Below are 108,033 nucleotides of genomic sequence, written 5' to 3'. Positions count from 1 at the left end.
GTCTTGACACTTACTCGGGTTGGACTTTCACCAACTAGCAATTAACGGCTTGCTGGGCACGCGAAAACGACAAAAACCCAAGGACGATGTCCCTGGGTTTTATCTAACAGAAATTAGTCGTTTACAACTTCTTTTCCTTTGTATGTTCCGCAAGACTTACATACACGGTGAGCAAGTTTCATTTCACCACAGTTTGGGCACGCTACCATACCGGGAACCTGTAATTTAAAATGAGTACGACGTTTTCTTTTCGCAGTTTTAGAAGTTCTTCTAAAAGGTACAGCCATTCTTCCCACCTCCTTAAAGAGAATTAAGAAAGTTATGAAGGCCAGTCAAACTGGATTCTTCAAGTGCTTCTTGTTTTTTCCTTCCGACTATTTATCAGAAGGGTTATCTTTTTGATCAAAAAAATTAGCTAGTCCGGCAAGACGGGGATCAATCTTTTCCCGCTTTTCCTGCTCGTGAATGACTTCCCAATCTTTTCCTGACTGAGGAGCTCCTTCATCACCGCTATCTTCACAGAAAACTTGCATTGGGACCTCAAGCAAAAGAATCTCCTGAACAACCGGCATCAGGTCGATTACTTCTCCTTTTACTTGATGAACTTCCTCTTCGGTTTCATAATCCAAACCTTTCAAGAGAAACGTTTCTGTTGTTTCAACATTAATTGGATAATTCACGTCGACTAAAGTACGAGAACAAGGAAGAACTAAATGACCTTCTATTTTCAAATGGAATGTCACTTTCGCTGAATCTATATCCGCCCGGCCGGTAATATGCATAGGCGAAACAGAACGGATTGTCGGATCAACTTGTGTAATCTCATCAACACTCACCGTTTCATCAAAAGGAAAATCCTTGCTTCGATATTTTTGCAACTGACTTAAAGTCCATTTCATACGAATCACCCCAAGGCAACAAAGGTAATTATAGCTTTCATATAATTATTTGTCAATATTTTTTCTTTACACTATAATGTAGACATTATCCTACCACTTAAACTGCTTTGTCAACCTATTGATAGGATTTAGTATGCCCTTCTGCAAAAAATCGCGAGCTTTTTCACAACAAAACAATGAGGGAGATAAACCCATCATGAAAGTTGTCGGAGTCATTGTTGAATACAATCCTTTCCATAACGGCCATGCCTACCATCTCGACATGGCAAAGAAGGTAACCGGTGCCGATGTGGCGATTGCCGCCATGAGCGGCAACTTTCTACAGCGCGGTGAGCCTGCGCTTGTTTCAAAATGGACAAGGGCCAAAATGGCTCTATTAGGCGGGGTTGATCTTGTTTTTGAGCTGCCTTACCAATTTGCGACTCAGAAAGCCGAAGTCTTCGCTAATGGAGCAGTATCGATCCTTTCATCCGCTGGCTGCACCCATTTATGCTTCGGAAGCGAATCAGGGGACATTGATTCATTTTATACGGCGATAGATTTTTTGAACATGCACGACAGCGAGTTTCAAAAAAATATCAGGTACTATTTAAGTAAAGGTGTCAGCTATCCAAAAGCGCTGGCGCTCGCCTTTCAAGATTTAAAACCCGGGGAAGAAATGGCTGACTTATCAAAGCCGAATAATATCCTTGGATTCCAATACATAAAATCACTGCAAAGATTGGAGACGAGCATCGAGGCCGTAACGGTTAAACGAAAAAGTGCCGAATACCATGATGAGCATTTTTCTTCGGCAACGATCGCAAGTGCAACGAGCATCAGGAAGGCATTATTTTCCGAACAGGGTAAGCTTGACGAGGTGCAAAGCTTGGTTCCCGAAAGCACCTACAGGCTGCTTGTTGAGCATTTTCAGGAATTTGGGCGTTTTCATAGCTGGGACAGCTACTGGCCTTATTTGCGGTACAGGCTGATCACAATGTCTCCCGCAGAATTGGCACAGGTCTATGAGGTCGAGGAAGGCCTCGAAAACCGGCTTATTTCGTGCGCGCTTCAAGCAGCTTCGTTTGCTGATTTTATGCAGATGGTTAAAACAAAACGGTATACATGGACTAGGCTGCAACGGACATGCGTACATATTTTAACGAACACAAAAAAAGCAGAGATGAAAACCGTCACGGAACCAAATTATTTACGGTTGCTCGGCATGTCTGAGCGCGGTCGTGACTACTTACGTAACAGGAAGCAGCACTTTACTGTTCCGGTTGTCTCCAGGCTGTCCGCCTTCAAAAATGAGCAAATCGAGCTTGATATAAAAAGTTCACGAGTATACGCGCTCGGGGTACAGCCAGACCGACACGCATCAGGCATCGGTGATGAATTCAAGCAGCATCCGATCTATTTAGCTGATGAAAAATAAACAAGCGGCCTTGTATCACTTTGATACTGTGCTGCTTGTTGTAATCTCGATTATTTTTCTTCAAGTCTCTCCAAATACTGGACCGCTTCGTCAAAGGTGTTAACAGGAACGATTTTCATATCCGTTTTAATATCTTTTGCTGTTGTAACCGCGGCCTGATAATTTGATTCCTCGGCTCCGCCCTCAAATGGGGCCAAAAAGATTTCCGCGCCTGCTTTATCGGCGGCGACAACTTTTTGCTCAATACCACCGATTCTGCCGACTTTTCCTTCCGGATCGATCGTACCTGTACCTGCAATATTATAGCCATTTGTTAAATCGTCTTCTGTCAGCTGATTATAAATCTCAAGGGAAAACATTAAACCGGCCGACGGTCCGCCGATATCCTCGGTATCCAGCGTTACTTCCGGATCGGTTATCACTTCTTTATCTTCTGTGAGCATGATCCCGACTCCGACCTTTTCAGGATTGTCTTTATACGGCTCAATTGGCAGTGAAACATTCTTCGTTTTACCGTCTCGCTCAAAGCTTAATGATATTTCTTCACCAGCTTTTTTGCCGCCCACATAATCAACAAACTGATCAGACGACTCAAATTCCCGGCCGTCCACCTCAAAAATTTTGTCGCCAACGGCCAGTTTCCCGGCTGCTGGCATATCATCAAAAACATTCAAAACATAAACACCTTTGTACTTGTAATCGATCTGTTTCCCGGCCTTTTGGTAGGAGACTTCAATGGCGGCTGTTTGCGAGCTGGTCATAAGATGCAGCTGGCGGACATTATACTCTTCATCAGTTTCATCCGGACTCTTAATCATTTCTTCCGGGTGAATCTGATGATACTTATTAAATTTAGCAGCCAAGTACGAATAAATGTTGGCACGGCCCATTCTGACCGTCGTTAACATAAAGCTCCCTTCCTCCTCATAGCCGTTCTCTACTTCAATAATTGGTTCCAGTTCCTTCGCCATACCCGGCTTTGAAACGTAAAAGGGTAAATAATAAAAAGTGCTTGCTATCAAGAAAATAGCTGCAATAGTGAAGGCACGTACATAAAATTTTCGCTGCATTACTTACTGGGGCTCCTTCCATCTTTCAAAAACGCTTCTGATTTGATTAAGCTGTTTTCTTGTTTCCTGTTCGCCAATTAAAATAATTTCTTCTATATTTGTAAAAGCTCTTGAGCTGTACATTTCCACTCTTGGGCGGATCATTACATCCGAGGCAATTTGCCTGTTCATGACAAGCTCATTTTGCATGATATCGAGGCTCTGCATAATCACATCGTAAATTGAGATGATCTCGGTATTTGTTTTGACATGCGATACATCTACAGCAATGACTAAATCAGCGCCCATCTCCTTTACAACAGAAACAGGCACTCTGTCAATGACCCCGCCATCAACGAGAAGCCTACCGTTTAACTTTTCCGGAACAAAAATTCCAGGTATTGAAATGCTTGCCCGGACGGCATCGGCAATCGGCCCGCTGTAAAAGACGACTTTTTCGCCTGCCATGATGTCTGTTGCAACAACGCCGACTGGTATATCAAGCTGCTCGATATTTTTCCCATGGGTAAAAATACGAATAAGTTCCTTGACTCTTTTGCCGGAAATAAAGCCCATTTTCGGTACCGTAAAATCCAGGTAATATTTCCGTTTAAATGCTTTTGACAATTTATAAAGCCGTTCTATGTCAAGTCCTGCTGCAAAAAAACAGCCGACCATAGCGCCCATGCTGCTGCCTGCCAGCAAGTCAACCGGTATCCCTTCTTCCTTCAATACTTTCAGTACACCTAAGTGGGCAAACCCCCGAGCTCCTCCTGAACCAAGCGCGACACCTATTTTTGGACGACGCAAAGAGATTACCTCCCGCTCAAATTTCAGTCTGATTCAATCTTATGGTCTATTTCATGGTTCTATGAGTATATTGGGATATATAAGGACAAGGCATGCAAGGCGCCAAAGGTTATGGACGCCTCTCTTTTAAGACTCGATCAGGATTCAGCTATCGATGCTTTTTTTCTAATAACCAATATTCTAACACTGTTTTATACAGTTTGCACAGCAAGGAGGGAGGCAGCATTGTTTCTTTCAAAATTCAAAACAGTTTTCCTCGCTTTATCGGTCACGATGATGGCTGTATCGCTGATCTCTTTTCCACAGGAGTCTGTTGATGCTTCGATTAGGGGGCTGAATATGTGGTGGGAAATCGTCTTTCCATCTCTGCTGCCGTTCTTTATTGTTTCTGAAATGTTGATCGGCTTTGGAGTCGTCAAATTCATTGGAGTATTGCTTGAGCCATTGATGCGGCCGTTATTTAAAGTTCCTGGAGTAGGCGGTTTCGTCTGGGCGATGGGGATGGCTTCCGGCTACCCCGCAGGCGCAAAGCTCACTGCGCGCTTGCGGCAGGAAGGACAGCTGACGAGAATAGAGGCAGAAAGGTTGGTCTCATTTACAAATTCCTCTAACCCGTTGTTTATTTTCGGCGCAGTGTCAGTCGGTTTTTTTTATCATGCACAGTTAGGGATTATTTTAGCATTGGCCCATTATTTAGGAAATATCTCAGTCGGGGTAATAATGCGATTTTACGGAAAAGATGATGAGAAAGGAAATGAACAAAGCCAGCATAAATTTTCTATTAAAACAGCATTATCTGCTCTGCACCGGACGAGAATTAATGATAACCGTCCGATTGGGAAGCTGCTCGGTGACGCGGTCATGTCATCCATCCAAACTTTATTAATGATCGGCGGCTTTATCATCCTATTTTCCGTGATTAATAAACTGCTGTACCACCTGCAATTTACTTCTTTTTTCGCAAAAATAATCGAAGTGATCCTTGATGTCCTGCATTTGCCTGTGATGCTCAGTATTCCATTTATTTCCGGCCTCTTTGAAATCACGCTTGGCAGCCAAATGACCAGCCAGGTCCAGGAAGCCACGCTGATGCAGCAAACCATTATCACAAGCTTTATCCTTGCTTTCAGCGGATTCAGTGTTCAAGCTCAGGTAGCGAGCATACTTGCCCAGACAGACATTCGTTTTCAACCTTTTTTCTTCGCCCGTGTAATTCATGGAATACTCGCAAGCTGCTTTGCCTTTTTATTATGGAATCCGGTTTATGAAAGGTTTTATAACACAGAAGAGCCATCTAATGCCCTTCCCGTCAGTGTTTTTGCCGAGGATTCCTGGATTTTGCAAGCATATAAGATCCTTGTTGACACAGGACCGCTGATTACAATTGCATCCCTTTTCGTTTATACAGCGTTGTACGCTAAAAAGTTGACCGGCAAGCTGTAATTTGAGCTATTCAAAAAAATCCTGCACTGTGATTATTCCAATAGTGCAGGGTTTTTATTTTATCGTCTAAATTTATCCTTCAGTGCTTGTTCAACAACTGGAGGGACCAGCTCGGAAATATGGCCGTCATACTTTGCTACCTCTTTAACAATACTTGAGCTTAAGAAAGAGTACTGGTTATTGGTCATAATAAAAAACGTTTCAATCTCGGGATTTAAGACGCGGTTCATCGAAGTAATTTGCATCTCGTATTCAAAATCGGATACAGCTCTCAAACCACGTATGATCACTTTGGCATTCACACTTTTCGCATAATCCACCAGCAAGCCCTGAAACGACTCTACGTGGACATTAGGAATATCTTTCGTAGCTTCCTTAATAAGCTGAATTCTTTCTTCCACCGAAAATAATGGTTGTTTCGAAGAATTGTTTAAGACAACGACATTTAAATTTTTGAACACCTTTGCACCTTTTCTAATAATATCAAGATGCCCATATGTAATTGGATCAAAGCTGCCTGAACATACCGCTACTTCAGTCAATTTGATTTCCCCCCATACTCCGCAGAATCGTTTGTAAAAATCGAAATGGCGATGACGCCGTATTGCTCATGCTTTTTCTTGACCAGGGAACCTACTTTGTCAGGAAGTTGAACGTCATGGCTATGTTCACAGACAATCGTGCCGTGTTCAGAGATGATATTCTCCTGTTCAAATGTTTCGAGAAGCTTGAGAAGCTGCTGTCGTTTATAAGGCGGGTCGAGAAAAATATAATTGAACCGCAGTTCCCGTTTCTTGATCGCTTTCAAAGCCCGCGCCGCTTCATTCCTGTAAACCTCCGCCCGTTCTTCCAATCCGCATGTTTTAATATTTTCATGAATCGTCTGGATTGCCTTTCCATCGCGATCAACAAAAATCATTTGGTCCAATCCCCTGCTCAACGCTTCAAGCCCCAATCCGCCGCTCCCCGCAAACAGGTCAAGGCCTGTGCCTCCATTAAAATATGGGCCGATGATATTAAACATGGCCTCTTTCACCTTGTCCGTTGTTGGCCGTGTTGAATTTCCCGGTACCGCTTTCAGTACTCGTCCTTTACAGGTTCCTGAAACAACTCTCATATGTATCACCACTAATTTCTGACATAAAACAAGCATCTGGAATTATCCTATCATAATTGGTTTTTTGCCGCCAACCTGTTAGATGCTTTTTTTCGTCTGACTGCTTTTAAAAAAATAACCAAAAAGGGTGTATAACCCCATCTATTGTGGAAATACTGTTATTAACAGCATCTATCGAGGATGTTGTTGCCAACCGCGGAGAAGACTTACGTTTCCCCATAAGTTCTTCCTCCGGTTTCTCCTCTCCCTTTGCCTTCTATTCTTAGAAATAAGAATATAGAAGGACCCTGCAGGAAGCTGCAGGGTTTTTTTCTTGTTTTTACTCTTTTAGCTCGGAAATGCTAATTTCCTGTTCATTTTCTGCAATCGAAAAGCTAAAAAGTGTTTCAAGCCATTGCTGTTCAATATAGACACGATTGTCAATTGTAATGAGCGGATTTTCCAACAGGCCGTAATCCTGCTCATTATAAATAAATATATTGCGGTCAGCAAAGAAGCGGTAGCTGTTGCTTCCTTTATTGAGCAATAATTCTCCCTGATCCGCTAAAGCATTTGCCTCGTAGCCCATTTCAGTCATGATCTCCATAAATGGGAACAGCTTTTTTCCGTCCTGATAAATAATTTCGATCCCGTCTACCTGTTTATTGGCTGCCCGAATAACCCTTGAGTCATAGAAATAGAGAGGGACGAAAGCGGCCGAATCCACCCTGTTTAATGTGAAAAAGTGAGTCCCCATCCCTTTTGCAGCTCCTAAAAGTTCATCCAGATTTTTTGTAGTTACTTCCGGCTCCTCTTTCACTGCAGAAAAAAATAGGTTTAGCTGAGCATCAGTAAGCTTAGCCATAAGTTCATTCAACATTGCTTGTCCCTTTGCACTGGAACTCTGCTGCTGTGTGATCGCAGCGGCAAAAAGATCAATAAGCCCGTTTTCCTCTGGCGAAAGAGTTCTAAACTTTTGTGAAAAATAGATATGAGCTGCTTTTCGTTCAACCGTTTCAATTGGTTCAGCTTTTTTTGTGATCAGAAGCCCCTTTCCCATTGTTTCAGGATATTGATCGGTCATCACAATCGATAGATGGGGGAAATCAGCGATTTTTGCTAAAGACTTTAACTGTAATGGTGCGCCTTGTTGAGTTTGTTCGCGGTAATAGCTGATCCCACCTTGATCGATTGCCGCCAATGGTTGTGCTTGCCAGTATAAAGAAAAGGCCTCTCCTTCTCCTTCAAATGCATAATAATCAATAAATTCAAGCTTTTGCTGACCTTTTAAAGGTGCACCGGCAATCCATGAGCCATTTCTTCTTACAGAATCGACAATGTCGAGCTTCGTGCTTGAAGCGGCAACACCCGGGAATTTTATCGTCCAATCATCCAGGAACACAGAAGCAGCGCCATCATCGACAGGCAGGCTGTATTCGAGTGTGATGCTTCCTGCTTTGGCCAGGAAGGTGTCCGGATTATCATCGGTTGATTGACACGGATTCGCTTCTTTTGTTACACAGCTCCAGTTTGCGATTGATTCCGGAACCGAAATGCGATATTCTTTCCCATCTGTCAGTCCTTCTATAGTTTGGGAAATTTTCAATTCCCGGGATTGTGATTCCACTGTTAAATGCTGAAGGGCCTTTTCCTTGATCTCCTCAGACTGCTCAATTTTTTCAGAGTAAGCTTCCCACTGCCAGAACAACATGCCACTGACGGCAGCTGACAAAATTGTAAATAAAAATAAAAATGCCCGTAACAATCGGAACTCTCCTTACCAAAATTATGTTTACCTTAACAATAACAAAATCACTCTTATTCGTCACACAAATTTTGTATGAAAAACTCGAAAAATGTTTTTCATTTTGAAGTATTCTCTGGCATACTGAAATCAATCATTTTATCAGCCCGATGCAATAATAAAAAGGTGAGATACGCCCCCACCTTTTAAATTCCCATTTTATAATCATACTCTTTTGCTTTATCAGGTTTGGAATTTTCGAACTCCAGTTGCAGAAAAGGCTTATATGAAGGTTCAACCTTTTTGACAAACGAATAGGATTGAATTTTTTCAAGTAGTCCTTCCATTTCTTCTTGATTACAATATAGAACAGCGTATTTCAAACGCCTTGAAACATAATGGACATTTCCAAATCTTCTCAGCATCTTTGCTTGCTTTAGTGAGTAAAGCCAAATAATGATTCCCTGCCGTTGACCAAACATATTGATACCCCTTCGAGATAGGTTTTTTCTAATAGTCTAGCATAATAACCGTTCTTTGATCAATAAAGTTCCTTTTATTTGAAACTCGGTTGCCTTTTTTCTAAAATAGTCATAAAGGAACAAGGTGCAAAAGTATGAATTTGGATCATATTTGGAACCGCTTTATTCAGTTGTTACAAGCCGATCCGCTTATAAATAAAGCTTACTATAAAAAAGTGGCAGGCATACCGTTTCTCTATTTACGCGCCATTGGTAACCCGCCTGATCGGCTGTTGGATGCAGCCATTCGGCGTTCCTCGGCAACAGCGATGAAAGGAAAACAACTGCACAGTGAAACGGTCTTTGTCCGCTCAGACGATCAATTGTTCGTTTACCGGCACCGTTTTTTTGTACCGCAGCAGAAAATGTTTTGCTGTGGCAACCAGTGTGCTGACTGTGTCCTGCTAAAGGGGCAATCGTATTGGACTTGAGGCAGCGGAGGGTTTTCAAACTAGTCATTAAGGTTGTCATTAAACTTCAAAAGGCGGTTTTGCTTATGTCTTTAACAAAGCATATTCTGATCATTGGCGGTACAGGCATGCTTAAGGGAACTGTGGAATATTTTTTGAACCGTGGTGATACTGTATCTGTTGTGGCCAGAAACACAAGTAAAATAACTGAACTTTCAGAACGATTGGTACTGTAACACAGTGGTCAGCCAGACCATAATATTTTCTGAACTTGTTGTGAGACCAAATGAAAAAGGCAGGGGATTCCCCATGCCTTTTTCATATTTGGTCTTTGATTCATCAAGCGGAACATCCACAGCTCCCGCCTGAGCCACAGCCGCCACCACAGCTTGAGCCGCTGTCGAAGAAAGGATTGCCTGTCGGCACTTTTACACTTTCGGACACTGATTTTCCAATCAAACCACTCACTGCGTCAAGTAATGCTTGAAGCTCGTTTTCCGCCTTCTTAAATTCGTATATATTCGAATCTAAATCGAGCTCCCTTTTTACTGTGCGGATCTCTCCCATCACCATTTTATAATCAGGGTGGTATTTTCCAAACCTTTGCACTTCCTCATACATTTCCTTCATCTTGGTAAAGGCCTGGAGCTTCCGCTGCGTTTCCCGGCTGTTCCTTAATTTATATAAACACTGGCGATAATGCTCAGCAGCTTCTGATTCTATGATCATATTGGCTAGCTCATCCGCCATATCTAAAAGCATGATTCTTTCTGTTGTAGCAAGCAAATCGGCACACCTCCGTCTCATATTTTAACATGAAACGGCAGGCAAAGCTAAATGATTTGTTAAGAAATGGTCACATGAATTTCATTTTTAAGCTGGTAAGGTTGATTATATGGATTCACCAGCTCCATTTTAATGCGATGGGTTCCAGGAGAAAGATCTTTTATGATAAAGGCAGCCGCTGTCACTTCTTCTCTCTTTTCCCCATCTACATAAACGACGATTTTCCCTTGCTCTTTTCCTGTTTCATGTGGAGCCCTGAATGATATACCTGTGACAAAACACTCAACAAAGACGTTATTCCCTTTTACATGGTGCTGGACAGAAAATGTTTCGTTTTCTGCCTGCTTAAACGCAAATACAGTTGAATTCTCGCTGATTACTGCGGGCAACGATTCGGCACGTACTGTCGTTCCCGTTTCCGGTGCAAGTAACTCACTCTGGCATCCTGTTAGGCAAACGAGGACAAACAACAACACAAGGCGGGCTTTCCGTTTCACTTTCCTCACTCCTTTATGCGTGTATTATTAGCCGCATGTCCATCTTTTAACCGAATAGCCTTACACTCATTAAACAGGCATAGAAAGGCTCTCCCGGCAGAAAAGAAAGCCTTTGCTAAGATCCGGACTTCATTGCCTGGAACATATGCATCATCATCGATGCCATTTGCACACCGTATGAGAATTTTTCAACCCGATGCGGAATCGTTTTTTTATAATAATCAAGGGCAGCCGCCTCAAGTTTGTCAACGTCATATGGGTTTCTTGTTAACAACCTGTACCATTGGGGCTGCTCCCTGACAAATTCCTTTAAATCTTTTTTGCTATTCAAAAACTCGATTAATTCCGTTCGCACCTTTGTTCTCCTCTCAGTCTTTTCTAAACATAAAAGGGCTGGTTGGTGGATTTGCTTGTTGCGGGCCCGGCTGCTGGGGAGATCTTTGAAATTGGGAGATTACCCCCTGTACGGCCGTAAGAGCCTGGCTGATGTTCTGGATATGCTCCTCCATTTGATTTTGGTCCATTTTTTTAATAACGCTTGTTATTTGTGCTATCCAATCGGTTTTCTTTTCGCCAGATTCTTTTATAACTGGTTTCTTACCTTCCCGAAAAGAATCCCATCTGCTATCATCCTCGCCAAACAAATACCAATCCTCATAAAGCTCTTTCCACGTCGTGTTTCCTTTTCGCACTTCCTGAATGATTTTTGGATTCGCTTTGACAAAATCCTTAAATTGTTCTACAGACGGATGAAGCTTTTTCTGTACCATTTTGATTCACCTCTATTGTGATCCATTCGCCTATCATACAATATGATTTTTTAGTAAAATAGGTGAAAAAATAAAAAATCAAAGGCGCGAGGATGAACTTGAGTTCGTCCCCGCGCCAAATTGTATTACTTTTCCCAATTTTGAATAAAATTTTGTGTATAATGCCTTTCATAAACTCCGACGCCAAGATGAGTGTAATCTGGATTTAGCAAGGTTTCACGATGTCCCTGACTATTCAGCCAGCCTTCGACAACCTCAGGTGCATCAATATAGTTCGCCGCAATATTTTCACCTGCCAGCTGATAAAAAACATCAGCTGCATCGAGCCTGTCCGATAAATCGCCCGATGTTTTCGAAGTGTGGGAAAAATCGCCGCTGTCATGCATGTCCTTGCTGTGGGCAACAGCAACCTCGGCTGTTTTTTCGTCCCAGGTGACAGGACCGGCGTTATGGCGGCTTCTAATAATATTTGTAATATCCAATATTTGCTGTTCCATGCCTGCCTCGACCAGATCGCTTTTTGTTTCGTCCAGGGGCTTGGGCTCAAGCAGTGGGCCGCGATACGTAAGCTCATACGGCCTATGGGTGATCAGCGTCTTTTCATCCAAATAACGGACGCTTGAAAGGCTGCCTGTAAATTTATCGATATAAAGCTGGGCAAAATAATCGCCAATTTTAACAAGCGGACGGGTATTCATATCCGTCTCGGACAATTCAAACTGGTATGATCCTTTGTCATATTCAAGATTTACATACATTTCTATTAAAACAGAAGTATAGATTTCCTCAATTGGCTGGCCAATATGAAATGGCTGGACGTTGCTGTCCTTACCGTTGGCATAAATGGTTACAACTTTATCCGCTTCGATGCCAACTTGTATATAGTTTTCAGGATCCTGATAGATCCACCATTCGTAATCATAAAAGGACAGGTCACGCCGATCTGGTGCACCAAGCGCGGTTTGGACAGTTTGGCTATGTTGCCCCATCAAAGCAGCGAGGCCGTCTTTAGGGGCTTCAACCCCGGACTGTTGATTTTCATCCGTGTCTGGTAGAGATAAATCTTCTTTTGATAACGGCTGATCGTTATGAATAAGAATGTCTTTTTCTTTCTCCCCGTTTAAACCAAGGTATAATCCAAATGTTAATAGTGCAGATACTATAAGTAAAATCCTGATAAGAGTTCTCAGTGGGATACCTCCCTTCTATCAATTTCTCTATTATTATATGTATGTTATTCAAAAATATTATAGCATCTATATCTTTGTTTTTGATAGAACACCGCCTAGACCGAAAAATGTCGATCGCATAAAAAAAAGAAAAGACACCTTTAGATGTCTTCTCAATGGTGAAATTCTTCCGGCTCTGATATTTCAGAAAGTGCTGTTTTCGCTTGATCATCCGTAAGTTCACGAACGGCCAAATCACCGAGCGCGACGATACCAGCCAGCTTGCCATTTTCAACAACAGGCAATCTGCGAATTTGGTGTTGTGCCATCAATTCAGCAGCTTCTTTAGTCGAGGTATCCGGACTGACCGTGATTAGGTGTTTGCTCATAATCGCTTCCACCTTCGATGATCCAGGATATTTTTCAGCAACACCGCGAACAACAATATCCCGGTCTGTAATCATGCCGACAAGTTTATCATTATCGACAATTGGAATGGCCCCGACATCCAATTCTTTCATCTTTACAGCGACTTCAAATACATTATCAAGCAAGGAGCATGTTTCTACATCCTCAGTCATAATCCCGCGAACCTGTTCCATATGTCCTCCTTTATAATCCTGAAGTTTGTCCAGCCATTATTAATCGTCCAGCCTATTTTTCCACAGTAAATGAGGAGAAATAATCTTATTATCAAAAAATGTTTTCTAACCGGTTTATGGCTGCGTTCCAAATTTCTTTATGCTGCTGCTTATACTTGTAGGGTTTCCAACAGCAGGATATTTATTCGCAATATGTTGAGGGTTTTTTTTTCAAAATAGTTTTCAACGTGCGTTTTAGGGGTGAAAACGAGTCCAACGTTATTATTGCAACTTTTTTACTTTTCTACTATTATTGAATTGAGATAAACTCGCCTTAATTGATTGTGTTATGCGGATTGTTTTTAGGAGGGACATAGGATGAAATTTGAAAATACCGGTTTTGAAGAATTAAAAGCAGATTTAAATCGTCTCGATGAGGTTATGCTTGATCATGGACTTGTAAGGGAAGAACAATGGGATTATGAACGTGTTACATACGACCGCAAGTTTGAGCTGAAAGAAGGTATTTACTACCTGCGCGTGTTTGGTTATGCGGTAGAAGGTGATGTAGGGGCCCACAATGCAACAATTCAATTGATGACACCTGTGCTTGGCAAACACTACTATCCACATGGCGTGGAATATGGAGAAGATGAATTTTTTCCGATGCCGCTTGTCAACCAATGTGAAAAACTGCTTGCTGAGCTAAAAGCAATTATTGAGAAATTTTAAAGGCGCAAAATGCGCCTTTTTTTTGTAGTTTAAGAGCCTTCCGATCTATCGAGCGACCGTGCGCTTCTAAAAGCAGAACCGTTCATTCAAGAAGAGCTTTTTAATCTAAAAAAAGTCATAGATAAACGTCGTCTGGACAGGTATTTTTTTTTCAAGATCATCTATTTCTTTTTCGCTGCCTGTTAAATGCCCGAGCTGGAAAAGTTCTTTTGGCCTTTGAAAGCCTGTTAGGATGGCAGACAATGCGTTTATATTCATGGTGATGCCCCGTTTAGGAGGATGGGCACAATGGCTTCCCTGCTTCTCTTTATAAGCCGTTACACCAGCTTCGGAAATCAGATATGATCCATTGTTCCAATCTGCATACTCATCGGAAACATGCAGAAAAACATTTTCACTCGTTTGCAGAAATGCAAAGCTTTCCAGACACTTTTCTGCATCAACAACCCGTGCCATAAAGTAAGGAAAAACCTCTGTTTTTACATTGGGTTGTTTTAAATAGTAAGGAAAAGGGTCGTTTACTGGCAACACAATGTTTACGCTGTCAACCATTGAATCATGCTGGCAAATGAAATTCCACAGGTTGACCCGCGCTTCGTAATCAAGAGCAGCCATTTCCTGTACATTGAGAATATTATTTTTAACACTATACAATATGTATCCTTTCGGCACATGCTCGTTGTCGTAAAAAACGGCTGCTGATGAATCGCGATAAACGTTGTCCAGCCACCATTCCTTCGTTCGCGAAAGCATCCCCGAATATTGCTTCGCATACTCTGCATAGACGTTTTCTATATCTTTGTGATGGGTATCCTTTTTAAACCTCATAATCGATCCGCTTATGGCTCCGGCCATATGTAAATCCTTTTTCTCGATCATAACCTTCTTCCGCTCGGTTAAAATCTCCCAGCCGAACTTCCGGTAAAATGCAATATCGAAAGGATGCAAAAATGAGATGATTTGATTTTGCTCGCGCATTTGTTGTAATGCATGAACGATTAATGCCTTCACATAGCCTCTTCTCCGATATTCCGGATAGGTCGCCACGCCTGCAATTCCACCCATGCTCCACTCCTTGTTCTGAATGATTACTTTGAAAGGGATAATATTCAACTTCGCGGTCAGCTGCGTGCCATCCCAAATTCCAAATACGTCATGATGCTTAATTTTGTCAATCCGAGCAGGAATATCGCTGTCCGGCAACTCGTACTGAAAAGCATACATTGATAGTTTTAAAGAATATGTGAGATCTTGTTCAGTCATTTTTCTAATCTCCATATTTCCTCCCCTAATCCGTTTTTGACTACATCTTTTAAAATTCTAGCAAAAAAAGAAAATTCCTTTAAAAGGATTTTTTTCATACAAAAAGCACTGCATACTTTGCAGCACTTTTTTCCGGCTTATTAAAATCCTAAAATAGCTTTTATAACGGATGTTGTTTCTCCGCCACTGTAAAAAATGTATAACAGCAGATACACAGCTAGACCCGTCGTCGCGGTGAAAAACCAAATAATACTGGTGATTGGGCCGAGTTTTCGATGGCGCGCCAATTTATTTTTATAGCCTGTCAAGAGCGTCACAATCCCGAAAACGGCGCCAGTCGTGGCCAGGAAAATATGAAAGACAAGGAAAACTGTATAGTATATTTTAATATCAGCCGGGCCGCCAAACGATGTATTTCCTATGAAGATTGTCCGGCTCGCATATATGACAAAGAAAATAATCGCAAAAATCGCTGCGACAAACATCGTTTTTTTATGAGCTTCAATTTTTCGCTGTTTTATTAGGTACCAGCCGATCGCCACCGTAATGGCACTGAGCACGATAAACGTCGTGCTGATCGTTGGAAGTATCGGAATTGATTGCATAATTGATTACCTCTCCATTCTTTTGCACATAGAATCATTTTATGGCAAGAAAGACTATTTTTCAACAATCACTATAATTGTTCATAAAATATTGCGATTTGGCGTCAAATATATGATAAAAAACATAGACATAGTTAAAAACACCCGCATCAAAAAAGCCTGAACTATTAATCTGATCAGGCATATTTCTCTTCCGCCCTCCACCATGGCATCATGTCGGCAAGGAGGACCCAGCGGTTTTCTTTATTTAACCTCCCGCCGAAAGGAAGGAAGAAGTCATCGGAAAAAGTCAGTTGGTTTTGGGTTTCTTTATACACAGTGTCGACCTCCAAGTGCAAGGGTTTTTGTAGTTTTTCAAGTAAATCCTTACACTTATATTCGACAAAAGGGAACCAAAACCCTTGTCATTACTGGGATTACTGATTATTCAGCAGACCCTAAGTATCTGTCGTTTCTCACTTGAAAATTGCTTTATGAAAATCATTCAAATATCTAAAAATAAGCAAAGCACCCAAATTGGGTGCTTTGTTCATTCTATCGTTTGCGGATTTAACGATGGATTCATGTCGACCTGATCCGCTTCCTGTTCTTTTTTGTACCAGCTAAAAAATACTTTGCCAAGAACAACTCCGTATACAATTTCCTGAATGATTTTCATGATCACACCGCCAGTCTGCTGATCATTTAAAAGGGACATTGAACTAAACATTTCCGGCCCGCTCAAATTGAGTCCGGACAACGTTGAAGCCGGCACACAAAGAGCCAGTGCGTCTGCCCATGCGCGCGGGTCAGAAAACGTGTCATACATCGGTGCATCTGCAAAAATAATCAGCGCACATGCCGGGGTCAGCAAAATCCCATTGGCAAAAATGTAGCCGACTTTTTTCAACCCGCCCATCGTCTGGTATTCATCCAGCTGATTGATCAGTGGCCACCACATGATGATTGCCACAACAAACAGCAACGTTGTGTAAGCAGCGTGCAGCAGCATGTCTGTCTTGATAACATCAAAAATCAGCGGGATATGATAAAACGAAAATAATCCGTTAAATAGAATCAGCGCAAAGATAGGCTTTGTCAGTAAGCGAAACAGAGTGCCAATGCTCTTGATGCCGAGAACCTTTCGCCACATCCACTCGGGGATCGCGACGATAAACAATGGCGGTATAACCAAATACAGTAGGGCCATTTGGGTCATATGGGCATAAAAAGCAAGATGCCCCATCAAGTCAAGCGGCGAACCTTTGATCGCATAGAGAAGTGCAGCAGCCACAGCGAAAAGAACTGCTTGATTTTTCTGCAAAGGCTCACTGCCGCTAAACCGACGGCGGTATTTTACGGTAATCAGGAAAAACAGAGCCGTTACGACTAAAATTGCAATAAAAAAATATGGACTCCACATTGCCCTGAAACCAAAGATATCTAATGAAAGCACGGTATAATCACCCCGTTATCGTTGAAGAATACATTCTCATTATACTACTTGATGAACGCCAGCCGCAATTATATGAGGTTCATCTATACTTTTCATCGTATAAAAAGAAAATCGGCTTCTTGAGCCGATTTTCATAAATATTACCACCAAATAACAGTCATAAAAGTTATCACGGTTATTGCTGCTACAAACACACCCGAGAAAAGAAATAAAGAAGGTGCTTCATGGCCTTTATGGCTCATATGCATGAAATAGTAGAGCTGAAAAATAACCTGTACAACAGCGAGAAGAAGAATAAACGGTATTGTAAACCAGCCAGTAAACCCATCATAGGCTACTGCTGCAAAGGCTACAAGTGTCAAGAAAATCATTAATGAAAAAGTAATGACTTGATATCTCATTTCTTCTGCGCTTTTTTTACGGCGATATTCAATGTCCACACTTGGGTTACCTGAATTTGGTTGTTGTGTCGCCATCAGTTTATCCCACCAATCCCATTAAATATACTACTGTGAAGATGAACACCCAAACAACGTCGATAAAGTGCCAATAAAGGCTGGCAACATAGAACTTCGGAGCGTTGTAGAGGCTTAATCCCCTTTTCGCGTTGCGAACCATCAGCGTGACGATCCACAACAAACCAAATGCAACGTGACCGCCATGGAATCCTACCAACGTATAAAACGCTGATCCAAAAGCGCTGCTCGTAAACGTATGGTGAAACTTATGAACATAATGACTAAACTCATAGATTTCAACACCAAGGAAAGCCGCTCCAAGGATAACTGTTACACCAAGCCAAATCTGCATTTTCTTAAAATTAAAGTTTTTCATATGGAACATTGCATATACACTTGTCAATGAGCTCGTTAAAAGAAGCATCGTCGCAACGAAAACTAGCGGCAAATCGAACAGATCTTTTGCCAGTGCATGCTCTGTGGTTGGAACTTTATCTTTTAATGCGAGATAAGTAGCAAAGAGAGAGGCAAAGAGAACCGTCTCTCCTCCTAAGAATAGCCAAAAGCCCATGAATTTATTTTTCGCTTCGAGGGTTGCTTTTTCAGGCGAAGCAGGCCAAGTTTCAAGTGTAAATTTTTCTTCAGCTTGCATTATGCCTTTCCCTCCTTATCATCATCATCTTCAAGATCTTCCTTGTGAATGTGGAAGCCGTGGTCATCTTTAATTGAGCGAATAAACATTGCGCCAAGCACAATCGCCAAGCCGAGAACTAATACTGGAATTCCCCATGGATGATCGACCCGATACATAGCACCAAACGCAGCTATAAATAGTCCTAACGAAATCACGAATGGAATAAATGAACCATTCGGCATATGGATGTCGCCAACAGGTTCAGCTGGAGTCATACCTTTTTTGCCTTCCATTTTTTCAAGCCAGTAAGCATCCAATCCACGGACAAGCGGGAGCTGCTTAAAGTTATAGAATGGAGGCGGTGAAGGAAGCGCCCATTCGAGGGTACGTCCATCTCCCCATGGGTCGTTGCCAACCCTTTCATTCTTAACCGTTGTCATAATGATATTAACGAGCAAGACGATAACGGCTACTGCCATCAAGACGGCACCGACAGTACTAACCATATTCCCTGTTTCCAACCCTTGACCAGGAAGGAATTTGAAAATACGGCGCGGCATACCCATCAGACCAAGGAAATGCTGGATAAAGAATGTCAAATGGAACCCGACAAAGAACAGCCAGAACGTGATTTTACCAAGCAGTTCATTCAACATTGTTCCAAACATTTTTGGCCAGTAAAAATGAGCACCGGCAAATAGTGCGAAGACAACCCCACCGACAATAACATAGTGGAAGTGGGCAACAACGAAATAAGTATCATGATACTGATAATCCTGTGCCGCTGATGCGAGCATTACACCTGTGACTCCACCTGCTACGAAAGATGGGATAAACGCAACCGCCCACATCATCGGAGTCGTAAACTTTATGCTGCCTCCCCACATCGTAAAGAGCCAGTTAAAGATCTTTATCCCTGTAGGAACAGCAATCGCCATTGTTGCCACCGCAAAAATCGCGTTCGCAATCGGCCCCATTCCTGTTGTGAACATATGGTGGGCCCAAACCATGAAACCAAGAAAACCAATAAGTACGGTTGCAAACACCATCGATGAATAACCGAATAGTCGCTTTCTCGAAAAGGTTGCGAAAATCTCAGAAAAGATACCGAATGCAGGAAGAATAAGAATATATACTTCCGGGTGACCGAAGATCCAGAACAGATGCTCCCAGATAATCGTGTTACCGCCCGCTGCCGGATCGAAGAAGTTCGCGCCAAACATGCGGTCAAACGTTAATAGGAACAAACCAACCGTAAGCGGCGGGAATGCGAATAATATTAGTGCAGAAACAACAAATGTAGACCATGTAAACAAAGGCATGCGCATGTAAGTCATCCCAGGTGCACGCATATTGATGATCGTGACAAGAAAGTTAATACCACCGATCAACGTTCCGATCCCGGAAATCTGCAGACCAAGCGCATAAAAATCGATGCCGTGCCCCTCTGAAGCAAGCGACAGCGATGCATAGGAAGTCCAGCCTGCATCGGGAGCGCCGCCTAAAAACCATGAAAGGTTTAGAAATACGCCTCCAAAGAAAAACAGCCAGAAACCCAATGAATTTAAAAATGGGAATGCGACATCGCGCGCCCCGATTTGCAACGGCATAATGGCGTTCATGAAGGCGAAGACCAACGGCATCGCTGCCAGAAAGATCATCGTCGTACCGTGCATGGTAAGAATTTCGTTATATAGTCCCGCACTTACAAAATCATTATTCGGTATTGCAAGCTGAATGCGGATAAACATTGCTTCTAAGCCGCCGACAATAAAGAAAAACCCGCCGGCAATTAGATAAAGGATGGCGATTTTCTTATGGTCAACGGTTGTTATGTAATCCCATAAGGTTGCACCAAACCCTCTTTTTTGAGCATAAGTACTCACAGTTTTACCTCCCCTTTAAAAAATCCCCTTTTATTCCTGAACCTTTAAGCCCATCAAATATTCAGCTACAGCATCCAGCTCTTCCTCATTTAATTCTTTATATTTCCCGGTCATTTTATTTCCAGGCTTATATTCTTCAGGATCTCTCAGCCAGTTCTTAAGGTCTTCTTCATTATGGTCAAGAATTCCGGCTACGCGGGAACGATCACCAAAGTTCGTTAAATTTGGTCCGATGCGCGCCTCTTCAGGTGCTGTGTTTGTTGGTGTTACAGCATGGCAGCCGATACAGCTTTCATTAAAGATTTCCTGGCCCTGTTGTGCTGAAGCAGTTTCAGCCTGGACCGGTTCTTCAACAGCTTTCATATCACTTGCCCATCTCTTAAATTCTTCTTTGGAAACAGCTTTCACTTTAAAGTCCATCAATGCATGTGAAGGTCCGCAAAGCTCAGCACATTTTCCGTAAAATAAATTTCCGGCTTCGTCAGCAGCTTTTTCATCAAATTCGAGCCAAAACTTGTTTACGTTTTCTGTGTTCGTATCGATTTTCCCGCCGACAGCAGGAATCCAGAAGGAGTGCTTAACATCGGATGCCTTTAGATTAAAGTAGACTTTTTGACCAGTCGGCACTACCAAATCCTGGCTTGTAACAATCTCCTGGTTTGGGTATTCAAACTCCCACCAGTAAAGGTTAGCGCGCACATTAATGACAAGTGCGTCCGTCTTCCCTTCTTCATTCTTTTTCTCAGCAGGAGAAACATCTGCCAACTTAAAAGTAGCGGATACTGTTGGCACGGCCAGTACCAATAGCAGAAGAATAGGAATAACAGTCCAAATAATTTCCAGTTTGTGATTTCCCTCAACCTGTTGTGGAATCTTCTCATCTTTTCTGCGGAAACGCACCATGACAAGAATAAAGATAACAGTTACGGCAAGAATAACACCGACCATAATTGCTGTGCTCAATAGCATTAAATCATATTGTGTCTGAGCAACTTCACCTGCAGGCTGCAATGCTGATAAAAATGGTTTGCCACAGCCGGAAAGAATAAGCGTCAATCCTGCAAATAAAGAAAATATACGCCATTTCGCAAGCCTTTTCATAGCTTAATAAAACCCCTCTTTCATAATATATTTTTTTGAAAAACTGGTCAAAAAAATATGGAAAAATTCTCTCTAAATCTCGTAAAGACAGAATCTCCTAACAAAAATAAATTAAATAAGTGTGACAATTACCATAGCTACAAACATAATAGTCAAATATTGTAGGGAATATATAAACATAAGTTTAGCCCATTTAATATCATCCTTTAGCTTATATCCATAAATCCCTAAGATAAACCACCCTATGTTCAAGACAGTTGCAAGAATAAGAAATGGAATTCCTAAAGAGGTAAGCAATAGGGGAAGCGGAAGCAAAGCTGCTACCCACACGATAATATGCTTTTTCGTCGTGCTGTAGCCCTTTACAACAGGGAGCATCGGTATGCCCGCTGCCCTGTACTCCTCGACCCTTCTCATCGCCAGTGCATAAAAATGCGGAGGCTGCCATACAAACATGATTAGAAATAATGCCCAAGCGATCGGATCAAGGCTTCCATCAATAGCCGCCCAGCCAATTAATGGCGGTACAGCTCCTGAAACACTGCCGACGATCGTGTTTGATACATATTTCCGTTTAGACCACATCGTATAGAGGAACACATAACTGAATACTCCTATTAAGCCAATCAAAGCAGCAGTCGGAGTCGTCAGTAGTAAACACAGCGTTCCCAATCCAATTAAGATGATTCCCATCGCGACTACTTTGGAGGGGTTCACCCGTCCTGTAACCGTAGGTCTTTCTTTCGTTCTCTCCATCAAATGGTCTATATCCCGGTCAATGTAGTTGTTAATGCTGCATGAACCGGCAATAATTAATGAAGAACCAGCAAGAGTAAGAAACACAAGATCAAGATTATTGAAAAAACCTTTATCAGTGAAATGCAGCGCAAGCCACAGGCCTGTAAAAGTTGTAATCAAATTAGAATTAACAATGCCGATTTTTATCAGAGCAAGAAAATCACTCCAAGCGTTTGCTGCCGATACTTTCGCATTAAGGCTTCGTTCACTGCTGTCAATAGCTGCCTCAGCTAAAGCCTTCGTATTAGCCATAATTTTTCCTCCTTTATCCAAATCACCAACCAGAACCGTAAAAAACACCTGTAAGCATAGTTCGTTTTCCGCTATACTCGCAATTAAAATGTATAAAAAATTAGAAAAAGTAGTTTTTCACTATTATTATTATAGAAATAAGGATAAGTATTTGTGTAGAAAAACATTCCATACTCACTGTATATTAAATCACATTTCAGCACTTTTTTGTGAATATTTTTCGAATTATTTTTGACCAAATTGTGTCGCGAAGTGACAAAAAGTTATATTTTGTTGTTTTTCTAGGATAATAATTATCGATGTAAAAGCAGGATAGCAGAGCTCGGATGCTTCCAGGGTTCAACTAAATCAAGAGAGAACAAGCTTCAGGCATCTATCTATTGTAAAAATCCCTATTATTGTGTAGTATCTTTAAAGTGCAGTGGAAGATCGATATCTTCATATAAATTCGTTCTTATTATACACTTCCATTATTATCGGTGACAAATTATCGAACTTTACTATTAAGAAGGTGGATCAGTTGGATCGATTTTTAAAATGGTTTGCGGTCCTTACTACAATTGGAATGTTGTTTATCCTGTTGGGTGGAGCTCTTGTGACAAAAACGGACTCGGGCATGGGCTGCGGCAATTCCTGGCCGCTCTGCCACGGCGAACTAATCCCAAGCAATATCAGTCCCGAATTAATTATTGAATTAGCCCACCGGGTTGTATCAGGTGCTGTCGGGTTCATGGTGTTAATATTGTCAGTCTGGTCATGGCGTTCGATCGGACATGTTAGAGAGACGAAATTTCTTTCCGTCCTTTCATTCTTTTTTTTGGTGCTTCAGGGGCTGATCGGCGCTGCAGCAGTGCTGTGGGGACAATCTGATTTCGTACTTGCGCTTCATTTTGGAATTTCACTTATTTCCTTTGCGGCCGTATTTTTGCTAACGCTGCTCATTTTTGAAGTTGACAAAAAGTTCGAAGCGGAAAAAGTGATTCTCGATAAGAAAATGAAATTTCACATCATCGGTGTTTCCCTATACAGCTATCTTGTCGTTTACACCGGTGCGCTCGTCCGCCACGTAAATGCAAGTTTAGTGTGTAAAGACTGGCCGCTTTGCGTTAATTCTGACCCAAGTTTGCCGGGTACTATGCACGAATGGATTCAAATGGGCCATCGTGCCGCAGCCGGATTAATCTTTATCTGGATTGGCTACATCACCTACCTGGCTATTAATCAGTATCGGCATCAAAAGGTCATTTATTGGGGATGGATTATTTCATTTATACTTGTTTCTTTGCAGGTTATCGCCGGGGCACTTGTTGTGATTACCCGCTTGAATTTATATCTCGCTTTGTCCCATGCTTTCTTTATTACATGCCTGTTTGGAGTGCTAAGCTATTTGATCCTGTTAACTTCACGAAGCAGTAAAAACGCTGCGGCTCTTGAACAAGCAAAAGATGATAGCAACAACCAATCCACTGTCAATCATGCCTGAGATTTTTATAAAAAAACGATCGCGATGCTATTTGCATCGCGATCGTTTTTTTCATTTGGACAATTCAATCAGCAAATCGCCGGTTTGGATTGCTTCTCCATTTATCACATAAATATCTTTGACAACTCCTGAAAACGGCGCTTGAACGGTTGTTTCCATTTTCATCGCTTCCGTAATCATAAGATGATCGCCCCGGTTTACCTTCTCACCCTTTTCGACTAGCACTTTGATGACTGTACCCGGCATAGAGGCGGCAATATGAGTGTCATTTTTCGGATCCGCTTTTATTTTTGATGCAACCTTCGATTTTACACTTTCGTCCTTGATGACGATTTCGCGCGGCTGGCCATTCAACTCGAAATAGATCACTCTTGTACCATCTGCCTGAGCCTCTCCTATCGACACCAGTTTGACGATTAGCGTCTTACCGGTTTCGATCTCAACTTCAATCTCTTCTCCAAGACGCATACCATACAGGAATGTTGGCGTATCGAGAACCGATATATCTCCAAATTGTTCAACAGTATTGAAATACTCCATAAACACCTTTGGATATAAAGCATAGGCGATAGCATCAAAGCTGGTGACTTGTCTCCCCATTTCTTTAAACATTACTTCCTTAAGAGCGCCGAAGTCAACATCTTCGAGCAGTTCTCCCGGCCTGACCGTTATCGGTTCCCTGCCTTTTAAAATCACCTTTTGTAATTCTTCAGGGAAACCACCGTGCGGCTGGCCAAGATATCCTTCGAATAATTCAACAACTGAATCAGGAAAATCAAGCGAGTCGCCCCGGCTTAACACGTCCTCCTCGGTAAGCTCATTCTGAACCATATATAGGGCCATATCACCAACAACCTTTGAGGATGGTGTAACCTTGACGATATCTCCAAACATTTCGTTAACGCGGGCATACATACTTTTTACATGCTCCCATTTATCACCGAGCCCGACCGCTTTTGCTTGTTGTTGCAGATTACTGTATTGGCCGCCTGGCATCTCGTGCTCATACACTTCAGTGTGAGGCGACATCATGCCGCTTTCAAAGTCATGGTAATATTTGCGGATATCTTCCCAGTAATACGAGAGTTGTTCAAGGGCACGGTTGTCCACCTTCGACTGTCTCTCAGTGCCTTCCAATGCATAGAACAATGAATTGGCGCTTGGCTGCGAAGTCAGCCCGGCCATCGTGCTCAAGGCAACATCAACAATATCCACACCTGCTTCAATTGCTTTTGCGTACATATAAATCCCGTTGCCGCTTGTATCATGCGTATGGAGGTGAATTGGAATGTCAACTGTTTCCTTTAATTCAGAGATCAGACGATAAGCCGCCTCCGGTTTTAACAGCCCGGCCATATCCTTTATGCCAAGGATGTGGGCCCCTTGCATTTCCAGTTCTTTAGCAAGATTCTTATAGTAGTCGAGATCGTATTTTCGACGAGTTGGATCGTTAATGTCACCTGTATAGCAAATTGCCGCTTCGGCTATTTTTTCAGACTGTCTTACTGCGTCAATGGCAACTTCCATACCCTTCACCCAATTCAGGCTATCAAAAATCCGAAATACGTCAATTCCGGCGTAGGCAGATTTCTCGACGAATTCGCGGATCACATTATCCGGGTAATTTTTATAACCAACCGCATTTGACGCGCGCAGCAGCATCTGGAAGAGAACATTTGGAATCTTCTCCCTTAGCTTGAGCAGTCTGTCCCAAGGATCCTCTTTCAAGAAACGATAGGCGACATCAAAAGTTGCTCCGCCCCACATTTCATATGAAAATAAATCAGGCAAAAGCCTTGCGGATGATTCAGCAATATGACTAATATCAGTCGTCCGGACCCTGGTTGCGAGCAAGGATTGATGCGCGTCCCTGAAGGTTGTATCTGTCAGGAGAACTTCCTTATGATCTTTCACCCAGTTGACGAGCCCTTCAGGCCCTTGCTGATCAAGAATCTGCTTCGTTCCTTCACGAATATCAGCGCTGTATTTCAGTTTTGGAATGCGCGGCTTATCAAAAATTGGCTTCTTCTTCTTTTCTATGCCGGGAAAGCCGTTTACTGTTACATTCCCAATGTAGGTAAGCATCTTCGTTCCACGGTCTTTACGTTTTGGAAAAATAAACAACTCCGGTGTTGTATCAATAAAGGATGTATCATACTGACCGGTCCGGAACTGTTCATGTTTAACGACGTTTTCAAGAAAAGGAATATTTGTTTTGATCCCGCGGATTCGGAACTCTTGCAAATTTCTGACCATTTTTGCTGCGGCCTGATCAAATGTCATCGCATGCGTGGACAGCTTGACGAGCAATGAATCGTAATACGGTGTAATGACGGCACCCTGGAAGCCATTGCCGGCATCGAGACGGACACCGAAACCGCCACCGGATCGATATGTCATTAATTTTCCTGTATCCGGCATAAATTGGTTTAACGGATCTTCCGTTGTCACACGGGATTGAATGGCGTAACCGTGTATTTTGATATCCGCTTGTTCGGGAATGCCAATCTTCTCACTATGCAAATCATGTCCTTCTGCGACCTGAATCTGCGTTTGGACGATATCAATACCAGTGACCATTTCTGTTATTGTATGTTCAACCTGGACACGGGGATTTACTTCGATAAAATAATACTCGTCATTTGCCACCAGGAATTCAACAGTGCCCGCATTGATATAGCCGACATTATCCATAAGCCGGACAGCAGCTTCACATATTTTCTCCCTCAGATCATTTGTGATCGAAACACATGGGGCGACCTCAACCACTTTTTGATGGCGGCGCTGGACAGAACAATCGCGCTCATACAAATGAATGATATTGCCGTGCTTGTCACCAATGATTTGAACTTCAATATGCTTCGGTTTTTCAATAAACTTTTCTACGTAAACCTCGTCATTGCCAAAGGCAGCTTTTGCTTCCGATTTCGCACGCTCGTACGCTTCTTTCACTTCATCAATACTGTTGACGATTCTCATTCCGCGACCGCCGCCGCCGAGCGAAGCTTTAATGATGAGCGGGAATCCGTGCGTCTTTCCGAATTTAATAACCTCTTCAAGCCGTTGGATCGGGCCGTCGCTTCCCGGGATAACCGGAATTTTTGCCAATTGAGCCTGTGTTCTTGCCTTAACCTTATCCCCGAACATATCAAGATGCCTTGCTTCAGGTCCGATAAAAATAATTCCTTCTTCTTCACAGCGCCTTGCAAAATGGATATTTTCCGACAGGAACCCATATCCCGGATGGATGGCGTCCACGCCGCTTGCTTTTGCAATGTCAATGATACCTTCAATATCCAAGTAGGCATCTATCGGTTTTTTGCCTTCCCCGACAAGATAAGCTTCATCTGCTTTATACCTGTGATATGAGCCCGAATCCTCCCTGGAATAAACCGCAACCGTACGGATATTCAGTTCTGTACATGCCCTAAATACACGGATCGCAATCTCTCCCCTGTTTGCGACCAACACCTTATTGATAACTTTGCTCATTTCGACACCTCATCTTTATGTAATTAGTACAAGGATTGTTTGCTTACGCACTGCAAGCCAAAGCTAAGTGACAATGTGAGCATATGGCTATTGCTAAATCCCTTTGTCTGGCAAAAAAGACTGTTACAACTGATTCTGTTAAAACATATATATAAGCCTTTCGAGCTTAAGCAACTTGTTTTTCATTGTCGTTACTTTTGTATTTTTGTTCGTAGTTCACGAACATGGACACATTTACGAGTATTCCCATTGAAATGTATAGCTGGAGCAGTGAAGAACCTCCGTAGCTGACAAATGGAAGGGTTACGCCTGTTAGTGGAATGATTCCCGAAGCACCGGCAAGGTTAATAAACGATTGGATGCCAATCATGCTTGAAATACCGATCGCAAGCAAACTTCCAAACGGATCAGTGCATTTTAAGCCCGTATATATCCCCCTTAAAACGATATAAGAAAGCAGCAATATGACAAAAGCAACTCCCCAAATCCCCAGCTCTTCAGCGATTACGGCGATAATGAAATCGGTGTGCGGCTCAGGAAGATAACCGAGCTTTTGAATGCCTTTGCCGAGACCGATTCCGTTAACCCCGCCTGAGCCAATTGCAATAAAAGCATTGGTGATTTGGTAGCCGCTGTCCTGTTCGACTGCAAAAGGGTCCATAAAAGCTTTAAAACGCCCGATCCTGTTTTCTGACAAAATCTTATCCTGCAAAGCAACGAATATAGGGGCGATGACCATCAACCCAATGCCCGCAAGCTTCATCAGATTTTTCAGGCTCATCCCGGAAGAAATAATAATCATCGAAGCAATCAAGATTATAATGGCTGCTGTTCCGTAATCCGGCTGAATCGCAATAAGCACAGAAACGAGAAATAAATAGAATAAAGGAGGGACAACACCTTTATTGAATTCATTTATGTACGATTGTTTTTTTGCATAGACTGCGGCCAGATAAATGATAACAGAAACCTTGACAAATTCAGACGGCTGAAGGCTTACCGGTCCGATTTTAAACCAGCTTTGCGCGTTGCCGGCAATATGGCCGAAAGCAAATAAAGCTCCTAAACAAAGCAAGGACAGCAAAACCATCGGTCCAAGTATTTTATTGCTTTTCATTGCTTTATATGGAAACATTGCAAAAAACAAAAATACAGCGGAAGCTCCAATAATGTGGAGCCTTTGTCTTTCGAAAAAATGATCACTCGGATAATCGTATGCCGTTACCATGCTGGCACTGTAGATCATAACGAGCCCGAACAAAGATAGCAGCACCATTGCAATTACTAAAGAATAATCGTATGATTTAAAGATTTTTTTAAACATTCAACCTCTTCCCCATTTTCTCCGGATGTATATTCTATTCTCCGATTATAAACAATAATCCTGCTTAGAGAGGTTATGTTAAATGTAACACGTTAATCCCAAGATTTCTATAAATATGTTATACTATTAAAAATAAAATATGTCACATTCAGTATAATCCAGGGTTTTCCCTTTATACCCTAAACATTTATAAAAAAACTCAAACGAGTAAGAAGAACTGTTTGAGTTTTTTGATTCTATTTTTTTTGTGAGGCTTCATGAAGGATTGACAGTTCTCCTTCGAGCGTGGCTAGAATGGCTTTTCCATCCTTTTCATCAATGAGCCCAAGGCGAACGGCAAAATCTATTTCGCGTGACAATCCAAACATTTGCGTATCCAGAACCTCTTCGTAAAGAGGACATTGAGGCATTGTAAGGTTATCCATTTGAACCTTAATAAGCTTTAATATCTTATCAGCGTCAGCCTTTAACAAGGCGTGTGCTTTTTCTTGGTGGTTCACCATCATTTCAGACGCCAACATTGATCCCCCCGTTTCCGAGCGTTTACCCGATCCTATCTTTAAATATTACCGTTAAGACAGGAAAAAAGCAAGGATAATACGGGATTAGCTTTTTAATTTTCCATTTCGCTCAAAAGATGCTGAGCTGCTGCTCTCGGGCAAGCATTTCAAGAATCTTCATTCCAGCTATGCTGTTACCTTTTTCATCAAGTGACGGCCCGAAGATTCCGATTCCATACCTGCCTGGTACCGCGCCCATGATGCCTCCTGAAACTCCGCTTTTTGCAGGTATGCCAATTTTAATGGCAAATTCCCCGGAAGCATTGTACATTCCGCATGTGACCATAAAGGTTTTGCAAATCCGGGCAACGTTTTCCGCGATAATCTGCTTGCCGGTTTCAGGGTCGACCCCGTTTAAAGCGAGCACAGCGCCGACCCTGGCCAGGTCAAAACAATTCATTTCGATCGCACACTGAGCAGTGTAAACGCGCAGAAGGTCTTCCACGTCCCCTTCAATAATCCCGTGCTGTTTCATAAAATAGCAAAGGGCCCTGTTCAAATCGGCTGTTTCCATTTCAGATTGAGCCGTTTCCCAATTGCATGTGACTGGCGTTCCATCTAAGAAGCTTGAAACAAACCGGATGATCCTGTCAATTTTTTCTTTGTTGTCACGGCCGTTAATCATATGCGTAACGGCAAGCGCTCCAGCGTTGATCATCGGGTTAAGCGGTTTTGACGGAACCGACGTTTCAAGCTTGGAAATCGAATTAAAAGGGTCACCGGTAGGTTCCATTCCAACATGGCTGAACACATAATCAAAGCCCCGGTCTGAAAGAGCCAACGCGAGTGCCAGGACTTTTGAAATACTCTGTAATGTAAATTTTTTCTTATAATCGCCGGCATAGTAGCATTCGTTTCCAATGTCAAAAATGGCGACCGATAGATCATCTTTTTCCGCTCTACCAAGTGCAGGTATATAATCAGCAACCCGGCCGGAAGCGGCGTATGGGCGGGCTTCTTCAACCAACTTGCTAAGGCTTTCATTCGAACGGCATGTCAAGGCAGTATTCCCCCGGTAAAAAATTTTTAATTAGTGTTCCGCAGGCCAACTGTTTTCATGCGCAGCAGCCCCGGTAAAGAGCGTAAAATAGCGTGTCGGCAAATATCCTGCTATACTTTGATTACAGATGGAACGCGAAGCAGGAGGTTGTCATGGACAATATTATTTTTATTAAAGGGAAAGTGAAATACCCAATTACATTGGACCCGGGGGTTTGGATTTTTGATGATCGCCGCCTAGACTTAAAAACGTATTTTAATCAGGTAAATCAAGCTGTTGATGAGCTGGAAAACTACACAAAATCGATTTCCAAGCATTGGGACCGGGAGATTATGGAAGGTGCAGTTTATCCGCCAACATTAAAATCGGAGAAAAAGTTCGAAAAGGAAAAAGTATTGACAGGGACATTCGGGATGCCGCTGCTGCCGTTCATTCATAACGCTGAACCGGAGACCACTGTTAAAACGCTGATAGTTGAAAGCACTGATGGAGAAGTTGCCTTGCCGATCGAACAGGGAAAAGAATTGATTTTGTGTTTTTCAAAAAATGGAAAACCACTGCGGCAAGACGGCCCTGTTTACGCATTTTTCGGGGATGGGTCAAATCGGGACAAGCCTCTAAAAAACATAAAAGGCTTTCGGTTGAATTGATCAAAAACTGTGGGCTTCTTAAACCAAATCTGCTAAAAAGCAGATTCCCCTGAATCGGGTGAATCTGCTTGTTTCTTTTATCACTTTGGATTAAAGGAGATCAGCTGCCAACTGCGCCAGACCGGACCGTTCCCCCTTGATCAGTTTTACATGTCCGGAGATTTTTTGATCCTTGAACTTTTCAACGACATACGTAAGCCCGTTGTTAAATGCATCTAAATATGGGTGGTCAATTTGTTCTGGATCGCCCATTAACACAATTTTGCTTCCTTCCCCCACTCTCGTCAAAATCGTTTTAACCTCATGCTTTGTCAGATTTTGCGCTTCATCGATAATGATATATTGATCAGGAATACTCCTGCCCCGAATATAGGATAATGCTTCAACCTCAATCGAACCCATTCCCGCTAAAATTGCATCAAGTTCACCCGGCTTCTTCGTATTAAATAGATATTCCAGATTATCATAGATCGGCTGCATCCATGGCCGCAGCTTTTCATCTTTTTCCCCGGGCAGAAAGCCGAGATCTTTGCCGACAGGCACAATCGGCCTCGCGACAAGCAGCTTTTTATACTCTCCCAGATCCTCTATTTGTAAAAGCCCTGCAGCAAGGGCTAAAAGCGTTTTGCCCGTACCTGCTTTTCCTACCAGCGTAACAAGTGGCAGGTCTTTTCTGAGCAGCAGTTCTATCGCCATCGTTTGCTGAACGTTCCGCGACCGGATCCCCCAAATATGATCATGGTCGAAAATTAATTTTTTAATTATTTTTCCGCTCTTTTCAACCATTCCCAATGCTGAAGATGAGCTTCCCAACGAGTCTTTCATAATCAGAAATTGATTTGGATACAAAGGATGATTAGCTATATCTGCAAGCGGTATTTCCCCCTTCTCATAAAATCTTCGCAGTTTTTCAATATCTGTATAAACCTCCTGCATTCCGGTATACAGATCATCATTTTCAACAACGCGGTCACTCAGAAAGTCTTCAGCGATTAGCCCGATGGCGTCTGCCTTCACTCTAACCAGCGCATCCTTGCTCACCAAAATAACAGGTCGTCCATTTTCTTTCGTTTGCTCTTCAAGTGACAGGTTTTTGGCTACGGCAAGAATACGGTTATCATTAGTTTTTTCCACAAATATTTCTTGAAGCTGCTGAAACGAGCGATGATTCAGTTCAATCCGCAATATCCCGCCATTTTGAAGCGGGATTTTCTCATGAAGCTTTCCTGATTCCCTCATGCTGTCAATCAGCCTCGATACTTGTCTTGCGTTGTGGCCAATTTCGTCCATATAGCGTTTTTTTGAATCAACTTCCTCAAGGACCACCGCGGGGATAACAACTTCATTATCATCAAAGGAGAAAAGCGAAAACGGATCCTGCAGCAAGACATTCGTGTCTAACACATAAATTTTAGCCAAGTTGATGCCTCCCACCCTGTTGTTTCTTTATGGTGCATCTCTACCCTGTGACGGGTAGTAATGCTAAAATATATGTTTTTCCGAATAAAGATAGAAGAATCTTTGCACAATAATTGCTGAGGACCATTTGTTCAACACCGAAAAATTTAATAGCATTTTTATTTCTTATTTGGATAATTTGAAGCTTACAATATGATTTGCCGGAGGTGGCAGCATTGAGAAAAGTAATATTGGGAACCGTGCTGGCAGCAGCATTGGCTGGTTGCGGTGCACAGAATGAAGCTTCCAGAGACGAAGAGCAAAATGCAGTAAACGTTAGAAATACTACACTTGGGGAAGTTGATCAGGAAACTGGCCAGAGGGCCTCCACTCACCTGGAGGATCTGGCCAACAGCGTCCCGGATGTGGAAGACGCTACAGCTGTTGTAATCGGAAATTATGCAATTGTCGGAATTGATGTAAATGAAAATTTAGATCGGTCCGAGGTTGGATCCATTAAATATTCGGTTGCCGAGAGCCTTGAAGATGATCCATATGGGGCGAGGGCGGCGGTTGTCGCCGACCCGGACATAGTTGCCCGGTTAAGGGAAATTGCCGAGGATTTTCAAGCCGGGGAGCCTGTTGAAGGAATCGTTAATGAACTGGCAGATTTGACAGGCCGGATCATGCCGGAGTTTCCTGCCGATATTACTGACCCAAATCCGAACAATACAACAGAAGATCCAAAAAAGAAGCTGCAAGATTCCGAATCAAAGCAGCTTGAAAAAGAGCAGGACGACCAATCATACCATCAAAAGGACTGACTGATCGAGAAATGCAAAAGCTTAGCCGGACCAGTGCCGGCTAAGCTTTTCTCATTGCTTCCATCACCTGGTTGTCCAGGCGGGCTGCTGCATCCTTATCATACGTTTTTTCATATTGTGGTTCAACAACAATCTTAGAGCCATAAAACATAACATCTCTTACCTCTTTAATTTTCATTTCGATGAGCGCCAGCTTTAAAGGAACCCCTTCGATCCGTTCCTGGATGATAGCGGCTTCACCGCTAATCGAGTATGTAGATTCATTTGCAATAATATTAACCGCTACTCTATGGTTGTGTTTAATATTTTGAATGATTCGGGAGCGGTTATCCAATGCAAAATAAACGGTTTCATCATCTTTTGCGAAAATCCATGAAATCGCGTTAATGTTTGGCCCTCCTGTTTCAAAATCGATTGTAGCAAGCATCACAAATCGCTCTTGCTGCAGCTGATCAATTAATGGTTGAACTAACCTTGGTTCCACTTGATTTGCCATAGTGTTTGCCCCTCCTTAAGCTACCATCATATTACTACTATCCCTTGCGCACGGCAATATAAACGTTATTATCGCATTACTCTGAGCCTTAAAACAATGGTATACTGTAATAAAGTATGAAAATCAGGAAAATTAGTATGCCAGAGGTGCCAAAAATGAGAGTAAAATGCGTGATATGCGATACAATTGAGTCGATTGACGACGATGCCCCAATAGCGAAAAGATTAAGAAATAGGCCGATTCATACATATATGTGCCGGCCATGTGAAGAAAGAATCAGTGAAAAAACGCTTGCCCGCAAATCATCCGGCAATTTCCGCCTGTATCGACCCAGCACTGAAAAGGACGAATGGTGAATTTTCCCAACAGGATATACTCAAGTCCTAAAGCCGGACTTCACTTGGTGCATGGATTCAATGTGTACAATGCAAAACAGCCTGACCAATTATTGGACAGGCTGTTTTTATTAGGCTTTAGAACTGCCTTAGTTGTCAGGATAGTTGATAAATTTTTCCGGCTGTTCTTCAATTTGATTGATCATGACGTCGATCAGTTCGACAGGGAAAGAAGATTTCTTTTCTTGATTTTCATGGCTGTAGGTAAGCTCGTACATCGTTTTCCCTTTAGTTATGACAATTCCGCTTATCCCATGGTCTTTCGCCAATAACTCTTCAAAAAGCTCGGTTGTATCCCTTGCAGCAGTATCGTCAGGCCGCGCATCGCTGACTACCTTAATCGAAAGCCAATTATATAATGCATCCTGTAATGATCTCATTTGCCTCTCCCGTTAATCTCCATCGCATCCTGCTTTTTTTGCTGGTGTAAGCGGATTTTGTAAATAATCAGGATGATCGCTGCCACGACAAGCCCTTCTGCCACAGGCAGGAAAACGCCTAGAAACGTTAAAATCGTACAGCCGAGAACTAAAAAAATGTAAATGACGATCGATTTTGTTAATGGAAGCTTTTTAGCAAACCCCAACTTATATACGATTATCGCCAAAGCGATAATCGTGATATAAAGCATCCACATACCAACCTCTGGATTTTCTCCCACTTTATATAAGGCGGCGAAAAAAGAAAGTCGTCCAGTAACTTCCACTTCGAATCTCCCCTTCCCTAAAGGTTAATTCATTTCAGCGTGTTTTTTCTTTTTTGACATTCTTTCGCGTTCATTTTTATCTAGAATTTTCTTTCTCAACCGAATTGATTCAGGCGTAATCTCGCAATACTCATCGTCGTTCAAGTACTCGAGCGCTTCTTCAAGCGTCATGATCCGCGGCTTTTTCATTGTCGCTGTCTGGTCTTTGTTGGCCGAACGAATGTTGGTTGCCTGTTTTACTTTCGTGACATTGACGGTAATATCATTTTCCCGGGTATGTTCGCCGACAATCATTCCTTCGTAGATGTCTGTCCCGGCTTCAAGGAAGATGATTCCCCTGTCTTCTACTCCCTGAATACCATAAGTAGACGCTTTTCCTGTTTCCATTGAAACGAGAACACCCTGGCGGCGTCCGCCAACCTGGCCAGCCTGCATCGGCTTATAGCTGTCAAACGTGTGATTAATAATTCCGTATCCTCTTGTCAGTGTTAAAAATTCTGTCGTATAACCAATCAGTCCGCGGGCAGGAACCATGAATATCAGCCGCACTTGCCCTGTGCCATTGTTGATCATGTCAACCATTTCCCCTTTACGGGCACCAATTGATTCCATGACAGCACCAGTGTGCTCTTCAGGAACATCAATTTGAACTCGCTCAACCGGTTCACAGCGGACTCCGTCCACTTCCCTGACGATGACTTCAGGCTTTGATACTTGAAGCTCATAGCCTTCCCGGCGCATGTTTTCAATTAAAATGGATAAATGAAGCTCCCCGCGTCCCGAAACAACCCATGCGTCAGGAGAATCCGTGTTATCAACACGAAGGCTGACATCTGTCTGCAGTTGGGCACGCAAACGCTCTTCGATTTTTCGGGCAGTCACATATTTGCCTTCTCTGCCGGCAAACGGGCTGTTGTTTACGACGAAAGTCATCTGTAAAGTAGGCTCATCAATGCGCAATACCGGAAGGGCTTCCTGATGCTCAACTGGACAGACGGTTTCACCGACATTGATATCTTCCATCCCGGAAACAGCAACAAGGTCCCCGGCAAACGCCTCTTGGATTTCCTGGCGTTTCAACCCAAAGAAACCAAACATTTTTGTTACCCTGAATTGCTTTACAGAACCATCAAGCTTCATCAAGGCTACCTGCTGCCCCACTTTCATCGTTCCGCGGAAGACACGGCCAATTCCGATACGTCCTACATAATCATTGTAATCTAATAGCGCGACCTGGAATTGAAGTGGCTCTTCACGGTTATCGACTGGTGCTGGAATATGCTCAACAATTGCGTCATAGAGAACCTGCATGTTCTCATCCTGTTTCTCAGGATCAAGGCTTGCAGTACCATTGATTGCAGAAGCGTATACGACAGGGAACTCAAGCTGTTCTTCGTTTGCATCAAGCTCGATGAAAAGGTCGAGCACCTCATCAATCACTTCTGCAGGTCTTGCTGCATCACGGTCGATTTTGTTAACAACGACGATCGGACGTAAATTTTGTTCTAAAGCTTTCTTTAATACGAAACGAGTCTGAGGCATACAGCCTTCATAGGCGTCAACTACAAGCAGAACACCGTCAACCATTTTCATGATCCGTTCTACTTCACCGCCAAAGTCTGCATGGCCTGGTGTATCTAAAATATTGATTTTTGTATCCTTATATTGGATTGCTGTATTTTTCGCCAGGATTGTAATACCCCGTTCTCTTTCGAGGTCATTGGAATCCATTGCACGTTCTTCAACATGTTCATTTGTCCGGAATGTGCCGGATTGTTTTAAAAGTTGATCAACCAAAGTTGTTTTTCCGTGGTCAACGTGGGCGATAATGGCGATGTTGCGAATATCTTCTCTTATTTTCAAAGTTGTTCACTCCTATTTATTATCCTTGTGTGATCTATAATTGATGTTTTTTGTCATAACTAAAATATTATACCATAAACAAGTATAGAAACCCATCAGCTTTTTTTGTACAATAGTAAAAAAGCGTATAGAAACATTTATTTCACCATTAGTTTCTCCCACTAGGAGGGTTCCAATTGAAAAAAATTAAGTGGATTTTTGTCGTATTTGCAGTTTTCACAGCCACGTGCATGATGGGGATTGGTGTAGCTGTTGCTGAAAGCAGCCCTGCTGGAATCTTTGCTTGCATTGTCGCCCTGATTACGGTGATGGGCTTTGGATTTAAAACAAAGCGAAAAATGCGGGAAAAAGGAGAACTGTAGCAAAAACTGTTTCCTGCTTTTCAACAGAAAAAGATCGGCGCGTACCGATCTTTTTCGTTCTGTATGAAATATGTTGAACAGGTCTACAAATTTTCAGGCTGCAAGTAATTCGTCAATATTTGCTCGTGCAGCCCTGGTTTCGATACAAAAACAGGGCCAGCAGTAAGGAAGTCCAATTCTTCCCCTGTCAGTGTGGTCACCAAACCACCGAGTTCCTTTATAATAACTGCTCCTCCCGCAATATCCCATGGAGCCAGTCGCAAAGAAATGTAGGCGTCTATTCTTCCGGTTGCTACGTAAGCCATTTCGAGCGCTGCTGACCCATATGACCTCGTTCCTCTTATATCCTTGACCAGATTTGAAAGCAGCTTGTAATCAAATCGTTTGTTTTCCACCACCCATGATGGACTTATTCCGACGATCGCATTGCTGACAGGCACTTTTTCCAAATCGGGTATCTTTTTATCATTTAAATAAGCACCCTTGCCTTTTACGGCATGATAAAGTTCATTATGGACTACGTCATAAATTAACCCAATCACTCCCACTCCGTTTTCATATATTCCGATTGATATTGCAAAATTCCGCTGCTGATGAATAAAATTCATCGTTCCATCAATAGGATCAATAATCCAGACAACTCCAGCGTGCTTGTTCAGCTTGTCACCGTAACCTTCTTCCCCTAGTATTTTATGCTCCGGATATGTAGCGTTTATTTTTCCAATAAAAAATTGCTCTGTTTCTTTATCAATATTTGTAACAAGGTCATTTGGGTTTGATTTTGTTTGGATATCGAGCGTTTTCGGAAAAGAAGCACGGATTCTTTCTGCAGCTTCGTTTATCCATGTCTTCGCATTGTTATCGACTTCATGCCAGTTTGTCATCGTCTTCCTCCAATGGATTTTCTTATCTTGTTGATCTCCTTAGTGTATCAATAGCTTATCGCTTATCAGAATTCCATTCAAGCTTTAGCCTTCCCAATAAGGCCGGACTTGAACGACAAAAACAATAAACGAACCCCAAATTAACCAGGAGTTCGTTATCAGTAATTCGCTATATTCGGCTTCGTTATTTTCATCCGTCCAACAAATCCCCTTATAAGTTTGCAAAATTTATAAAGCTTTTAGCCTTAGCAGCTCCTGCCTAATGCGCTCAAGTTTCTTTTTGCATTCTGTCTTTTTTGTTTCGTTTTTTTCACGGATCGCATCATAAAGGGTTGCCAGTTCATAATCCATCTCCATCTTCAACACAGCTGTTCTTTCCTTTTCTACCCCTTTTTTACGAGTTGAATTAATTAGTTGTTTCACTGTACTACACCCCTTCCAAGTTATAAAATTGGCCATTCTGATTAGTAGTAATCTATTGTATGAATCAACTGTCGAAGTTGCAACAAATATGTGCTTAAATTATATTTTGTTACAGCTTAGGCTCAAACATTTACTGTTTTTTCACGGTTATGCTACAATATTTGACAAAGATCAAGGAGGTTTATCTCATGTCATTTACCGGCTTTTCGACAGAAGATTTTGCTGTGTTTACGATAAATGGGCTTGATGAGCGAATGGAAAAATTAAAGCAGCACGTCCGTCCAAAATTGGAGGATTTAGGCTCGCATTTTGCTCCGACCCTCTCTTCTTTGACAGGCGATGAAATGTTTGCTCATGTTGCCAAACACGCCCGCCGTACAAAGAATCCGCCCGCTGATACATGGGTAGCTTTTGCTGCTAATCCAAGAGGATATAAAATGCTTCCCCATTTTCAAATCGGCTTGTGGGAAACCCATTTATTCATCTGGTTTGCGTTAATTTATGAGGCTCCCGACAAAGAAGCCTACGGCGAAAAGCTTTCCGGAAATATTGATGTTATTTCAAAGAGCATCCCCGGAGATTTCGTCTGGTCCACTGATCATACAAAGCCTGATGCAATTCGTCATAAAGACTTATCAAAAGATGAGTTATTTTCCATGTTTGAACGTTTGCAAACGGTAAAGAAAGCCGAAATTCTGTGCGGACTGCATATTCCCAGGGACGAGACAATCGCCCTTGAACCTTCAGAACTGATAAATAAAATTGATACTGTGTTTAGAAAATTATTACCCTTATATAAAATGGCGTAAACCTAATCACGCCTTTCCGGCAATAACAGAAAAAGCATCGGCATACAAGTGCCGATGCTTTTTCCTCTAACCCATTTTAATTCTTTCGCCGGATGACCTTTCTTTTACAAGTTTTATTGTTCTGTATGAAGAGTAACCGCTCATCTCTTCGAACTCGCCGCACAGCTTTTTTTCCTCTGCTTTACTTGGGACAATTTCCTTAAAACGGCGATATGCATTCAAAAGTTCATCACGGTCAACTCCTTTTTCGTATGCGAGTTCGACCTTCTCAAAAAATTTAATGACATCGACGATTTCTTCTGTTGACCAATTATAGTCGATCGGATATTGATATTCCATTCATGTTCACCTGCTTTTGTTTTCTTAAACATAATACATTTAGTGTAAATCTGGCCAATCCTTGTAGTTAATTTCCCCACTTGGCGCGGATTTCCTCCCCTTCTCTGATCATTCGTTCCAAAAGCTCACTTACGGTTGGAATATCGTTGATAAGTCCCATCACTTGACCGGCCCAGGCGAATCCCTCATCATCCCGGCCATCGTGGATATAGCGCATATTTGCCGTACCGCTTATAAAATCTTTTAACACTTCGTAGCCGGCACCTTCTCTTTCAAGCTCAACAATTCTGTTTGTCCATTCATTGGCAATCGCTCTGCCTGGCGCTCCCAGCGATCGTTTGATAACAACCGTATCATTTTCGGTCGCTTCGACAAGTTTCTTTTTGTATAGTTCGGAAGCATGAACACATTCCTTTGTTGCAATAAATCTAGTTCCCATTTCGATTCCTTCTGCACCAAGACTCAAAGCTGCCATTAATCCGCGGCCATCGCCGATCCCTCCTGACGCGATAACCGGAATCGATACCCGGTCAACGACCTGCGGGATCAGAACCATTGTTCCAATATCATGTCTGCCGAGATGTCCACCGCCTTCCTGACCGACAACCATCACTGCATCCGCACCAAGTTCTTCAGCTTTTTCTGCCTGCCTTCTTGCAGCGACGAGGACAAGCTTTTTTGTCGTGGTTCCTTGCAGCTGTTCAAAAATAGGCGCAGGATTGCCTCCCGTCATGCTGATCACCGGTACTTGTTCTTCCATAGCTGCCTCGACCATATGAGCAAAAGGCCTCCCGTGTTGACCGATCGCAAAATTAACGCCAAATGGCTTATTTGTCAACTTTTTTAGTTTTTTTATTTCCACTTTTAACGCTTCAGGGCTTTCCAAAGACATAGCTGTAATTTGCCCCAATCCTCCTGCGTTTGAAACCGCTGCAGCCAGCTCTGAATAAGCCAAATGGGCAAGCCCGCCCTGTATAATTGGATATTCGATTTCTAATAGATCTGTTACCCGCGTTTTCCAGTTCATTCCTTTACCTCCAATCACTTTTTACACCGTTTATTTATTTTAACAAATTAATATCCTCTCTTCTCGAAAAACTAATACAAAGCGGATTTTTACACTTTTCATGCAGGTAGCCTTAACGCTCTCCTTTGTTGGGTTGGCTCATCGTTTTCGCTATGCAAATCAGTATTTTTAGTGCTATAATTCATGTGTTTTATGACTGTGATTCTGTATAATTAAAGAGGTGTAGTTGAAAATTGTCACAAAAAGAAACTCCGCTTTTTAGCGGTTTATTGGAACATGCGAAAAAGAACCCTGTCCAATTCCATATTCCAGGACATAAAAAAGGGGCCGGAATTGATCCCGAATTTAGAGATTTTATTGGCGAAAACGCATTATCTATTGACTTGATTAATATCGGTCCACTCGATGATCTTCATCAACCAAAAGGAATTATTAAGGAAGCGCAGGATCTTGCGGCTCAGGCCTTTGGTGCAGACCATACATTTTTTTCCGTCCAGGGAACGAGCGGGGCAATTATGACGATGGTCATGGCCGTGTGCGGACCTGGAGATAAAATTATCGTTCCGAGAAACGTCCATAAATCAGTGATGTCAGCGATTGTTTTTTCAGGTGCAATCCCGATTTTCATCCATCCTGAAATTGATGAAAACCTTGGAATCTCGCATGGAATCACGACTGAATCAGTCTCGAAGGCGCTTCAGCAACACCCTGATTCAAAAGGCGTGTTAGTGATTAATCCAACATATTTTGGGATCTCCGCTGATTTAAAGAAAATCGTTGAAATTGCTCATGAATACAATGTACCGGTCCTTGTCGATGAAGCTCATGGGGTGCACATCCATTTTCACGATGAACTGCCACTGTCGGCTATGCAGGCAGGAGCAGATATGGCGGCGACGAGTGTTCATAAACTCGGGGGATCAATGACCCAGAGTTCAATCCTCAATATAAGGGAAGGGCTCGTTTCTCCAAAGCGGGTGCAAAGTATTTTAAGTATGTTGACGACTACGTCTACGTCTTATCTATTGCTCGCCTCTCTTGACGTTGCCCGGAAAAGGCTCGCTACAGAGGGTAAAGAGCTCATCGACAAAACGATCAAGCTCGCTCAATCGATCAGAGAGAGAATAAACGAAATAGATTGCTTACATTGTGTCGGAGAAGAAATTCTCGGTACGAAAGCGGCTTATGATTATGATCCGACGAAACTGATCATCTCTGTAAAAGAGCTTGGCTTAACCGGTTATGATGTGGAAATATGGCTTCGCGAAAATTACAATATCGAAGTGGAAATGTCCGATTTGTATAACATTCTCTGCCTTATTACTCCTGGGGATACGGAGAAAGAAGCAGAAATATTGGTGCGGGCTTTGCATCAATTATCCGAGCAATTTACGCACGGGGCAGAAAGAATTGAAGCACAAGTTCTGCTTCCTGATATTCCGTTGCTTGCCTTAACGCCTCGCGATGCTTTTTATGCAGACACTGAAGTCGTTCCCGTCGAAATGGCTGAGGGACGGATTATTGCCGAGTTTGCAATGGTTTATCCGCCGGGAATACCAATTTTTATTCCTGGTGAAATCATCACAAAGGAAAACCTGCGCTACATTGAAAAAAACGTCGAAGCAGGCTTGCCTGTCCAGGGACCGGAGGATTATGAACTAAAATCTTTCCGCGTCATTAAAGAACATAAAGCGATTCGCTAATCTAATTTTACGAATTTAACGAAATTGCGAAATGGCGGCTAGTTGAAAGATTCAAGTTCTTTCATGGCCGCCATTTTGATATGTACGAATTGCTCTACTTTGGTAATTTTGGACCATTCCCGCAAAAAAGAAGCACGCAATGTCTGCATGCTCCGTATCGATTATATTTTTATTCCTCGTCCAGATGCTCTCCGTCACAGCAGTGTCCCTTTGAATACAGAACAGTTACTTTTTCATCTTCAAAATGTTCAATAGTGGAGTTACAAGTTTGACAAACAATTGTACCCATTTACTCATCTCCTTTCAAATATTTTGAAAACGCTTTATAACCTTTGAAAATATAATAATATAACACAATTAAAATTTCAAGCCTAATTGTATGTCACATTTTATTTATTTTTTTAATTATGAAATAAATCTGATTGTCATTTTTTATAATCCCGCGAATAAGTATGACACATTGTTTAGAATAATGAATTCGGGGGAGATCATCGCTAAATAGTTCCATACAAAAAAAGGCCTTAAAAAGGCCATCGACATGTTGTTATTCATATTGTGTTTCTAAAGAGGCACCGGGAAGGGCGTCCAGGAAAAATTCGGCTAAATCTTCCGCTTCCTTTTTATCCTTGATTCGAAAGGAATGCTGCAAATGTTCTGTATCTTCAAGATCTCTCGGGTCAAGGAGGGTTGACCTTCCTGTCTGCATGCAAACAACAAGCGGTTTTCCGAAAAACATATTCGTATACACGATCCCGAAATCATAGCGCGTTTCATCTGTTGTAAAACCAATAAAACGTACCTTCACCTTCTCGTGCTCATCATAAAGCTTTTCGAAAAGTTCCATATTAATCCTCCTCCTTTTATTTTTTGAATATTATTATAATTCAAAAAATATTTTTATTCAAGGTTTTTGTTGAATAACTTTCATAAAGTATTTCTTTAATTGAAAAACGAACAGTTATTTAGATTCATACAGTTATTCGTTTAGCAATCCTCCCGGTTTATTAACGACATTACATTCGTTTTTCGGTTTAGTTTAATACATTGTGAAATTTACTCGAGTTTACTACTTTTATTATATTCTGTTATTTGATTGTTATCAGTGCTAAAATTGAATAAAAAAGGACAATTGGGGGGATCAACCATGGCGGGTCACGCATATATAAAACTCGTTCCTTTAGCAGATAAAGAAAACGTTACCACCGAAGAAATAAAAGAGCTATTCGAATATTATAAAAGCATCACCGCTAAAACCGGAGACCAGCTTGACTGGAATTATCATGATTCAGCCTTTCCGTATGAAATCAAAGAAAAGCCTGATGCTGAAGGAAAATGGTTTTATCTTTATTCTAATCACGATCGCTACCATTCGATTTTACTTGGAGTTGATAAGGAAACAGTTGTTGAGAATGATAATGAACGGGAACAATCGTACATACAAGTCTCGTTATCCGAAGCCTCCACCTTTGGTGATAAAGGCAAAGCCAATGAATTTTGCAAATTCCTTGCCAAAAAACTGAAGGCCGAGTTGCATTTGTTCAACGGCCGAATCATGTACTATTATCCGAGAAAATAGAAAAGCTTTCAGGAGCAAAACAACCCCATTGGCTTCACCGAGGATGTTGTGCTCCTGTTTATTTTTGTTCTACTGAGTTTCTATTGTTGCTGGGTCAATGATACTGTAGCCTTTTTGTTGCAGCCCTGTTACGATGTTCTCGAGCGCTTCATTTGTCCACTGGCGGTCATGCATCAGCAAATTAGCACCATCGGCTAAAAGAGGTGTATTGACCATGACGTCAGCCAGGCTGTCGGCTGTTCTATAATCTGCTTCCCAATCAAAACCGTATGACCAATTCATAAGCACCATATTTTGTTCATCGACGATTTTTTTGCTGTAATCTGTATTTCCCCCGAAAGGTGCCCGAAAGAACTTGGGTCGTTCTCCGATCACGCCTTCTATTTTATTGTTTAATGAAACAATTTCCTCATACTGCTCCTGTTCGGAAAGCTCATTTAACTTTCGATGCGTGTTTGTATGGTTTCCGATCTGAAATCCGAGGCGATGTATTTCTCTCAATTGCTCTTCCTTTTCTGGTGTGTTTAGAAAATGTCCATTCACAAAGAAAATTGCTTTTACATTCAGTCGAGCTAATTTTCGTGCCATTTCCAGCGCATATTGATCAGGAGCATCATCGATGGTCATCAAGACGGCCGGCTGCGTGGGATTACCTGTTGTTTCAAGTGACCAATTGCTTTCATTTACCTTATAGTGCGGGACGTTTTCAGGAACCGAATTTTGATCGACCTCAACATTTGTTGCAACCGCCGGTTGCGGTTCATTATTTTGTATCAGTTTTTCTGTTGGCGATAAAGCTGTTTCTACGGGTTTATCAGTGCTTGTCTGCTCGTCGTTTGTTTGGCAGGCAGTCGTGGCAAAAATAATGAAAAGTAAAATTGCGGCCAGTTTATTCATGCCTGTCCCCTCTCTATCCCATCTCGTTTCCGTGATTCTTCCCGATTTTAAGGTGGGAAAATGCCCCCCGCCTTACTCTTGATATGCTAAACCTGTTGATTTCCCTAAATAAGTTGTTCCACTTTTTAATAGTTTGAAAACCTTTTTCGAAATTAAGTTTTCGTCTTAGTTTTTCTTATACAATAAGAATCATTGTTAACTGGAAGGATCCGTAAATGACCAGACTCAGGAAAGTAACCAGGAGGGTTTTTTTCGCAGATTTCATAAAAAAATTCCCAACAATGATCGCCAAATAGAAGAAAATGAAAAACATTAAAATATTGTATTCAGGATGGTCATGCTTTGACAACCATTCCAACAGCGTATATCCGCTCCACAAGATGAGCTGGAGCAAAATAACAGAATATACCTTCAATAAAAATCCCACTCCCTTCACTGATGTCCTAAAATGTCGCTGATATAAAATCCGGCAACCACTGCTATATTTTAAAGCCGTAGTCAAATCACGATTTTCCTGCCATTGCTGGATTATTAACGATATTATCTCCAGCTATTTGTAATATATGATGGTTGGGCAGCACTTATTTTTCAATTCTGTAACATTTAGGTGACAAGCAGAAAAACGGTATTTGCCTATGATAAAATACGGATTAATATGATGGACACGTTGGCAAGTCATGCGGATTATTTTATAAAGTGAGGCAAAAAGATGAAAGGGCTGGGATTCTGTTTATCTGTTTTTTTGTTGGTGTTGACTGCCTCTTGTACAAAAAGCGGGCCAAGTGATTCACTGTCATTAGGCGAGGGCGTCAAACAGATTGTCTTTTTTTCGAATGATACCGACTACACAGAAGAAGCTTCCTATTATGATGCACTGCTTGAGCTAAAGAAAGAGTTTCCCGTTGAAGTGGATAATATGATGGTTTTTTCTGAAGATAGTGCGAAGAGCTATTATCATGCCTTTCACATAGAACAATCGCCAGCGATTGTGATCGTTTATAATGACAAAGTCGTTGCCCAAGTAAAAGGTGATGTTTCAAAGGAGCAGATTATCCAGCCGCTTGAACAGGTGCTTTCCCAATAATAGTAAAGCCCTTTTCCTGGCGGAAAAGGGCTTTGTTTTTTTATTGTTATTTTAGAATGTGGATCGGGTTTCCTAAGGCGACTTCCGCTGCTTCCATGGTGATTTCACCAAGGGTTGGGTGAGCATGAATCGTCATCGCCAGATCCTCTGCTGTCATTCCAGACTCGATTGCAAGACCAAGCTCTGCAATCATGTCTGATGCGTTGGCACCGGCAATTTGCGCACCGATGACAAGGCCATCTTCTTTACGTGTAACGAGCTTCAAAAATCCGTCTGTAGCGGCTAGAGCCAATGCGCGGCCGTTTGCAGCAAATGGGAACTTAGCGGCAATTACTTCAATTCCTTCTTCTTTTGCCTGCTGCTCCGTATATCCAACAGACGCTAGTTCAGGATCAGAGAATACAACCGCAGGAATTGCAAGGTAATCAATTTCAGAGTTGTGACCGGCGACCGCTTCAGCAGCAATTTTTCCTTCGTAAGAAGCTTTATGCGCTAGCGGTGGTCCTTCCACAACGTCTCCAATTGCAAAAATATTGCTTACGTTTGTACGGCATTGCTTATCAGTTTTAATAATGCCACGGTCAGTAAGCTGTACTCCTGCTTGTTCAAGACCAAGCTCATCCGTGTTTGGACGGCGACCAACCATTACAAATACGTAGTCTGCTTCGACTTGCTTTTCTTCGCCTTTTACTTCATAAGTAACAACGACACCGTCTTCTGTTTCTTGGACACCTTTAGCCATCGCTTTTGTGAAGATCTCAGCGCCTTTTTTCTTGAGATTGCGTTTTACAATAGAGGACATTTGCTTTTCAAAGCCGCCTAAAATTTCATCCGCACCTTCAAGAATTGTTACCTGTGTGCCAAAGTTCGCATACGCACCACCGAGCTCAGTACCAATATATCCGCCGCCAATCACGACAATTTTGTTTGGTATTTCTTCAAGAGCAAGAGCTCCGGTTGAATCAAGAACACGCTTTGAAAATTTAAAGGCAGGAATTTCGATTGGACGAGATCCTGTGGCAATAATGGCATTTTTAAACGTATACGTTTGTGCTGAATTTTCATCCATTACTCGAAGGGTGTTGGCATCAACAAAATACGCTTCACCGCGAACGATGTCGACTTTGTTGCCTTTTAGCAAGCCTTCAACACCGCCGGTAAGTTTTTTAACAACCCCGGCTTTCCATTGCTGGACTTTTGAAAAATCAACCTTGACGTTTTCAGCCGTGATTCCGATTGAATCAGAATGCTTTGCTGTTTCATAGCGATGTCCAGCCGCAATTAAGGCTTTTGACGGAATACAGCCAACATTTAAGCAAACTCCGCCCAGGGTTCCTTTTTCAACAATCGTTACCTTTTGTCCGAGCTGTGCAGCGCGAATCGCTGCAACATAGCCTCCCGGACCTGCACCAATGACTATAGTATCAGTCTCAATAGGAAAATCTCCAACTACCATTTATTACGCCTCCATTAACAAAAGTTCTGGATCGTTCAACAAACGCTTAATATGGTTAAGAGCATGCTGAGCAGTTGCACCGTCAATCATTCGATGGTCAAAGCTTAAAGATAATGCCAATACCGGAGCTGCGACAATTTCACCGTCTTTTACAACAGGTTTCTCAGCAATGCGGCCAACACCGAGGATCGCAACCTCTGGATGGTTAATAACCGGGGTAAACCATTGCCCACCCGCAGATCCAATGTTTGAAATTGTGCAAGATGCACCTTTCATTTCATTAGGGGCTAATTTACCGTCCCGTGCTTTTCCAGCAAGCTCATTAATGTCGTTCGAAATTGTAAATACAGACTTGCGGTCAGCATCTTTCACGACTGGAACAAGCAAACCTTTCTCAGTGTCAGCTGCAATTCCGATATTATAGTAATGCTTGTGAATAATTTCGTTTGTGTCATCATCCAGTGAAGTATTGAGAGCCGGGTACTCACGCAATGCACTTGTAAGTGCTTTTACCACATATGGAAGGAAAGTAAGCTTAATTCCCTTATCCGCAGCAACTTGTTTAAATTTCTTGCGGTGCGCCACCAATTTCGTTACATCCACTTCATCCATTAACGTTACGTGCGGAGCAGTATGCTTGGAGTGTACCATAGCTTTTGCAATGGCCCTGCGAATCCCGCTCATTTTTTCGCGTGTTTCTGGATATTGTCCTTGTGGAACAACTGCTGCTGCTTTTTGCTCTGCTTCTGGTGCTGCTGCTTCTGCCTGTTGCGGTGCTGCTGGGGTTTCAGCTCTTGCCTGTCCACCATTTTGGAAGGAAGTGATGTCTTCCTTTAGTACTCGGCCATTTTTCCCAGATCCGGACACCTGGCGGATATCGACACCGTTGTCACGTGCAAACTTACGCACCGATGGCATCGCAACCACACGGCGGTTCGGGTCAACTTCTGTTTCCGCTTGTACCTGGGCTCCGGCTCCGGTAGCTCCCGCCTGTGCTTCTTGTGGCGCCGCTTCTTTTTTAATATCCTGACCTGCCTCTAAAGTTGATTGTACCTGGGCTTCTGTTTTTTCTTCAGCTTTAGGTGCCTCCTCGTCATGGTCGCCTTTAAACTTAAGGTCTTCGTATCCAGGTGCATCAAAGGTAACAAGCACCTGACCAACAGTAGCTACTGTTCCCTCATCCACTAAAATTTCTTCAACCGTACCAGTTACCGGGGAAGGAATTTCCACGACCGCTTTATCGTTCTGCACTTCACACAGTATGTCGTCTTCTTGTACTTTATCGCCGGCTTTGACGAACCATTTGACGATTTCACCTTCATGAATACCTTCACCAATGTCAGGTAATCTAAATTGGAATGCCACTGGAATCTACCTCCTATTATTACGTTCCACACAGTTTAGTAAATCATGTGACGAAGAAAAATAGGCTCGCCTACTTTCCCCCGGATCTACATTTGATTAGAGTGAATTTCATAAAGCAATCTTTAATTAACACGAACAGTTATTTAAAATGATAATACTTTGTTAGCCGTGTCAATGATATCTTTATAATTTGGCAGCCATACTGCTTCTGCCTGTGAAAAAGCAAAAACGGTATCTGGTGCAGTTACGCGCAATACAGGTGCCTCAAGGTTTAGAATCGCACGGTCATTGATTTCAGCTACAATGTTTGCACCAACACCCGCTTGCCTTTGTGCTTCTTGGACGACAATTGCTCGGCCTGTTTTCTCAACGGAAGCAACAATCGCTTCGATATCAATAGGAGCAACTGTCCGCAAGTCGATTACTTCAACAGAATGGCCTTCTTTTGCCAACTCTTCTGCAGCCTTTAATGATTCTTGAACCATTGCTCCATAAGTAACAATCGTCAAATCTGTTCCTTCCCGTTTCACATCCGCTTTTCCTAACGGAATCGTGTACTCTTCTTCAGGAACTTCCTGACGGAAAGAACGATAAAGCTTCATGTGTTCCAAAAAGATGACCGGGTCGTTGTCGCGAATAGCGGAAATCAATAAACCTTTTGCATCATATGGAGTTGACGGAATTACGACCTTCAAGCCAGGCTGCTGCACCATTAAGCCTTCAAGGCTGTCTGCATGAAGTTCAGGTGTATGGACACCGCCACCGAATGGTGAACGGATCGTAACCGGTGAATGATAACGGCCGCCGGAACGGTAGCGCATCCTTGCCATTTGGCCGGAAATGGAATCCATTACTTCAAAAACGAAACCGAAAAACTGAATTTCCATAACGGGACGGAAGCCTTGTAAACCTAGTCCAATCGCTAAACCGCCGATTCCGGATTCTGCAAGCGGAGTATCAAATACGCGGTCTTCGCCGAATTCTTTCTGAAGGCCTTCGGTCGCCCGGAACACACCGCCGTTTACACCGACATCTTCACCGAATACTAACACATCCGGATCATTGCGCAATTCAGTGCGCAGTGCATCGGTGATTGCTTGAATCATTGTCATTTGCGCCATGGCTTATTTCGACTCCTTTTCTTTATAAATGTCATATTGTTCTTTTAAATTATTTGGCAATTCTTCATACATATTCGAAATTAAGTCTGTAACGGTTTGTTTAGGGGTATCATCCGCTTTTTTAATCGCTTCTTTGATATCCTCTTTCGCATTTTCAATTACTTCATTTTCCATTTCTTCGTTCCAGATTCCTTTTTTGTCGAGGAATTTACGGAACCGGACAAGCGGATCTTTTCTTTCCCACTCGTTATCAAGATCGGTTGTACGGTAACGAGTCGGATCATCACCCGCCATCGTATGCGGACCATAACGGTAAGTTAATGTTTCAACTAATGTCGGCCCTTCTCCGTTAATCGCACGCTCGCGAGCTTCACGAACGGCAACATAAACTGCCAACGGATCCATCCCGTCTACTTGTATACCCGGAATTCCCGCTGCAACTGCTTTTTGCGCGATAGTTTTCGCTGCTGATTGTTTTTCAACAGGAGTAGAAATAGCAAATCGGTTATTTTGAACAACGAAAATAGCCGGAGCTTTAAATGCACCTGCAAAGTTCATTCCTTCATAGAAATCTCCCTGGGAAGCACCACCGTCTCCTGTATACGTAATCGCAACAGACTTTTGTTTGCGCTTTTTCATTCCGAGTGCAACACCGGCAGCCTGAACGATCTGGGCACCGATAATGATCTGCGGAGATATGACATTAACTCCTTCAGGGATTTGGTTGCCTTTAAAATGGCCGCGTGAAAACAAGAATGCCTGATAAAGCGGAAGTCCATGCCAAATCATTTGCGGCACATCACGATATCCCGGCAAAATAAAGTCTTCTTTCTCAAGTGCGAATTGAGAAGCCAACTGAGAAGCTTCCTGACCCGCTGTAGGTGCATAGAACCCAAGGCGGCCCTGGCGATTCAAGGAAATCGAACGCTGGTCAAGAATCCGCGTATATACCATCCTGCGCATTAATTCTTGTAGCTGCTCATCGCTTAATTGTGGCATTGCCGCCTCATTTACGACTTCCCCATCTTCATTTAAAATTTGAAGCATCGAAAATTGCTCTTCTGTTTTCTCAAGTTGCTTTTCAGCTTCGAATAGCGCTTTATTCGTTTTAGAAGCCATTTGAGTCACCTCTTCCTTTCATTAAAAAAATCATAATATTAAGGGCAAATTTTACTACTATAGCATACCCAATGTCACTAACATTAGGTGCTGCGCTTGCTCTCTTGAAGATAAAGGGCTTTCAAAAACCAACAGTGAACAGCCAGGTAAAGCGGTAAATCTGGAAAGTTATAAAAAGACCTCTACATAGTTTTCCACAAACTCCGGTTATAAAACACTATCTGTTCTTTTCGTGCCCAACTTATTCTGTATCAATTCACTTTACATTTATATTGATACAATAATCTTCATATGGTTTTTAGTTTACACTATGTAAAACTACCGAGTCAATTACTTTGATTTAAGTTTTATACCTTAAACATCGTATTAAAGTTCTTCTCTATTTTATTAACTGTATCACTTAAATAAAATCATCTGTACTATAAAAATGGATTTTTTAAATTTGTGTTATAATAAAGAAGGAATCCATTTAATTAGAGAATCATTATAAACACAAACAGGGAGATTGACCCACGTCAATCTCCCTGTTTTTCTATTCCTCGATTCCGAGTCCGGCTGTCTCATAAAATTTCCGCTTCGAATCATTATAATCTTCTGTGTACGTATTAAATCGTTCATTTGTTTCCAATACTTGTTTGTAAGTAGCATTGATTTTATTGATTTGTTCCTCAAGCTTCTCAATTGTCAGGTCTTCCTGTTTGAACATTTCATACAATTCTCTGTCGTATCCGAGTCCGTTTGAGTAGTTCTCGGCCAAAACCCGGTGGGCATCATACCTTTTTTGCATAGTGCCGTATAGATCGTCCGCCTGTTTTTTCAATTCTTTATCGTCAATGTCATCGATAATGCGTTCAAGCTTTTGAAACTCTTTTTCAGAAGCATTGATGCTTTTAACCTCAGCTTCCATATGTTTTTTTCTTTTATCCACAATCGTTAATGCCTGGTCTGACAGATTAACAATTTGATCGTATTCTTTCATTCCAAGCTCGATCATTTTTCCGTACAGTTCTTTTTCTTCTTTCTCGAGCTTCAATAACGGTTCTTGTTGTTTTTCAAAGCTATCCTCAAGCGCAACAACCTTCTCCATGATTTCATACATTTTCTCTGGTGCCGATTGCTGTCCCAGACAGCCAGCGAGCAGCACAGCCGCGATCAAGTAAATAGCCGCAAGCCAGACAGTTTTTCTATTAAACATTTGACTCCCCCCAACCTATTTATTACTATATCGATTGACCAGTTTTTTTACAATAGCCGGCAGTCTAATCGACATATTAAAGATATTCACCTATAATGAAAATCAATCCAAGACTCGGTAGAAAGAGTCCGTTTTTTATTAGTGAGCAGTTAATTAGTTGAAGAATTAATAATGCTTAATCATAAAATAATTTTACTGAGTAAATTTCACAATGTATTAAGAGCTGACCGAAAAACGAATTAAATTGTTTTAATAAACCAGGAGGATTCAGTATGTCTTAATTTTAAATAATTGTTCGTTTTTCAATTAAAGAAATGCTTGATGAAATTTATTCACTAAAAGTAAATTTAGGGTCATGGGAGTGAAATAACATGATAACAATGGATGACATCATTCGGGACGGCCATCCGGGACTGCGCCAAGTAGCTGAGGAAGTTCAGATGCCACCATCCGAAGAGGATATAAATATATTGAACAGCCTGATGGAATATGTGAAAAACAGCCAGGATCCTGAAATTTCCGCCCGCTATAATTTACGTCCGGGAATCGGCCTTGCAGCTCCGCAGATTAATGTAATGAAAAGAATGATTGCAGTGAACGTCACCGATGAAAAAGGTGAATTGTACAGCTACGCTTTATTCAATCCGAAAATTGTCAGCCACTCGGTTGAGAAGTCATACTTAACTGCCGGTGAAGGATGCCTGTCAGTGGATGAACCGATTCCCGGCTATGTACCAAGATATGCAAGAGTTACAGTAAAAGGCTATGATATCGACGGTACAGCGGTCAAGTTACGATTAAAAGGATTGGTAGCAATCGTCTTCCAGCACGAAATCGATCATTTAAACGGGATCATGTTTTATGACCATATCGATAAAAAAGACCCGTATAAAATCATCGAAAATGCAATCCCGATTGAAAGATAATCTAGCCGGGGTTAAAAACTAAAGGGACTGGCAAAGAGGCGTTATCTTTTCCAGTCCCTTACTTTTCAGTTTTTTTATCTCGGCAGCGCCATGCTAATTACGACCGGTTCAGCGATTAGATAAGCTGTAAATGCTTCAAGCCGTGCTGAATTCCGTCTTCTGCGACGTCCTTTGTAATATAATCGGCATATTGTTTTAATGCTGGTTCGGCATTGCCCATTGCAACGCCAGTGCCTACTGTTTGTATCATCTCAATATCGTTCAGCCCGTCTCCAAATGCAAACACGTTTTCAATCTGAAAACCGAGGCGCTCAATCATTTTTTTAATTCCTTCAGCTTTAGAACCTCCTGCCGGTAAAACATCCATTGAAAACGGATGCCAGCGGATAAACCTGAGCTCGGGAAATTGCTCCAGGTATGAGGCTTCGTCCTCTTCCTCAATGAAAAGAAGTGACTGGTAAATTTCACGATTTTGGTAAAAAGATTTATCTACCTCTGGATGCGGAAATTTGAGGGTCATTAAGCTGTCTTCAATATAGCGATGATGTTTTACAGTTGCTTTCATCGTTCCGTGGTTCATAAAGACAAGCGGATGATTATTCTCTTTTCCTTGCTGCACTAGCCGTTGAATTTCATCATTGTTTAAAGGGTTTTTGTAAATAACCTCCCCTTCAAAAACAACATATTGGCCATTAAAGCTGACAAAAGACTCAATCCCAAGCTCTTCCCGCAGGCTTTCAAACATAAAAGGCGCCCGTCCTGTTGCAATAGCTACATAAACACCGCTGTTTTGCAGCTCTTTTACAGCTTTTTTCGCTGTGATTGGCAGCTTTTTATCGTGGTCAAGCAACGTACCGTCAATGTCAAAAAATACAATTTTACTCATGTTGTTCCCCTTTCTTGCCCTTCATTATGCGGCAGCAGGTTTGCCCTTCTTGCCAGTTTTTTTGCCGGTTGATATGTAGACACCAGAAAAAATTACAAGAAGACCAAAAATCATCGATAAATGAATGCTTTCATCGAGCAGGACTGCTCCCCAGATTAAAGCTGTGCCCGGTACGATATAGGTTACAAGCGATGCCAGTTCGGCACTGCCTTCCTTTACAAGATAGAAATAAAACAAATAAGCAATCCCCGAACCGAATGAACCGAGTCCTAATAAAGGAAGGAGGTTTTCCGATTGCACAAGCTGCGGCAGGGAATCCGGCGCTGTGGCAAGCATCGCCACAAAACTGATCATCGTTGCAGCCAATAGCGTATAAAACGAAATATGTATAATCGGTAAATCAACCAAATATTTTTTTGTCAGGTGCGCACCTGCTCCATAACAGGCAGCTGCTGCCGACATGAAGCCGATTCCGAATAAATTTCCTGAAACAAAATCTCCTGGCCTGATATCTGACAAAATGATAATGCCGGCAAATCCAATCAGAATTCCAATCCATTGCCTGCCTTTTAACCGTGCTGAAAAAAGCACCGCGCCAATGATGAGCGTCCAGATTGGCGTTGAAGCGTTGATAACGGAAGCAAGGCTCGACGAAATTTGCGTCTCGCTCACAGAAATAAAATACCACGGTAAAGCATTATTTAAAAATCCGACTAGCAGTAGTTTTCTCCAAGGAGCGCCTTTTACAAGAAATTCCTTTTTCTGGAAAAAGATGATCAATGCCAACGCCGCAGCACCAAACAAACATCGTCCAAATACAACCGCTGACGGAGCCAAGTTTTCAAGTAAAATTTTGATGAACAAGAAAGAAGTTCCCCAAATTAAACTTAACACGAACAGTGCCCCATAGAGCTTTCCCAACTGAATCCCGCCTTTTCCATTCTCCCATTTTATGAATAAACACTAAACCCTTCGCAAATAATTGTCAATTTTTCGAAACTTGCTCGTTTTCCAACTATACCCATGAAAAAAAAAGGCGAATCATCATATAATATAAGTAAAAAAGAGTGCCATTTTATAAAAAAATCAAAATGATTATTTTAAACATTGTTTGTATCCTTTACTTTGGACAAGGATAGTTTAAAATAAAGGTAAGGAGATGATCCACAATGTTAAAGAAGCTCCGCAAAAAGCTCTTGAAACAGTGGAAAGATTTACTTCGCAAAAAAACAATCGCTTAATTGTTATTTTGGGCCCTTCAAAACTTGCGAAGGGCTCCTTCCTTATTGTAAATTGATAATCAGTGATTTTACATAAGTTTTTCATTTTATCCAGAGATTCCTTTTGCCTGAAATAGGGAGCTTAAAGAAAATAAATGAAATACTATGAAATGTTTTATATAATAAAAAAAGTGATAACGGATGTTAGGAGCGATTTTTAATGATTTTTAAAGTGTTTTACCAAGAAAATATCAAACAAGTGCCGGTTAGAGAAAAAACAAAAACCGTATTTGTCGAAGGAAATTCAGAAAGAGATGTGCGGAGAAAGCTTGCGGACATGTGGTACAATATCGAAATTGTGGTGCCTGTTTCCGGATCCTATTTAGAATATGAACAACAAAACGAAGACTATAAAGTATTGGAGATATGATAATTTATGAAATTTGTAAGAAATGACCAAACTGCCGTATTTGCTCTCGGAGGATTGGGAGAAATCGGTAAAAATACGTACGCCGTTCAATTTCAGGATGAAATTATCTTAATTGATGCGGGAATTAAGTTCCCTGAGGATGAACTGCTTGGAATTGACTACGTCATTCCTGATTACTCGTATTTAGTTAAAAATGAAGAAAAAATAAAAGGCCTGTTTGTGACCCATGGCCATGAAGACCACATTGGCGGCATCCCTTATTTGCTGCGCGAAATCAATATCCCGATTTATGGCGGCAAGCTTGCACTCGGATTGATTAAAAATAAGCTGGAAGAGCATGGCTTGCTAAGAACAACCACGCTTCACGAAATAAAAGAAGATGATGTGATTAAGTTCAGGAAAACTTCTGTCAGCTTTTTCAGAACGACTCATAGTATTCCCGATTCGTATGGGATTGTTGTCAAAACACCACCCGGACAAGTTGTACACACCGGAGATTTTAAATTTGACTTTACACCTGTAGGGGAACCGGCAAACCTCACAAAAATGGCGGAGATCGGAAAAGAAGGAGTCTTGTGCCTACTTTCCGACAGCACAAACAGTGAAGTTCCAAATTTCACGATGTCCGAACGCCTCGTTGGCGAAAGCATTCATGATATTTTCCGAAAAGTTGAAGGAAGGCTTATTTTCGCTACATTCGCCTCAAATATCCATCGCTTGCAGCAAGTGGCGGAGGCTGCTGTTGCCAACGGCAGAAAAATCGCCGTGTTTGGAAGAAGCATGGAGGCAGCAATTGAGATTGGAAAAGATCTCGGCTACATCAATGTCCCGAAAGAAACCTTTATTGACCACCAGCAAATCAACCGGATGCCGGCAAACAAAGTAACGATTTTGTGTACAGGCAGCCAGGGAGAACCAATGGCAGCCCTTTCGAGAATTGCGAACGGCACCCATCGACAAATTCAAATTAACCCCGGAGATACGGTTGTATTCTCTTCTTCACCGATACCGGGTAATACGATCAGTGTTAACCGTACGATCAATTTGCTTTCCCGTGCCGGAGCAGAAGTCATTCATGGTAAATTGAGCAATATTCATACTTCAGGCCATGGTGGACAGGAAGAACAAAAGCTGATGCTTCGTCTAATTAAGCCAAAATTCTTCATGCCGATCCATGGGGAATTCCGGATGCAGAAAATGCATGTAAAGCTCGCCGTCGATTGCGGTGTCGCGGAAGAAAACTGCTTTATCATGGATAATGGCGAGGTTCTTGCCTTAACAGAGGATGAAGCAAGAGTTGCCGGAAAAATCCCGTCAGGTTCTGTCTACATTGACGGAAGCGGCGTTGGAGATATCGGCAATATCGTATTAAGAGACCGCAGAATCCTTTCTGAAGAAGGGTTGGTCGTAGTAGTTGTCAGCATCAATATGAAGGATTTCAAAATCGGGGCCGGACCGGATATTATCTCCCGAGGTTTCGTTTACATGAGAGAATCTGGAGATTTAATTAATGATGCCCAGGTGTTGATAACGAAACACCTGAACAAGGTAATGGAGCGAAAGACAACCCAGTGGTCTGAAATCAAAAATGAAATAACTGATACACTTGCACCATTTCTTTATGAAAAAACAAAACGTCGCCCAATGATCCTTCCGATTATTATGGAAGTATAATGCGACAACCTCTATAAGACAGGAAGCACCTGCCATCCGGCAGGTGCTTCTTTCATTTGTTGCAAAACTTTGGATTGTGTTCCTTGACGCGTTTCTTATAACATCATTTTCTTTTCAAAGCGGTTGATGTCAGCGTCGGCGCCAATGACGATTAAGATATCGCCGCTTTGAATGAATTCATTTGCTTGCGGCGACACAATGATTTCATTTCCCCGTTTAATCGCGACAATGTTAATTCCATATTTGGCGCGAATATCAAGATCGATAATTGAATTGCCCTGGATTCTGTTGTTTGCCACAATTTCAACAATGCTATGTTCATCCGACAGCTCAAGATAGTCCAATACATTATTAGAGACGATATTATGGGCGATCCGTCTCCCCATATCGCGTTCAGGATGGACAACTTGATCAGCGCCAATTTTCCGCAACACTTTTTCATGATAATCGTTCTGGGCTTTGACCGTTATATTATTGACGCCCAGCTCTTTTAAAATAAGGGTTGTTAAGATGCTTGCCTGGATATCTTCACCAATGGCGACGATTACATGATCAAAATTTCGGATTCCGAGGCTTTTTAAAACTGATTCGTCCGTTGTATCACCGACAACAGCATGTGAGGCAATCGTTGAAAATTCATTCACCCTGTCTTCGTTACTGTCTATAGCCATAACTTCCATGCCCTGTTCCGCCAGAGCCCGGCAAATACTGCCACCAAAACGCCCAAGTCCAATTACAGCAAATTCCTTACTCACATGTACTCCTCCAGCACAACATTTTAATAGCTAGGCTTATTTTAACACAGGTTTAAGACGTAAAAAAACTTCTAATAATTAGATTGGTAGTCCTGTCCAATTCCCCAACTACAAAGGAGCCTCGCACGACAAGGATAACACAATTCTCCACAATAAATGCCTTTTTAACATTACACAGTTACTTAAAAGTGGTTTTTAATGTAAAATTAAGAAAAATGAAAATTTAATAATGGTTAATAACCTGCTAACATGGGGGATTTGAATGAAAGAATTAATTTACTTTATCAAACGATTGTATTCATTTACCGGAAAAATTCTTTTCATAAATCTTTTTGGTATGGTACTAGTTAGTTTTCTTGATGGAGTTGGAATGCTTTTATTAATTCCTATGCTAAGCATAGGAGGAATTTTAGAGATGGGCAATACTTCTTCTATGTTAGGATTATTAGATTTTCTAAAAGACTTCCCTGAATCAATTGGGTTGCCTTTCATTTTAGGTGTTTATATAACATTAGTCATTGGGCAGAGCCTTTTAGAGAAATCCATTGCAATTCGGGATGTTAAAATTCAGCAAGGATTCTTAAATGGGCTTAAAGAAGAAATCTATCAAAGCATAATGTTTGTTAAGTGGGATTTCTTTCTTAAAACAAGGAAATCTGATTTGATCAATTCCTTAACAAAAGATATTAATCGAGTCGGCATGGGAATAAAAATGTTTCTACTCTTAGTTTCAAATCTTATTTTTACTGTCATACAAATAGGTATTGCCTTCTGGTTGTCCGCACAAATTTCGGGTCTGGTTCTAATCTGTGGATTAGGCCTTGCTTTCTTTTCATGGAAGTTTGTTAAGCAAGCAAAGATATTAGGGAAAGAAACTACCCAACTATCAAGAAAGTATCTGGCTGGTATTACAGATAATCTAAATGGCATTAAAGATATTAAGACGAACACACTTGAAAAATCTCGTATGCAATGGTTAAGGACTTTAAATAAGAGAATGCTTAAGGAACAAGTTAAATATGTGAAATTACAGTCTAACACCAGGCTATCTTACAAATTAGCTTTGTCCGTAATAATTACTTGTTTTATTTTTTTATCAGTCAACTTGTTTCATAGCCAACCAGAGAAATTATTAATAGTGATTCTCCTTTTTTCTAGACTGTGGCCCCGGTTTGTAAGTATCCAGTCGAATTTGCAGCAATTGGCTTCAACTCTGCCAGCCTTTAAGGTTTTGTTGGATCTACAAAATAGAACAAAGGGTTCTGCAGAAATGGATTTTGGAGACGATGAAAATATAAAACCACTATATGTAAAAAAAATGATCGAATGCCGTAATGTGTTTTTTAGATACAATGTTAAAACTCCAACCTATGCTCTTCGAAACATCAGTGTACAGATTCCTACAAATTACATGACAGCAATAGTAGGGCACTCTGGCGCTGGAAAAAGCACATTAGTTGACATTATAATGGGACTTAATCATCCAGAAAGTGGAGATCTCTTAATAGACGGGGTTCCACTAACCGGTAAGGATCTATTAGCTTTAAGAAAAAGTATCAGTTTTGTTCCACAAGACCCTTTCCTTTTCAATTCAAGTATCAGACAGAATCTGCTTTTAATGGAACCAAATGCTACAGAAGAACAAATGTGGGAAGCTTTGGAGCTCGCTGCTGCTGATGATTTTGTAAAAAGTCTCTCAAAAGGATTGGACACCAAAATCGGTGACAGAGGTATAAGATTATCGGGCGGAGAACGACAACGTCTAGTTTTAGCTCGTGCTATTTTGAGAAAGCCTTCCATCTTAGTGTTGGATGAACCCACGAGCGCTTTAGACACGGAAAACGAAATAAGAATTCAAGAAGCTCTTCAGAAATTAAAAAAGAAGATGACTATCCTAATTATTGCTCATCGTCCTTCCACCATTAATCATGCTGATCAGGTTATTGTATTAGACCAAGGGGAGATTATTCAAAAAGGGGAATATAAGCAATTGATAAATGAAAAAAAAGAGGTTTTATTACTGGAGAAATGAAAAACAAAAAAATACCCATCAGATGGGTACTTTTTTGTTTGTGATTACCTTCTACGGCCGTTTCTATCGTCATTTTCATCATCTTCATCATCACTGCCCTGATCATCATCATTTTCCCGGTCGTCATCCCAATCATCATCATCATCATCCCAGTTCGGACCACTTACTGTTGTTTCAAATTTAATTGCTTGATGACTAATAACCATAGGGCGTAAATAGATTTTTTCAGACATTGTTTTAACCTCCTCTTTAATAAGACTATAAAAAAAGTTCTTAATTAAGAACTTTTAACCCGAAATTGCTAACCTTCAAAAGAATAATTGCAGGGTTATAGCTCCTAACAACCTTTTGTAGGAAGAAAAAACATTTTAACGACGTTAATAAATCTCTTCTTACTTAGGAGTATATACTTAAATTGACTCTTTTGTTTATCTTTTTCTAAGTGTGTAACCAAATCTGCTTCGGAAGGAGCAATCCATTTCAACATTTCAATGAAACTATGCCTCGCACTATCGTAACTAAAGAATTGATAGTCAATAAAATCTGCATACTTCTTAATAGATTTTCGATTTTTTTTCTTAAAGGAATTAGATTCCCAAATTATGTTTTTTCTTTTATAAGGGAATTTCTTTATTTGATCCAGGTGTGGAAACTGCTGATATATAATTGACAACGTCCTAATGATCCGCTTTATTGTTTTGTGCCTGCTTGCATCTTGAAAAAGAAGAGAATAATCAATCTCATCATGCAGAAGATGCAACAATTGAATGATATCCAGAAAGTACTTCGGAGAATCTAAATTATGCCTCCACCCATGAAGGCTTATCATATAGAAAGTATGATAACTCGAAAGTTCTTTTATATGTTTTTTTACAGGTAAAGCCTGTTTCCAAAACTCATCTATTTGAAAGCTCGCGGTGTTTTCTTTTAATAAATCCCAATGAATTCAACACTCAAAGGTATTCGAGACCTAGGTATTTCTTTGCTGTAGCTGCAATGGAAATGGCCAGGAATGCGTTCCTTCTCAGCATCAAAGCCCAATGATTTCACACACTCTATCGCTTTTTCTACTTCCGCAGCTTTTATTAACACATCAATATCTGATGTGGGCCTGGCACCGATATGGCCAAAGTACTTTTCGGCAAACACAGTACCTTTTAACGGAATGACATCAATCCCCTGCGTTTCAAAATGAGTTAATATTTGCTCAGTTTGATTTTTAATGAAGATGTTTTGGTACAGGACCTTAATATACTTTTCCTTTAGCCGTTCCTGGAAAAATTGGGGAGTTTGTTCCAGTTTTCCTTGTTGTTTCAATAAAACATATATCTGTGATGAAACCGAAAAGTATTCAAGTTCTTCCAAAAGTTGTTCATAAAAATCCTTTGGAAGGGGAACCTGTGGATCATATAACGCCTTGATCAAATTCATGAACAATGGCTTTCCTTCCTTCCAATGTTATTGGGATAATGCTACTAAAGATTTACCTTTCTTTAAAAATCTGTTCTATTTATATTAATAAGGCTTCACAATATTGACGGTTTGCTGTCTTTTCTGGTCAATGATAGGGACACTCCATTAATATTGATAGTGGCTCTTCCAATTTAAATATTTGCGCAGCATCCCGGAAATGACTGGTAATTTCAGAATTAACCTCCCCCACAAGGCAGCTGCATGATTTGCAACACTGATTTTCTTTTCAGCCTTCTGTATAAAAGTTAGCTTTCCTATGATTTGATATTCATTAATTGGTTGATCAAAACCGAGGTTCGTATCACCTTTTAAAAAATAATATCTCATATAATTCATTGTTTTCTGCTCGTAAAAGCGATGGGCAATTATTCGCCCGGTTCTAGAGTGGTATAAAACAATTTCACCTTTCATTAATTGCCAGGGGTCGCATATAACAAACCGACAAATATCACCCGTTTGAATCAACGGAAACATACTGTTCCCCTGCGCGGGCAGATCAATGAACCCATCCTTACTAACGGTTTTTTTGAATAGGTCGATGGTCGCCTTATCGAATATCATGATGAATCAATCCACATTCCATAAGATTTGCCAGAAATGCTTCAACGTCCGCTTTCACAGTATCACTATCAGGACAAAACTTCTGTTGAATAGCATCACTAAGCGATTCTACTGATTGAGCTTCACTTAACAAGGTCCAGCAGAATCCCCCTGTTTCATTTAACCTCGTCACGGTGTAATCAACTGTATTTAGAATAATCCACTCATCTTCAAGTTGGGTGGCCTCATAGTTATTCTTATGTACATATTGATTCATTATGAAATCAACTCCCAAAATGTTTGATCTTTTTTAAAATGAAGTTCATATGAAGGAACCGTACCAACCATGGTTCTTAATAATCCGAGAATCCGATTCGTTTCTTCCGGGCTGTGTGCCCAATAAAAAACTTTATCCATCAGGTGGATCAGGGCATCCGGCTTTCTCAGTTTCACTCTGTTATTTTCCAGGGCATGGTACAAAATCTGAATGCTTGCCAAAGGGGCTGACTCCCCCGGTCCATTCGCTGTGATTTCACTGCGGAACGGAGAATTAAAGACAGTGACAGCATCAGGAGTAATTTTCACAAGCGTTGCTTCATCGGAAAGAACGTCCCGAGGGTGCGACAACCTTGCAGCCGTTGACTTACCTGCTCCCGATTGCCCTGCAAAAATATGTGCCTCCCCCTTATCGATTGCACAAGAGGAATGAATCAGAAGGCCCCAATTGTGATGGAGGATAAAAGAGCTGTATAGGTTCATGAGGGCGTGTTTTAACGCCAGATCGTTGTATACACGAACTGTTGCAGTCTTGTGATCTAAATCCGTTTCTATTTGGTAATCGGCTCTTCGGAAACAGATCTTATCCACTGATTTAATCACTTCCACCTTGTAGCCAACGAAAGGTATCCCATAGTCGCCTTCGATTCTTATTTGCATATATCGCTCTACATTGTCCTGAGGATTACATTGTTGGAAATTTTGATTTAGAAATTTTAGAACATTTTTGTGTTTACTTAAAATAAGAAAGTGATGTTCTCCTATAGCTATTGTTTTTTTTCCCATGTTTATCCCCTTTTGAAAATTTGAACCGTTTTTTGAAAAAAGAGAGAAGAATAGTAAAGGAATTTAGTTGTCACCTTTTTCCTTATTATAATACATCAATCGTTCTTATTAAAGAACACTTTCAAATAATCTATAAAAACAATGTAGATAGCATGCTTCATTTAATAACAAAACTAAACATTAAGACTGAAATAAAATTTTTCAGATTTCCCTCTTTAATTAGCATCATCTCGATTACACTCCCTGAGAACTTTGGGTTATCCTTGTTAAAATGCGGCCGATTTTGGAATTTCTATTTTTAAAATAATACTTATGAATAATCCACCAAACAAATATAATTCCAATTGTATTTTTAATTAGGTCACCAACTGAGGCAGACCTGTATGGTATATTAACCTGGTGAATTTCGTCAATAAATCCATATAGGAAAGCAATAGTGATTGCCATGTAGTCCTTCTTATTTGTAAACTCTCCAAAACTAAGAAAAACCAAGATGATAAACAAGTACAATAAACCAAATTCAAATAGATGGGCAAATTCGAAAGCTGCTCCAATTAGCCAGATGACAGGCAAACTAAATATAGAAGCAAGGCTGCTGCTTACAGACTCTGGATTAAAATAACTCGATTGAAGCCAAATGAATAACATGTATGCCAATAAAAAGAATAGTAGGATGAATCTTTTGAATAGCAGTTGCATGAGAACCGTCCTTTAATTTAACTCATAGTTTCCAGATTTCTAATCCTGGTGGTCGCATTTTTTTTAAAAGAAAAGAGAGGGAGAAAGCCACTATGAGTTAATAAACATAGTGGCTTTACTTGTGTTAATTCGTCTCTCCAATTGGTTTTTTAGAGGTCTAATTTTAGCGCTATACTTGGGTGGAGATAATGTTTTGTTCTTGGATTGTTTTGCTTACCTCTTCCTGCGTTGTTAAAATTGGTTCTCTATCCATATCTCTAATCCAGAGCAGCCCATCTGGAAGTGGATTCACCTTTTTCTGAAGGTACGGAAATTTCTGATACAAAACGATATCTTTGTATATCTCAGGCATATTTAGACCAGCTTCTGTAAAAAAGTAACAGGTTGTGAAAAATCGCATGTTAATTTCTGTAGGATTCGGGTAATCATTTTGGTCATATGTCATATCTACCCCATAAACACCATGAGGTTTTTTATCAATAGCAAATATAGTATCCATTGCAATTCTGTCTACAGTTTCACTTGAGTATGTTTCCCCCACTCCTGTAATGCCCGTAACACCTGATAATGTGCGATTTCCAAATCCCCAAGATTTTCTTCTCCTTGTCTGTGCAACAACAAGCTCGCCTTCATACCAAACAGACAACCAAGTGACTGTTTTATCAGACTGGAGCAATTCTGAACCAGTAAAACTACCCCATCCTTTATAAATGTCAATCCAGTTTTTTGCAAACTCATAATCGTTAGTAGGCAATGCTCCCCTACCTCCTGCTCCAATCGTAGATCTCAACCATATTTTCCCTTCCTGATTCCCAAGCTGATTAAATGCCTTCTTCAAGTCCGATTCGTCATGTATAATCATTGTCTTAGGAACTTTAATCCCTGCAGCTTGCCAAACTTTATAAGACTCATATTTGTCTGTACATGCTTTAATAACTTCATGCCTAGGCATATACAATTTAGTTCCCGTTGCAGAAATTTCATCTCTGAACTTTGATGCTTCAAATATTTCTCTATCATTCATAAAAACAGCCAGACTAGGCTTTTCTTTTTCTAAAAGTCCTAAAAATGACTTTTTGTAATCTTTGCCAAATGCAAACTCATAGGGGATGTGACGTTTCGTTTCAGCTTTTGAAGTATAAAGATTGATCGGGTTTCTTGAAACACCAATTATTTCTTGTTTCTTTAACGATTCGTTCCACGACTTTATTACATTTTCTGCAGGGGCTACACCAACATCAGTTATTAAGATTTTTTCCATTTTTACACCTCATTTGAAGATAGTTTAGTGCCATAACGAGATTAAAGGATTATTCAACATTTCTTTGCATACCCTTGAAACGTTCCATGCTGTAGTGATCTTTTGCGCTAACTCCCTCTTTTTTAAATACCTTTGTTAAAGTTAAGGCCATTATTTTCAGGTCAAGCCAAATAGATTGATTATTTACATACCAAATATCTAATTTAAATTTCTCGCCCCAATTAATTGAATTGCGACCATTTACTTGAGCCCACCCCGTAATGCCTGGTTTAACTTCATGTCTTCGAGCTTGTTCTGGTGTATATAACGAAAGATACTCCATTAACAATGGCCGTGGTCCAACTAAACTTAACTCTCCCCTCATTACATTAAAAAGCTGCGGCAATTCATCTAAACTGTATTTTCTTAACAGTATCCCTAACTTTGTTAACCTTAATTTCCCTGGCAACATATTCCCGTTCTCATCCCTTTTATCAATCATGGTCCGAAATTTATAAATATAAAAGGGTTTTCCATAACGTCCAGGTCGGAATTGCTTAAACAAAACGGGTGAGCCCATATTAATCAAAATCATTATGGTGATGATCAACAAAACAGGTGAAAAAATAAGTATCAGTAAGAATGATCCAAACAAATCTATCATTCTTTTCAAAATAATTACCCCCTTAAGATGCAGTCCTAATATATGCTTAAAGATGATTTTATTACTAAACTTTTTGAGAACTTACTTGATTTAATGGATGATTATAGAGGAAGAAATATTGCCATCTCTTTTCTATAAATTTTGGGTTGTTAATTTTGAAATCAGTACCTTTTAAAGCATGAATTGCATTTGCCTCTAGGTATTTTCGATAATTTGAGGAATAATTATTTTCTATATATTCATAGGAATTTATTAGTTCAAATTTACGACGAGTATAATGATGAGCATCCGATGCAACAAAATGAACAAGTTCATGATCTAATAAATGTAATGAGAAATTCTTTAAACGTCTGCCATGTGTTCCTGTTATACTACCAGCTGTTATTTGGACTAAAATTCCTCGTTGGACCATATCATAAATTTTCGAAGGGTTTTTTCTTAATATTTTATTCCTTTCAGGATGAGCGAGAATAGGAACAAACCCCTTTTTTTGCAGTTCATATAACACTTCTTCAGTTTGAGTGGGATAGTAGCTACATGGAAGTTCCATCAATAAGTATTTCCCAGTCTTATTTAAGGTTAAAAAATGTTCCAAGTTATTTTCAATATCATTTCGTATATTTTCATGGAGATGAAATTCTATCCCTGGATAAACGTTTAAAGGAATTTCATGTTCCTTTAATAATTGATTCACACTCTCCGCCATTTTTAAAATCATAGAATGATCATTTTCGTAAAAATGGTGTTTATGAATATGTTTATGATGTGGAGTTGCAATAACATGGTTTATCCCTGAATCTACTGCTTGTTTGGCCAGTAATATGGTTTCCTCCCAGTTTTCTGGACCATCATCGAGTCCGGGCAAAATGTGGTTATGAATATCAACAATCATGTTGTGTTGCTCCCTTCATAGTTTAATATTCGTTCTTTTTAAAGAACACAACAATAAGTATATTCTCCTATAAGACAAAAATTCCTGCTGTAAGTTATTAATTTTTTCCCATACGCCCAACATGCTGTGATTGATAAACTTGTACTTCAAGGTCACACACGCAACCTTTAATAAGTTTTTACGCTGTTAAGAAAATATAAAAATGGATTTAGTATTTGAAATATGCGCTCATTAAAAAAAGAACTAGGATAAATACTAGTTCTAACGGTTAAACCTCTAAAAACTGAAATTTTAGAAATCCAAAAAATCATTAAGTTTTAATCAATAGGGTTTCACAGAAATTCAAGGATTTCATTTATTTGATTTTTCAAATAAACCTTTATTGGTTACCTGGAAGAGGTGAGCTTAAATTCCAGTACTCCATTTCGATAAATTACCAATGTTTTTTGTTTAATAAATTGAATGATTAAACATACTGTATGAGATACGATTAATACACAAGGTATAAATAGTATATTCCATATTATAGAATCGGAAATATAGTCTAAATTTAATAAACTCAATGTGGTAAAAGCGATTCCCATTATCATAGGATGTACTAAATATATTCCGAGCGAATTTTTACCAACTTTATTAATAAAAGAGTTCTGTAATATTTTATGATTTTTTATACAAACACAAAATATCAGTGTACATAGAGGTATGGTAAAGACAAAATAGTCGCCAAATGAATTAAAAATACTACGATATATATATGATTCTGTTAACATTAAACTAGCCATTATTAATGCCAACAATATATATTGTATACTTTTTAATTGCGGAATATATGTTTCTTTTTTAGCTAGGTAAGCGCCTAAAGTCGTATAAAACAAACCAAAATATATTGCATCCCTTGTAATAATCCACATATCTTGATTAACAACGGGTAAAAATACACCTATTATATTTAGTAATAGTGTTACGGTTAAAGCCTTACCAATTAAGTCTTTATTAATTATTATATAAAGTATAGGAATAATACATATTAATGACGATAAGTACCATAGATGACTCTCTATTATCCCAGTTTCCCGTGCATAGTATAAATCACTCACCCTAAATTTATACAGATAGTTCCTTACATCATTAATAATAGTTTGGGCACTATTTAAATTAGTCAAAATAATCATACTTATATGATATACCATATAGATTAAAATCCAAGAAACGAGAATTTTTATTATCTTTATTAAATATTTCTTAGTGTGTCCGCTGTTCTCAAGCCGAGTAATCTTTTGTGCAAAAAAATATCCTGAACAAATAAAAAAAAGTGGTACCCCCACTCTAGAAATTGTTTTTAAAAAGAAAGTTATATCAGGATTTATGCTTATAAACGGTGCAATATGTATATTAATCACTGCTAATATACAAAAGAACTTCAGTGAATTAATCGAATAATTCATATTCATTTTATTCAAGCTCCTTTTATTGTTTGCTTATTTTTTCTTAATTTAAATAAATCTGCTTTTACAATATTAAGTAGGTATTGGAATTCTTCTGTTTTAAAAAATACTGTAACATATATAATATTAGGAATAATTAAACAAATAGTTCCCTTTAGTATTAAGGATACAAAGCTATCTGAACTTCTAAAAGCACTACATATTTCCGTTGTTACAAAGCAAGTCATTATGGTTAAAAATACGTAAAGCCCATATTTTAAGAAATATTGTCTAACAGATCTCTTAAAAACATTTTTATAAACAATAAATGGCTGAGTCCAAACTACAGTAGCAATTGTACTTATTGCAGTTCCCATAAAAACACCTGCTAATCCAAAATAATTCATCAAAATTAGTGATGAAATTAAATTTATAAATCCTTCAATCAATGGAGCAAACTTATCTTGGACAAATAATCCAGCTTTATTTTTAAAGGTTGCTATAGCTGTTCGCATTCCAGTCAAGTAAAAATTGATTAATAGTAAAATAAATGTTAGCTTATCAAGAAGGTATTCTTCCCCAAGCCACCAACTAATAAAAGGTTCTAATAAGTTGTATAAAAATATTACAGAAAATGAATATATCCAAAAATTCACAAAATACGCTATCTTAAATATAGAATAGTTTTTATCACTACTTTCAGTAGCAATTAAATTTCCTACGCTAGCTCCAATACCATCAATTATAGGATTTACTAATGATGACAATTGTTGAATGATCATTGTATAGTTAGAATAGAGACCTACTGTTGCAACACTTATAAAGGAGGCAATAAGTATATTATCTGTTCCAAATACAAGATAACCACCAATATTATGTAAAAACATAGCTTTGACATTCGTTATTAAGTTTTCCTTGGTCACTTTATCTACTGGGTATTTTACTTTTGTTTTAATATACGAATACCTTTTATTTACAATTTCACCATTAATTACGTTTTGAATAGCAAATATAATTAGTTCTATTACCAAATAAAGTATATAATTTTGTGTTGAAAGAAGTATCATTATCTTACCAATAGTAGTAAGTACTTGGAACATTAGATCCATTTTAACTAAAATATATCCTTTTTGATCTGCATTTATCAAAGACCACTTATGAGCATTTAAAAAGGCGATTACATTTTTTACTACGAATAGTAAATATATTATAGTAATATTTGATATAGAACCTCCATCTTTCATCAAATAACCTAAGAATGGATATAGAGCTAAACTAATAAATAAAACAATTATCGCTAAAACTGCATATGCTTTTCTGTATAATTGAACCAATGCGATTATTTTTTCTCTATCATTTTCTGCTAGGGGCTTATACAGGTTATACACTATACTTATCCCTATTCCACCTTCAACTAATGCAATCATAGATAAGACATTTGTAAGTAGTCCATTTACCCCTAAATAATCGACACCTAGACTATCTAAAAAAACTTTTCGAGATATAAAGCCCAGTATTACAATCACCATTTGAGAAAATATACTTATAGATATATTCTTTATTGAATGTTTAATTCTCATAGTATTAATCCTTTAAAGTTCTATTGTATTAATAGTATATATAGTCTGAGGCAATTTTTAATTATACTATTTTCATCACAATTTCACTTTCATATTTCATATCATGAATTTCTGTTACTTCTGTTCCGTTGGGAACTTCACCAATATACTTATTATTTATGGGACATTTCTCTACTGCTTTTTGCAAAAACCACTCATATTCGATATCGACATGCCCGATATCTATGGCCTGAAATCCATTTATTGATAGGTCATAAGCTAGTACTGTAGCTGTTGGACCAAGTGAGATAAGTATTAATTTAGATTTATCCTGTTTTTTAACTTCTTCTAAAATTTCATCATATTTTGAAAAAGCATCTGTAGCAGGACAAAGTATTCTTTTAATTGAACTTGCATTTCTAAATAAATCATTACCGATTCCAAGTCTAGTTTGTTCACCTTCTACTGTAACAACCTCTCTTTTATTCCACAATTTTTTAAGTTTTGCAAAGCGTATTTCTGCTGCACTCTTATCTTTATGGTCTATATATAATCTAGTTACTAGTGCATCATAATATTTCTTCTTCATATCTATCATTTTATAGATTTTATGTCGATGTAAGTTCAAGTATTTATCCCAATAACTTTTTGGTTTCTCCTCACACCACTCCAAACTTTTAAAGACATTCGGTATACATACCATATGTTTTTCTTGCTCACTTACAATAATTTCCCTTAGTCGTAAGCTTAACTCGGCACAATATGGTTGGAATAGCAATCCTTTTCCATTCATAAGTGCAAATTCGCCGTCTCCATATCTACTTACAGAGCACTTGCCATTTACAATTTCATTTAAAGTTTCATCAGTGGAATGGACCATAGGGGATTTTAAAATTGATAAAATTACTTTATTAAAGAGAATTGAGTTGTAGTCTTTAATTGCCAGAATTTTATAATATATTTGTAATAAGCACCTTTTCATATTTATCTCCTATTCGATACAAGGTTAACCAATATTTTATATGATAAAGGATATATTTTAGTTGCTGCCAAAAGTATCTTTACATTTCTGGGATATACGTTTTGTGTTATTGTTTTATGGAAATAGCTATTTAATATGCTTGTAACCTTATAATACTCTTTTTTATACTTAGGGAAATTTTGGTTAAAAGATATTAAATTCAAAACAGTCATGGAAATATTAGCCAACTTTAATGCTACTAAATTAGATAACTCTCGATAATACTCGTTAATAAATTTATACATTTCATCATATACCAATACCCCATCAATTCTTATGTTTTTTATGGCCTTATCCATTTGACTATCTTCACGTTTTAGATAATTATATTTCGGCGCGCCGATGCAGCAAACTTGTTGACTCTCATGAATAACTTTATAAGTAAATGCTGTATCTTCGTAAATTATCCCAACAGTAAATCTAATTTCTTTTAATAAGCTCCTCTTAATCAGCTTTGTCCAGACCACTTCATCATATAGTTCACCCTGAAGCATCGCCCTCATCGCTTCGTTTCTATTGTGTATTGTTAGTGGATGAGTACCATTGGTTACCGTCTTATTTTTATAGTAGATTGTACTGGTGCAACTTGCTATTTCACAATTATTTTTTATGCACATATTATAAAGCAATTCATACATATCAGGTTCAATCCAATCATCACTATCGACAAATCCTATATAATCTCCTGTGGCAATATCTAATCCAGCATTTCTTGCATCAGACAGCCCGCCGTTTTTTTTGTGTATTACTTTTACCTTGCTATCTTTATTTGCATACTCGTCACATATTTTCCCACAATTGTCAGGAGATCCATCATCTACAAGTATAAGCTCAAAATCTGTATGTGTTTGGGCTAATATTGAGTCAACACATTTGTGAAGATAAGATTCAACATTGTATACTGGAACAATTATACTTATTTTAGGATTCATGGTTTAATTCCCCTTCATTAAAGGTAATTAATTAATTTGTAAACCTGTTCTGTTGTATCCACGTCAGTTGTTAATAAATTTTGTATTAACTTATCTCGTTGTTTAGGGTTATCAATCAAATATTGAATTTTTTTAAATAACTCGTCTTCATCACATTTAACTATTAATCCATTATATCCATCCTTAAGCTGTTCCAATGCTCCAGTGAAGTTTGTGGTTACTATGGGCTTATGTAAGCACTTTGCTTCTGCTAAAGTAAGACAATACCCCTCATGTCTTGATGTTTGAACATAAATATCTGCCTTTGCAATATATGGATATGGATTTGATGTTGCTCCCAATAAAATAAAATCATTTATTAAATCATACTTTTGTATTAACATTTCAAATTTTTTTCTTTGACTGCCATCACCAATACAGTACCATCGCACATCATATCCTTCGCTACGTAATTTAGATAAAACCTTTATTGCAATATCTTGACCCTTTTCTGTAGAAAGCCTACCTACTGTTACAATCTTTATACCTTTATAGTCACTACCAAAATCAACAGTTTCTTTGGACATTTCTTTTATTAATTTATTCGGTATTATATTCAGCAAAACATCTGCTTTACTTTCAACTTCCGGAATTCTTTCTATCAAACGCTTCTTGGCCTCTTTAGAAACCACAAATATCTTGTTAAACTTATAGTACAGTTTGTTATAGAGCCTTTCATTTATCCCATGCTTAGAGACATCAAAATGCACCCAAGAAACCTTCTTTGTAGCGGTTACTTTATTTGCTATATAAAAATCAATTATATCCGTAGGCCCTTGGTATGCTATTGCAACATCATATATATTCGAATTTTTTGGAACATTTTTTAAAACCTGCTTATAATAAACATTTCTATTATTGAACTGCTTAGATAAAAAATAAGAGAATATAAAAGGTAGTATGTTCAAATACGCTTTGTTTTTATAAAAATCCTTAATTGTTTGTTGTGGTGGCTGCATAATAACAGGCTTAACTTTTTTGAACCAAGTAGCTTCTTCAACTTTTACCCAATCTGGGATATACTCTAAAAACCCACCTTTTTTCTCTAATACCAAAATATTAATATGGTATCTTTCCTTTGGAATGACCGATAGCAGGTTAATTAGTGATTTTTCTACGCCACCTATATTCATGCTACTAACCATAAATAGGATTTTCTTCATATTATTCACCCTATCTTTACATTAATTACCTTTGTTATTTAAAAAATTGTATGGACAATAATGAAACTTTATATAGAAAATGCCGCAAGTTGCATTGTGCTAAACTTGCGGCATTAGTGAATACTATTTATTATTTTATAAAACTTTTCTATCTCTATTGTAGTATCTACAATTTCATTTTGTAGATTTTTTTTTAACGAATCTTTTAATTTTACATCATCTAATAATCGTCTTATAGCATTATACATTTGTTTTTCATCAAAATTTACTATTAAACCCGTTTGATCATGAGATATCTGCTCACTTGCACCAGTAAAGTTAGTACTTATAATTGGATTATCAAAACATCTTGCTTCTGAAAGTGTTATACAATATCCTTCATGGCGTGATGATTGAACGTATATATCACAATGTTTCATAAAAGGATAAGGATTCGGATTAGTTCCTAATAGAATGTAATCATTTTCAATACCATATTCTTTTATAAGTTGTTCATATTCGACCCTCGCACTTCCGTCACCTATGCAATACCATCTAACATTATATCCATCTTCTTTTAGTTTAGCTAACACAGGAATAGTTAAATCTTGACCCTTCTCTTTGCTGAGTCGTCCAACAGTAAGGATTCTTACACCTTTAAAATCATCGTCAAAACCTGCCCCTTTATCAGCCATTTTTACTACGAATTCACTTGATACAATATTGGTGAATTCATCAGTCTTATTTTTGAAATTTGGTAAAGTATTAATAAACTTATTTTTCCCCTCATTTGATACAACAAATATCTTATCGAATTTATGATATATTTTAGAAGCAAAATTTTTATTAAATTCTATTTTTGTAATGTCAAAATGAACCCATTGAATTTTCTTTTTCGCCTTTATTTTAGTGGCCACATAATAGCTGATAAAGTCCATAGGACCAGCATAAGCAACAGCAACGTCAAATTCATGATTAATTAAAGGATAATCATTTAAAATATATTTAAAGAAGATACTTCTGTCTTTTATTACTTTTGATATTAAGTGTAAGAAGATTATATTAAAAGCTGTTACCATTTTACCTTTTTTAAGCAAATCTAAAGATATTATTTGGGGTGAATCATTCAGTACATTTTTGATATTCTTGTATCCACTTAAATATTCAATATGAACTCCGTTTGGTACAGAATTTAAAAAACCACCATACTCTTCTAGCATTAAAATAGTAATATCATACTTATCCTTCGGAATCTCAGATATCATGTTAAGCAATGCTTTTTCTGTGCCACCCACATTCATATTAATAATCATAAAAATGATTTTCTTTTGCATAATATCCCCCGATAAAATATCTTACATGCTAGAAATTTTTTTAGCTCTTTAAAGCACTAAAACTACTTTTTTGTTAATTCATAAAATTTATTAAGCTGACTAACTGTGCTGTATGGTTCTATAGAATTAAGTTCATTGGTTATTTTATTTCTAAAACTATTATCATCTATATATTTTTTTATTCCATTGTATATACTACATATATCATGATCTACTATTAAACCATCAACCGTATTATTTATTATTTCTTTTGCTGTGGGGAAACTAGTACATACAATTGGTCTTTTTAATATTTTCGCTTCACTTACAGTAAGGCCAAACCCTTCTTTTACAGATGTTTGAACATAAATGTCACACCCCTTCATATACACATATGGATTGAGCTTTTTTCCAAGTAAGATAAAATAATCATTTAGTTCATACATATTTATTAGTTCTTGAAGTTTTTTTCTTTCTGGACCTTCTCCAATCGCAAACCATTTGAAATTATAACCCGATTCTCTCAACAATTTAGCCACTCTAATTGCTCGATCATACCCTTTTGTAACATCTAACCTTCCAACTGTTAATATATTTACTAACGATTTATCATATTCATGAATCTCATATTCTTCAGCCATCTTACAAATCATATCTGGGTTGACAATATCCAATATCAAATCAACTTTTTCTGAATACTCACACCTCATTTGGGATACTGAGTTTTTAGTATAATCAGACACAGTGACAATTGTATCTATGTTTTTATAGGATTCATAGTCTAGCTCCTTGTTGAATATCGTTGAAATATAGTCATTATTAATCCAGGCTATTTTTTTTGATGATTTAACTTTTTTTGATACAAAGTATGTAGGCATACCTTGGCTGTAAGCAATAGCGACGTCATAATCCTTTTCAATAGGGGATAGTACCTTGTTTATGCTGGCAAATACAACTTGCTCGCTGTGTAAAATATTATTTATACGATAATTATTTATTCTTAGATTTAAAGAAGTTTTGATTCTATGATAAAAATACAATACGTTTTTGGTTACAGAAAATGTTTCTTTATTAACAAACCTGAAATATTCTGGAACTGGTAATATGTTGATATACTTTGGAACATACTTTTCAAAATCCCCACCTTTTTTGAAAAGCAAGAGATCAATTTCGTACTTTGATGAATCTATCATATTTAATAGGGATACTAAGCTTTTTTCTGCACCACCAATAGTTAGTGAATCAATAACAAATAGAAGCTTTTTTTTCATACAATCACCTACTTTGCTTCTTTTTCTGTTTTGAGCATTCCTTACTTTTTATCAAGAGTTCTGATTTTTCCATCTAAAAAATGCAATCAATGTTTTATAATCGTTAATCTGTCCTTTATCAATCCCTGATTCTTTTAATTGATTGACTAAATCAAGCCATTCTTTTTCATTCAATTGCTGTTTTTCCAGATTTGTTGCTGATATTAACAATGTATTAAGATCTACATCCAAAGCCAACGCTAGCTTGTTCATAACTTGAATAGAGGGGTTCTGATTTAAGTTTCTTTCGATATTACTTAAATACGACTTGGATATACACGCACGTTCAGCAAGTTCAGTTAATGATAATCCTCTTTTTTTGCGTATTTCATATATATTTTTCCCAATCATTAATTTGTACCTCTTTTTACCTATTTTTGGATATCAAAAAGAACTCTCCCTTTAAAAGAATTTTTTAAACCTTGTTGATGGCAATGCCTATTTTCGATTTATTACATTTTTTAGTTGTTAAAACACTAAACCTTTAATTTTAAAGTGTTTTGAACACAATCGATGACCCTCATTTGTTCTTCTACTTTCATATTGGAGCCCGAAGGAAGACATATACCCGTTTTAAATAACTGCTCTGACACATTTTGAATTTCGTTATGAGAATAATATCTAACCTCTTTAAAAAGGGGTTGCATATGAAGGGGTTTCCAAACAGGACGTGCTTCAATGTTTTCTTCAGCCATAGAATCCAACAATAATTTTGCCGAGATCCCGGCTTCTTTTTCATCTATTGTAAAAGTGGTGAGCCAACGATTAGAACAGGTATTTCCTAATTCAGTCATAAAATAAATTCCGGGTATATGAGCTAATTTGTGATAATATCGTTCAAATATTAATCTTCTAGCTTTCACTCTTTGTTCTAATATTTGTAATTGGGCTATTCCAATCCCAGCCAATATATTACTCATTCGATAATTAAAACCAATCTCGCTATGCTCATAATGCGGCGCAGGATCCCTTGCTTGGGTTGCTAAAAAACGAGCTTTATTTAAAGCTACAGTATCATTGGAAACGAGCATACCGCCACCGGAAGTCGAGATAATTTTATTGCCATTAAACGAATAAATACCAAATTTACCGAATGTTCCACTGGCTTTACCTTTGTATGTGGATCCAAGAGATTCGGCAGCATCCTCTATCATGGGAACATCATACTGATTGCATATTGTAATAAGTTCATCAATTTTTGCACTCTGACCATATAAATTAACAACAATTACTGCTTTAGGCAGCTCCCCTTCGTAACAAGCATCTCTAAACGCTGTTTCTAGTGCCTGAGGTGACATGTTCCATGAATCTGGCTCCGAATCAATGAATACCGGTTCTGCTCCCTGATAAAGGATTGGGTTTGCGCTTGCAACAAATGTAAGACTGGAACAGAATACTTTATCGCCCTTTTTCACATCTAACAAAGAAAGAGCCAAATGAATCGCTGCAGTTCCTGAACTTACTGCTACAGCTCCATTGGCTCCAATATAATTTGCAATTTCTTTTTCAAAGGCATCAACATTCGGCCCTAACGGTGCAATCCAGTTTGTTTTAAAAGCTTCATTAATGTATTTTTGTTCATTCCCACCCATATGAGGAGGAGATAATAAGATCCTTGATTTATTTATCACATTAGATCACTCCTTTTTTATAAATTCAGATATGAAGAATTTTTCTTTTCATTTGACCTCTATAGGCTGGGAAATAATTCTCATTAATTTCATAGAGCTTCTTTAAATTATCTATTATGTCATTATATTGATTTAAGTTGTGAATCTTCTTACCAATATAGTAGTCGTGATTATTATTATTGGTAAATGATGTTTTGAATTTAAACAGACCATCGTTTTCTTGATAACCTCCACCCAAATGAAGATCCTTTGAGCCCTTCGATATACAAAATTCAATCATAAAATCAAATAATAAATTGTTTGGTTTAAGCTCTAGATGGTTTGTTTTAGAAGCCCCTAGATGGTAATGTGAATATTCTTTACCTACAATAACCATTATTCCAGCGATAATTTCATGATTAAATTGTGCAAAAAGTAAATAGGTGTTGCTGATACTAGTATCCTTAACTTGTTCTATAAAATAATTTTCATCAAAGTAGTAGTAACTAGCTGCTTTATTTCTATCCATTGTTTCTTTATACATTTGAATAAATTTATGAATATTATTTAAATTATTTTCACCAATAAAACATGAAACATTATTCATTTTTGCTTTCTTAATATTCCTTTTGTTCATAGACGAATAATTCTGTCGTATTTCCTCTAAAGAAACTGTTAAGTCTACCGACGTTGTCTGCCTGATATATTCAATATCCATGACTTTTTCAAATATCTTATTATTCTTATAAAATGGGTGAAACCTTATTGTTTCAGCTATTATATTATTTAATGAACAATATTCACTAAATAACCGATAAAATTCCAATATTGATATGTCACTTCCTTCTACTAGTGGACCACCATAACCGTAGGGAGTTACAATATCATAAGTCTCCTCTTCATACGCGACTTTCCTTTTTATAAAGGGATAAAATATTTTAGTTGTATTATCTTCAAAGTATGCAGCAAATAATTCACCATTTTCTTTATTGGCAAATAATTTCCCATACTCATATGAATAGTAACAGTCTATATTGATAAAAGTTTTCAGTAATACATTCCATAGGGATGCTTGATCAATTATTTTAAAACAAGACATTTTACACCTCCCATAAAAAATTATAAAAACTATATTATTTTGCTGTGTTTACAGCAGAAATAACTTGTTGTTTAATTTCTTCTATTAATTCTTTGACTTCTATTTTGTCAGATTCCTGACCTTTCATATAAATCTTTATTAAGATTTCTTGCAAACTCTTTTGAGTCAATTTTTCAGAAATATCCATTAGTCTGCCTCACTCACTTTTCCAGTTTTTCAGTGCACTCGATTAAATAAAAAGTCCCCGCTATTCTTTAGTAAGCGAGGACTTTTTATTTCAGCCAATAATTCACTTTGATTGTTATATCCGTTCGGGTTATTTGCCTGCCATCTCCAAGAGTCTTCACACATTTCTTCAATATCTTTCTCAGCAACCCATCCAAGTTCTCGTTTTGCTTTGGAAGGATCAGCAAAGCAAATGGGTGCATCACCTGGTCTAGGATTCACGATCTTAAAAGGAATGTTAATTCCAGTTGCTTTTTCAAAGGCGGAAACCAGTTCTAATACACTATAACCCTTGCCAGTCCCAAGATTAAAAGCATCTACACCGGTAAATTTCGATACCTTTTCCAGCGCTCTTACATGTCCCGCTGCAAGATCAACAACATGGATATAGTCTCTAACACCAGTACCATCTATAGTTGGATAATTATTTCCATACACACTTAATTCATTAAGTTTCCCTACTGCTACTTGTGTAATAAAAGGCATAAGGTTATTTGGTATTCCGTTTGGATCTTCTCCTATAAGACCGCTTTCATGTGCACCTATTGGATTAAAGTACCTCAATAGAGCAATACTCCAGCTATGATCCGACTCATAAAGGTCACGTAAGATTTCTTCAATCATTAGCTTCGTCCGGCCATAGGGGTTCATTGCCCTAAGTGGAAAACCTTCAGAAACAGGAAAACGGTCAGGGATACCATAAACAGTTGCTGATGAACTAAATACTAAGTTTTTCACATCAAATCTTTTCATGATATTGCAGAGGATTACTGTACTTGTAATGTTGTTATGGTAATACCAGAGTGGTAAAATGACTGATTCACCTACTGCTTTAAGACCAGCAAAATGAATTACAGCTTCGATATTGTTTTCAACAAACACATTTTCTAACCCTACTGCATCTAACAAGTCAACGTTATATATTTTAAAATCTTTGCCTGTTATAATACCCACACGCTTCAATGATTCTTGTTTACTATTTATATAATTGTCAACAACTACAATTTCATATCCCGCATTTAACAATTCAATACAGGTATGACTCCCGATATATCCTGCTCCTCCGGTTATGAGTACTGCCATAAAGTCGAACCTCCGCTATCCCTTAATCTTAAGACTCAATCAATTTATATAATTTTTGTATTTCACTTTCGTTACCATAATCCATCCTTAGCACATTTGCTATAAGTCTATCTCTTATGGTTTTATCTTCAATTAATGTTCTAATTGCGGTTACAATACTATCAATATCTAACGGAGTTATAATAGCATCATGTCCATCACACGCTTGACTTTTGGCAGTAGGAAAATTAGTAATTATTACAGGTTTTCCTAAAATCTGTGCCTCGCGGATCGTAACTGCCTTTCCTTCATACCTTGATGGCTGTACATAAATATCACAAGCTTTTATATATGGGTAAGGATTTGTCTTTTTCCCCAATAAAAAGAATCTGTCTTGAAGTTCCAGTTCATTTATTAAATTCTCTAAATCAGTTTCAAGAGGCCCATATCCAACCACATACCATTCAATATTATATCCGGCGTTCACCAACACTTTACAAGCTCTTACAGCATCATCCAAACCTTTTGCATATGTTAGTCGACCAACTGTAACCAATGTTGTTTTTCCACGTTTTTTTTGAATCTCTTTTGGATCCTCTGCATTAGCCTGTTCTCTAATAAACTCGGGTGAAAGAATGTTTTCAATTACAGTTGTTTTTTCTTTTAAATCAGGGTAAATATTTAAAAATGTTTTTGAACAGCCTTCTGAAACTGCCACTATTTTGTCCAATTTATTCCATATTCTAGCATCGAGTTTCTTATTTACGTGAATATTTGAGTAATCAGTGTGGATCCATCCAATTCTTTTTTTAGCTCTTACCTTTTCACTTACAAAATAATGTGGCCATAGAAAACCTATGGCCACATCATACTCTTTATTTAGTTTAGGAAGGAATCGATTTGTTAATTCCCATCCATATTGAATTGTCAAGTAGCCTGGTTCATCAATGTTTTTCATTTTCCCATAAAAAGAACCTATATACTTTGCCATTACTCTGGATATTGCAATTGAAAAATGTCCTTCCTTTGCTATCTGATATATTGGGTTCCTGAACGATGAATATAGAGGTATTTCAGGCAACAAAGTAGGACCAGATGGTATAAATGGAAAGAAATCTCCTTCATGCTTAAATAGCATTAAATCTACATCATATTTTTCATAATCAATTTGATTTAATAATCCAATGAGACTTCTCTCAACACCGCCAATCGCCATATCAAAAGACGATATTAGAATATTTTTTTTCATTTGCAATACCTCTTATCATGTATCATTTTCACTTATTCCTTTGAACTCGCATTGGTCTGAGTTTTATTTATTATACATATGTTTTTCTCATTTATTTTTTATTACTTTCCTTATAGTAGAAATAAAAAATGGGCCGACAAAACGACTAACCGTCCTTTTCACGTTACTTTTAACTCTGGTACTAGTTGGTAACCAAGATTGGGCAAAATGATGAATTGTGTAGCTTTCATCAGTAATGTAATTCCCTCCGTTAATGTAATCATATGGGCTAAAGAATGTACGTGGATATATGACAACTTCATTTATTAATGTTTGTAATTTACCATTATTAATTAAATTAAATTCGCCACATATTTTTGTCATTATATAAGTATTAGTTGTCAAATCATATGCACCATCAGGTTTTATAAAACTTTTATTAGAATAATAATTAAGAAAGCTCCCAATAATACTATGTCCTTTAACGGCTCCCATTGTACCTGATTGTAAATACATATCATCTTCAAATCCTAAAAAGGCATCGTGGACTAAAAAGCGATCAAGAGATTTGATTACCTCTACATCAGTATCCATATAAATCCCACCGTACCGGTATAGAGCAAATAATCTTACATAATCACTAACAAAAGCAAATTTCTTTGCTTCATACGCTTCTCTAACAAATGGATTCGAATTAATATCAAAGTTACTTTCATTCCATTCGATAAACTTATAATTTTTCAGATGATCTTTCCAGCTTTTTATGCACTTTGCCACTAGCTTGGGTTTTTCCCCTTTACCAAACCAGCAAAAATGAATAATGCGTGGAATTTTCTCAAAATCATTCATAATTAACCTCATTCCAATACTTGTTTAGTTTAATAACTATAGTGATCTGGTAATCTAATTGACAAAGATTAAATAGTCACTCTTATAATAAATTCCAAGACTAATAACTTGTTCATAAAAGAAATAAATAAAGTAGCAGACTAATAAGGAGTAATAAATAAACTTTCTATTACTTTCTTTAAAAAGATAAACTATCCAGGAGATTAGAATTAAATTGTACAAACTGAAATATATATTAAATCTTGCAAAAATCCAATTTTGAGTCGCAATAAGCATAAATGTCAAACTTATTATAGATAAGTTTACAATATAATCACTTTTAGGCCATAACTGTCTGAGTTTATCTCTTCCTAGATAGGCTATTATTACAGGTACAGAATCAACCATAACCCTAATGATGTTTGCACCACCTTCTGAAAAACTACTATAATGCCCATATTGTGTATCTTCTAAAGCAGAGAAAAGTATCTCTGAAAATTGATTGAATCCCATAACTATTAAAACAGCTAAAGCTAATAGGATAAAAGTGATCTTAGTCCATGCCTCTCTTCTAACGATAAAATAGATAGGCAGAAGAACTAAAGCACTTGTATGAATTGTTGATGTAACTAAAATGATTATTAAATATTTTTTGAACTCTCCGTTTAGTAAATATTTTGTTGCACAAAAAATGATTGTAGCTGCTAAGAATTGTCTAATTCCGTTCATTGACACGGTAAACATTCCGGAGGTTATATAAACATATAAACTTAATTCAATCATTCTTGAAAATTTAATTAGAACAAGGACAATAAGTAAATTTGAAATAAGTGCTGTGGTAAAAATAAGGAATTGAGGATCTTTGGAGATACTTTGCAAAATTCCTTGAAAGATATTAAATCCAAAGTCTCCTTTAAACTCAATGTTTTGCAAACTAAAATCTTTATTTGCATAACTATGCATATACATAAAAGTATCACCAATATTATTTCGTAGACCTGATATAAGAACTAAACAAGCTAGGGAAAAAAACAAAAAGAGTTTATTTGGCTTTACAAAAGGAATACCTTGGGCTTTAGGATAAGAAAAATATCTTGCAAACAACGAAGATATATATACTACAATAAGATTAATCCATAAAATTGCCATAGCATAATATCCTTTCAGAGAATAATTAATTTGATCTTACTAATTACTTTTTAGGACTGTCTTCTTTCCTGTATTCTTAATATAAAAGTAAAGAACAATTCCAAAAGGTATTGCAAATAAAGTAGTCATTTGGTTGGGAGATTCAAACAAAAATTTAAAATTCTTAATCATAATATTGCTAGAAACGTAATGAATGGATTCTCGAAACCTTTCTTTAAAAGAAGGAGCATATTTCATAGCAACTTTTCTAAAAAAAGAAAAGCCTCTAGGGTTTCTTTGATATTGTTTTATAATATTCATGCTCGATCCATCTGCCAAATATTCAACATGGCAAAGGATTTCATTCATAATGAGCAATGGACATAGTTGATCAATTAAAATATATTTGTAACTTAGAGGGCAGTATTTTTCTCCTGGAAAGATAGGATAAGATGGTGTTTTTCTTATCAATTCTGATCTGTATACCAGTTTTTTATCTCCTTTCACCTTATTTTTCCCATATAGATCTGAAAGTGTAGATGTCACCAAGTTTTTTGGCATGCTGGTTCCAATAATTTCTCCGTTTTTAGTAGCATCTAACCCAACAATACCCGCATACCTTTCACTTCCATGTTCTTTCCAAAACGAAGTGATCTTTTCTACAGCATCATCAGGCATATAATCATCGGAATCAATACAAACATTGAGCTCTGTTTTAATTAATTCATAAGCTGTATTGTGTGCACCGTGCATGCCTTTATTTTCTTGGTATTGGTACCGGATTGGAACAATACTTTCTAAAATCCAACTCTCAACTAATTCCTTCGTGTTATCTGTAGATCCATCATCAATAATTAACCAAACAAAATCTTTGCACGTTTGTCTTTTCAAACTTTCGTAACATAAATGAAGGGTATACCCACGGTTAAATGTTGGAGTGAAGATAGTTAGAATCTGAATCATGGCATAATCTCCAATCAGTGTTTTCTATCTGTTTTCTAAACCTTTTCTATATAATATTTAGATAAGCTGTTGGCCATCGTAACAATATCGTAACCATTTTTAATCAATTGTTGAGATGTGTCTGTATGTTCAAAAGATAAATTGAGAATTTTGTCAGCCCATACTTCAGGTGAATCCCTTATATTTAAGTATTTTACTAGTCCCGTTAGATTGCTTTCTTTTGAAATTGTGTCTGATACAACACATTGCAAACCAGCTGCCTGTGCTTCTATCAGAGCAACTGGTGCCCCTTCAAAAAAAGAAGGGAAAAGGAATAAATCCATTGCTTGCATAAGCTGGGTGATATCTTTCCTAAGCCCCAAAAATTTCACAGCTGAATGTAATCCTAAGTTAGCTACTTTCTTTTCTATTGTTAGACGTGTATCACCTTCCCCAACCAACAATAGCATTGAACTTGGATGTCTTTTATGTATTGATTTAAAAACATCTACTAGGAATTCATGGTTTTTAGACTTATGAAATCTACCTACATGACCAATAACGAGTTGATCTTTGATATTCAGTTTTCCCCTAGTATCGATTCTAACTTTCTCGTTATATTTAAATTCATCCAAATTAATTGCGTTTTTTAAAATTGTTACTTTATCTGCATCGATTTTTTTTTTCCCAAATAACCATTCAGCTGCATTATTTGAACAAGCAAAATACTCGCTTGGATTATTTTTCATAACCGTTCTTGCATATAGCCTAAAGGGCAGTTTATAGTCGATACCTAAATCACTTGTATGGCTATGCGCAATCCTACATTGAACACCCGCACGTTTTGCTGCTCTCAAAACAAAACTGCTGTTTTCGTTTATATGAGCGTGAACTACCTTATATTCTGGATGATTTACAAAAAAGTCATCAAGAAGCTTGAAGTATAAACGATAATTTCCAGGCTTTATTTGTGGCATCCGATAGATCTTTCCACCTAGGTTTAAAATTTCTTGATCGTAATGCCCTTCTTCATCTCGATGAACCATAAAATCAAACTGAATTTTGCTGCGGTTTATTTGTCGGTAATAATTCATAAGCATCGTTTCAAGTCCACCACGATTCATAATGGTAACGACCTGAAGTATACGTATCGGTTTCAAGTTTTCCTCACCTCTATCTCACGATTTTTCGGAGCTGCTGTATGGCTAATAACATAAAATATAAGCCCCCTGCAAATCGCATTTTTGCACAAAAATAAAACGCCCTCCAAAAAATTGAAAATTCCGATAACTCCAATTGTTTGAATGAACGTTTTATACGTTGATCATTTAAAATATGGCTTATTTTCCTAAGCTTTAGAAAAGGCGGTGAATTATTTGCAGTACTGATTGTATTTAATCCAAGCCCAAGTGTATTAAGACAAATACGATTATTTAAGGCTTTATAGTAGTCCTTATTCATACTTTTATTTTCTATAAATTCACTAATTTTCCCATAGAGATTAAACCATTGATCTATAAGGTTTGGGTTATAGCCAGCTGAAACTGAAGAACTATTATTTCTCCAGTAATGATAGTATGGACTATTTAAGAATACAAATGATTTAGCATAATAAAATGCTTCAATGTTAAAAAGAGAATCTTCATTAGTACCAATTTCCATTAGATCTGTAAAAAGGAGGTTATTTTCTATCAACATTTCTGTACGGTATATTTTTGACCATACCGTTCCCCAAGCATCAAGAAATTCTGGATTTGCAACTTCTTCATTTAATGGACCCACTAATCGTCTCAGAATTTTTGCATTTAACTCTTCCTTATCGTATTGTACCTTTTCAGGCAGATTGAAATTCTTTACTTTAGAATGACTTCCAAACTCTCGTACGTAAGTACACATAACTATATCTGCATCTTCTTTTAAAGCAGCATTATACATTTCTTCGTACATTTTTACATTAATCCAATCATCTGAGTCAACAAAACCAATATAATCCCCTGTAGCAAATCTAATTCCATGATTTCTCGCAGATGAAACACCGCTATTTGGTTTATCAATTACTTTCAATCGATTGTCCTTTACCGAGTACTCTTGCAAGATCTTTCCACTCGAGTCTGTTGAACCATCATTGATAGCAATAATTTCTATCTCTATTAGAGTTTGAGATAACAAACTATCTAAACATCTCCTAAGATAACTTTCCACGTTATAAATAGGCACTACTATACTTACTTTTGGTCTCATGTTCTTCCCCCACTATATACCCTGAATAAATTTCACTAAGTTCTAATCCTACCCGGGCCAGAGAGTACCCTTTTACAATTTTCTGACTTTCTATCCCCATTTGTGTTAAGAGCTCTCTAGAGTGAAACAATTCGATTAACCTAGAACTAAACTGGTGAATGTCATTTGGTGGCACAATGTACCCATTTAGACCATTTTTCACGAGTTCAGAATGTCCTCTATTTACGCTTGCTATAATAGGTAAACCACATGACATAGCCTCCAGAATATTTACAGGGAGTCCCTCTCTTAAACTTGATGCAACAGCTACATCACTTATTTTTAATAAAGTGACTATATCAGTTCGATATCCAAGAAAATCGACTTTCTCGATAACCCCCAGTTTGATAGCAAGTTGTTTACACTCTTCTAGCAGAGGTCCGTCTCCAGCTACTAAAAGTTTAGAATAGGGTATTTCATCTTTAATTCTAGCTAATGACTTAATTAATAACTGCTGGTTCTTATTTTTATTAAATTCAGCAGCGTAAAACATTAAGAAATCTTCATCATTGTATCCATATTCTGTCCTCAAAATAGACTTGTGAAAAGTTTTTACTGGGAAAAAGAGGTCCGTATTAACCCCCACCCCATGAACATGCTTTATAGTTTGAGCTTTAAAATTTTTCTTGTTTGCTAAATTATTATCCTCTTCATTTATGGTAATTAGACAATCTGTATATTTAGCAAGCATCTTTTCAATTGGATAGTAAAGAAACCAGTTTAAAATAGGTGCACCTTTACAAAAATGAAAGCCATGCGCTGTATAGATCAATTTAGTACCGTTATTTCTAGAAAAACGAGCGGCTAATCGCGCCAGTACACCTCCCATTGGGGTATGGCAGTGGATAATTTGATACTTATTTTGATCAATTATGTTCTTTAGTTCCTTATATGCAATAATATTTTTCATGCTGAAGGGTGATCTTTGTATTGGGATATTATATTTTTTATCAACATATGGAAGCATCATCTTACCGGATGCAGCGACATGAACTTCCCATCCCTGGTCTTTAAACCATTTAAGATACGGTAAATGAAATGCCTTAAAATGATAGTCAACCGTTGCACAAAAAAACACCTTTTTTTTCATTTAACATCATCCATCCATTTTAGCTATTTATCTAATAAGCTCCTTGTCTATAACTGTTGTCAAATAGTCCAGCAAGTTTTTTCTCAAATCCTCGCGCTGTAGTGCAAACTCAATTGTCGTTTGAATGAATCCCATTTTTTCTCCTACATCATATCGAACACCATCAAAATCATAGGCATATACTGCTTCGTATTTGTTCAAACCTGCGATTGCATCTGTTAATTGTATTTCTCCGCCAGCACCCGGATCCTGATTACCCAGTATATCGAAAATTCTCGGATTCAGGATATATCTGCCCATAATAGCTAGGTTCGAAGGCGATTCATCTTGTTTTGGCTTCTCTATCAAGCTATTAACACTGTAAAATTTATCTTCAATCATATTCCCATCGACGATTCCATAGCGTGAAACCTCATGATCTGCTACTTTTTGGACACCCAATATAGAGGCATTGTACCTTTCATACTGTTCGATCATTTGTTTAAGGCACGGTTTTTCTGCCTGCACAATGTCATCACCTAAGAGGACTGCAAATGGCTCATTTCCAATGAATTTCCGTGCACACCAGATTGCGTGCCCGAGTCCCTTTGGCTCTTTCTGCCGGATATAATGAATATCAACGAGTTTTGAAGATTTTTGGACTTCACCAAGCAGTTCAAATTTTCCTTTTTCGAAAAGGTTTTGTTCTAATTCAAAAGAATGGTCAAAATGATCTTCAATGGCTCTTTTTCCTTTTCCTGTCACAATGATGATATCTTCGATCCCTGATTCGATGGCCTCTTCGACAATATACTGGATCGTTGGCTTATCCACGACTGGCAGCATTTCTTTTGGCATAGCTTTAGTTGCTGGCAAGAACCTCGTTCCGAGTCCTGCAGCTGGTATAATCGCCTTTTTTACTTTCATGTTACACACTCCTAAACCTAAATTGGCATTAATGTTCGGGTTGAATTCCGGTTATTTGCTAGGGACACTAACCTATCCCTTAGTTCTCCTTTTTCCATGCTTGAAAACGTTGCAATGATTTCCTCAATTTCTTGAATATATAGTTCGGAGGTTTTACCTATATAAATTTTTGGATAGACTTGCTGCTCATGAACTTCTTCTTCCTTCAGTAACTCTTCAAACAGCTTTTCTCCTGCTCTTATACCCGTGAATTCTATTCCTATGTCATCCACTGAGTATCCAGAAAGTTTAATCAAATTCTTGGCAAGATCGACAATCTTGACTGGATCTCCCATGTCTAAAACAAAAATCTCACCACCATGTGCTAGAGCCCCAGCTTGGAGAACTAACCTAGAAGCTTCGGGAATGGTCATGAAATAACGGACCATATCGGGATGCGTTACTGTAACTGGTCCGCCTTTTTCTATTTGCTTCTTAAAGAGCGGGATAACGCTGCCGCGGCTACCCAATACATTCCCGAATCGGACCGCAACAAATTTTGTTTCGCTGTTTGCATCCATGGATTGGATAATCATTTCTGATAACCTTTTTGTGGAACCCATGACACTTGTTGGATTTACAGCTTTATCCGAAGAGATCATGACAAATGTTTTGACATCATGCCAGCTTGCCGCATTAGCCGCATTTAAAGTTCCAATCATATTGTTTTTTACAGCTTCTTCCGGATTGCACTCCATTAACGGTACATGCTTATGGGCAGCTGCGTGGTAAACTACATCTGGCTGATATGTACTCATGACTGACATCATTTTCTTAGCATCCTGCAAGTCGGCGATTTCAGGTATGAATTCAATATTTGAATCGCTAAAATTTTCTTTTAACTCCATCTCAATTGAGTAGATACTATTTTCTCCATGACCCAATAAAACTAATTTTCCAGGATTAAATCTTGAGATTTGCCGGCAAATTTCTGAACCGATTGAACCTCCTGCACCTGTTACCAATACCACTTTATTAGTGATATTTTCTGAAATACTATCAATATCCAAAACGATCTGTTCTCTTCCTAACAGATCTTCCACCTGTACATCCCGAAATTGGTTAACCGAAATCTTTCCAGTCATTAGATCCTCAAGCATGGGGAGAATTTGTGTTTTTGCTGTAGTTTTTGCGCATTCTTGAAAAATGATATTCAATTCCTTTTTACTTAACGATGGAATGGCAATCACAACGTTCTCAATATATAAATCTTGAACCGCTTTTTCTATTTCTCCAACTCCCCCGATTACGGGAATTCCTAGAATATCAAGATGATGTTTTTTTTGATCATCATCAATAAATCCCACTGGATTTAACCCTGCTTCATTGTTTTTTAATAATTGCCTTGCCACCATTGTGCCTGCAGAGCCTGCTCCAATTATGAGTGTTCTTTTTTTATTATCGTCTCGATTCAGTAATGAATCCCGATACATTCTCCAACAGAAGCGGGACCCGCCGATAAGCAAAATATGCAATAGCCATGTTACAGCCAGTAGCCGGAAATATGTCTCATTCAATATCAGTTGCTGGAGGATAGCTGCGGTAATGATAGAAGCAGTCACTGCTTTAAGAATTATGAATAATTCCCCAACACTCGCGTATTCCCATGACTTTTTATAAAGATTAAATGTAAATGAAAAAAAATGATGGCTAACCAGGATTGTTAAGGAACTGATGATAATGGGCAGTGTTACTACATGAATACTGGAACTCACTAGAAATCTGCTAAAAAAAATAGCGGTTAAAACAATGCATGAGTCAACAATGATAAATAATGAGAGCCTTTGTCGGTAGGTCATATTTTCCCTCCTTTCTAAAAGATTTTAATTTTAATCAATCATTAATTGTCTCTTCTTGATGGCATAGTCAATCAATTTTCTGATTTCTTCCAGCTGTTCCTTGGTTGCATCCTGATTGATATACCTAACGGCTTTCTTAATCGATTTAGGGAATTTATCAAAGTCTTTCATTATTACAACTCCTTATAAATAAAGTTCTTAATTATATGATTTTCTTGAAAGCACATAATTAAGAACTTTAATTAAAAATGTGGGCATCTAACCCGTCCTCACACCACACTACCGACGACTCGCGTCTAAGGTTCTTCAACCCACAGCATGATCGAGTGCCTCCATTGATAACGGCAAGGAGACATCACCCAAAATCTTAATAAAACTCATTATATTAACGCACGAAATATTCTTTATAACGAACAAAAGGAGTAAAAAAAAATCCTAACTATTTTCATTTAAAATAGCACCATAGAACTTCGCTTTTGCGAACTTCAACGCTTTTATCGCTTCAATTGCTTTTTCCAATCCCGTTTTGCCTTTACTTATCACAAGTATGACGCCATCGCATTTATTCGCTAATAGCTTGGAATCTGAAATATCATTTACTGGTGGTGAATCAATTAAGATAGCATCATATTGCTGTATTGTTGTTTCTAACAGTTCTTGCATCCTTAACGACCCGAGTAATTCTCCAGGATTAGAAGGAACGGTACCACTAGTCAGTATTTCTAATCTACCTATCTCCGTTCGGTAGACAGCTTCTTCAAAATTAGTTTTGCCGTTAAGAACATTAGTTAATCCTACTTCATTAGAAGTCTTAAAAATGGAATGAAGGACTGGTTTACGTAAATTCGCATCAATCAAAAGCACCTTTTCCTTTTGCTGTGCCATTGATACTGCCAGATTTGCTGCAGTAGTGGATTTGCCCTCACCTGTACACGGAGATGTAATAAGCAAGATGCTTTTTTTTCCCCCAGTTGAAAAATGAATATTAGTACGGATCGTTCTAAAATGCTCAGATATGATAGAATCGGGATTTGAATATGAAACCAAGTTTCTCTTTTGTACCCTACCGAATAATTTTTGTTTATTTAGAAACAATTGTCTCACCTCTATGCTTATGTACCAATTTATGATGACTTCGCTTTTTAGTATTCTTCCTATTCATTCTAGGCACGCGTCCTAAGACTTGTAGACCTAAAAAATCTTCGATATCTCGTTCTGATTTTATTGTTCCATCTAATGACTCTAGAAAGAAAGTTAATCCTATTCCAGCTATCAACCCGAATAAAAAAGCGATAATGATTGTTTTATTCTTATTTTCATTTATAGGGTAAGGATTCACTTTCGCGTCGGAGAGGTATTTAACATCGTTGAAATTTACAATTTTAGGTATTTCTTCCTTAAACACTTTTGCAGTAGTATTCGCAATGTCTGCAGCTAGATAGGCATCAGAATCGACTACATTGATACTTACTACTTGTGAACCTTCTATACTTTGGACACTGATTTGTCCAGCTAGTTCCCCAGTTGATTTTTCTAAATCCAACTCTTTAATTACTTTTTCCAACACAGTTGAATCTCTAATAATGACCTGGAGAGTTTTCATATACTCGGCATCTGCACCAATAATAATTCTTGTTGATGACTGATAAAGATACGTAGTGTTTAAATTGCTATAAATTATACCAACTGAAGTTGAAAGAATTGTAAACACTAAAATTACCCAAAATCTCTTCTTTATAACATTGAACAACTCTTTTAGGTTAATATCCTTGGCTGGCTTTTCATTAATATTATTCATATGCTTTGAATTTGTCATTGAACCACCTTAATAACAGATTTGTTCTAGATATAAAACATAAAAATTTTAAAAAAATTACGTTTGCTATTTCTATTTCAACAAACTTATTTTAGTTCTTTATAAAGAACATGTCAAGAGCGGCCTTGTTATTTTTTTTACATTTCAGAACTATTTATTTAATAGTTTTCTATGGTTTCTTGAATGTTTAGTCTAAGCAAATTGAGCTTTTCCTTCCTTTAGAAGATCACCTTTATCGGTATATTTTGGAGGTTGTTCTTGATAAAGAATTCCTGATTGCTAAACTGGCGTCATGCTACCCTTCAGTTTATTCGAGAGTCGCTTTTCTTTAATTCATTTTGCATATTCATGTGAAGGGCGCTTGCTCTTAAATAAGTATTAAAAAGTTTTCTTAATTATGACATGAGCTAAAATAAGTTTTGCTTTTTATACCATATGATTCCGATTTCTCTGTCGCCGAAAAATTTAAAAAAATATCCGCATCCTCTCAGCGATAAACAAATTTAGTATTTTCGCCCGAAGCACGAGATCAAGGCAACAAAAAAACAGAGCAGCCACAAAAAAGCCAGGCCTGCCCTGTTATTTGTTATCTCGCACTTCTCTGCCCTAAACGGCATTCAGCATGTTAAATTGCGCTTTTACCAACTGATAGTAGTGTCCTTTAGCTTGCATTAGCTCATCGTGGTTGCCGCTTTCAATGATTTGTCCATGGTCAAGGACAAAGATTTTATCCGCTTCACGTATCGTTGACAAGCGGTGGGCAATCATTATTGCCGTCCGTCCATTGAGCAATGTTTTTAAGGCTGTTTGGATCTTCATCTCAGTTTCGGTATCAATGCTTGCTGTCGCTTCATCAAGAATCAAGATTTTCGGATCAGCAAGCAAAGCTCTCGCGAACGAAAGAAGCTGCCTCTCTCCAACCGACAGGACATTTCCTCTTTCTTCAACTTCTGTGTCATAGCCTTTTGACAGCTTTTGAATGAACGCATCCGCACCGACTGCCTCTGCCGCTTTTATCACGTCTTCTTCTGATGCATCCGGGCGGCCAAAACGGATATTTTCCATAATCGTCCCAGAGAAAATAAATGTGTCCTGCAACACCACACTAATTTGCTGCCTGATGCTGTGTAGTGAGACATCCGTTAAATTATGTCCGTCGATTTTGACGGCACCGCTGACCGGATCATAAAACCTGCTGATCAGGCTGGCAATTGTTGTTTTTCCAGAGCCTGTATGACCTACAAGAGCAACCGTTTCACCAGCCTTAATACTCAGATTAATTCCTTTTAAAGCAATGCGATTTTCATCATATGAAAATACGACATTTTCAAAATCAATATTCCCTTTTATATCCTGTAAATCGACGGCATTGCTTTTTTCTGAGACAATTGGCTGCTCATCGAGAAATTCAAAAATTCTTTCCGAAGACGCCATTCCCATCAATAACTGGTTATACACCATACCAAGCCTGGAGATCGGTTCCCAGAACATGCCTAAATAAAAAGCAAATGACACGAAGACACCGATGGAAAGATCGTTCCCCTGGATTAAATAAGTACCGAACCAGATGAGGACAGCTGTGCCGAGTGCATTTGTCAATTCGACAAGCGGCCGGAACATCGCATTTTTTTGCGAAGCTTCCCGCCAGCTTTCAAAGGTTTCTGTATTGATTCCATCAAAGAAAGACATGTTTTCCCGCTCCTGGGTGAAGGACTGGGTAACTCTGATTCCCTGGATGCTTTCATTTAAATGCGAATTCAGCTTTGACTGCTTCAAGCGCACCGTTTGCCAGGAACGGCGAATGTTGCGGCGCAGGCTGGTCGAAATGAAGAACATAATCGGTAAGATCACCATAACGGCAAGCGTCAATTCTGGACTCAGCGTAAAAAGAATCACAAAAATGCCGATTAGCAAAATCATATCCATTAATAAATTGATGACACCATTTGTGAACAGCTCCTGCAAGGAGTTGATGTCATTCATAATCCTGACAAGAATAGAACCAGCCGAGCGTGATTCGAAAAAGCGGTGTGACAGACCCTGTACATGCGTAAATAAATGCTTACGCAAATCGAAGATGACACTTTGGCCGAGCTCATTCATCCAACGGATCCGAAAGATGTTCGCTAGATAGGAAGCAGCGTATAACCCGGCAATAATAAGAATGAGCATCACAAGTAAATTTGCATCTTGATTTTCAATCGCCTTATCAAGCGTATATACGCCAATTAATATCGGAATGATGAGCCGAACGGCGGTCGTAATCAGCACCATGACGATCGATAAAGGAAGCAAGTTTTTCCGGTATGGCTTCATATAGCTAAATAAACGGGCCATTTGCTTCCAATTAAAAGGCTTCTCAATAACCTGGTCAGTCGAATACTGGAACCGTTGCATTACGCGTTCGTTTATCTGTTTCTTTTTCAAGACGTCGCACCTCCTCAGCCTGTTTGCGATTGCAGAATTCTTTGATGATCCTTGTATTGGATATCAAAGATACGCTGGTATGGGCCTTTGTTCTTTAACAATTCATCATGGATGCCCCGTTCGGCAATCCGGCCGTTTTCGAGGACGAGAATTTCATCCGCATGTTTTAAGGACGAAATGCGGTGGGCGATAATGATCGTCGTTCTTCCCTTCATTACCTCCATCAACCCTTTTTGGATGTTAAATTCGGTTTCCATATCGACTGCGCTCGTCGCATCATCCAGTATTAATATACTTGGGTCTACACAGATTGCCCGCGCAATCGCGATTCTTTGCTTTTGTCCGCCCGATAAACCCATACCTCTTTCACCAAGCATCGTATCATAGCCGTCCGGAAGCTCCAGAATAAACTGATGTGCCTGGGCTCTTTTGGCTGCCTCAATGATTTCGTCCATTGTCGCTTCCGGGCGCCCGTATGAAATGTTTGCTTTTATCGATGAGGAAAACAAAAAAGACTCCTGCAATACGAAGCCAATATTGCTTCGCAACGATTTCAACGAGTACTCATTAACATTTTTTCCATCAATTACAACGTCCCCGGCCACAGGCTCATAAAAACGCGTCATTAGTTGGGTAATACTCGTTTTCCCTGAGCCTGTCGAGCCGATCAACCCAATAACCTTGCCTGGAGCAGCTTCAAACGAGATGTTGTAAAGGGCATCCTTCTCCTCGCTTCCATAACGAAGGGTTACATCATCAAATTTAATTCTGCCATCAAGCTTTTCTTTTATAATAGGCTGCTCTTTTTCAACAATTTCATTGTCCACTTCCAAAATCTCAAGAAGCCGTTCACCTGAGGCTTTTGCCTGTGAAAATAAATTGATGACGAAGCCGAGGTTCATGATTGGCCACATAATATACCAGACAAGGCTGTAAAACGCCACCAATTCGCCCGGGTTCAGGCTGCCGTTCATGACAAGAAAGCCGCCGTACGAAAGCAAAAGCACTACGCTGATGTTTCCGAGGAACTCCATTAAAGGAAAATATTTTGCCCAAATCTCAGAGGTAAACAAATATTGGTCCCGATAGTCGCTGTTTGATCGATTAAATTTTCCAATCTCAAAATCTTCGCGAGACAGTGATTTTACGGTATTGATCCCGCTGATGTTTTCCTGAACCTTCGTATTCAGTTTCCCGAACGACTTACGAATCTCCCTGAAAGCTGGATGAACAGCTTTATCAAACTTGTAAACCACGATGGCCAGAAATGGCAAGGTGGCAAGCGTAACAAAGGTCAGTGATGGCGAATAATAAAACATAACCGAAAAACTGAAAGCAATCAGTAAAGCAAAGCGGATCAGTTCAGCAAACCCCATCGACAAAAAGAAGCGGAACCCCTCCACATCCGCCGTCAGGCGCGACATCAAATCGCCTGTTTTCGCATTATCGTAATATCTGAATGGCATAAACTGCAGCTTCTCATATAAGACGTTTCTTAGCTTATAAACAGAAGTTATCCCAAATAAATCCCCTGTATACTGGTGAATATAAGTCGCTGCCCCCTTGACAATCATGATTGCGATAAACCCGACTGCCAAATATGGAATCCAATCATATTGCCCGCCGAGAACAACCTTGTCAATAGTCAGCTGCAGAATCATCGGATAGACAACGGTAATCGCTGTCATCAATAACAGGAAGACGATTGACCAAATAAAATAATTCTTATAAGGCCAATAATACTGTTTCAATTTTTTAAAAGTCTCCATTCATTTTTCCTCCCCTCTCTTGCAGTAAACAATTCAGAAAAATAAAAAAGAACGTAATAATAAATATATCGGTTTTCGAAATATTTATCCACCCCTTTGCGTTATTTTTCCATTTTTTTATTCGGATAATTTTTAAGCATTTTCGCGATATTGGATCTTTGGGTAAAAAAATTCGCAAAAAAAGATTGACCGAATCCGGTCAATCTTTTTAGCGTAACTTATTCGCTCTTTTCCAGTTCATCAAGCACTCTGTTGACACGTTTTTCAAGCATTTTCATTCCGCTGCCGCCCGCCTGGAAGTGTCGGAGCTTACCTTCCTTGTCAAATACATAGTAGGCAGGAACGTACTGATTTTCAAATGCTTCTGTTAATTTATGCTCGCTGTCAACAAAGATCGGCTGGCTGATCCCGTGTTCTTCTGCGACCCGTTTAATTTCATCCAGGTTTAAATCGTCTTCTGAACGAGGCATATGGACGGCAATCACATTCAGCTTATCTTTATAATCGTCCCTAAATTGGTTTACCTGCGGCATTGCCTCTTTACATAAGTGACAGCTGATCGACCAAAAATGGATTAATGAAGGTTTGTCACCGACGAGTTGAGCTCTTGTTACCTGACCGTTTAACCATTCTGTTGCACCGTTTAATTCCGGCATTGGTTCACGTAATTTCATCTTAAACGACTCCTTTATTTTCGCAAAGTATCTCTGCTTCCTGACATAAATGATGCGAGAAAAGACCTAACATTGGTTAGGTCTTCCTTGATTGTTGATGTGACGCTGATGATTAAAGTGTTGCTTGGCCAGGCTTCCAGTTTGCCGGACATAGTCCGCCAGTTTGAAGAGCTTGAAGAACACGTAAAGTTTCATCGACATCACGGCCAATGTTGTTATGGTTGACAACGGAATACATTAATTCGCCTTCTGGGCTGATAATGTAAAGACCGCGCAGCGCGACGCCTTCTTCTTCAATCAATACGCCGTATTCACGGGCTACAACATGGTTTGTGTCAGCTGCAAGCGGATAGTTCAGGTCGCCAAGTCCATTATCTTTGCGGTCTGTTTTAATCCAGGCAAGATGAGTATGAATCGTATCAGTAGAAACACCGATAACTTCGGCATCCAAGTCTTCAAATTCATCATAGCGGTCAGATAAAGCTGTAATTTCAGTAGGACATACGAAGGTAAAATCCATTGGATAAAAGAAAAGAACAGTCCACTTGTCATTCTTCATATTTTCCTCGAGACTCACTTTTCCGAATTCTTTGTTTGCCAATACTGCGTCCATTTCAAAACGGGGTGCTTGTTTTCCTACCATACGTTCAGGCATGTTGAAATCCCTCCATCATTGTTAGTAAATGAGCAAACTCTGAAAGTTTGTCCCATTAAATCCTCAACATTGTCCATTATAGTGTAAATCATATTTGGAGTCAAAACTAAATAGGAATTAATCTAAATAGTTTTAGCGTAAAAATCCCATTGCATGTTCTGCCCTTATAGTTGGGAAATTAAGCAATCTTTTATATCAATTTTGAGCGGATTTGAATTGCAGATAGTCTGCAATAAAGCTAATCGCTTTTTCAATTGCCGCTTCATTTGGGTTAAGCTTCGAATGATGAAGACCATATTCAGAATCAACACCGAGCCAGAACATAAACCCGGGGATCTCTGCCAGCATATAACCAAAATCTTCGCCGGTCATCGCTTCTTTACAATGGATGACATCGATCCCTGAACGCTGCTCGGCATATTCAATAAATTCCCTGGTCAAAACTTCTTCATTATAAACCTGATGGTACATGGAGCCATAGTCGACAGCTGCCTGGCATTGATAGCCGGTTTCAATCCCATTGACCAATGCGATGATCCGTTCTTTAACTCGTGCCATTGACTCGGCGGAGAGTGTGCGAATCGTCCCTTCCAACCGAGCCGTCTCCGCAATCACGTTTTGTACGGTACCCCCGGTTATCTTGCCGATCGTCACAACCGCACTGTCAAGCGGGTCAACGTTTCTTGAGACGACCGATTGCAGTTGTGTCACTAAAGCACAGGCTGCAACAATCATATCATTGGTTTGATGAGGGTATGCAGCATGTCCGCCTTTTCCCTTTAAGTCAATAAACAGTTCGGAAGTATTGGCAAAAAGAAGGCCTTCTTTTACCCCAATCGAACCGACCGGATATTCTGGAGCAATATGGAGAGCAATGATCATATCAGGCTGCCATCCAGCCATAATTTCTGACTTTAACATCGGTTCAGCCCCGCCCGGTCCTTCTTCGGCCGGTTGGAAAATAAATAACAGATCATCATCGATTGCCTTATTGACAAAATGGGTGATCAAGCCGAGCGCGATACTCATATGAAAATCATGCCCACAGGCATGCATGTGTCCTTCATGTACTGAAAGGCAGTCGAGTCCGGTTTCCTCATGTATCGGCAGCCCGTCAATATCAGCCCGGTAGCCAATTGTTTGCTTTGGCTTCATTCCTTGTATTTTCACAAACAGGCCAGTACGCCATTTCTTTATTTCGAGCCTTTCCTGAGGCATTTTGGAAAGATAATTCAGTAAGTATTGCTGCGTTTTATACTCTTGAAAACCAAGCTCGGGTATTTGATGAAGCTCGCGGCGAATTTTTATAAATGGATTAATGGCTGCAGTCACTTTCTTCCAGCCTCCCCTCACATGTATTTAGTACGGCGGTCAAAATTGAAACAACCCTGCCGCATCAACAGGCGACAAGGTCGGTAAAGCCCTTTGGCTTAATTTTAGAGCTGGCGAAGCTCTTGTTTAATTTCTGTCTTCGATTTTGTTTTTTCATCGATCTCTTTAATGACGCGTGCAGGTGTGCCAGCAACAACTGTGTATGGCGGAACATCCTCAATAACAATTGCGCCTGCAGCAACAACAGCACCTTTCCCTACTGTCACGCCTTCTAAAACAACTGCGTTCGCACCAATCACAACATCATCTTCAACAATGACCGGCTTTGCGGACGGTGGTTCAATAACACCAGCCAATACAGAACCAGCACCAATGTGGCAATTTTTCCCAACAGTTGCACGGCCGCCAAGAACAACATTCATGTCAATCATTGTTCCTTCGCCAACAACAGCACCGATATTGATGCTTGCTCCCATCATAATAACGGCGTTATCGCCAATTTCAACCTGGTCGCGGATAATCGCACCCGGCTCAATTCGCGCTTTAATATTTTTCATATCCAATAATGGAATCGCTGAGTTGCGGCGATCATTTTCAATGACATAGTCTTCGATTTTTGCAGAATTTGCTTCAAGAGCCGAACTGATTTCAGACCATTCTCCAAATATAACTCCTGTATTTCCGTTTATAAAAGTTTTGGCACTTGCACCAAAATCAATCCCTTCGAGGTCCCCGTTTACATAAACCTTTACCGGTGTAGATTTCGTGCTATTCTGTATGAACGAAATGATTTCGTTTGCATCCATCATCTTCATTGAAAATCCTCCTATTATGTACATGCTAAAAATACTTTATCAAACAAAAGCGTTGAAAACAAGAATTTTTACTGGACTGATTCTGCGATATGTTCCTGGATCAATGCAGCGAATGCCTGAACCTGTTTAAGCTGGAAGTTGGACTCATAACCAAGAAGCCACGTATCCCTTTTCAGCGGCTGTTTATGTTCATCTAATAACGGGATTTTAAAAATATCTTTATCTTCACCATTCAGGGTGATCGCCGGGAGAATTGCATATCCGATCCCATTAAATGTCATCTGCTTGCATGTTTCAATTTGATCGACGACAACTGTTCTTTTCGGGGCGGTTTTAAACTGGCGCAGCCACCAATCTTGAATTTCCTGATAATAATTGGAGTCGCTTTTAAATTGGATGAACGGGCGGTCTGTTTCCAATACCTGCTCCGGCTTTGTAATTTCAGTATCAACAAGATAAAGCTTATCTTCAAACAAGTGAATTTTAACGCCCTTCCAATCAGGTGTGCCCCTGATAATTCCGATATGGGCTTGATCGTCATAAAGAGCTCTTAATATTTCACTGCTCCAGCCGGTTATAAGCGAAATTTTCACTTGGGGATAGCGGCTGACAAACTTCTTCAGGACAAGCGGCAGCCAATTTTGCCCGACAATTGAAGCGACGGCGATTTTCAATGTTCCCGACACTTCTGAGTTTAAAGCATGGATCGACTCACGTACCTTTTCTTCCTTTGCGAGCACTTCATTTACGAATTTAATGACATGCTCCCCGGCCGGCGTAAGTGTCAGGCCTTTTTGCGAGCGGATGAACAGCTTTACTTCCCATTCTTTTTCAATATTCTGCAGACGCTGTGATAATGCCGGCTGCGACACAAATAATCGTTCAGCCGCTCTTCTCATATTTTTTTCCTGGGCAAGCACCGACAAGAGCTGAAACTCGGACAATGAAGACATCTAAAAGCTCCTTATAAGTTTTTTTTATATCATATGTTCATATTTTTAAAATATCATTATCACTGGGGAAAATCTATAATAATGGAGGGTGGTGAGATCATGGAGCATATCGCTTTAATCGGAATTGGATTGATTGCTGCTTTTATTGGGACGCTTGCCGGCAGCGGCGGATTGATCGGGATGCCGTCGATGCTGCTGTTAGGCATACCCGTTCATACTGCGATTGCCTCCGCAAAATTTTCGAATATTTTCAGCTCCTTCTCGAGCTTTTTTGTGCTGCTGAAAAGAAAGCATATTTCCTTTAAATCTGCGATAAAAACAGCTCCGTTTGCGCTTGGCGGAGGTGTTTGCGGCGGGTTGTTGGCTAACTCGATTTCTGACAAAACAATGACGATTGCCGCGATCATTCTATTAAGCATTGCATTCATTCTTACGTTCGTAAAAAAACCACAGCAACAGGAGATAACGTCGGCTGAGACAGGAACCGATATTTATCCATATTTATTCGGGATCAGTGTATACGATGGCATGTTTGGACCGGGACAGGCTACCTTGCTAATGTACACATATTTGCATAAAGGCCTCTCCTACATCAAAGCCATGGCATACACCCGCTTCCAAACCTTTATAAGTTGTTTCGGAGCACTATTCTCTTATATTGCCGGCGGCGCGTTCGATTTATCGATTGCCCTATATCTGTCGACAGGATCAATCATTGGAGCCCAATTGGCAGTCAGAATGGCGGATCGGGTGTCGGTGAGATACTTAAAAAGGCTCCTCCACTTGATTACGATCCTGCTGATCATCCAGCTGATATTCAGGGCCTTGACTTAACATCGAAAGAACAAAACATTTTTTCAAAAGGTGTTCCCTACAATTGTTGTAAAAACTCAAAAGTCCAAAGTACAACAAAACACTAACATATAATGGTTCTTCCTCTTTTGTGTTTATATAGTTGTATTTTCGCCAATAACTAGCGTGAAAATTCCCTCCAATAACTGAAAGAATGATATTGATAATAGATATTGGTAGCTGAGTAGCAAAGGCATCAGACCGTCCACCATTAACCCATATGCTAATCTGCCTCGTTAGCATATAAAAATTATTAAAAAAATAACTTTATTTCTTCCTGGTTCTACAACACATCACTTAAAGGGATTTCTTCTAAAACACAAATATTTAATGTGTATATAATCCATAAGTATCTAGACACTTTTCGGTTTCAAAAAATGTAATTATTAACTTGTCGGTTCTAATATAGGAGTAAAGGGGGAAATGATTTGAAGGAATTTATATATTTGATTATTTTTACGTTTCCAGGTTTAATCACATATGTTTTAGCTCAACTGTTAGGTGCTACACCGTCATATAAAAGGAAAGGCAATGAAATGCTCATTGTTAGCTTGTTATTATGGATCCCCATAGTGACAGTCATTTTGATTATTTACCAAATAGTTGCAGGGTTATCCAATTAAATCCTAGTATCAATGAGTATTACATATAATATTACCATATAAAACCAACAGTGCTAATGGCAAACTAACCTGTCGGTTAGTGGAATAAAAAAGCTGCCCAGAAAAGAGCTGCCAGATCTTCAAGTAACGCACCCGTTAGTTTAAGTACATTTCTTCACAATGTTAGGTTAGAAGATAAAAGTGCTTCGTCTTGAACATAAATTCTTTCCTATCTATTGATTATTAACTATTTAGAATAGTATAACTTCTCAAAATCACTTACAATATAGTCAAGCACCTATTTTGGAAAAATCACTAAACAATATTCGTATTAAGAGAGGAGGTAAATGAAATGGAAACATCCAAAAAAATAACAGTAGAAACGACAGTTCAAGCACCAGTAGAAAAGGTATGGCAATATTGGACAGAGCCAACTCATATAACAAAATGGAACAAGGCTTCAGATGACTGGCATACACCATTTGCTGAGAATGATCTAAGAGCAGGTGGGAAGTTCGTTTCAAGAATGGAAGCCAAAGATGGCAGTGCTGGTTTCGATTTTGGTGGAATTTATGATGAAGTAAAATTACATGAGGTTATTGCTTATACACTTGGTGATGGAAGAAAAGTTAAAATCACTTTTAAAGGTCAAGAAAACGAAACCGAAGTAATTGAAACTTTTGATGCTGAAACTACGCATCCGATTGAGTTTCAACAACAAGGATGGCAGGCGATTTTAAATAATTTCAAAAAATATTCAGAAGAAACAACCATTTAAAGAAGCTGCCCTAGTTATCACTTTTATAGGCCACAAAAATGAATTAGTGGCGTGTCTGTGGCTATGAGTACTCACCACGGATACTGCCATTTTTTATTTTTATGATTTTCGTAAGAAGTCGTGGTGTCTGCACCCTTCTTGGGCAACTGTCCATTCAAGGTGCCTGACATCTTTCTTTCAAAAAGTTAAGGCGTTAGCAGCCAACTGTTAAAAAAATAACTCTTCAACTTTTCTCCACATGATTGTGATAACAAGTTATATACAGTCAAATGAAGGTCAAGTACCTGCCCCGTTAGTTCAATAAGAAAAAATCGCTTGGTTAGGCAGCTGGATCTTCAACTAAAGCACCCTTTAGTTGAAGTACAATTATTCACAATAAAAAGGAGGCTGTTAGATGCCTTAACAGTCTCTCCTTTTGTTTTTTACGTTTTTACTTAATGTCGCATCATCGAATATACTAATCATTTAATCCCTTTCCATTGAGAATTTGCTGAATACATTTTTCAACCCTTGACTCACGAGTTTTGGATTGTTTGGGTGCAGAAAAATAAAGAATGTATGCTCTTTGCCGTCCCGGTGTCAATGCTTCAAAAGCAGTTTTCAAGGCAGGGATGTCATCGAGCTTATTTTGAAATTCTTCAGGAATTATAAATTCTGTCGTCTTCTTCAAATTCACTTCCAAACCGGCTTTTTCAACTTCAATGGCTTCATAAATATAGGCTTTCAAGATGGTTTCCATTTCAACTATTTCTTGAACATTGGTGAACCGAATCTGGCGCGCCGCCTGTACATTCTCCGTTTGTTGTATTAGAATCCCATGGGCATCCTGTAACAAGGCACCTTTGTGAAACAGAAGCGCACAATATTCTTTAAATCCATGTATTAAAACTATGTTTTTTTTCTCAAACGTGTAACAAGGATGCATCCACTTAAATTCTTCGGTCAGCTCACAGTCAAGAACGATATTTCTCAACTTCTCATATTCTTCCTTCCACTTTTTAGCTTTAATTAAAAATTCATCAACCTTGTGATTCATTCTACTATTTGTCATCAAGGAACACCCCACTTAAATTTTTCAATCAGCTGACAGTCAAGAACCATCATTCTCAATTTCTCCAATTCTTTCTGTCACTTTTTGACTTCACTTGAATATTCATCAACCTTGATTCATTTTCCATGACCCACTTGGCAAGCCTGCTTGAATCGGTTAAGGTAGACCAAACCGAAACTCATTCTTCTTCCTACATGCGGTTACTTCTTCTTCAACACCCCAATGCGATTTTAACATCTTACATATTTGCGTTTGAAACCAAGCTTCCCTCTATCAATTTCTTTTTGAATACTTTCGTAAGCGTTTAGGAAACTGCTTTTCTTCTTGTCCCGTTTGACTTCTACTGTCCCTACTTCCTTCGCTGTCTCGACTGCCTTTTCATGTAGCGGCAAATATGAAATCGCTACGGTGTATAGAAAATTATTCATAGCGGATTTCGTTCGTTCTGGTGAATGATGAATCGAATTTTTCAAAATATCAAGCATAATGGAAATCTTGCTTTCGGAAAATTCATTGTCTAGGCGGTTCCCTAAAAGCCAGCAATAGCAACTCCAGCCCGCTGACATTCTCATCTCGTCACCGCTAGTAATCCATTTATCAGCAACGTCTTGTGCAATATCTGATTCTGATAAAGTTACTGCTACCACAAAATCGGACAGCATATAAAAATACGCTCCATCCATCCAACGATCAAAATCCGACTCAGTCATGGCTTTTGGGTCTGCAATAATGCCTGCAAAGTACATGGCATCGTAGTTACCTGTCGCATAAAGCTCTTCAGCTAATCGTTGATTTATTTTTATTTTCTTTGCGATTGGCTTCATAGCACCTGTTGCCACGCCAAAAAGCGGCTCGTGCGCACCATTGGATATGTAAATTTTTTTAGCTCGTTCCTTACCAAGAGCTTCAAGCTCCTGCATAACTGTTTCGAGATCCATAGTTTTGTACATCCTTCCTTAATATTAGTTCCCATTTAATTGTAAACAACTAGTTTATATTCTCTATCAACTCGTCAATACGTCTCAATTTTACCATTAATCTTATTGAAGTATTCTGCCCCGTTAGCCGCGCATGCAGCAGATCTGCACCACAGAGAATGAAAATGATAGTGAACTGTCAATACTGATACTATCCTTAATCCAATCACGCCCTCCTCTTTTTTTTGACGTGAGCAGAGTCTTCTTAAGTACGGCCTTTTTGCAAGTTTAGAGGAAACTTATTTTCATGGTAGTTTAAGTGAAAATCTTCACAATCCCTTTCATAAACAAAACTTGGAACATATCCAAGTTTTGTTAATCGTTATTTATTGCCATAACTTTTTATTATGAAGAGTAATTCTATGATACAGACGAATGTTCCTTCTTCAACTGCTAACCTGCCCCGTTTAAGTACATTTCTTCACAAACTTATATTTTTTTAATACAAAAAAATCAGAAACTTGTGGTTCTGATTTTCGTTAGATTGTTACACTAGATTCTACTAGAGGTTCTCCGACGAAACAGTCACCCAGTTGTATAGTTATTATCTCCTAGCGAATAATATTCGTGTTCAACCAACAAACGACATGAGGAGGTAAAACAACCAATGAATAAGAATTCAAAAGGATCTAAAATGTTTACAAATTCACGGTCCTCATCACGAAAATTTATGGAAGTTGAAGCTCGAAGTAAGACCGCCCATCTACAACCTGATCCCCACATATTGCATGATGATGACAAAGATTTAGATTTAGCCAGGATTGATGGTCATAAGATTACTATTCGGGAGAATGGGACATGTGAAAGTTTTTTTAAAGTAACCTCCCTAGGAGCTACTCCTTCAGGAATATATGCAGCAAAGTTAGTTTATCACTTTTTAGATAGCGATAATAATAAAATTGGAAAATGGGATTACGGACGTTTTCCTGTAGATTGTGGCGATATTAATGTGCGGCGTAATCCTACAGGTCGTTATGACGGAAACCTCTATGATCAAATTGTTGATGTGATTTGCCCTGTTGAAGGAACTTGGGAGTGGTGTGATGGCGATGAGGATGAGTAATATAGCCTGTAGTAAGAACAAATAGAAAAAGCCTGTTTTGAAAAAAGATTGATCAAAACAGCCTCTTATTTAATGTGATGGATTAACTTCTTTTATAAAAGAGTTTGATCATTTTTGAAATCCTTGTTGGGGTAGTACCAGCGAAGCTGACACCACCCACAAAGTAGACGCATATATACGCTAAGCCCTTGTTTTTAAATATAAATAGAGACCATAATCTGTCGAAACAGAAGCATAACCCATTTGTCGTAACATAGCTGTGATATTACCACGGTGATATGTTCCATGATTCACAATATGGGGTACTAATTCGGACACACTTGTTTTCATTGGGTCCCCAGATGGATTCTCAATTACAAGAGACTTGTCTATATTTTCTTTTTGGTTAAGGAATGATTTGTATCGCTCGGATAACTCAAAAAACTTTGTCTCCATTTCCTCTAATCCTTTTGACTCTGTTTGTTCTTTTAGTTGTTCAGCTAACATCAATGCATGGTTCATATTTTTACCAGAAAAAACTTCTATCCACCCAAGATCGGAAAGATAAACATGGGCCAATACATTCGATATCGATGAAAACACACTTTGAACTTCTTGACGGTAAACATCCTTTGGAAGCTCTTTTAGTCGGTTGAAAATTTGTTTATTTGCCCACTCGTTAAAATCATAAAACTGTAATGCAAAATGTGTCATTTGAATCTCCCCTTTTTCATGTACGATATAGTTCCTCACCAATTATAAACGACCCTATGTTTTTAAAAAAGCCGGTACTACCCCTCGTTGCACTAACGGGCCATTATCTACAGTATGATTTTCCACCGTATTCAACGTTGTTTAAGATATAAAAATGGCTGATTTCTAACTTCGTGGAAACATTATATACAGTAATTATTTATAGTATTCAACGTACACAAAGATAGGACTTTACGTGGAGGGGTGGGTATGAAGGCTTGGATGCCTGATGAAACAACTGCTTCAGCCTTTCAAGACCAATCATACCCACAGAGGCTCCATGTCAAGTCCTTAACCACTTATCTTGGCATACATGTACACAAAGATAAAAGGTGCATTCTATCAATCTTTTGTCGAGGATACTGTAGATAAGCGCCTGATTGTGGAAGAATGGAGGCGAGAAATTATTCTGCAAACTTAGTCACTATAGTTTTGATAATGTAAGGTAATCATATAAGAATTGCTATTAAACACTATATTCAAAATAATGATATGTAAATATCATGAACATATCAGCGTTTTTCCATGTTTATGAGATGATTAAATGATAGAATGGGGACTGTGAATAAATTTAGTGAGGGGAATCGAATATGAGAATACGAAAAAATTTGGCATTTTTTTTAGCATTCATTGGTGCAGTTGTTCTATTAATTACAAGTGTACAACCACCAAGTGAAGCGAACGCTGCCAAGGGCAACTTGAAACTTAAGAAGCTCGAAGTCGATGAATTTTTTACGAACCATGACGGAACGTTTATATTACGTGATACGAAAAAAGAAAAATCATTCATCTATAACAATGAACGCGCGAATCAACGATATGCACCGCAATCGACTTTTAAAGTTCCTAATTCACTCATTGGGTTACAGGTAGGAGCTGTAGAAGATGAATACGACATTAAATATTGGGATGGTGTTGAGCGAGAAATCGAGGTCTGGAACCAAGATCACACGCTTGGGTCTGCTATGAGGAACTCTGTCGTTTGGTATTATCAAGCTATGGCCCGTGACATTGGATATAATCGAATGGATGAATGGGTTCAGAACATTTCCTATGGTAACCAAGATATTAGTGGAGGAATTGATCAGTTTTGGTTAAGTAGTTCACTCAAAATTTCTCCAATTGAACAAGCAGATTTTATGGAAACTTTGTATAAAGAGAACCTTTCTTTTGATAAGGATGTAATGAAAACAGTTAAACGGATGATGATCCAGAAGGAAGGGGATAACTATACCCTTTACGGAAAAACAGGGCAAGGGTCAGGCATAGGCTGGTATGTCGGTTTTATAGAAACGGACAATCGGACGTATAGTTTTGCTACGAATATTGCTGGAACAAGTACAGACGCTAAAAACATTACAATGGACATTTTAAAGAAATATAATTTAATGGCAGAGTAATTAAACGTTATTTCTAATATCGATCTTCAAGAATGGGCGCTTTAATGGAAGAAGGATAACAGATATGATCAAACTTTTTTATAAAATAATGATTCAATTGATTATATTAAAAGCGTGTTTTGATAATCTTTTTTCAAAACACGCTTTTTCTATTTGTTCTTTTATCAAGGTTTATAGAGTTGTGGATTTTGAATAAAGTTTGATAATTTATAATAAAGTCTGATCGTTTATACTAAAGATTGATAATTAATTTGTAATAATGTTTGATAAAAAATCCTATTGTGATACTCCTTTGGTATCGTAAAGACCATATGGCGATGGGGTACATCAAAGATCTTTTCCTGTTGGCTATCTGACCAGTGATCCGTATACTTCTTACCACACTTATGACAAAAACGACTCTTACAAGTAAAACATACAAAAACAGGCTTGGGAGTTCCTTCGCATCCTAAACATTCATATCGAGAATAACCTAAATCAGTCGTCCCACAACGCATCGCTTTCTCAACGGTTTCTTTAATATCGGCTTGATAAGACTTCGGAAACCGGTAAGCATTCAATTTCCAAAACCCATCGAAATGATCCTTTAGTATCCGTTTAATGAACCCGCTTTTTTGTTTACTCATAACAATTCTCCTCATAAATATAGGAACATTTTACCGAACAGTTATCCACAAGTCGAGAATTTTATAATTTCCCACTAGCGTTGCATTAAATAAAAGCGAATTTGTCAAGCTCAAATCAAATAAATTTATTTTGAA

115 protein-coding genes are annotated in these 108,033 nt (G+C 38.9%); 22 read left to right on the top strand and 93 right to left on the bottom strand.

Annotated elements, in window-relative coordinates; genetic code table 11:
* Positions 1 to 113: 113 nt before the first annotated feature.
* Positions 114 to 287 (bottom strand): 50S ribosomal protein L32, encoded by a 174-nt coding sequence (gene rpmF, locus CVD23_RS03760; protein WP_101576509.1) that lies wholly within the window; start codon positions 285 to 287, stop codon positions 114 to 116.
* An 87-nt stretch (positions 288 to 374) separates the two neighbouring features.
* Positions 375 to 899: a YceD family protein gene (locus CVD23_RS03755; RefSeq protein WP_101665221.1), complete on the bottom strand. Its 525-nt coding sequence runs from the start codon at positions 897 to 899 to the stop codon at positions 375 to 377.
* A 196-nt stretch (positions 900 to 1,095) separates the two neighbouring features.
* Between CVD23_RS03755 and CVD23_RS03750 the strand changes: the two genes are divergently transcribed.
* Positions 1,096 to 2,316, top strand: coding sequence for a nucleotidyltransferase (locus CVD23_RS03750; protein WP_101665220.1), 1,221 nt, complete (start codon positions 1,096 to 1,098; stop codon positions 2,314 to 2,316).
* 50 nt (positions 2,317 to 2,366) lie between these two features.
* Here CVD23_RS03750 and CVD23_RS03745 read toward each other — a convergent pair whose 3' ends face one another.
* On the bottom strand, positions 2,367 to 3,386 hold the full coding sequence (locus tag CVD23_RS03745) for a SepM family pheromone-processing serine protease (protein WP_101665219.1): 1,020 nt from the start codon (positions 3,384 to 3,386) through the stop codon (positions 2,367 to 2,369).
* Between the two features lie 3 nt (positions 3,387 to 3,389).
* Complete coding sequence (locus CVD23_RS03740) at positions 3,390 to 4,175, bottom strand: patatin-like phospholipase family protein (protein WP_101576505.1); 786 nt, start codon at positions 4,173 to 4,175, stop codon at positions 3,390 to 3,392.
* A 225-nt stretch (positions 4,176 to 4,400) separates the two neighbouring features.
* Between CVD23_RS03740 and ylbJ the strand changes: the two genes are divergently transcribed.
* Positions 4,401 to 5,618 carry a sporulation integral membrane protein YlbJ gene (gene ylbJ / locus CVD23_RS03735; protein WP_101665218.1) on the top strand — a complete coding sequence of 406 codons (1,218 nt, stop codon included), beginning with the start codon at positions 4,401 to 4,403 and terminating at the stop codon, positions 5,616 to 5,618.
* 59 nt (positions 5,619 to 5,677) lie between these two features.
* On the opposite strand, the gene coaD is transcribed toward ylbJ, so the two are convergent.
* The 4 genes from coaD to CVD23_RS03715 form a co-directional block, all read right to left on the bottom strand.
* On the bottom strand, positions 5,678 to 6,160 hold the full coding sequence (gene coaD, locus CVD23_RS03730) for a pantetheine-phosphate adenylyltransferase (RefSeq protein WP_101576503.1): 483 nt from the start codon (positions 6,158 to 6,160) through the stop codon (positions 5,678 to 5,680).
* On the bottom strand, positions 6,157 to 6,735 hold the full coding sequence (rsmD, locus tag CVD23_RS03725) for a 16S rRNA (guanine(966)-N(2))-methyltransferase RsmD (RefSeq protein ID WP_101665217.1): 579 nt from the start codon (positions 6,733 to 6,735) through the stop codon (positions 6,157 to 6,159). The genes coaD and rsmD overlap by 4 nt, the downstream gene beginning before the upstream one ends.
* A gap of 319 nt (positions 6,736 to 7,054) precedes the next feature.
* Entirely contained in the window at positions 7,055 to 8,479 is a 1,425-nt protein-coding gene (locus CVD23_RS03720; RefSeq protein WP_101576501.1) for a stalk domain-containing protein, read from the bottom strand.
* Between the two features lie 185 nt (positions 8,480 to 8,664).
* Positions 8,665 to 8,940 (bottom strand): YlbG family protein, encoded by a 276-nt coding sequence (locus CVD23_RS03715; RefSeq protein ID WP_101576500.1) that lies wholly within the window; start codon positions 8,938 to 8,940, stop codon positions 8,665 to 8,667.
* A 134-nt stretch (positions 8,941 to 9,074) separates the two neighbouring features.
* On the opposite strand from CVD23_RS03715, the gene CVD23_RS03710 reads away from it, so the two are divergent.
* Together CVD23_RS03710 and CVD23_RS03705 are read left to right on the top strand one after the other, a co-directional pair.
* Positions 9,075 to 9,410 (top strand): hypothetical protein, encoded by a 336-nt coding sequence (locus CVD23_RS03710; RefSeq protein ID WP_101576499.1) that lies wholly within the window; start codon positions 9,075 to 9,077, stop codon positions 9,408 to 9,410.
* Positions 9,401 to 9,625, top strand: coding sequence for a hypothetical protein (locus tag CVD23_RS03705; protein WP_101576498.1), 225 nt, complete (start codon positions 9,401 to 9,403; stop codon positions 9,623 to 9,625). The genes CVD23_RS03710 and CVD23_RS03705 overlap by 10 nt, the downstream gene beginning before the upstream one ends.
* Positions 9,626 to 9,728: 103 nt before the next feature.
* Here the strand turns inward: CVD23_RS03705 and CVD23_RS03700 are convergent, their stop codons facing one another.
* From CVD23_RS03700 to CVD23_RS03675, 6 genes are all read right to left on the bottom strand, one after another.
* Complete coding sequence (locus CVD23_RS03700; protein ID WP_101576497.1) at positions 9,729 to 10,175, bottom strand: YlbF family regulator; 447 nt, start codon at positions 10,173 to 10,175, stop codon at positions 9,729 to 9,731.
* Positions 10,176 to 10,234: 59 nt separating this feature from the next.
* Positions 10,235 to 10,672 (bottom strand): hypothetical protein, encoded by a 438-nt coding sequence (locus CVD23_RS03695; protein ID WP_101576496.1) that lies wholly within the window; start codon positions 10,670 to 10,672, stop codon positions 10,235 to 10,237.
* Between the two features lie 115 nt (positions 10,673 to 10,787).
* Positions 10,788 to 11,027, bottom strand: coding sequence for a YlbE-like family protein (locus tag CVD23_RS03690; RefSeq protein ID WP_101576495.1), 240 nt, complete (start codon positions 11,025 to 11,027; stop codon positions 10,788 to 10,790).
* 13 nt (positions 11,028 to 11,040) lie between these two features.
* Positions 11,041 to 11,442, bottom strand: coding sequence for a YlbD family protein (locus tag CVD23_RS03685; RefSeq protein WP_101576494.1), 402 nt, complete (start codon positions 11,440 to 11,442; stop codon positions 11,041 to 11,043).
* 125 nt (positions 11,443 to 11,567) lie between these two features.
* A complete protein-coding gene (locus CVD23_RS03680) occupies positions 11,568 to 12,632 on the bottom strand; it encodes a CAP domain-containing protein (protein ID WP_101576493.1) in 1,065 nt (354 codons plus the stop codon).
* A gap of 152 nt (positions 12,633 to 12,784) precedes the next feature.
* A complete protein-coding gene (locus tag CVD23_RS03675) occupies positions 12,785 to 13,213 on the bottom strand; it encodes a CBS domain-containing protein (RefSeq protein ID WP_101576492.1) in 429 nt (142 codons plus the stop codon).
* A 357-nt stretch (positions 13,214 to 13,570) separates the two neighbouring features.
* Between CVD23_RS03675 and CVD23_RS03670 the strand changes: the two genes are divergently transcribed.
* Positions 13,571 to 13,924: a YugN family protein gene (locus CVD23_RS03670; protein ID WP_101576491.1), complete on the top strand. Its 354-nt coding sequence runs from the start codon at positions 13,571 to 13,573 to the stop codon at positions 13,922 to 13,924.
* A gap of 105 nt (positions 13,925 to 14,029) precedes the next feature.
* On the opposite strand, the gene CVD23_RS03665 is transcribed toward CVD23_RS03670, so the two are convergent.
* The 9 genes from CVD23_RS03665 to cyoE form a co-directional block, all read right to left on the bottom strand.
* On the bottom strand, positions 14,030 to 15,202 hold the full coding sequence (locus tag CVD23_RS03665) for a GNAT family N-acetyltransferase (protein WP_101665216.1): 1,173 nt from the start codon (positions 15,200 to 15,202) through the stop codon (positions 14,030 to 14,032).
* A 125-nt stretch (positions 15,203 to 15,327) separates the two neighbouring features.
* Positions 15,328 to 15,792, bottom strand: a complete 465-nt coding sequence (locus CVD23_RS03660; protein WP_101665215.1) for a DUF420 domain-containing protein — start codon at positions 15,790 to 15,792, stop codon at positions 15,328 to 15,330.
* A 176-nt stretch (positions 15,793 to 15,968) separates the two neighbouring features.
* Positions 15,969 to 16,109 (bottom strand): hypothetical protein, encoded by a 141-nt coding sequence (locus tag CVD23_RS21785; protein ID WP_180955517.1) that lies wholly within the window; start codon positions 16,107 to 16,109, stop codon positions 15,969 to 15,971.
* Between the two features lie 212 nt (positions 16,110 to 16,321).
* Entirely contained in the window at positions 16,322 to 17,227 is a 906-nt protein-coding gene (gene ctaG / locus CVD23_RS03655) for a cytochrome c oxidase assembly factor CtaG (protein WP_101576489.1), read from the bottom strand.
* Positions 17,228 to 17,367: 140 nt separating this feature from the next.
* Entirely contained in the window at positions 17,368 to 17,703 is a 336-nt protein-coding gene (gene ctaF / locus CVD23_RS03650) for a cytochrome c oxidase subunit IVB (RefSeq protein ID WP_101576488.1), read from the bottom strand.
* 4 nt (positions 17,704 to 17,707) lie between these two features.
* Positions 17,708 to 18,337 (bottom strand): cytochrome (ubi)quinol oxidase subunit III, encoded by a 630-nt coding sequence (locus CVD23_RS03645; RefSeq protein WP_101576487.1) that lies wholly within the window; start codon positions 18,335 to 18,337, stop codon positions 17,708 to 17,710.
* Positions 18,337 to 20,205, bottom strand: a complete 1,869-nt coding sequence (gene ctaD, locus CVD23_RS03640; RefSeq protein WP_101665214.1) for a cytochrome c oxidase subunit I — start codon at positions 20,203 to 20,205, stop codon at positions 18,337 to 18,339. The genes CVD23_RS03645 and ctaD overlap by 1 nt, the downstream gene beginning before the upstream one ends.
* Positions 20,206 to 20,235: 30 nt before the next feature.
* A complete protein-coding gene (gene coxB, locus CVD23_RS03635; protein ID WP_101665213.1) occupies positions 20,236 to 21,306 on the bottom strand; it encodes a cytochrome c oxidase subunit II in 1,071 nt (356 codons plus the stop codon).
* Between the two features lie 111 nt (positions 21,307 to 21,417).
* The gene (gene cyoE / locus CVD23_RS03630) at positions 21,418 to 22,356 is read right to left on the bottom strand and encodes a heme o synthase (protein WP_101576484.1); all 939 of its coding nucleotides are present in this window, start codon (positions 22,354 to 22,356) and stop codon (positions 21,418 to 21,420) included.
* Between the two features lie 520 nt (positions 22,357 to 22,876).
* Here cyoE and CVD23_RS03625 point away from each other — a divergent pair.
* Complete coding sequence (locus CVD23_RS03625; RefSeq protein ID WP_101665212.1) at positions 22,877 to 23,839, top strand: COX15/CtaA family protein; 963 nt, start codon at positions 22,877 to 22,879, stop codon at positions 23,837 to 23,839.
* A 51-nt stretch (positions 23,840 to 23,890) separates the two neighbouring features.
* On the opposite strand, the gene pyc is transcribed toward CVD23_RS03625, so the two are convergent.
* The 4 genes from pyc to glsA form a co-directional block, all read right to left on the bottom strand.
* Positions 23,891 to 27,331, bottom strand: coding sequence for a pyruvate carboxylase (gene pyc, locus CVD23_RS03620; RefSeq protein WP_101665211.1), 3,441 nt, complete (start codon positions 27,329 to 27,331; stop codon positions 23,891 to 23,893).
* Positions 27,332 to 27,497: 166 nt separating this feature from the next.
* Positions 27,498 to 28,655 (bottom strand): FtsW/RodA/SpoVE family cell cycle protein, encoded by a 1,158-nt coding sequence (locus CVD23_RS03615; protein WP_101576481.1) that lies wholly within the window; start codon positions 28,653 to 28,655, stop codon positions 27,498 to 27,500.
* A 236-nt stretch (positions 28,656 to 28,891) separates the two neighbouring features.
* Positions 28,892 to 29,173 (bottom strand): YlaN family protein, encoded by a 282-nt coding sequence (locus tag CVD23_RS03610; RefSeq protein WP_101576480.1) that lies wholly within the window; start codon positions 29,171 to 29,173, stop codon positions 28,892 to 28,894.
* Between the two features lie 112 nt (positions 29,174 to 29,285).
* Positions 29,286 to 30,215: a glutaminase A gene (gene glsA / locus CVD23_RS03605; RefSeq protein ID WP_101665210.1), complete on the bottom strand. Its 930-nt coding sequence runs from the start codon at positions 30,213 to 30,215 to the stop codon at positions 29,286 to 29,288.
* A gap of 152 nt (positions 30,216 to 30,367) precedes the next feature.
* Between glsA and CVD23_RS03600 the strand changes: the two genes are divergently transcribed.
* A complete protein-coding gene (locus tag CVD23_RS03600; protein ID WP_101576478.1) occupies positions 30,368 to 30,865 on the top strand; it encodes a hypothetical protein in 498 nt (165 codons plus the stop codon).
* Positions 30,866 to 30,955: 90 nt separating this feature from the next.
* Here the strand turns inward: CVD23_RS03600 and CVD23_RS03595 are convergent, their stop codons facing one another.
* On the bottom strand, positions 30,956 to 32,284 hold the full coding sequence (locus CVD23_RS03595; RefSeq protein ID WP_101576477.1) for a PhoH family protein: 1,329 nt from the start codon (positions 32,282 to 32,284) through the stop codon (positions 30,956 to 30,958).
* A gap of 206 nt (positions 32,285 to 32,490) precedes the next feature.
* Here CVD23_RS03595 and CVD23_RS03590 point away from each other — a divergent pair, with 206 nt between their 5' ends.
* On the top strand, positions 32,491 to 33,087 hold the full coding sequence (locus CVD23_RS03590; protein ID WP_308303507.1) for a YhcN/YlaJ family sporulation lipoprotein: 597 nt from the start codon (positions 32,491 to 32,493) through the stop codon (positions 33,085 to 33,087).
* A 40-nt stretch (positions 33,088 to 33,127) separates the two neighbouring features.
* Here CVD23_RS03590 and CVD23_RS03585 read toward each other — a convergent pair whose 3' ends face one another.
* Complete coding sequence (locus CVD23_RS03585) at positions 33,128 to 33,583, bottom strand: pyridoxamine 5'-phosphate oxidase family protein (protein ID WP_101665209.1); 456 nt, start codon at positions 33,581 to 33,583, stop codon at positions 33,128 to 33,130.
* 155 nt (positions 33,584 to 33,738) lie between these two features.
* On the opposite strand from CVD23_RS03585, the gene CVD23_RS03580 reads away from it, so the two are divergent.
* Positions 33,739 to 33,939, top strand: coding sequence for a YlaI family protein (locus tag CVD23_RS03580; protein WP_101576754.1), 201 nt, complete (start codon positions 33,739 to 33,741; stop codon positions 33,937 to 33,939).
* Positions 33,940 to 34,067: 128 nt separating this feature from the next.
* Here the strand turns inward: CVD23_RS03580 and CVD23_RS03575 are convergent, their stop codons facing one another.
* The 3 genes from CVD23_RS03575 to typA are packed head-to-tail and all read right to left on the bottom strand — an operon-like array spanning position 34,068 to position 36,547.
* Positions 34,068 to 34,358 (bottom strand): hypothetical protein, encoded by a 291-nt coding sequence (locus CVD23_RS03575; protein ID WP_101665208.1) that lies wholly within the window; start codon positions 34,356 to 34,358, stop codon positions 34,068 to 34,070.
* On the bottom strand, positions 34,355 to 34,684 hold the full coding sequence (locus tag CVD23_RS03570; protein WP_101576473.1) for a YlaH-like family protein: 330 nt from the start codon (positions 34,682 to 34,684) through the stop codon (positions 34,355 to 34,357). Before CVD23_RS03570 ends, CVD23_RS03575 begins: the two co-directional genes overlap by 4 nt.
* A 24-nt stretch (positions 34,685 to 34,708) precedes the next feature.
* Positions 34,709 to 36,547 carry a translational GTPase TypA gene (typA, locus tag CVD23_RS03565; RefSeq protein WP_101576472.1) on the bottom strand — a complete coding sequence of 613 codons (1,839 nt, stop codon included), beginning with the start codon at positions 36,545 to 36,547 and terminating at the stop codon, positions 34,709 to 34,711.
* 176 nt (positions 36,548 to 36,723) lie between these two features.
* Here typA and CVD23_RS03560 point away from each other — a divergent pair, with 176 nt between their 5' ends.
* Positions 36,724 to 36,909 (top strand): YlaF family protein, encoded by a 186-nt coding sequence (locus tag CVD23_RS03560; protein ID WP_101576471.1) that lies wholly within the window; start codon positions 36,724 to 36,726, stop codon positions 36,907 to 36,909.
* A gap of 83 nt (positions 36,910 to 36,992) precedes the next feature.
* On the opposite strand, the gene CVD23_RS03555 is transcribed toward CVD23_RS03560, so the two are convergent.
* Both CVD23_RS03555 and CVD23_RS03550 read right to left on the bottom strand, forming a co-directional pair.
* A complete protein-coding gene (locus tag CVD23_RS03555) occupies positions 36,993 to 37,793 on the bottom strand; it encodes an inositol monophosphatase family protein (protein ID WP_101576470.1) in 801 nt (266 codons plus the stop codon).
* Between the two features lie 228 nt (positions 37,794 to 38,021).
* Complete coding sequence (locus CVD23_RS03550; RefSeq protein WP_101576469.1) at positions 38,022 to 38,216, bottom strand: hypothetical protein; 195 nt, start codon at positions 38,214 to 38,216, stop codon at positions 38,022 to 38,024.
* A gap of 188 nt (positions 38,217 to 38,404) precedes the next feature.
* Here CVD23_RS03550 and CVD23_RS03545 point away from each other — a divergent pair, with 188 nt between their 5' ends.
* A complete protein-coding gene (locus CVD23_RS03545) occupies positions 38,405 to 39,025 on the top strand; it encodes a YktB family protein (RefSeq protein ID WP_101576468.1) in 621 nt (206 codons plus the stop codon).
* Between the two features lie 66 nt (positions 39,026 to 39,091).
* Here the strand turns inward: CVD23_RS03545 and CVD23_RS03540 are convergent, their stop codons facing one another.
* Positions 39,092 to 39,364 (bottom strand): UPF0223 family protein, encoded by a 273-nt coding sequence (locus CVD23_RS03540; RefSeq protein WP_101576467.1) that lies wholly within the window; start codon positions 39,362 to 39,364, stop codon positions 39,092 to 39,094.
* Between the two features lie 67 nt (positions 39,365 to 39,431).
* Complete coding sequence (locus CVD23_RS03535) at positions 39,432 to 40,391, bottom strand: NAD(P)H-dependent flavin oxidoreductase (RefSeq protein ID WP_101576466.1); 960 nt, start codon at positions 40,389 to 40,391, stop codon at positions 39,432 to 39,434.
* 233 nt (positions 40,392 to 40,624) lie between these two features.
* On the opposite strand from CVD23_RS03535, the gene CVD23_RS03530 reads away from it, so the two are divergent.
* Positions 40,625 to 42,094, top strand: a complete 1,470-nt coding sequence (locus CVD23_RS03530) for an aminotransferase class I/II-fold pyridoxal phosphate-dependent enzyme (protein ID WP_101576465.1) — start codon at positions 40,625 to 40,627, stop codon at positions 42,092 to 42,094.
* A gap of 169 nt (positions 42,095 to 42,263) precedes the next feature.
* On the opposite strand, the gene CVD23_RS03525 is transcribed toward CVD23_RS03530, so the two are convergent.
* Positions 42,264 to 42,383 carry a GapA-binding peptide SR1P gene (locus tag CVD23_RS03525; protein ID WP_101576464.1) on the bottom strand — a complete coding sequence of 40 codons (120 nt, stop codon included), beginning with the start codon at positions 42,381 to 42,383 and terminating at the stop codon, positions 42,264 to 42,266.
* Positions 42,384 to 42,638: 255 nt separating this feature from the next.
* Positions 42,639 to 42,938: a DUF3055 domain-containing protein gene (locus CVD23_RS03520; protein ID WP_101576463.1), complete on the bottom strand. Its 300-nt coding sequence runs from the start codon at positions 42,936 to 42,938 to the stop codon at positions 42,639 to 42,641.
* Between the two features lie 300 nt (positions 42,939 to 43,238).
* Here CVD23_RS03520 and CVD23_RS03515 point away from each other — a divergent pair, with 300 nt between their 5' ends.
* Positions 43,239 to 43,670: a DUF1885 family protein gene (locus CVD23_RS03515; RefSeq protein WP_101576462.1), complete on the top strand. Its 432-nt coding sequence runs from the start codon at positions 43,239 to 43,241 to the stop codon at positions 43,668 to 43,670.
* Between the two features lie 69 nt (positions 43,671 to 43,739).
* Here the strand turns inward: CVD23_RS03515 and CVD23_RS03510 are convergent, their stop codons facing one another.
* Both CVD23_RS03510 and CVD23_RS03505 read right to left on the bottom strand, forming a co-directional pair.
* A complete protein-coding gene (locus tag CVD23_RS03510) occupies positions 43,740 to 44,567 on the bottom strand; it encodes a polysaccharide deacetylase family protein (protein ID WP_101576461.1) in 828 nt (275 codons plus the stop codon).
* Positions 44,568 to 44,742: 175 nt separating this feature from the next.
* Complete coding sequence (locus tag CVD23_RS03505) at positions 44,743 to 44,982, bottom strand: hypothetical protein (RefSeq protein WP_101576460.1); 240 nt, start codon at positions 44,980 to 44,982, stop codon at positions 44,743 to 44,745.
* 294 nt (positions 44,983 to 45,276) lie between these two features.
* On the opposite strand from CVD23_RS03505, the gene CVD23_RS03500 reads away from it, so the two are divergent.
* Positions 45,277 to 45,651, top strand: coding sequence for a small peptidoglycan-associated lipoprotein (locus CVD23_RS03500; protein ID WP_101576459.1), 375 nt, complete (start codon positions 45,277 to 45,279; stop codon positions 45,649 to 45,651).
* A gap of 46 nt (positions 45,652 to 45,697) precedes the next feature.
* On the opposite strand, the gene lpdA is transcribed toward CVD23_RS03500, so the two are convergent.
* The 5 genes from lpdA to CVD23_RS03475 all read right to left on the bottom strand — a co-directional run bounded on the left by lpdA (position 45,698) and on the right by CVD23_RS03475 (position 51,907).
* Positions 45,698 to 47,107, bottom strand: a complete 1,410-nt coding sequence (gene lpdA / locus CVD23_RS03495; RefSeq protein ID WP_101621524.1) for a dihydrolipoyl dehydrogenase — start codon at positions 47,105 to 47,107, stop codon at positions 45,698 to 45,700.
* A 3-nt stretch (positions 47,108 to 47,110) separates the two neighbouring features.
* Positions 47,111 to 48,472, bottom strand: a complete 1,362-nt coding sequence (locus CVD23_RS03490; protein ID WP_101576458.1) for a dihydrolipoamide acetyltransferase family protein — start codon at positions 48,470 to 48,472, stop codon at positions 47,111 to 47,113.
* 143 nt (positions 48,473 to 48,615) lie between these two features.
* Positions 48,616 to 49,593, bottom strand: a complete 978-nt coding sequence (locus tag CVD23_RS03485; protein ID WP_101576457.1) for an alpha-ketoacid dehydrogenase subunit beta — start codon at positions 49,591 to 49,593, stop codon at positions 48,616 to 48,618.
* 3 nt (positions 49,594 to 49,596) lie between these two features.
* Positions 49,597 to 50,712, bottom strand: a complete 1,116-nt coding sequence (pdhA, locus tag CVD23_RS03480; protein WP_101576456.1) for a pyruvate dehydrogenase (acetyl-transferring) E1 component subunit alpha — start codon at positions 50,710 to 50,712, stop codon at positions 49,597 to 49,599.
* A 532-nt stretch (positions 50,713 to 51,244) separates the two neighbouring features.
* The gene (locus CVD23_RS03475; RefSeq protein ID WP_101665207.1) at positions 51,245 to 51,907 is read right to left on the bottom strand and encodes a YkyA family protein; all 663 of its coding nucleotides are present in this window, start codon (positions 51,905 to 51,907) and stop codon (positions 51,245 to 51,247) included.
* Positions 51,908 to 52,278: 371 nt separating this feature from the next.
* Between CVD23_RS03475 and def the strand changes: the two genes are divergently transcribed.
* A complete protein-coding gene (gene def / locus CVD23_RS03470) occupies positions 52,279 to 52,833 on the top strand; it encodes a peptide deformylase (protein WP_101576454.1) in 555 nt (184 codons plus the stop codon).
* A 115-nt stretch (positions 52,834 to 52,948) separates the two neighbouring features.
* Here def and CVD23_RS03465 read toward each other — a convergent pair whose 3' ends face one another.
* Positions 52,949 to 53,719, bottom strand: a complete 771-nt coding sequence (locus CVD23_RS03465) for a Cof-type HAD-IIB family hydrolase (protein WP_101665206.1) — start codon at positions 53,717 to 53,719, stop codon at positions 52,949 to 52,951.
* Positions 53,720 to 53,743: 24 nt separating this feature from the next.
* Positions 53,744 to 54,640, bottom strand: a complete 897-nt coding sequence (locus tag CVD23_RS03460; RefSeq protein WP_101665205.1) for a DMT family transporter — start codon at positions 54,638 to 54,640, stop codon at positions 53,744 to 53,746.
* A 519-nt stretch (positions 54,641 to 55,159) separates the two neighbouring features.
* Here CVD23_RS03460 and CVD23_RS03455 point away from each other — a divergent pair.
* Together CVD23_RS03455 and rnjA are read left to right on the top strand one after the other, a co-directional pair.
* The gene (locus CVD23_RS03455) at positions 55,160 to 55,369 is read left to right on the top strand and encodes a DNA-dependent RNA polymerase subunit epsilon (RefSeq protein ID WP_101576451.1); all 210 of its coding nucleotides are present in this window, start codon (positions 55,160 to 55,162) and stop codon (positions 55,367 to 55,369) included.
* A gap of 6 nt (positions 55,370 to 55,375) precedes the next feature.
* On the top strand, positions 55,376 to 57,043 hold the full coding sequence (gene rnjA, locus CVD23_RS03450) for a ribonuclease J1 (RefSeq protein ID WP_101576450.1): 1,668 nt from the start codon (positions 55,376 to 55,378) through the stop codon (positions 57,041 to 57,043).
* 95 nt (positions 57,044 to 57,138) lie between these two features.
* Here rnjA and CVD23_RS03445 read toward each other — a convergent pair whose 3' ends face one another.
* Positions 57,139 to 57,798: a potassium channel family protein gene (locus CVD23_RS03445; RefSeq protein WP_101576449.1), complete on the bottom strand. Its 660-nt coding sequence runs from the start codon at positions 57,796 to 57,798 to the stop codon at positions 57,139 to 57,141.
* A gap of 262 nt (positions 57,799 to 58,060) precedes the next feature.
* Between CVD23_RS03445 and CVD23_RS03440 the strand changes: the two genes are divergently transcribed.
* A complete protein-coding gene (locus CVD23_RS03440; RefSeq protein WP_101665204.1) occupies positions 58,061 to 59,830 on the top strand; it encodes an ABC transporter ATP-binding protein in 1,770 nt (589 codons plus the stop codon).
* 44 nt (positions 59,831 to 59,874) lie between these two features.
* On the opposite strand, the gene CVD23_RS03435 is transcribed toward CVD23_RS03440, so the two are convergent.
* The 41 genes from CVD23_RS03435 to CVD23_RS03250 form a co-directional block, all read right to left on the bottom strand.
* Positions 59,875 to 60,063 (bottom strand): hypothetical protein, encoded by a 189-nt coding sequence (locus tag CVD23_RS03435; RefSeq protein ID WP_101665203.1) that lies wholly within the window; start codon positions 60,061 to 60,063, stop codon positions 59,875 to 59,877.
* Positions 60,064 to 60,167: 104 nt separating this feature from the next.
* A complete protein-coding gene (locus CVD23_RS22755; RefSeq protein ID WP_374702611.1) occupies positions 60,168 to 60,734 on the bottom strand; it encodes a hypothetical protein in 567 nt (188 codons plus the stop codon).
* 23 nt (positions 60,735 to 60,757) lie between these two features.
* On the bottom strand, positions 60,758 to 61,261 hold the full coding sequence (locus CVD23_RS22275; protein WP_257987918.1) for a nucleotidyltransferase family protein: 504 nt from the start codon (positions 61,259 to 61,261) through the stop codon (positions 60,758 to 60,760).
* Positions 61,262 to 61,408: 147 nt separating this feature from the next.
* The gene (locus tag CVD23_RS03425) at positions 61,409 to 61,777 is read right to left on the bottom strand and encodes a hypothetical protein (RefSeq protein WP_257987914.1); all 369 of its coding nucleotides are present in this window, start codon (positions 61,775 to 61,777) and stop codon (positions 61,409 to 61,411) included.
* A 73-nt stretch (positions 61,778 to 61,850) separates the two neighbouring features.
* Entirely contained in the window at positions 61,851 to 62,120 is a 270-nt protein-coding gene (locus CVD23_RS03420; RefSeq protein WP_101576445.1) for a PqqD family protein, read from the bottom strand.
* Positions 62,120 to 62,779, bottom strand: a complete 660-nt coding sequence (locus CVD23_RS03415; protein ID WP_257987912.1) for a hypothetical protein — start codon at positions 62,777 to 62,779, stop codon at positions 62,120 to 62,122. Before CVD23_RS03415 ends, CVD23_RS03420 begins: the two co-directional genes overlap by 1 nt.
* 360 nt (positions 62,780 to 63,139) lie before the next feature.
* A complete protein-coding gene (locus CVD23_RS03410; RefSeq protein ID WP_101665200.1) occupies positions 63,140 to 63,604 on the bottom strand; it encodes a VanZ family protein in 465 nt (154 codons plus the stop codon).
* A gap of 169 nt (positions 63,605 to 63,773) precedes the next feature.
* Positions 63,774 to 64,865 (bottom strand): carboxylate--amine ligase, encoded by a 1,092-nt coding sequence (locus tag CVD23_RS03405; RefSeq protein WP_101665199.1) that lies wholly within the window; start codon positions 64,863 to 64,865, stop codon positions 63,774 to 63,776.
* A gap of 49 nt (positions 64,866 to 64,914) precedes the next feature.
* The gene (locus CVD23_RS03400) at positions 64,915 to 65,508 is read right to left on the bottom strand and encodes a sugar transferase (protein ID WP_101665225.1); all 594 of its coding nucleotides are present in this window, start codon (positions 65,506 to 65,508) and stop codon (positions 64,915 to 64,917) included.
* 64 nt (positions 65,509 to 65,572) lie between these two features.
* Positions 65,573 to 66,400, bottom strand: a complete 828-nt coding sequence (locus CVD23_RS03395) for a tyrosine-protein phosphatase (RefSeq protein WP_101665198.1) — start codon at positions 66,398 to 66,400, stop codon at positions 65,573 to 65,575.
* Between the two features lie 386 nt (positions 66,401 to 66,786).
* Positions 66,787 to 67,851, bottom strand: a complete 1,065-nt coding sequence (locus CVD23_RS03390) for an acyltransferase family protein (protein ID WP_101665197.1) — start codon at positions 67,849 to 67,851, stop codon at positions 66,787 to 66,789.
* Positions 67,852 to 67,856: 5 nt separating this feature from the next.
* Positions 67,857 to 69,404, bottom strand: a complete 1,548-nt coding sequence (locus tag CVD23_RS03385; RefSeq protein WP_101665196.1) for a lipopolysaccharide biosynthesis protein — start codon at positions 69,402 to 69,404, stop codon at positions 67,857 to 67,859.
* A gap of 61 nt (positions 69,405 to 69,465) precedes the next feature.
* Positions 69,466 to 70,365 carry an SP_1767 family glycosyltransferase gene (locus CVD23_RS03380; RefSeq protein WP_101576438.1) on the bottom strand — a complete coding sequence of 300 codons (900 nt, stop codon included), beginning with the start codon at positions 70,363 to 70,365 and terminating at the stop codon, positions 69,466 to 69,468.
* A gap of 2 nt (positions 70,366 to 70,367) precedes the next feature.
* Positions 70,368 to 71,336 (bottom strand): glycosyltransferase, encoded by a 969-nt coding sequence (locus tag CVD23_RS03375; protein ID WP_101665195.1) that lies wholly within the window; start codon positions 71,334 to 71,336, stop codon positions 70,368 to 70,370.
* Positions 71,337 to 71,353: 17 nt separating this feature from the next.
* Positions 71,354 to 72,538 carry a glycosyltransferase gene (locus CVD23_RS03370; RefSeq protein WP_101576436.1) on the bottom strand — a complete coding sequence of 395 codons (1,185 nt, stop codon included), beginning with the start codon at positions 72,536 to 72,538 and terminating at the stop codon, positions 71,354 to 71,356.
* 113 nt (positions 72,539 to 72,651) lie between these two features.
* On the bottom strand, positions 72,652 to 73,851 hold the full coding sequence (locus CVD23_RS03365) for a glycosyltransferase (protein WP_101665194.1): 1,200 nt from the start codon (positions 73,849 to 73,851) through the stop codon (positions 72,652 to 72,654).
* A gap of 62 nt (positions 73,852 to 73,913) precedes the next feature.
* The gene (locus CVD23_RS03360; protein ID WP_101665193.1) at positions 73,914 to 75,101 is read right to left on the bottom strand and encodes a glycosyltransferase; all 1,188 of its coding nucleotides are present in this window, start codon (positions 75,099 to 75,101) and stop codon (positions 73,914 to 73,916) included.
* A gap of 51 nt (positions 75,102 to 75,152) precedes the next feature.
* The gene (locus CVD23_RS03355; RefSeq protein WP_101576433.1) at positions 75,153 to 75,491 is read right to left on the bottom strand and encodes a helix-turn-helix domain-containing protein; all 339 of its coding nucleotides are present in this window, start codon (positions 75,489 to 75,491) and stop codon (positions 75,153 to 75,155) included.
* A gap of 125 nt (positions 75,492 to 75,616) precedes the next feature.
* On the bottom strand, positions 75,617 to 76,732 hold the full coding sequence (locus CVD23_RS03350) for an aminotransferase class I/II-fold pyridoxal phosphate-dependent enzyme (protein WP_101665224.1): 1,116 nt from the start codon (positions 76,730 to 76,732) through the stop codon (positions 75,617 to 75,619).
* 64 nt (positions 76,733 to 76,796) lie between these two features.
* On the bottom strand, positions 76,797 to 77,849 hold the full coding sequence (locus CVD23_RS03345) for a GNAT family N-acetyltransferase (protein ID WP_101665192.1): 1,053 nt from the start codon (positions 77,847 to 77,849) through the stop codon (positions 76,797 to 76,799).
* Positions 77,850 to 77,883: 34 nt separating this feature from the next.
* On the bottom strand, positions 77,884 to 78,036 hold the full coding sequence (locus CVD23_RS21780; protein WP_180955512.1) for a hypothetical protein: 153 nt from the start codon (positions 78,034 to 78,036) through the stop codon (positions 77,884 to 77,886).
* Between the two features lie 29 nt (positions 78,037 to 78,065).
* Positions 78,066 to 79,157 carry a UDP-glucose 4-epimerase GalE gene (gene galE, locus CVD23_RS03340; protein WP_101665191.1) on the bottom strand — a complete coding sequence of 364 codons (1,092 nt, stop codon included), beginning with the start codon at positions 79,155 to 79,157 and terminating at the stop codon, positions 78,066 to 78,068.
* Between the two features lie 28 nt (positions 79,158 to 79,185).
* The gene (locus CVD23_RS03335; RefSeq protein WP_101579526.1) at positions 79,186 to 80,385 is read right to left on the bottom strand and encodes a glycosyltransferase; all 1,200 of its coding nucleotides are present in this window, start codon (positions 80,383 to 80,385) and stop codon (positions 79,186 to 79,188) included.
* Positions 80,386 to 80,472: 87 nt separating this feature from the next.
* A complete protein-coding gene (locus CVD23_RS03330; protein ID WP_101665190.1) occupies positions 80,473 to 81,213 on the bottom strand; it encodes a glycosyltransferase family 32 protein in 741 nt (246 codons plus the stop codon).
* Between the two features lie 54 nt (positions 81,214 to 81,267).
* Positions 81,268 to 82,341, bottom strand: a complete 1,074-nt coding sequence (locus CVD23_RS03325; protein WP_101579524.1) for an EpsG family protein — start codon at positions 82,339 to 82,341, stop codon at positions 81,268 to 81,270.
* Positions 82,342 to 82,380: 39 nt separating this feature from the next.
* A complete protein-coding gene (locus CVD23_RS03320) occupies positions 82,381 to 83,283 on the bottom strand; it encodes a glycosyltransferase family A protein (protein ID WP_101579523.1) in 903 nt (300 codons plus the stop codon).
* A gap of 35 nt (positions 83,284 to 83,318) precedes the next feature.
* The gene (locus CVD23_RS03315) at positions 83,319 to 84,386 is read right to left on the bottom strand and encodes a glycosyltransferase family 1 protein (protein WP_257987910.1); all 1,068 of its coding nucleotides are present in this window, start codon (positions 84,384 to 84,386) and stop codon (positions 83,319 to 83,321) included.
* Positions 84,387 to 84,435: 49 nt separating this feature from the next.
* Positions 84,436 to 85,503, bottom strand: a complete 1,068-nt coding sequence (locus tag CVD23_RS03310; protein WP_101665188.1) for a glycosyltransferase — start codon at positions 85,501 to 85,503, stop codon at positions 84,436 to 84,438.
* A complete protein-coding gene (locus CVD23_RS03305) occupies positions 85,466 to 86,632 on the bottom strand; it encodes a glycosyltransferase family 4 protein (RefSeq protein ID WP_101665187.1) in 1,167 nt (388 codons plus the stop codon). The genes CVD23_RS03310 and CVD23_RS03305 overlap by 38 nt, the downstream gene beginning before the upstream one ends.
* Positions 86,633 to 86,659: 27 nt before the next feature.
* Positions 86,660 to 87,538, bottom strand: coding sequence for a UTP--glucose-1-phosphate uridylyltransferase GalU (gene galU / locus CVD23_RS03300; protein ID WP_101665186.1), 879 nt, complete (start codon positions 87,536 to 87,538; stop codon positions 86,660 to 86,662).
* A gap of 17 nt (positions 87,539 to 87,555) precedes the next feature.
* The gene (locus tag CVD23_RS03295; RefSeq protein ID WP_101665185.1) at positions 87,556 to 89,376 is read right to left on the bottom strand and encodes a polysaccharide biosynthesis protein; all 1,821 of its coding nucleotides are present in this window, start codon (positions 89,374 to 89,376) and stop codon (positions 87,556 to 87,558) included.
* Positions 89,377 to 89,406: 30 nt separating this feature from the next.
* On the bottom strand, positions 89,407 to 89,547 hold the full coding sequence (locus CVD23_RS21775; protein ID WP_180955510.1) for a hypothetical protein: 141 nt from the start codon (positions 89,545 to 89,547) through the stop codon (positions 89,407 to 89,409).
* Between the two features lie 264 nt (positions 89,548 to 89,811).
* Positions 89,812 to 90,480 (bottom strand): CpsD/CapB family tyrosine-protein kinase, encoded by a 669-nt coding sequence (locus tag CVD23_RS03290; protein WP_308314913.1) that lies wholly within the window; start codon positions 90,478 to 90,480, stop codon positions 89,812 to 89,814.
* Positions 90,458 to 91,192, bottom strand: a complete 735-nt coding sequence (locus CVD23_RS03285; protein WP_257987908.1) for a YveK family protein — start codon at positions 91,190 to 91,192, stop codon at positions 90,458 to 90,460. Before CVD23_RS03285 ends, CVD23_RS03290 begins: the two co-directional genes overlap by 23 nt.
* A 606-nt stretch (positions 91,193 to 91,798) precedes the next feature.
* On the bottom strand, positions 91,799 to 93,589 hold the full coding sequence (locus CVD23_RS03280) for an ABC transporter ATP-binding protein (protein ID WP_101665222.1): 1,791 nt from the start codon (positions 93,587 to 93,589) through the stop codon (positions 91,799 to 91,801).
* Between the two features lie 44 nt (positions 93,590 to 93,633).
* On the bottom strand, positions 93,634 to 95,388 hold the full coding sequence (locus tag CVD23_RS03275; protein ID WP_101665183.1) for an ABC transporter ATP-binding protein: 1,755 nt from the start codon (positions 95,386 to 95,388) through the stop codon (positions 93,634 to 93,636).
* Positions 95,389 to 95,606: 218 nt separating this feature from the next.
* Entirely contained in the window at positions 95,607 to 96,062 is a 456-nt protein-coding gene (locus CVD23_RS03270) for a TlpA disulfide reductase family protein (RefSeq protein WP_101665182.1), read from the bottom strand.
* A gap of 112 nt (positions 96,063 to 96,174) precedes the next feature.
* Positions 96,175 to 96,717 carry a peroxiredoxin gene (locus CVD23_RS03265; RefSeq protein ID WP_101579514.1) on the bottom strand — a complete coding sequence of 181 codons (543 nt, stop codon included), beginning with the start codon at positions 96,715 to 96,717 and terminating at the stop codon, positions 96,175 to 96,177.
* Between the two features lie 195 nt (positions 96,718 to 96,912).
* Positions 96,913 to 98,049 (bottom strand): N-acetyldiaminopimelate deacetylase, encoded by a 1,137-nt coding sequence (locus CVD23_RS03260; RefSeq protein ID WP_101665181.1) that lies wholly within the window; start codon positions 98,047 to 98,049, stop codon positions 96,913 to 96,915.
* 104 nt (positions 98,050 to 98,153) lie between these two features.
* Positions 98,154 to 98,864: a 2,3,4,5-tetrahydropyridine-2,6-dicarboxylate N-acetyltransferase gene (gene dapD, locus CVD23_RS03255; RefSeq protein WP_101665180.1), complete on the bottom strand. Its 711-nt coding sequence runs from the start codon at positions 98,862 to 98,864 to the stop codon at positions 98,154 to 98,156.
* 68 nt (positions 98,865 to 98,932) lie between these two features.
* Positions 98,933 to 99,817 carry a LysR family transcriptional regulator gene (locus CVD23_RS03250; RefSeq protein ID WP_101665179.1) on the bottom strand — a complete coding sequence of 295 codons (885 nt, stop codon included), beginning with the start codon at positions 99,815 to 99,817 and terminating at the stop codon, positions 98,933 to 98,935.
* A gap of 99 nt (positions 99,818 to 99,916) precedes the next feature.
* Here CVD23_RS03250 and CVD23_RS03245 point away from each other — a divergent pair, with 99 nt between their 5' ends.
* Entirely contained in the window at positions 99,917 to 100,651 is a 735-nt protein-coding gene (locus CVD23_RS03245; protein WP_101665178.1) for a sulfite exporter TauE/SafE family protein, read from the top strand.
* 972 nt (positions 100,652 to 101,623) lie between these two features.
* Positions 101,624 to 102,049, top strand: coding sequence for an SRPBCC family protein (locus CVD23_RS03235; RefSeq protein ID WP_101665176.1), 426 nt, complete (start codon positions 101,624 to 101,626; stop codon positions 102,047 to 102,049).
* Positions 102,050 to 102,506: 457 nt separating this feature from the next.
* Here CVD23_RS03235 and CVD23_RS03230 read toward each other — a convergent pair whose 3' ends face one another.
* Positions 102,507 to 103,100: a YdeI/OmpD-associated family protein gene (locus CVD23_RS03230; protein ID WP_101665175.1), complete on the bottom strand. Its 594-nt coding sequence runs from the start codon at positions 103,098 to 103,100 to the stop codon at positions 102,507 to 102,509.
* A 230-nt stretch (positions 103,101 to 103,330) separates the two neighbouring features.
* Entirely contained in the window at positions 103,331 to 104,038 is a 708-nt protein-coding gene (locus CVD23_RS03225; RefSeq protein ID WP_101665174.1) for a DNA alkylation repair protein, read from the bottom strand.
* A 646-nt stretch (positions 104,039 to 104,684) separates the two neighbouring features.
* Between CVD23_RS03225 and CVD23_RS03220 the strand changes: the two genes are divergently transcribed.
* Entirely contained in the window at positions 104,685 to 105,140 is a 456-nt protein-coding gene (locus tag CVD23_RS03220; RefSeq protein WP_101665173.1) for a hypothetical protein, read from the top strand.
* A gap of 180 nt (positions 105,141 to 105,320) precedes the next feature.
* On the opposite strand, the gene CVD23_RS03215 is transcribed toward CVD23_RS03220, so the two are convergent.
* The gene (locus CVD23_RS03215) at positions 105,321 to 105,833 is read right to left on the bottom strand and encodes a DinB family protein (RefSeq protein WP_101665172.1); all 513 of its coding nucleotides are present in this window, start codon (positions 105,831 to 105,833) and stop codon (positions 105,321 to 105,323) included.
* Between the two features lie 629 nt (positions 105,834 to 106,462).
* Between CVD23_RS03215 and blaOXA the strand changes: the two genes are divergently transcribed.
* Entirely contained in the window at positions 106,463 to 107,272 is an 810-nt protein-coding gene (gene blaOXA, locus CVD23_RS03210) for a class D beta-lactamase (RefSeq protein ID WP_101579419.1), read from the top strand.
* A 227-nt stretch (positions 107,273 to 107,499) separates the two neighbouring features.
* Here blaOXA and CVD23_RS03205 read toward each other — a convergent pair whose 3' ends face one another.
* The gene (locus tag CVD23_RS03205; RefSeq protein ID WP_180955508.1) at positions 107,500 to 107,898 is read right to left on the bottom strand and encodes a transposase zinc-binding domain-containing protein; all 399 of its coding nucleotides are present in this window, start codon (positions 107,896 to 107,898) and stop codon (positions 107,500 to 107,502) included.
* Positions 107,899 to 108,033 lie beyond the last annotated feature (135 nt).

The organism is Bacillus sp. V33-4 (assembly GCF_002860225.1).
Lineage (GTDB): Bacteria > Bacillota > Bacilli > Bacillales > Cytobacillaceae > Bacillus_BJ > Bacillus_BJ canaveralius.
This window is presented reverse-complemented; position numbering and strand designations above follow the sequence as displayed.

Bases quoted from the DNA above. Each gene is read 5' to 3' on its own strand.
- rpmF (WP_101576509.1), bottom strand. From the start codon at position 287: ATGGCTGTACCTTTTAGAAGAACTTCTAAAACTGCGAAAAGAAAACGT.
- CVD23_RS03755 (WP_101665221.1), bottom strand. From the start codon at position 899: ATGAAATGGACTTTAAGTCAGTTGCAAAAATATCGAAGCAAGGATTTT.
- CVD23_RS03750 (WP_101665220.1), top strand. From the start codon at position 1,096: ATGAAAGTTGTCGGAGTCATTGTTGAATACAATCCTTTCCATAACGGC.
- CVD23_RS03745 (WP_101665219.1), bottom strand. From the start codon at position 3,386: ATGCAGCGAAAATTTTATGTACGTGCCTTCACTATTGCAGCTATTTTC.
- rsmD (WP_101665217.1), bottom strand. From the start codon at position 6,735: ATGAGAGTTGTTTCAGGAACCTGTAAAGGACGAGTACTGAAAGCGGTA.
- CVD23_RS03715 (WP_101576500.1), bottom strand. From the start codon at position 8,940: ATGTTTGGTCAACGGCAGGGAATCATTATTTGGCTTTACTCACTAAAG.
- CVD23_RS03710 (WP_101576499.1), top strand. From the start codon at position 9,075: ATGAATTTGGATCATATTTGGAACCGCTTTATTCAGTTGTTACAAGCC.
- CVD23_RS03685 (WP_101576494.1), bottom strand. From the start codon at position 11,442: ATGGTACAGAAAAAGCTTCATCCGTCTGTAGAACAATTTAAGGATTTT.
- CVD23_RS03675 (WP_101576492.1), bottom strand. From the start codon at position 13,213: ATGGAACAGGTTCGCGGGATTATGACTGAGGATGTAGAAACATGCTCC.
- CVD23_RS03670 (WP_101576491.1), top strand. From the start codon at position 13,571: ATGAAATTTGAAAATACCGGTTTTGAAGAATTAAAAGCAGATTTAAAT.
- CVD23_RS03665 (WP_101665216.1), bottom strand. From the start codon at position 15,202: ATGGAGATTAGAAAAATGACTGAACAAGATCTCACATATTCTTTAAAA.
- CVD23_RS03660 (WP_101665215.1), bottom strand. From the start codon at position 15,792: ATGCAATCAATTCCGATACTTCCAACGATCAGCACGACGTTTATCGTG.
- ctaF (WP_101576488.1), bottom strand. From the start codon at position 17,703: ATGGCGACACAACAACCAAATTCAGGTAACCCAAGTGTGGACATTGAA.
- CVD23_RS03645 (WP_101576487.1), bottom strand. From the start codon at position 18,337: ATGCAAGCTGAAGAAAAATTTACACTTGAAACTTGGCCTGCTTCGCCT.
- coxB (WP_101665213.1), bottom strand. From the start codon at position 21,306: ATGAAAAGGCTTGCGAAATGGCGTATATTTTCTTTATTTGCAGGATTG.
- cyoE (WP_101576484.1), bottom strand. From the start codon at position 22,356: ATGGCTAATACGAAGGCTTTAGCTGAGGCAGCTATTGACAGCAGTGAA.
- pyc (WP_101665211.1), bottom strand. From the start codon at position 27,331: ATGAGCAAAGTTATCAATAAGGTGTTGGTCGCAAACAGGGGAGAGATT.
- CVD23_RS03615 (WP_101576481.1), bottom strand. From the start codon at position 28,655: ATGTTTAAAAAAATCTTTAAATCATACGATTATTCTTTAGTAATTGCA.
- CVD23_RS03600 (WP_101576478.1), top strand. From the start codon at position 30,368: ATGGACAATATTATTTTTATTAAAGGGAAAGTGAAATACCCAATTACA.
- CVD23_RS03585 (WP_101665209.1), bottom strand. From the start codon at position 33,583: ATGGCAAATCAAGTGGAACCAAGGTTAGTTCAACCATTAATTGATCAG.
- CVD23_RS03580 (WP_101576754.1), top strand. From the start codon at position 33,739: ATGAGAGTAAAATGCGTGATATGCGATACAATTGAGTCGATTGACGAC.
- CVD23_RS03575 (WP_101665208.1), bottom strand. From the start codon at position 34,358: ATGAGATCATTACAGGATGCATTATATAATTGGCTTTCGATTAAGGTA.
- CVD23_RS03555 (WP_101576470.1), bottom strand. From the start codon at position 37,793: ATGACAAACTGGCATGAAGTCGATAACAATGCGAAGACATGGATAAAC.
- CVD23_RS03545 (WP_101576468.1), top strand. From the start codon at position 38,405: ATGTCATTTACCGGCTTTTCGACAGAAGATTTTGCTGTGTTTACGATA.
- CVD23_RS03540 (WP_101576467.1), bottom strand. From the start codon at position 39,364: ATGGAATATCAATATCCGATCGACTATAATTGGTCAACAGAAGAAATC.
- CVD23_RS03535 (WP_101576466.1), bottom strand. From the start codon at position 40,391: ATGAACTGGAAAACGCGGGTAACAGATCTATTAGAAATCGAATATCCA.
- CVD23_RS03525 (WP_101576464.1), bottom strand. From the start codon at position 42,383: ATGGGTACAATTGTTTGTCAAACTTGTAACTCCACTATTGAACATTTT.
- CVD23_RS03520 (WP_101576463.1), bottom strand. From the start codon at position 42,938: ATGGAACTTTTCGAAAAGCTTTATGATGAGCACGAGAAGGTGAAGGTA.
- CVD23_RS03515 (WP_101576462.1), top strand. From the start codon at position 43,239: ATGGCGGGTCACGCATATATAAAACTCGTTCCTTTAGCAGATAAAGAA.
- CVD23_RS03510 (WP_101576461.1), bottom strand. From the start codon at position 44,567: ATGAATAAACTGGCCGCAATTTTACTTTTCATTATTTTTGCCACGACT.
- CVD23_RS03500 (WP_101576459.1), top strand. From the start codon at position 45,277: ATGAAAGGGCTGGGATTCTGTTTATCTGTTTTTTTGTTGGTGTTGACT.
- lpdA (WP_101621524.1), bottom strand. From the start codon at position 47,107: ATGGTAGTTGGAGATTTTCCTATTGAGACTGATACTATAGTCATTGGT.
- CVD23_RS03485 (WP_101576457.1), bottom strand. From the start codon at position 49,593: ATGGCGCAAATGACAATGATTCAAGCAATCACCGATGCACTGCGCACT.
- pdhA (WP_101576456.1), bottom strand. From the start codon at position 50,712: ATGGCTTCTAAAACGAATAAAGCGCTATTCGAAGCTGAAAAGCAACTT.
- CVD23_RS03475 (WP_101665207.1), bottom strand. From the start codon at position 51,907: ATGTTTAATAGAAAAACTGTCTGGCTTGCGGCTATTTACTTGATCGCG.
- def (WP_101576454.1), top strand. From the start codon at position 52,279: ATGATAACAATGGATGACATCATTCGGGACGGCCATCCGGGACTGCGC.
- CVD23_RS03465 (WP_101665206.1), bottom strand. From the start codon at position 53,719: ATGAGTAAAATTGTATTTTTTGACATTGACGGTACGTTGCTTGACCAC.
- CVD23_RS03455 (WP_101576451.1), top strand. From the start codon at position 55,160: ATGATTTTTAAAGTGTTTTACCAAGAAAATATCAAACAAGTGCCGGTT.
- rnjA (WP_101576450.1), top strand. From the start codon at position 55,376: ATGAAATTTGTAAGAAATGACCAAACTGCCGTATTTGCTCTCGGAGGA.
- CVD23_RS03440 (WP_101665204.1), top strand. From the start codon at position 58,061: ATGAAAGAATTAATTTACTTTATCAAACGATTGTATTCATTTACCGGA.
- CVD23_RS03435 (WP_101665203.1), bottom strand. From the start codon at position 60,063: ATGTCTGAAAAAATCTATTTACGCCCTATGGTTATTAGTCATCAAGCA.
- CVD23_RS22275 (WP_257987918.1), bottom strand. From the start codon at position 61,261: ATGAATTTGATCAAGGCGTTATATGATCCACAGGTTCCCCTTCCAAAG.
- CVD23_RS03425 (WP_257987914.1), bottom strand. From the start codon at position 61,777: ATGTTTCCGTTGATTCAAACGGGTGATATTTGTCGGTTTGTTATATGC.
- CVD23_RS03420 (WP_101576445.1), bottom strand. From the start codon at position 62,120: ATGAATCAATATGTACATAAGAATAACTATGAGGCCACCCAACTTGAA.
- CVD23_RS03415 (WP_257987912.1), bottom strand. From the start codon at position 62,779: ATGCAAATAAGAATCGAAGGCGACTATGGGATACCTTTCGTTGGCTAC.
- CVD23_RS03410 (WP_101665200.1), bottom strand. From the start codon at position 63,604: ATGCAACTGCTATTCAAAAGATTCATCCTACTATTCTTTTTATTGGCA.
- CVD23_RS03405 (WP_101665199.1), bottom strand. From the start codon at position 64,865: ATGGAAAAAATCTTAATAACTGATGTTGGTGTAGCCCCTGCAGAAAAT.
- CVD23_RS03400 (WP_101665225.1), bottom strand. From the start codon at position 65,508: ATGATAGATTTGTTTGGATCATTCTTACTGATACTTATTTTTTCACCT.
- CVD23_RS03395 (WP_101665198.1), bottom strand. From the start codon at position 66,400: ATGATTGTTGATATTCATAACCACATTTTGCCCGGACTCGATGATGGT.
- CVD23_RS03390 (WP_101665197.1), bottom strand. From the start codon at position 67,851: ATGAATATGAATTATTCGATTAATTCACTGAAGTTCTTTTGTATATTA.
- CVD23_RS03385 (WP_101665196.1), bottom strand. From the start codon at position 69,404: ATGAGAATTAAACATTCAATAAAGAATATATCTATAAGTATATTTTCT.
- CVD23_RS03380 (WP_101576438.1), bottom strand. From the start codon at position 70,365: ATGAAAAGGTGCTTATTACAAATATATTATAAAATTCTGGCAATTAAA.
- CVD23_RS03375 (WP_101665195.1), bottom strand. From the start codon at position 71,336: ATGAATCCTAAAATAAGTATAATTGTTCCAGTATACAATGTTGAATCT.
- CVD23_RS03370 (WP_101576436.1), bottom strand. From the start codon at position 72,538: ATGAAGAAAATCCTATTTATGGTTAGTAGCATGAATATAGGTGGCGTA.
- CVD23_RS03365 (WP_101665194.1), bottom strand. From the start codon at position 73,851: ATGCAAAAGAAAATCATTTTTATGATTATTAATATGAATGTGGGTGGC.
- CVD23_RS03360 (WP_101665193.1), bottom strand. From the start codon at position 75,101: ATGAAAAAAAAGCTTCTATTTGTTATTGATTCACTAACTATTGGTGGT.
- CVD23_RS03355 (WP_101576433.1), bottom strand. From the start codon at position 75,491: ATGATTGGGAAAAATATATATGAAATACGCAAAAAAAGAGGATTATCA.
- CVD23_RS03350 (WP_101665224.1), bottom strand. From the start codon at position 76,732: ATGGGTGGGAATGAACAAAAATACATTAATGAAGCTTTTAAAACAAAC.
- CVD23_RS03345 (WP_101665192.1), bottom strand. From the start codon at position 77,849: ATGTCTTGTTTTAAAATAATTGATCAAGCATCCCTATGGAATGTATTA.
- CVD23_RS21780 (WP_180955512.1), bottom strand. From the start codon at position 78,036: ATGGATATTTCTGAAAAATTGACTCAAAAGAGTTTGCAAGAAATCTTA.
- galE (WP_101665191.1), bottom strand. From the start codon at position 79,157: ATGGCAGTACTCATAACCGGAGGAGCAGGATATATCGGGAGTCATACC.
- CVD23_RS03335 (WP_101579526.1), bottom strand. From the start codon at position 80,385: ATGAAAAAAAATATTCTAATATCGTCTTTTGATATGGCGATTGGCGGT.
- CVD23_RS03330 (WP_101665190.1), bottom strand. From the start codon at position 81,213: ATGAATGATTTTGAGAAAATTCCACGCATTATTCATTTTTGCTGGTTT.
- CVD23_RS03325 (WP_101579524.1), bottom strand. From the start codon at position 82,341: ATGGCAATTTTATGGATTAATCTTATTGTAGTATATATATCTTCGTTG.
- CVD23_RS03320 (WP_101579523.1), bottom strand. From the start codon at position 83,283: ATGATTCAGATTCTAACTATCTTCACTCCAACATTTAACCGTGGGTAT.
- CVD23_RS03315 (WP_257987910.1), bottom strand. From the start codon at position 84,386: ATGAATCGTGGTGGACTTGAAACGATGCTTATGAATTATTACCGACAA.
- CVD23_RS03310 (WP_101665188.1), bottom strand. From the start codon at position 85,503: ATGAGACCAAAAGTAAGTATAGTAGTGCCTATTTATAACGTGGAAAGT.
- CVD23_RS03305 (WP_101665187.1), bottom strand. From the start codon at position 86,632: ATGAAAAAAAAGGTGTTTTTTTGTGCAACGGTTGACTATCATTTTAAG.
- galU (WP_101665186.1), bottom strand. From the start codon at position 87,538: ATGAAAGTAAAAAAGGCGATTATACCAGCTGCAGGACTCGGAACGAGG.
- CVD23_RS03295 (WP_101665185.1), bottom strand. From the start codon at position 89,376: ATGACCTACCGACAAAGGCTCTCATTATTTATCATTGTTGACTCATGC.
- CVD23_RS21775 (WP_180955510.1), bottom strand. From the start codon at position 89,547: ATGAAAGACTTTGATAAATTCCCTAAATCGATTAAGAAAGCCGTTAGG.
- CVD23_RS03285 (WP_257987908.1), bottom strand. From the start codon at position 91,192: ATGACAAATTCAAAGCATATGAATAATATTAATGAAAAGCCAGCCAAG.
- CVD23_RS03280 (WP_101665222.1), bottom strand. From the start codon at position 93,589: ATGCAACGGTTCCAGTATTCGACTGACCAGGTTATTGAGAAGCCTTTT.
- CVD23_RS03275 (WP_101665183.1), bottom strand. From the start codon at position 95,388: ATGGAGACTTTTAAAAAATTGAAACAGTATTATTGGCCTTATAAGAAT.
- CVD23_RS03270 (WP_101665182.1), bottom strand. From the start codon at position 96,062: ATGAAATTACGTGAACCAATGCCGGAATTAAACGGTGCAACAGAATGG.
- CVD23_RS03265 (WP_101579514.1), bottom strand. From the start codon at position 96,717: ATGCCTGAACGTATGGTAGGAAAACAAGCACCCCGTTTTGAAATGGAC.
- dapD (WP_101665180.1), bottom strand. From the start codon at position 98,864: ATGAAGATGATGGATGCAAACGAAATCATTTCGTTCATACAGAATAGC.
- CVD23_RS03250 (WP_101665179.1), bottom strand. From the start codon at position 99,817: ATGTCTTCATTGTCCGAGTTTCAGCTCTTGTCGGTGCTTGCCCAGGAA.
- CVD23_RS03245 (WP_101665178.1), top strand. From the start codon at position 99,917: ATGGAGCATATCGCTTTAATCGGAATTGGATTGATTGCTGCTTTTATT.
- CVD23_RS03235 (WP_101665176.1), top strand. From the start codon at position 101,624: ATGGAAACATCCAAAAAAATAACAGTAGAAACGACAGTTCAAGCACCA.
- CVD23_RS03230 (WP_101665175.1), bottom strand. From the start codon at position 103,100: ATGACAAATAGTAGAATGAATCACAAGGTTGATGAATTTTTAATTAAA.
- CVD23_RS03225 (WP_101665174.1), bottom strand. From the start codon at position 104,038: ATGGATCTCGAAACAGTTATGCAGGAGCTTGAAGCTCTTGGTAAGGAA.
- CVD23_RS03220 (WP_101665173.1), top strand. From the start codon at position 104,685: ATGAATAAGAATTCAAAAGGATCTAAAATGTTTACAAATTCACGGTCC.
- CVD23_RS03215 (WP_101665172.1), bottom strand. From the start codon at position 105,833: ATGACACATTTTGCATTACAGTTTTATGATTTTAACGAGTGGGCAAAT.
- blaOXA (WP_101579419.1), top strand. From the start codon at position 106,463: ATGAGAATACGAAAAAATTTGGCATTTTTTTTAGCATTCATTGGTGCA.
- CVD23_RS03205 (WP_180955508.1), bottom strand. From the start codon at position 107,898: ATGAGTAAACAAAAAAGCGGGTTCATTAAACGGATACTAAAGGATCAT.